Origin of the sequence: Lysobacter sp. 2RAF19, from assembly GCF_052115395.1 — a bacterium.
Taxonomy (GTDB): domain Bacteria; phylum Pseudomonadota; class Gammaproteobacteria; order Xanthomonadales; family Xanthomonadaceae; genus Noviluteimonas.
Window position 1 is genome coordinate 736361 of record NZ_JBFRGO010000002.1, and the last position, 113428, is coordinate 849788.

Sequence of the window (113428 nt, forward strand, 5' to 3'; positions counted from 1 at the left end):
CGTTGAGGCGCAGGTCCGTGGTGACCACCGCTGGCAGGTCGACTTCCAGCGTTTCCAGGCCCGCGTCGACTTCGCGCACGACCGTGGCCTTGCCGCCGGCGACGTCGAGCTTGGAGGCGAAGGTCGCCTGCGGGCGGCCCCACAGCGTGGCGAGCATCTGGCCGGTCTGGTTGGCGTCGTCGTCGATGGCCTGCTTGCCGAGGATGACGAGGTCCGGCTGTTCCTTCTCGACGAGCTTGAGCAGCACGCGCGCGGCCGTGAGCGGGGCGATGGCGCCGTCGGCGACCACGTGGATCGCACGGTTGGCGCCCATTGCCAGGCCGTTGCGCAGGTGGGCTTGGGCGTCGGCAGGGGCGATGGTGGCGACGATCACTTCGGTCGCGATGCCCTTGTCGCGCAGGCGCAGGGCTTCCTCGAGCGCGATCTCATCGAAAGGGTTGGCCGAGAGCTTGACGCCGTCGGTGACCACGCCCGAGCCGTCGGGTTTGACCTGGATGCGGACGTTGTAGTCCACCACGCGCTTGTAGCCGACGAGGATCTTCATGAGGGGGCGGGCATCCGGTAAACGAAGCGGACCGCGATTTTAGCCCGGCCGGCGCTAGAATCCATGCTCTTTGCATCGGAGGTTCCATGGCCGGCAACAAGCTATTCCCGGACGCGGCCACGGCCCTGGCCGGCCTCGTGGCCGACGGACAGACGCTCGCGGTCGGTGGTTTCGGCCTGTGCGGCATCCCCGAGGCGCTCATCGCCGCTTTGCGCGACACCGGCGTGAAGGGCCTGACGGTCATTTCCAACAACGCCGGCGTCGATGGCTTCGGCCTGGGCCAGCTGCTCGCGACCCGTCAGATCCGCAAGATGATTTCGTCCTACGTGGGCGAGAACAAGGAATTCGAACGCCAGTATCTGTCCGGCGAACTGGAACTGGAGTTCAACCCGCAGGGCACGCTCGCCGAGCGCCTGCGCGCGGGCGGCGCCGGCATCCCGGCGTTCTTCACGCGTACAGGCTTCGGCACGATCGTCGCCGACGGCAAGGAAACGCGCGAGTTCGACGGCCACGACTACGTGCTCGAAACCGCGCTGCACGCCGACGTCTCGCTGGTGAAAGCCTGGAAGGCCGACAAGGCCGGCAACCTGGTATTCCGCAAGACCGCGCGCAATTTCAATCCGGCGTGCGCGATGGCCGGCAAGACGACGGTCGTCGAAGTGGAGCAGTTGGTCGAGGTCGGACAGATCGATCCCGACCAGGTGCACCTGCCCGGCATCTACGTCGACCGCATCGTCGTCAATGCGACGCCCGAAAAGCGCATCGAACAGCGCACCGTCCGCCAGGGAGGCGTGTAATGGCCTGGACCCGCGATGAGATGGCGCAACGCGCCGCACAGGAACTCACCGACGGCGCGTACGTCAACCTCGGCATCGGCTTGCCGACGCTGGTGGCCAACTACATTCCCGACGGCATGGACGTGTGGTTGCAGTCGGAAAATGGATTGCTCGGCATCGGTCCCTTCCCGACGGATGCGGAAGTCGACGCCGACCTGATCAACGCCGGCAAGCAGACGGTCACCGCGCGCGACGGCGCGAGTTATTTCGGCAGCCACGATTCCTTCGCGATGATCCGCGGCGGGCACATCGACCTGGCCATCCTCGGCGCGATGCAAGTCACCGACCAGGGCGATCTGGCGAACTGGATGGTGCCCGGCAAGATGGTCAAGGGCATGGGCGGCGCGATGGACCTGGTCGCCGGCGTCAAGCGCGTGGTCGTGCTGATGGAACACACCGCGAAGAACGGCGAACACAAGCTGCTCTCACAATGCACGCTGCCCTTGACCGGCGTGGGCGTGGTGAATCGCGTGATCACCGACCTGGCGGTCCTCGACGTCACCCCCGACGGCCTGAAGCTGGTCGAACTCGCGCCCGGCGTGACGCAGGCCGAACTGGCCGAAAAGACGGGCGTCCCCGTTCTGGCCTGATGGCGGATGCTGGCGTGTCCGGGCGGGGAGTGACCAAAAACGGTCGCTGCCTGAACCGGATGCGTCACTTCCGGTAACCCAAGTGCAACGGCGTGCGAACTGCACGCCAAATGTGATGACTTTCGGCTTGCGCCCGACCCCGCAACGGGATAATTGTTGAGCCAGCGGGGCCAGGATGTCCCGCGCGCGCTGCATCAGGGGGCCGTCTCCCACGGTTCGCGGCGGTACATCACTTCAACGGGAACCATTCGAATGCGCCTTCCTTTGCTCCTCGCCAGCGCGCTTGCCCTGGCGGCCTGCACCGCACACGACACGCCTTCCAGCGGCAATGGATCGCCAGGACAAGGCACCGCCGCGGCTTCCGCGACGCGCGCGCCCTCGGGCCTGCGCGACCATCGCGCGCGCGCCATCGCCGGCCTGCCGGACCGCGGGCAATTGCTCGCCTACACCGCCGGCGCGCCGGTCACCCGCAGCGCCTACACCTGGCACGACATCGCGCTGAGCGAAGCGCACGCGATGAACGCCATCGCGACGGGCACGCTCGACGTACCGGCGCCCGATGGTTCGACCATCGTGCTGAAGTACGACCACGCCATCGACCATGGCGACGGCAACTGGACCTGGGTCGGCCGCCCCGCGGGCGCCAGGCCCGGCACCGAGGCGATCATCACCTTCGGTCCGAAGGCCGTGTTCGGCACCGTGCCTTACGGCCGCAAGCCTTCGCTGCGCATTTCCTCGGCGCAGGGCCGCACGTTCCTGATGGAAACCGATCCGCTGAAGCTGGCGCGCCTGCACAACGATCCGCGCCGGCCGAAGGGCCCCGATGCCGTGCTGCCTCCGTCGATCCTCGCCGGCGCGCGCGCCAAGGTGCTCGAGCGCGCCGCCGCGCAACCGAAGGCGCAGACGCTGGTCGCCGCAAACGCGGTCCCCGAATCGAACACCGTCGATGTCGTGCTCGGTTACACCAACACGTTCGCCTCGCGCCTGGGTGGCACGTCGCAGGCGAACACGCGCCTGACCTTCCTCGTCGCGGTCGCCAACCAGGCCTTCGTCAACAGCCAGATCAACGGCCGGCTGCGTTTGGTCGGCACCGTCCCGGTGAACTATCCGGACGCGACCGACAACGAAGCCGCGTTGCGCGAACTCACCGGCGTGACCTGTACCGAGTTGCCCAACGGCAGCCTGGACTGCAACGACGCGCCGGTCCCGGCCGCGCTCCAGCCGCTCACCAACGCGCGCGAAACCTTGCACGCCGACCTCGTGTCGCTGGTGCGCAACTTCAGCGAGTCGAACAACAGTTGCGGCATCGCGTGGCTCGTGGGCGGCGGCGAAACGCCGATCACGCAAAGCGATGCCAGTGCGGCCTTCTCGGTGGTCAGCGATTCCAACGGCAACGGCGATGATGGCGAGACTCCCTTCCCCGACAACGGGTGGGTCTGCCGCAACGAAACCCTGGCGCACGAACTCGGCCACAACATGGGCTCGGCGCACGATGCGACCACCTCCGCGGGCGACGACGGCACGCTGACGATCGACGAGCACGGGCGTTATCCGTACTCGTTCGGCTACAAGACCAGCGCGGGCAACTTCTTCACGATCATGGCCTACGAAGACGATGGCCAGGTGGCCTACCGCGTCTTCTCCAACCCCCGCATCAACTACTGCGGCACGATGGCGTGCGGCACGGCGGACGCGGACAACGCACAAAGCCTGTCCAACACGATTCCGGTCATCGCGTCGTTCTACGCCTCGCTCACGCCCAGCGCGCGCCCGCCGCGTTCGGACTTCAACGGCGACGGCAAGGCCGACCTCCTTTGGCACAACGCGACCTCCGGCGCGAACGTGCTGTGGTACGACACGATGGGCGTCTCGACTCTCGGCGTGGCCGGCACCGCAAGCCCGTGGGTCCTGGCGGGCATCGGCGATGTCGACGGCGATGGCCAGGGCGACATCGTGTGGCGCAACAACACCACGGGTAGCAACGTGATCTGGCGTTCGGGCCGCAACACCACGCCGCGCGCGATGACGGCCGTGGCGCCGGGCTGGAACATCGCGGCGGTCGGCGATTTCGACGGCGACGGCCACGCCGACGTGTGGTGGCGCCATCCGGCGACGGGCGGCAACCAGTTGTGGCGTTCGGCCGATTCGTCGACGCGCGCGACGGTGACCTCGGCCGGTACGCCGTGGACGATCGTGGCAGTGGCCGACTTCAACGGCGACGGCAGCGACGACCTGCTGTGGCGCAACACCTCGACCAACGCCTTGCTGATCTGGCGCTCGGGCAATTCGGCGACGACCACCGCGGTGACGGCGACGACCGCCGCATGGCTGGTCGCCGGCGCGGGCGACTTCGACGGCGACGGCAAGGCCGACATCCTGCTGCGCAACACCACCACCGGTGCGAACGAAGCCTGGCGTTCGGGCAATTCGGCCACCAAGCTCGCGGTGACCGCGGTGGCCAATCCCTGGGTGGCCGCGGGCGTGGCCGACGTCAACGGCGACGGCAAGTCGGACATCCTCTGGCGCAACACCGATTCGGGCGCCAACCGCGTGTGGTTGTCGGGCAACTCGGCGACGCTGCAATCGATCAAGGCCGTCGCGCCTGCGTTCGACGCGGGAACCTGACGCAATACTTCAACGACGTTCGCAAGATCATCACGCCCCGCGCAGCGATGCGCGGGGCGTTTTGTTTGCGAGGAGTGAATTCGCGGCCCGCCTGCAGGATTGGTCGTCACATGGCGTGGATGAACTCTGCCTTATCAAGGCACCTCCTTAGGCGGGGGATCCCCACATGCGTAACTTGCTGGCGACTGCGATTGCCTGCGGTCTGCTCGCTGCCTGTTCGGGCAGCGGCGACACACAGACTTCTGTTTCTACTTCTTCCACGGGAGCGCACGAATCGGGCGCTGCGGATGCGCGCTACGTCGCGCGGACCACGTCCTCCGTCGCTGCGTATCCCGATCACGGCGCGTTGTTCGCGTATTCGTCCAAGCCGGTCGCGCGCGGCGCCACGGTGTGGCGCGACGTGCAGATCAGCGAAGCGCACGCGATGCGCGCGGCGGCCACCGGCGGCGCGCTGACGATTCCCGCGCCCGACGGCACGCAGATGAAAGTGCAATACGTCGGACGTGTCGAACACGAAGACGGCAACTGGACGTGGGTGGGCCGCGCGCAGGGTGCGAACCCCGGCAGCGAAACCATCCTGACCTTCGGCCCCAACGCGGTGTTCGGTTCGATTCCGTACAAGAACGGCGAACCGCTGCAGATCTCGACGGTGCAGGGACGCACCTTCATGGTCGAAACCGACAACAAGAAAGTCGCGGCCGTCGGCATCAAGGAACTGCCGGACGCCGACATGATCTCGATGCCGCGCGAAGCCGCCACGTTCGCCAAGAGCATGATGCCGCGCGTGTCCGCCTCGATGAAGCAGGCCGGCGCGCCGATGTCGTTCACGCTCACCGCGCAGGGCGGCGCGATGACCACGACCACGATCGACATCCTCGTGGGTTACACCGTCGGCTTCGCCACGCGCCTGGGCTCGACCTCGGCCGCGGTGACGCGCCTGCGCAACCTGGTCGACACCACCAACGAAGCCTTCGCCAACAGCCAGATCGCGGGCAAGCTGCGCATGGTGCAGGCGATCCAGGTCGACTATCCGGATGCGACGAGCAACCGCGACACCTTGTTCGAACTCACCGGCGTGGCGTGCACCAACCGCGCCAACACCGGCGAGTTGCCGGACGGCGGCGTGAGTTGCGCATCGACCGCGCGTCCGGGTCCGCTCGAGACGCTGGCGGTGGCGCGCGAACAATTCGGCGCCGACCTGGTCACGCTGGTGCGCGCGTTCAACAATCCCGAGAACGGCAGCTGCGGCGTGGGCTGGAAGCTCGGTGGCAGCCAGACCGCGATCAGCGCGGCGAGCGCCGCGTTCGGTTATTCGGTCGTGAGCGACTCCAGCGGCAACGTGTTCACCGACGACGGCGCCAATTGCCGCAACGACAACCTCGCGCACGAAGTCGGCCACAACCTCGGCATGCAGCACGATGCGGAAACCGCGCAGGGCGCCGACGACACCAACACCGACGGCAACCTGCTCGATCCGGAAGAGTACGGCCGTTTCGCCGATTCGTTCGGTTACAACGCACCGGACACGGCGGGCAACTTCTTCGACACGATGGCCACCCGTCGTCCGGCGAAGGCGCCGATGCTGATCTATTCCAACCCGGCCATCACCACGTGCAACGGCTTCGCCTGCGGCGTGGACGGCGCGGCGAACACCGCGCGCGGCATGAACCTGACGATCCCGCAGATCGCCGCGTTCCGCGCCGGCCTGGTGCCGATCGTCGGCGTGTTCCAGCGCGGCGACTTCGACGGCGACGGCGTGGCCGACCTGTTGTGGCGCAACACCGGCACGGGCGCGAACACGATCTGGAAGTCGGCGCGTTCGACCACCCTGCAGGCGGTGACCTCGGTGAACCCGGCGTTCTTCGTCGCGCGCACCGCGGACTTCAACGGCGACGGCAAGAACGACATCATCTGGCGCAACCGCACCAGCGGCCAGAACGTGATGTGGCGCGGCGGTCTGTCGACGCAGGCCACGTTGCTCAGCTCGCCGCCGGCACCGTGGGAGATCGTCGGCGCGGGCGACTTCGATGGCGACGGCAAGGACGACCTGCTGTGGCGCAACGGCGGCACCGGCGTGAACGTGATCTGGAAGTCGGGCCTGAACACCACGCCGCAGGCGGTCGCGACGCTGGCCGACCAGAACTGGGTGGTCGGCGCGGTCGCCGATTTCAACGGCGACGGCAAGGCCGACATCTTCTGGCGCAACGGCACGACCAACGCCAACGTCATCTGGCTCTCGGCGAAGAACACCACGCCGCAGACGGTCACCGCTTCGGCGCAAGTGTGGACCGTGGTCGGTGCCGGCGACTTCAACGGCGACGGCAAGGCCGACATCCTGTGGCGCAATTACTTCACCGGCCAGAACGTGATCTGGCGTTCGGGCGTGTCCTCCACGCCGCAGGCCGTGGCCACCGTGGGCGCACTGGCCTTCGTGCCGGTCGCCATCGGCGACTTCGACCACGACGGCAAGGACGACCTGATGTGGCGCAACGTGTCCAACGGCCAGAACGTCATCTGGAAGTCGGCCAACAGCGCCACGACGATGCCGGTGACCACCAACGCATCGCCGACCTGGTTGCAGGCGGGCTGAGCCACCAACGCAAGGACGCAAAAAAACCCGGGCGCGCAGGCGCCCGGGTTTTTTGTTGCCTCACAGATTCTGGTAGTTGGGCCCCGAGCCGCCTTCGGGCGTGACCCACGTGATGATCTCGTAGGGATCCTTGATGTCGCAGGTCTTGCAGTGCACGCAGTTCGCCGAATTGATCTGCAGGCGCTTGCCGGTGTTCGCGGGGCCATCGGGATCGTCGACGATCTCGTACACGCCTGCAGGGCAGAACCGCGTGCACGGGTTGTCGTATTCGGCCGCGCAGCGCGTGACGCACACGGTGGGGTCGTGCACCACCAGGTGCACGGGCTGGTCTTCGTCGTGTTCGGTCGCGGCGAAGTACACGCCGGCGAGGCGGTCGCGCGGCGCGAGTTCGCGCGCGATGTAGTCGCGATTGGACGCCTCGTGCGCGCCGACCTTGTCGATCGAACTCCAGTCCGCCTTGTTCTTCAGCGTCCACGGCGACAGGCCGAAGGTCGCCGTTTCCCACACCGCATTGAGCAGGCCGAACCACAGGCCCTTCTTGAAGGCCGGCTTGATGTTGCGCACGCTGCGCAATTCCTTCATCACCGCCGAGCCGCGCAGCTTCGCGTCGAAGCCGATGGGCGAGAGTTGCGCCGAATGCAGGTGTTCGGCCGCGAGCATCGCCGAACGGATCGCCTGGTGCGTGCCCTTGATCTTCGGCACGTTGAGCGTGCCCGCGGTGTCGCCGATCAGCAGCGCGCCGGGCATCTCGCATTTGGGCAGCGACTGGTAACCGCCGGTGACGATCGCGCGCGCGCCGGCGGAGACGATGGTGCCGCCTTTGAGCAAGGCCTTCACCGACGGGTGGTTCTTCCATTGCTGGAAGGCTTCCCACGGCTTGTATTCCGGATCCCGGTAATCCAGGCCGCTGATGTAGCCCAGCGCGATGCGGCCCTTGTCCAGGTGGTACAGGAAGCTGCCGCCATAGATGTCGGTGGGCAGCGGCCAGCCGAGCGAGTGCACGACCTTGCCCGGCGTCGTGCGTTCTTCCGGGACCTGCCACAGTTCCTTGATGCCGATCGAATAACCCTGCGGATCGCTGTCGGCGGCCAGGTCGAAACGCTTGATCAGGCGTTTGGTCAGATGGCCGCGCGCGCCTTCGGCGAGCACGGTGACTTTCGCGCGGATGTCGATCCCCTGCGTGTAACCGGGCTTGTGCGTGCCGTCCTTCGCCACGCCCATGTCGCCGATGCGCACGCCGGCCACGCGGCCGTCTTCCTCGTGCAGTGTTTCGCTGGCGGCGAAGCCGGGGTAGATCTCCACGCCGAGCGCTTCGGCCTGCGGCGCGAGCCACGCGCACAACGCACCGAGGCTGACGATGAAGTTTCCCTTGTTGTGCATCTGCGGCGGCACGATGAGCTTGTACGACGAGGTCTTCGTCATCAGCAGGAACTCGTCGTGCGTGACCGGGATGCAGATCGGCGGCGGGGTGTCGCGCCAGCCGGGCAGCAGCGCGTCGAGCGGTTCGGGTTCGATCACCGCGCCGGACAGGATGTGCGCGCCGATGGTCGAGGCTTTCTCGATCACGCACACGGTGGTGTCGGGGTTGAGCTGCTTGAGCCGGATCGCACAGGCCAGGCCGGCGGGGCCCGCGCCCACGACGACGACGTCGTACTCCATCACGTCGCGTTCGGTTTCGGTCATGGCGCCCTCCATTGGATCGCGCCATTCTAAAGCGCATGGCGGCGCAGGCGATTCATCTCCCGGGTGCGGACGTGGCGTTTCATCCGGACTGGCTGGGCGAAAACGCAGCGTGGGCGCTGTTCGAGGCGCTGCGCGCGGGCCTGCCGTGGGAGCGCCACCGGATCACGGTCTACGGGCGCACGATCGACGCGCCGCGGCTCAGTTGCTGGATGGGCGATGCGGCCTATCGCTATTCGGGAACGCTGTTCCAACCGCATCCCTGGCCCGCGGCGCTGGCACCGGTCCGCGAGCGCCTGGCGCGCGAAGTGCAGGCAGGATTCAACAGCGTGCTCGCCAACCTCTACCGCGACGGCGCCGACCGCCTGGGCTTCCATCGCGACAGCGAACCCGAGCTCGGGCCCGAACCGGTGATCGCATCGTTGAGCCTGGGCGCGACGCGGCGCTTCCGATTCCGCGCACGCGACGGGAAGGGATCGCTCGGGCTCGACCTCACGCACGGCAGCCTGCTCGTCATGGCCGGCGCGACGCAACGCAACTGGTTGCATGCCGTGCCGCCGACCGCGCGCGCGGTGGGGCCGCGCATCAACCTGACCTTCCGGCATGTCGCGCCGCGATGAGGCCTAGTCTTCGTCGACCAGCAACTCCAGCGCCATGACCAGCGCATCCTCGCGCCCGTCCTTCGCCGGGTAATAGCGCGGGCGGCGGCCGATCTCGTTGAAGCCTTCGTCGTGGTAGAGCGCGATGGCCGCTGCATTGGACGGACGCACTTCGAGGAACACGCGCTGTGCGCCGCGACCGCGCGCCAGTTGCAGGATCGCGCGCAGCAGCCGGCGGCCATGGCCGCGCCCCTGGACTTCCGGCGCGGTGCACACGTTGAGCACGTGCGCTTCGCCGGCGGCGACGCTCAACACCGCGTAACCGAGGATGTCCCCGTCCTGCACCAGCACCCAGGCCGGGTGGTCGGCGAGCAGGCAATCGCGGAACACGCCCTGCGTCCACGGAAATGCGTAGGCGCGCTGCTCGATCGCCATGATCTCGGGCAAATCCGCTTCGCGCATCGGGCGCAGCGAGGCGATCGGCAGGCTGTCGGCGGCGAGGGCGCTCATCGGCGTGCGGCCTTGCGCAACGCGCGCAACTGCGGCCACAACGCGCGCTTGGCGGCGGGCGTGCGCAGTTGCGCGAGAGAAGGGAGTTTCGGCAGCGAGGTGAGTTCGGTTTTTGCCGCGCGCGCGATGGCCTGCGCCAGCGGCGTGTCTTCGATCGCATCGGGATGCTGCACGCGGAACACGACATGCCCGAGCGCGTCGAGCACCTCGCGCTGGAAGTCGTCCCACGGCGGCGCCGCATCGCTCATGTGGCTTCGCCCACCAGCTTGCGGCGACGGAACCACATCACCGGCCCCGACAGGGCATACAGCGCGGTCACCGCGAGCAGCACGCGCGGCGGATCGATCCACAGTGCGATGAGCGCGGCCACCGCGATCACGATCGTGGTGAACGGCACGCGCTCGGCGCGCGCGCCCTGGCCGCTGCCCTTGAAGCTGTTGTAGCGCACGCGGCTGACCATCAGCAGGCCGGCGATGACCGCCACCGCGGCGGCCGGATACCGCAACTCGGTCCCCGAGAAGCCGATCTCGTCGCAGGTCCACACGAAGCTCGCCATCAACCCGGCGGCCGCGGGGCTGGCCAGCCCGATGAACCAGCGCTTGTCGACCGTGCCGACCTGGCTGTTGAAACGCGCCAGCCGCAACGCGGCGCACGCGGCATAGAGGAAGGACACCAGCCAGCCGACCTTGCCGAAGACCGCGCCGTCGAGCTTCATCGACGACAGCGCCCAGTGGTACATCACCAGTGCCGGCGCCATGCCGAAGCTGACCAGGTCGGCGAGGGAGTCGTACTGCACGCCGAACTCGGTCTGCGTGTTGGTCATGCGGGCCACGCGGCCGTCGATGCCGTCGAGGATCGCGGCGATGAAGATCGCCACGCACGCCGCCTCGTATTTGCCCTGGGCGGCCGCGATGATCGCGAAGAACCCCCCGAACAGGCCGCCGGTGGTGAACAGGTTGGGCAGCAGGTAGATGCCGCGCGGACGTGGCCGCGCCGGTTCGATGGGCTCCATGGCCGAAGTGTAGCGCCTGCGACGCACGTCGCTTGCGCGCTCCCCGTCGCAGTGCTGCAATCGCCCCACGCCAATCGGCGATGTCCTCCGGGGGAAGCGCCATGAACCGTTCGATCCGCCTGCTCGTGGGTGCCTGCGTCCTGTTGTCGTTCGCGCCCGCCTTCGCGCAGGCCGTCTACACGTGGAAGGACGACAAGGGCGTCACCCACTATTCCGATTCCCCGCCGCCGGCCGGCGCGAAGAAAAAGAACGTGCGCACCGCCCAGGACCCCGTGTCCGCGGCCACGCCCGTCGCGGCGGTGAAGCCCGCCGATGCGGCCGACGCCGCGGCCAAGCCGGACAACGCCGCCGACCAGGCCGCCCAGCAAGCCGCGCAACAGGCCATCGCCGACAAGCAGGCCGCGCAGCGCGACCAGGCCTGCAAGCAGGCCCAGGCCAACCTCGCGGTGTTGAACAGCCAGGCCGGCGTGTCGGTCGACCGCGATGGCGACGGCAAGGCCGACGCCGTGCTCGACGACAAGGGGCGCCAGCAGGAAGTGCAGGCCATGCAATCGGTCGCCACGGCCAACTGCAACTGACGCCATCGGGGGCGCGGGCAGGGGCCCCGCGGGGTCCCGTGGCAGAATGCGGCTCTTTCCGCCGCTCCGAAGTCCCCCGATGCGCCTGTCGCAATTCCATCTCCGCACCGTCAAGGAAACGCCCGCCGACGCCGAAGTCGTCAGCCACCAGCTGATGCTCCGCGCGGGCATGATCCGCAAGCTCGCCGCCGGCCTGTACACGTGGTCGCCGCTCGGACTGCGCGTGCTGCGCAAGGTCGAAGGCATCGTGCGCGAGGAAATGAACCGCGCCGGCGCGATCGAACTGCTGATGCCCTCGATCCAGCCGAAGGAACTGTGGGAAGAGACGGGCCGCTGGCAGAAGTTCGGCGGCCAGCTGCTGAAGATCAGGGACCGCAAGGAAGCCGAGTACTGCTACGGCCCGACGCATGAAGAGGTGATCACCGACTTCGCGCGCAACGAGCTGTCCAGCTACAAGCAGTTGCCGGTCAATTTCTACCAGATCCAGACCAAGTTCCGCGACGAGATCCGCCCGCGCTTCGGCGTGATGCGCGCGCGCGAGTTCCTGATGAAGGACGCCTACTCCTTCCACGTCGACGAAGCCTCGCTCGCCGACGAATACCGCAACATGTACGACACCTACACGCGCATCTTCACGCGCCTGGGGCTGAAGTTCCGCGCGGTGTTCGCCGACACCGGCGCGATCGGCGGCAATGCCTCGCACGAGTTCCAGGTGCTCGCCGATTCGGGCGAGGATGCGATCGCCTTTTCCGATGGCTCGGACTACACCGCCAACATCGAACTGGCCGAAGCGCTTGCGCCGGGCCCGCGGCAATCGGGGGCGGAATCCCTGCGAAAGGTGGAGACGCCGACGCAGAAGACATGCGAAGACGTCGCCGCGTTGATGGGCATCGCGCTCGATCGCACCGTGAAGTCGGTTGCGGTGATGGGCGACAACGGCTTCGTTTTGGTGCTCGTGCGCGGCGACCACGTCGTCAACGAGGTCAAGCTGCGCAAGCTCGCGGGCCTGTCGGACTATCGCCTCGCGACCGAAGCGGAAATCGCGACGCACCTGGGTGCCGACCCGGGCTTCCTCGGCCCGCTCAAGCCGCGCGCCGACATCACCATCGTCGCCGATCGCAGCGTCGCTGCGATGCACGATTTCGTCGTCGGTGCCAACGAAAACGGCTGGCACGTGGCCGGCGTGAACTGGGTGCGCGACCTGCCCGAAGCCGACATCGTGGCCGACGTACGCAACGTCGTGGCCGGCGATGCCTCGCCCGACGGCAAGGGCACGCTGGGCATCGCGCGCGGCATCGAAGTGGGCCACGTGTTCCAGCTCGGCCGCAAATATGCCGAAGCGATGCAGTGCACCGTGCTCGACATGGCGGGCAAGGCCGTCGTGCCGATGATGGGTTGCTACGGCATCGGTGTTTCGCGCATCGTGGCCGCCGCGATCGAACAGAACCACGACGCCAACGGCATCCTCTGGCCCGAAGCGATGGCGCCGTGGCAGGTGGCCGTTTGCATCATCAACCCGAAGAACGATGCGAACGTCGCCGCCGCCGCCGAAACGCTGCACCGCGAGCTCAACGCGGCGGGCATCGAGGCGGTGCTCGACGATCGCGGCCTGCGCCCGGGCCAGATGTTCGCGGACATCGAGCTGATCGGCGTGCCGCATCGTGTCGTCGTGTCCGAGCGCGGCCTGGCCGCGGGCACGTTCGAGTATCGTGCGCGGACCGCGGCGGATGCCGAACAACTCGATCGGCAGGCGCTCTTCGAACGTTTGCGCGCCTGAGTCTTCCCTTCACCTTGCCGAGGAACGCCCCGATGTCCATCGATCTCAACGGCCTGTCGGCCAAGGAACTCGACGCGCTGATCGCGCAAGCGAAGAAGCGTCGCACCACGATCAGCAAGCGCAAGCCGATCGCGCTGGTCCGCAAGAAGCTCACCGCGCTCGCGCGTGCCGAGGGCTACACCATCGGCGAACTGTTCGGTGGCGGTGCCGGCGCCGCGCCGGCGAAGAAGGCCGCGACGACGGGTGCGGCGACGGCGCGCAAATCGACCAAGGGCTACAAGCTCGGCAAGGTCGCGCCGAAGTACCGCAATCCGCAGAATTCGGCGGAAACCTGGGCCGGCCGGGGCCAGCAACCGAAGTGGATGGCCTCGCAGATCGCCGCGGGCCGGAAGCTCGAAGACTTCCTGATCCGCTGAACCTCAGAGGTTGCGGCGGGCGGAGACCAGCAGGTTTCCGAACAGCAGCCCCGCGACCAGCGCCATCAGCGAATTGAGCACCGCGATCGCCGCGACGCTGCCGGCATCGACGTTCTGCTGCTGCACCAGGTTGATCACGCCGCGCAGCGCCACGCTGCCCGGCACCAGCATGATGATGCCGGGCACGCGCACCAGCGCGCCCGGTCGCTGCGCGAGCCGCGCGTACGCGTTGCCGAGCGCGGAGGTGAACAGCGCCGCGAGGAACACGCCGGCCGGGCTGTCGAACATCTGCCCGCCGAAGCGCGCGATGAGATAGCCCATCGCCGCCGACAACATCACCACCCAGTAATCGCGCAGCGCCGCGCGGAACAACACGGCGAATGCGAACGCACCGCTGACCAGCGCCACGCCTTCCACCCAGTCCGGCTGCGGTCGCGACGCACGGACGTGCGGTTCAAGCCCGATGTAATGCGCGAGCTTGAACGCGATGACCGTCCCGATGGTGAGCTTGAGGATCGTCGTGAGCGCGCCGGCGAAACGCGCGGTGCCCGACACGAGGTGCCGGCTGGTGAGTTCGTTGACCGCGTTGGTGAGCGTCATGCCGGGCAGCAGCACGATCAGCGAGGCGATGGTCACCGTGTTGAGGTTCAGCGGCCCGACCAGGCTCGCCACCGCGATCGCGACCAGGCCCGCGACGACACCGGCGATCGCATCGCTGGCCTCGTTCAATCGCGCGCGGCCCTGCGATGCCAGTTCGAGCATGCCGATCAGCAGGCCGATCAATCCGGCGGTCCCGATGTCGAGCCAGGGCAGGCGCAGCAGCCCGGCGACCGCGGCGGAGGCCAGGCCGAAACCGAAGATCTGGATCGCGCGCTGTCGAGGCGTCGGCGGTTTGGAAAGTGCGCGAAGTTGCGCATGTCCTTGTGCGATGCCGACGCGGCCGGCCATCACGTCTTCGGCGATGCGATCGGCCTCGCACAACTTGTAGAGGTCCGTGTCTCCGGGCGCCAAACGGATCACGCGCGTCGTATCCGAGACGCCGGCGGGTCGACGCGGATCGCTGAAGGACAGGATCATGCCCGTGGGGTTCGACCACGGTTCGCAATCCAGTCCAAGGCGCTGCGCCACCGCGACCACCGCCGCTTCCAGCCGTTGCGCGGTGGTGCCGTAGGCATGCAGGTGCTCGGCCACTTCGAGCACGAATTCGATGCGCTCGGCGTAGCCGGCGCTCGCCGCGTCGGCCGTTGCCGGCGCCGGTGTCGGAACCAACGAAGGAGGGGCGCTCATGTTGGAAGCATCGCACGAGGCTTGCATTCGCCAAGGGGGCGACGAGGGAAGCATGCTGTCCGTAAATGGACGAATGATTGCAATTCGTCCTCCGATGGATTACAAAGGGTTCGTCTCCTGCTTGGCGTCCGCCATGGCCCAACCGCTCGAAACACCGCAAGCGCATGCACCGGACCTGTCTTCTGCGCAGTCCGCCGCCGCAGCGCTGCGCACCTTCTTCCGCATCGCCGATGCCTGGGGGCTGTCCAACGACCAGCAGCGCCAGTTGCTCGATTGCGGTCGCAGCACGTTCTACGAATGGAAGAGCGGGCGGGTGAAGCGCGGCCTGGACAACGCCACGCTCGAGCGCCTTTCGCACGTCTTCGGCATCTATTCGGCGCTGCAGTTGCTGCTGCCCATCCCCGAACGCGCGCATGCCTGGGTCAAGCGCGAGAACGCCGCGCCGCTGTTCGGCGGGAAGTCCGCGCTCGATCGCATGCTCGCCGGGCAGGTGTCGGATCTGTTCGTCGTGCGCCAGTACCTCGACGCGCAACGCGGCGGGTGGTCCTGAGTCGCGTGCGGCTGGCGCATGTCCAGATCGCGTGGGACAGCTCGTGCCGGCTCGTCGCAAGCCGGTATCCGGCGGTGGGCCTGTTCGATGCCGTCGCCGATCCGGTCGACCTGGAGGTCGTGTTCGCCGTCGAAGCGCTCGGCAACCCGCGCCTGCGGCAGGAACACGGCGCACTTTCGCTCCTGCCGCAGGACCAGCGCATCAGCGGTCCGGGTACGACGCCGGTGATGTCGGCATTCACCCACCTCAACCCCGAGGGGTCGCGGTTTTCCGACGGCACCTGGGGCGTGTACTACGCGGCGAACGACCTCGATACCGCCGTCGCCGAGGTCAGCCACCACCGCGCCCGTTTCCTCGCACGCACCCAAGAGCCGGCGATCGAGATCGACCTGCGCTGCTATCGCGTGCCGGTGCGCGCGCGCTTGCTCGACCTGCGCGGCCGCCGCGCACCGGCGGGCATTCTCGATCCGGCCAGCTACGCCGCCTCGCAGCCCTTCGCGCGTGCGCAGCGCGATGCGCGCGAGCCTGGCCTGGTCCACGACAGCGTGCGCCGCCGCGGCGGGCAATGCGTCGCGCTGTTCACCCCGAAGGCGACGGTGCCGCCCGCGCAGCAGGCCGAACACGTCGCCCTGTGCTGGAACGGCGAGCGCATCGCCGCGTGGTACCGCAAGTCGGACGCCCGCTTGCTGTAGGCGGCGTCGACGCCGGGCGCAAGCCGGACTCTGTATGCTCCGCGCAAAGGGGACCCGATGCGCGACGAGAGCCGCCCGCCCAGTGTTGAAACCGATGCCGAAGGCCGCTTGCGCCTGCTCGGGAGCTGGACGCTCGTGCATGCCGCCGGCATGGCCGAGCAACTGCGCATGGCGCCGGACACCATCGAAGCCGTCGACGCCCACGACATCGAACACCTCGACTCGGCCGGCGTGCTCCTGCTGCTGCGCTACGCGCGCCGCCGCAACCTGGACGTCGACAGCTTCCACTTCCGCGACGACCACGTTTCGCTGGTGTCGGCCATCGAAGACGTCGCCGACGACCGCCCGAAAAAGAAACGCGAATACGGCGTCAGCGCCGCCCTCGCGCGACTGGGTTACGCGGTGCACGACAACTGGCGCGAGATCCTCGCGCTGATCGGCTTCCTCGGCGAAAACCTGATGAAGTTCGGCCGCATGCTCGCCCAGCCCAGGCGCTTCCGCCTGACGGCAACGGTCTTCCACATGGAACAGGTGGGCCTGGACGCCGTGCCGCTGGTGTTCCTGTTGTCCTACCTAGTCGGCGCGGTGATCGCCTTCCTCGGCGCGAACATCCTCCGCGACTTCGGCGCGGAGATCTACGTCGTCGAACTGGTGAACGTGGCCTTCCTGCGCGAGTTCGGCGTGCTGCTGACCGCGATCATCCTCGCCGGCCGCACCGCGAGCGCCTTCACCGCGCAGATCGGCGCGATGCAGAGCCGAGAGGAAGTCGACGCGATCCGCACGCTCGGCATGGACCCCATCGACCTGCTCGTGTTGCCGCGCGTGATCGCGTTGCTGGTGATGCTGCCCCTGCTCACCTTCATCGCGATGATCGCCGGCCTGCTCGGCGGCCTGTCGGTCGGCGCCTTCAGCCTCGACATTCCACCGCAGGCGTACCTCTCGCGCATGGAAGCGACCATCGAAGTCCGGCATTTCCTCGTGGGCCTGTCGAAGGCGCCGTTGTTCGCCCTGGTGATCGGGTTGATCGGCTGCCTGGAAGGCCTGCAAGTCGAAGGCACGGCGCAATCGGTCGGCGAACGCACCACCTCGAGCGTGGTGCAGACCATCTCGCTGGTGATCGTGATCGACGCGATCATGGCGCTATGGTTCCTGCAGATGGACATCTGACCCATGGCCATCGACGAGAACGACATCGTCATCCGCATCCGGGGCCTGACGAACACCTTCGGCGAGCAGGTTGTGCACGAGAACCTCGACCTGGACGTGCGCCGCGGCGAGATCATCGGCGTGGTGGGCGGCTCGGGCGCGGGCAAGTCGGTGCTGATGCGGTCGATCATCGGCCTGCGCCGGCCCGACGCGGGCACGATCGAAGTGCTCGGCGTCGACGCGCGCAGCGAGGATGAAGACGTCCGCAACCATATCCAGCGCAACACCGGCGTGCTGTTCCAGGACGGCGCGCTGTTCTCCTCCCTCAGCGTCGGCGAGAACGTGCAGGTGCCGCTGAAGGAAGAACATCCGGACCTGCCCGATTCGCTGCGCTACGAACTCGCGCTGCTGAAGGTGAAACTCGCGGGCCTGCCGGCCGACGCGGTGAACAAGCTGCCTTCGCAGTTGTCCGGCGGCATGCGCAAGCGCGCCGGTCTTGCGCGCGCGCTCGCGCTCGATCCGCCGCTGCTGTTCCTCGACGAGCCCACCGCGGGCCTGGACCCCATCGGCGCGGCCGCGTTCGACCAACTCATTCTCACCCTGCAACAGGCCCTGGGCCTGACGGTGTTCCTGATCACGCACGACCTGGACACGCTGTACGCGATCTGCGATCGCGTCGCGGTGCTGGCCGACAAGCGCGTGGTGGTGAACGCCCCCATCGAGGAGGTCGAGCAGTTCGACCACCCGTGGGTGCAGGAATATTTCCACGGCCCACGCGCTCGCGCCGCCCGCACGGCGGGCGCTGGCACAATGGCCTGAAGGGAGGATCCATGGAAACCAAGGCCAACTACGTCCTGATCGGCGCCTTCACCCTGGCGGTCAGCATTTTCGGCCTGCTGTTCGCCCTGTGGGCCGCCAACTGGTCCTCCGAACGCGAGTGGAACAAATACAGCATCGTCTTCAACGAGGCGGTGACCGGTTTGTTCGAAGGCGGCAGCGTGCGCTACAACGGCATCACCGTCGGCACGATCGACGCGCTGCGCCTGGCGCCCAACGATCCGCGCAAGGTGATCGCCACGGTGCGCATCAACACCAACACGCCGATCAAGACCGACACGCACGCCAAGATCTCGCAGGACGGCCTCACCGGCCCGACCTTCATCCAGCTCAGCGGCGGCAGCCCCAACGCACCGCTCCTGGTGTCCAACGACAGCGACGTGCTGCCGACCATCGCCACCGAGCCCTCCGCGCTGCAGAACATCGCCGACACCGCGAACCGCCTGGTCGCGCGCATGGACGTGTTGCTCAGCGACGAGAACGTGCGGCGCATTTCCGATTCGCTGGCCAACATCGAAGCACTCACGAATTCGGTCGCCGCGCAGCGCCAGGACATCGGCGCGCTGATCGTCAACGCACGACAGGCCAGCGAACAGTTGAAGGTGACGTTGAACACAACCAACGGCGCGGTCGAACGCCTGGATCACGACGTGGTGCGGCAACTGCCGCCGATCATCGAGAAACTCGACCGCACGCTCGCGCAATTCGAATCGGTGGCGACCAACGCCAACGGCGTGATCGCCGACAACCGCGCGCCGCTCGCCAATGGCCTCCAGCAACTGGGTCCGGCCATGACCGAGCTGCGCGGCCTGGTGCGCGACCTGCGCCGCGTCGCCAGTCGCCTCGACGCCAACCCGGCGGGCTACGTGCTCGGCCGCCAGCAACCCAAGGAGTTCGTGCCCGAATGAGTACGCGCATTCGCCTGGTGGTCGCCACCGCCGTGCTGGCGTCGCTCGCCGGCTGCAGCACCATCGTCGGGAAGAAGGAATCCATCGCGCTGTATGCGCCCGAGGCGACGGTGCAGCCGGACGCCGCGTGGCCGCAGGTGCAGTGGGCCTTGCAGATCCCGCGCCCGCACGCATCGGAACTGCTGGATTCCCCGCGCATCGTGGTGCGTCCGGCCGACGGCGAACTGCAGGTCTACCACGGCGCGATCTGGGCCGAACCCGCGCCCGACCTCGTGCAGGACGCGGTGCTGCGCGCCTTCGAAGACAGCGGGCGCATCGGGAGCGTCGCGCGCCGCGGCAGCGGCGTGACCGGCGACTACGAACTGTTGCTCGACATCCGCAACTTCCAGTCCGACTACGCCGGCGGCGCGACGCCGAAGGCGGAGGTGGAAATCGTCGCCAAGCTCATCGCCAATCGCACCGACACCGTCATCGCCACGCGCATGCTGAAACAGCACGTGCCGGCCGCGTCGACGAAGATCGGCGATGTCTCGCGCGCCTTCGAAGCCGCGCTGACGGCGACCGTGCAGGACCTGGTCGGCTGGACGCTGGTGGAAGGGCAGAAGTACGACATAGCGCATCCGGCGCCGGCCAAGCCGGTCAAGCGCTGAGTTTCTTCCGCGCCAGCGCCGGCTTTTCGACCAGGTGCCACGACAGCACGGCCAGCGTGATCGTGATCGCGCCCGAGGCCAGGATCATCTGCACGGGCGTGATGCCCGGCACCGTCGCGACCAGCAACTGCTGCATCGGGAAGGCATAGATGTAGATGCCGTAGGAGTAGTCGCCGAGTTTGTTGAAGTTGCGCAACCAACCGCCCGGCACGTACGCCACCCACATCACGATGTAGGGCGCGGTGAGCGGATAGAGCCAGAAGAAGGCCTTGGGCTGCACGATGCCCGCGACCAGCAGCACGCAGGCGGGCACGAACAGCTTCCAGGTCATCCGAATGCGGTCGCGGAAGATCCACATGCCCGCGCCGCAGAAGAAAAAGAAGAACAGGCGGAATGTGTGCCAGTGCTTGTAGGCGTGCGCGTGCGCGATCCAGAACGCGACGAGCATCAACGCAGTGCCGACGACCACGATGCGCGTGAAGGTGCGCACCTTGTCCGATTTGAACCACCCCGCCACCCACCACACCAGCGCGAGCGTGAGGTAGCAGCGAAGTTCGAAGGGCAGCGTCCACAACGATCCGTTGACGACGCGCATCTGGTTGGATTCGAACACGCCCGGCAGGCTGAACTTCAGGCCGGTGAGGACCGTCGTGTTCTTCCAGATGAACTTCCACACGGTCGAATCGCTGAAGTACTCGCCCAGCGGCACCGTGGTGATCAGCGGCCCCATCACCAGCGCGAGCAGCACCGACATCACCAGAAGCGCGGGGAAGATGCGCAGCGCACGCGCGCGCACGAAGGCCTTGAAGTTGTCCAGGCGCAGCAGGCTCGCGGTGACGAGGAAGCCGCTGGTGACGAAGAACACGTCGACCGCCACGCCGCCCGGCGTGTAGCCGAGCCACTGCACCCACGGCTCGAAGGCCGGGCTGATCACGATCGCGTAACTGTGGCTCCACAGCACGGCGAAGGCCGCGATGAAGCGGACCAGGTTGAAGTTGTTGTCGCGACTCGTCGCGTACTGCGAGAGCCGCATCGTCAACCCAATCGCGCCCGTTGCGCGGCCAGCGCATCGCGCTGCGCGGTCCAGTCGACCAGGCGCTGGCGCTCCTGCTCGACCACCGCCGCCGGCGCGTTCTGGACGAAGGTTTCGCTGGCGAGCTTGTTGGTCGACTTCACCAATTCAGCTTCGACACGCTTGAGTTCCTTGTCCAGCCGCGTGCGTTCGGCCGACAGGTCGACCAGTCCTTCGAGCGGGACGAACAGGCGCATCTCGCCGACCAGGCCCGCGGCCGCGGCCGGCGGTTCGCCCTGCAGCACGTCGATGGATTGAATGCGGTTGAGGAAGCGCAGCTGCGAATCGAAGCGACCCAGTCGCTTGCACTCGGCTTCACCGCCGCCCTGCACGAGCAAGGCGATCTGGCGCGTCGGGGAAACACCGAGTTCGCTGCGGATGCGGCGCAACGCGCTGACCATCGCCTTGAGCCATTCGACATCGGCTTCGGCCGCGGCGAAGTCGCCCGCGTTGTCGCCGGCCTGCGGATAGGGTTGCAGCGAAATCGTCGGCGCGTCGATCGACAAGCGCGCTGCCACCGAACGCCACAACTCCTCGGTCACGAACGGCACCAGCGGATGCAGCAGGCGCAGCAGCGTTTCGAGCACGTGCAACAAGGTGTGGCGCGTGCTGTCGGCGGCCTGCGCGTCGCTGCCGTTGAGCGCCGGCTTGGCGAGTTCGACGAACCAATCGCAGAACTCGTTCCAGGCGAATTCGTACAGCGCCTGCGCGAGCAGGTCGAAGCGATACGCGGCGAAATGGGCCGCGGCCTGCGTCGTCGCATCCTCCAGGCGCGCGAGGATCCAGCGCTCGGCGTCCGTCGCGGGCGTCGGCTTGCCGGTGAACACCTTGCCTTCGGAATTCATCAGCACGAAGCGCGCGGCATTCCACAACTTGTTGCAGAAATTCTTGTAGCCCTCGGCGCGGCCGAGGTCGAACTTGATGTCGCGGCCCGGGCCGGCGAGGGCGCACATGGTGAAGCGCAACGGATCCGCGCCATGCGCGGCGATGCCGTCGGGGAATTCCTTGCGCGTGGCCTTCTCGATCTTCTCGGCCATCTTCGGCTGCATCAGCCCGGTCGTGCGCTTGGCGATCAGCGCATCGAGCGCGATGCCGTCGATGATGTCGAGCGGGTCGAGGATGTTGCCCTTCGACTTCGACATCTTCTGGCCGTCCTTGTCGCGTACAAGGCCAGTGATGTAGACGTCGCGGAAGGGCACGCGCCCCGTCAGGTGGTCGGTCGCCATGATCATGCGCGCGACCCAGAAGAAGATGATGTCGAAGCCGGTGACGAGTACCGACGAAGGCACGTAACGATCGAACCCGAGCTCGCCCATCTTCGCTTCGTCCGGCCAACCCATCGTGCTGATCGGCCACAACTGCGAGGAGAACCAGGTCTCCAGCACGTCGTTGTCCTGCGACAACGCGACATCGGCGCCGAGCGCATGCTTCGCGCGAACTTCGTCTTCGTTGCGACCGACGTAGATCTTGCCGGCGGCGTCGTACCACGCCGGAATGCGATGGCCCCACCACAGCTGGCGGCTGATGCACCAGTCCTGGATGTTCTCCATCCAGTGGCGATAGGTGTTGATCCAGTTCGGCGGGACGAACTTCACTTCGCCGCTTTCGCACAGATCGAGGCCGCGCTTGGCAAGCCCATCCATCTTCACGAACCACTGGTCCGTCAGATACGGCTCGATCACCTGGCCGGTGCGGTCGCCGCGCGGCACCTGCAGCTTGTGCGGCTTGGTTTCCACGAGCAGGCCGAGCGCTTCCAGGTCGGCGAGCACCTGCTTGCGCGCAATGTAGCGATCCAGGTCGCGGTACTTCTCCGGCACGTTGCCGTTGGTGACTGCGTCCGGGGTGAAGATGTTGATCAGCGGCAGCGAATGACGCTGGCCGACGAGGTAATCGTTGAAGTCGTGCGCGGGCGTGACCTTCACCACGCCCGTGCCGAATTCGCGATCGACATACGCGTCGGCGATGATCGGGATCTCGCGATCGGTCAGCGGCAGCTTCACCGTCTTGCCGATCAGCGGCGCGTAGCGCTCGTCGTCGGGATGCACCATCACCGCGGTGTCGCCGAGCATCGTTTCCGGGCGCGTGGTGGCCACGGTGAGGATGCCGCTGCCGTCGCTCAGGGGATAGGCGATCGACCACAAGTGGCCGTCTTCTTCCTCGTTGACGACTTCCAGGTCGGAGATCGCGGTCTTCAACACCGGATCCCAGTTGACCAGGCGCTGGCCGCGATAGATCAAACCGTCTTCATGCAGGCGCACGAAGGATTCGATCACCGCTTCGGCATTCATCGGATCCATCGTGAACACGCTGCGCGACCAATCGCCCGAAGTGCCCAGGCGGCGCATCTGGCGTTCGATCGTGTGGCCGCTCTGTTCGCGCCACTCCCACACCTTGTCGATGAAGCCCGCGCGCCCGAGGCCGTCGCGGGTCAGGCCATCGCGCGCGAGGTTGCGCGCGACCACCATTTCGGTCGCGATGCCGGCGTGGTCGGTGCCCATCTGCCACAGCGTGTCGAAGCCGCGCATGCGGTGATACCGCACCAGCGCATCCTGCAGCGTGTGCTGGAACGCGTGGCCCATGTGCAGCGTGCCGGTGACGTTCGGCGGCGGCAACAGCACCACGTAGGGCTCCCCGGTGCCGCGCGGCTTGAACGTGCCGGCGCTTTCCCACGCCGTGTAAAGGCGGGATTCGAAGGAGGACGGGTCGTAGCTGGGGGCGAGGGCGTCGCTCATCGGGTCACATGTCGTGCTTGGTTACATCGAAGCCACGCGCGGCGTACTGCTTCCAGCGCTCGCGCAGCGGACCGCGCGCGCTTTCGTCGGCGGGCACCACTTCCAGGACGCGTTCGACCGCGCCTTCCACCGCGCCGTCGCGCAGGTTGATCACGATCGGCCGCAGGACCGCGTCGACGTCCGGCGGCGCGATCAACACCGCGGCCTCGTCCTCGTCGTCGTCCTGGCCGGCGATCTGGTGCGGGATGTAGGCATCGTCGCCCATGTCCCACAACAGATCGTCGAGCGTTTCGGCCTGCGCCGCGTCGCGCGCGAGGATCAGCGTCCAGATCCCCGCATCGTGCGCCTTGCGTGCGAGTTCGCACACCAGCCGCAGCGGTTCATCGCGGAACCGCGGCTTCGCGATCAGGTAGAAATCGGCGCGTGGCACGCGATCAGGCTGCCGCGCGATCGAGCAACCACTGCGACAACAGGCCCACCGGACGGCCCGTTGCCATGCCGCGCTTGCCTTCGTCGTTCGCCACGCCGGCGATGTCCAAGTGCGCCCAGCGCTGTCCTTCGGCGAAGCGCGCCAGGAAGCAGCCGGCAGTGATCGCGCCGGCCCAGCGGCCGCCGATGTTGTAGACGTCGGCGAAGCTGGACTCGAGCAGCGACTGGTATTCGTCCCACAGCGGCAGGCGCCACGCGCGGTCGAACGTGGTTTCGCCGGCGGCGAGCAGTTCGTTCGACAGATCGTCGTGCTTGCTCATCAGGCCGCTGGCGTACTTGCCCAGCGCCACGACGCACGCGCCGGTGAGCGTGGCCACGTCGACCAGCGCCTGCGGTTCGAAGCGCTGCGCGTAGGTGAGCGCGTCGCAGAGGATCAGGCGGCCTTCGGCGTCGGTGTTGCCGACTTCGATGGTCTTGCCCGACATCGAAGTGATGACATCCGACGGGCGATAGCTGTCGCCGTCGGGCATGTTTTCCACCGCCGGCACGATGACGACCAGGTTGATCGGCAACTGCATGCCGACCGCGGCGACGAAAGTGCCCATCACCGTCGCGGCGCCGCACATGTCGTACTTCATTTCCTCGATGCCGCCCTGGACCTTCAGGTTGATGCCGCCGGTATCGAAGGTGATGCCCTTGCCCACGAGCACGTAGGGTTTTGCGCCGCCGCCGTTGTTCCACTTCATGACGACCATGCGCGGCGGGTTGGCCGAACCGCGCGCGACGGCGAGCAGCGAGCCCATGCCGAGCGCATCCATCGCATCGCGGTCGAGCACGTCGCACTCGGCCTGCGGGAAGCGCGCGGTGAATTCCTGCGCCTGCTGCGCGAGGTAGGCCGGGTTGCAGATGTTGGGCGGCAGGTTGCCCAGTTCGCGCGAGAACGCGACGCCCGCGGCGATCGCCTTGCCCTGCGCGAGCGCCTGCGCGTCGTCGCCGGCAATGGCCATCGCCTTCAGGCCCGTCTCTTCGCGCTTCTTGTTCTTCGCGCCGAGCGTGGCGGTGTAGCGATAGCAGGCGTGCGCGGCGGCGACGACGGCCTGGCGGATGTTCCAGGCGGCGTCGCGCTCCTTGACGGGGATTTCGGTCAGCGTGAACAAGGCCGAGGCGGCCGGGCCGGTGCGCAGCGCACGCGCGGCGTCGCCGACGGCCTTGAGGTATTGCGCGGTGCCGAACTTGTCGCGTTCGCCCAGGCCGATGACGAGCACGCGGGGCGCGGCCACGCCCGCAAGGTCGTGCAGCAGCGCGGTGCAGCCGGTCTTGCCGCTGGCGTCGCCACGGGTGATGAGCGCGGCGATGCGGCCGCCGCTGGCGGCATCGATGGCCTGCGCGGCGGGCGAAAGGCTGCCGTCGGCAAAGGCGCCGACGACGACGCAATCGGTCGCGACGCCGGCAACGGCCGCGGAATTAAGGGTGAATTCGAGGGACATCGCAACTTTCCGGGGGGTGAGAAGGTCGCCCGCGACTTCGGGGTCGCGTCGGTTTCCGTACAATCGCCCGGCGTTTGATGCCGCGCGGCCGGACTTCCGGCGAACGAAGGCGGAATTCTAGAGCAACGAGGCCCGATGCCGAAGCTGGACCGCTATCTCTCGCGCGAATTGGCCCAATCCGTCATGGCGGCTTTCGTGGTCCTGGGCCTGATCAGCCTCGGTGGCGTCTTCGCCGACCTGCTCAGCGAGATCGCCCGCGGGCGCGTTCCCGCCGGCCTGATGCTCTCGCAACTGGGCCTGCGCGTCGTCACCTTCCTCCCGATCCTGCTGCCCCTGGCGCTGATGCTCGGCATCCTGCTGGCGATGGGCCGGCTGTACCGGGATTCGGAAATGCCGGTGCTGGCCTCGGTCGGCGTGGGGCCCAGGCGGCTCCTCAAGCCCCTGTTGCTGGTCGTCGGCCCCGCGGTGGTGGTCGTGGGCCTGTGTTCGCTGTGGCTCGGGCCCGCGGCGTTGCGCCTGGGCGAACAGATGATCTGGGATGCCAACCGCAACCTGGTGCTCACGGGACTGGAGCCGGGCCGCTTCATCGCGCTGCCGAACAATGGCGGCGTCATCTACGTCGGGGGCATGTCGCCGGACGGGCGTCGGTTCTCGCGCATGTTCGTGCACCGGATCTCGGGCGATCGCATCGATGTCAGCACCTCGATGACCGGCACGCTCACCGTCGATGCCGACGGCACGCGCTACCTGAAGCTCGATGACGGCTTCCGCGTCGAAGGCCCCTCCGCCATCGGCCGCGACTATCGCCTGATGCGCTACGCCAGCAACGAACTGCGCCTGCCCGACACCGAAGCCCGGCGCGCGAAGGACGATCCGGAACTGGCGCCGACCACCGAACTGCTGTCCGATCCGCGCCCCGGCGCCGCCGCGCAGTTGCATTGGCGCATCGCGCCGCCGCTGCTCACGCTCGCCTTCGCGCTGATCGCCGTGCCGCTCGCGCGCAGCGCCCCGCGCCAGGCGCGCTACGGCAGCATCATGATCGCCTTCCTCGGTTACCTGGTCGGCATGTTCAGCATGGTGCTCGGCCAACAGTGGATCGAATCCGGGCGCGTGCCTGCGCCGCTGGGCCTGTGGTGGTTGCTCCTGCCGCTGCTCGCGTTCGCGACATGGCTGTATCTGCGCGATGGCCGCATGCGCCGTCCGCGCACCGGGAGCGGTGCATGAAGCCGTTCCCGAAGGTGCACGATGTCTACATCGGTCGCGTCGTCCTGAGTTCGGTGCTCCTCACCTGGGCGATCGTGACGGGGCTGGATCTGGTGCAGTCGCTGCTGCTCAGCGAAGTCAAGGACATCGGCCAGGGCCAGTACGGCTTCGTCGAAGCGCTGACCTACATCGCCTACACCGCGCCGCGCCGTGCGTACACGTTGTTCCCGACCGCGGCGGTCGTCGGCACGCTGATGGGCCTGGGGCAACTCGCCGCGAGTTCCGAACTCACCGCGCTGCGCGCGCTGGGCCTGTCGCGCCGTCGTTTGAGCGGCGCGGTCGCGCTCGCGCTGGCCGTGCTCACGCTGCTGATGGTGGTCAATGGCGAAACGCTCACGCCCTGGGGCCAGCGCAAGGCCGACCAGCTCAAGGCGCAGGCGCGTTCGAACAACGCGATCCTCGCCCAATATGCCGGCGTGTGGGCGCGCGAGGGCGATGTGTTCTTCAACGCGCTCACGGGCCAGCAGCGCAGCGCCAAGGGCGACAGCTGGCTCGAATTGAACAACGTCAATCTCTATCAGTTCGACGACGAAGGCCGCCTGGCCTCCATCGCACAGGCCGCGATCGCCGAGCATCGGCCGAGTGGCTGGATCCTGCGCAACGTCACGCGCACGACTTTCAACGCGCGTTCGGTGGAGCAGAAGACGATCCCGCTGGAGCGCTGGAAGACGCAGCTCGACGATGCCGCGCTGGCCGCCAGCGTCACGCGTCCGCGCTTCCTGCCCTCGCGCGATCTGGCGCAGAGCATCGATTACTTCAAGCGCAACGGCTTGGACGCCGGCGAGTTCGAGGAAATCTACTGGGGTCGCTGGTTCTATCCGATCAACGTGCTGGCCTTGTGCCTGGCGGCGGTGCCGTTCGCGTTCGGTTCGCTGCGCAGCGGCGGCATGGGCAAGCGTTTGTTCATCGGCATCGTGTTCGCGCTGGGGTTCTGGATGTTGCAGACGCTGTTCGGCAACCTCGCCCAGGCCTTCCACTTCGATGTGCGTGTCGCGATGTTCCTGCCGTTGGCGGTGATGTTCGGGGTGTCGATGTTCCTGTTCCGGCGGCGCAGCGGCTGATCAGCGCTTCGCTTCGCGCCGCATGCGGGTGTTGCTCGCGCGGTCGTGCCAGGTGAGGCGGTCGCGGTCGATCCACGCCCACCAGAATCCGAGTCCTGCTAGGAGCAGGGACGCCGAGCCCACCGCATAGCGGACCCACAGTGCGCGCCAAGTGGGCTTTCCGCCGTCGGCCGCGACCACGCGCAGGCGCCAGGGGCGCATGCCGAGTGTTTGTCCGCCGCGTCGCCAGCTCAGGACGGCGTAGAGGCCGGCGATCGTCCAGCACACGAGCCACAGCAGCCATTGCAGGGGGCTGAAGGGGGCGATGTTCTGGTGGGTGTCGTGGTGGCCCAGGTAGGTGTAGGCGAGGGTGAAGCACAGGGATGCGATGAACCACACTGCGATCACGGGGAAGGCGTCGTACAGCAGGGCGAAGAGGCGCCAGAAGACCAGGGCTTTGGGGTTGTCGGGCGGGGTTGTGTTTGTTTTTTGCATCGCAGAAGGATACCGGGGGCTGTGGGGGCGGCTCCACCCGATGGGCGCGGCGCGCCGCCGCATTGGAGGGCCTCATTGCTCCGCAAGAGCTCACGCTCCGCAATGAGGCCCTCCAACGCGACGACCACCGCGCACGACGCGTCGGGTTGCGCGACAGCGCTGTGGGGAATGGGGGCGTGGTGGGTGGAGGCATGCGCGCGTACAGCCAACACACCAGACGGGCCGGCGCCTCGCCCGTCGAGGACATCACGACTCGCGTGGGTGCTGGTCCTCGCAAGCGCGATGTCCTCTCTCGGGCATCGGCGCCTTCGCGGCGATCGTTAAGAAAAGCGGGTGCGCAGCGCTCTCAACGATTCAAATTTTTTTCCCAAAAAAATTTGGAATGCACAACGTTCGGGCGGCGCGCCAATGATTCCCTCGCTCCAAGAGCAAGTCGGCTAAGCTCGGAAACATGCCGTCCTCGCCCTCCGAACGCCGCACGCTCGCCATGCACCGCGGGCCCGTGCCCGATGCGGACGAACGCGCGATCGCCGAATTCCTCGACGCCTTGTGGGCCGAATCGGGCGTGGCGCAGGCAACACTGGAAACCTATCGTCGCGACCTGGAAGGCTACGCACGCTGGCGCGAAGGGCAGGGCGGCGGACTTGCGGGCGCCGACCGCGCGGATCTGTTCGACTACTTCGCACTCCGCACCCACGCCGGCTACTCCCCGCGCAGCAACTCGCGCCTGCTGTCCACGCTGCGCGCGTTCTACAACCACTGCGTGCGCAGGCAAGTGCGCGAAGACGATCCCACGGCCCTCATCGATCCCCCGCGCCTGCCGCGCTCATTGCCGAAAGCGTTGTCCGAAACCGACATCGATGCATTGCTCGATGCCCCCGACATCGACGATCCGATCGGACTGCGCGATCGCGCGATGTTCGAATTGATGTACGCCTGCGGCCTGCGCGTGAGCGAGTTGTGCAACCTGCCCTCGACCGCACTGAACCTCCGGCAGGGCGTGCTGCGTGTGATGGGCAAGGGCAGCAAGGAACGCATGGTGCCGCTGGGCGAAGAAGCGCAGCACTGGTTGCAGCGCTACCTCGCCGACGCGCGGCCGAAGATCGCGGGCAAGCGCGCGCTCGCGCCCCTGTTCCTCGAACACAGCGGCGAAGCCCCCAGCCGCCAGAAGTTCTGGGTGCTGGTGAAGCACTACGCCGCCGCCGCGGGCATCGACCCGCGCCGTATCAGCCCCCACGGGCTGCGCCACAGCTTCGCCACGCACCTGCTCAACCGCGGCGCGGACCTGCGCGCGCTGCAGCTCCTGCTCGGCCACAGCTCGCTTTCCACGACACAGATCTACACGCTGGTGGCGCGCGAACATTTGCAGAAGCTGCACGCCAAACACCATCCGCGCGGGTGAATGCGCCCGGCGTGGGCCGATCCGTGACCAGTGGTACGCGACCTTCAGCGTGGCCGTGCCATGATCCGGCCGCCTCCCCTCTGGATCGTTCGATGATGCGTTTCGCCGCCGGCCTGCTTTGCGTCGCCCTCAGCCTGTCCGCCTGTGCGCAGGACGGCCCGCCGGCCGTGGCCGCCAAGCCGGGCGCCAAGGCGACCAGGGCGCCCAACGCCATCGAGCCCTTCATCCGCGCGGGCACGCCCGAAGCGCGGGCGCGCGACGCGATCCGCCGCATCAACGACCAGGTCACGATCGAATGGGTCGGGGCCGCGCCCTTCCCGGGCTTCCGCCAGCTGGTGGTCGGCGGCCAGGTCGTCTATGTCAGCGACGACGGCAAGTACTTCATGCAGGGGCAGGTGTTCGACACCCAGACCGACACCAACGTGGGCGACGCCCCGCTCAACGCCGTGCGCCGCAAGCTGATGGCCACCGTTCCGCGGGCCGACCGCATCGTCTTCTCCCCGCCCAACCCCAAGTACACGGTGAGCGTCTTCACCGACGTCGAATGCGGGTTCTGCCGCAAGTTCCATAGCGAAATCGCCGAAATCAACCGCCAGGGCATCGCGGTGGAATACCTGGCCTTCCCGCGGATGGGCCTGGGCAGCGACGATTTCCGAAAGATGGTCTCGGTTTGGTGCGCGCCCGACCGGCGCCGGGCCCTGACCGACGCCAAGAACGACCGCCCCATCAAGGCCGTGGACTGCAAGAACCCGGTGACGATGGAGTACGACCTGGGCCGCCGCGCGGGCCTGACCGGCACGCCGATGATCCTCGCGGCCGACGGCACGGCGCTCGGCGGCTACCTCCCGCCGGAAAAGCTGCGCGCCGCGCTCGACCAGCTGGCGGCCGGCAAGCCGGTCGGGAAGTCGACCGCAACCGAACCGGCCAGCGGCCGGGGCGGGGCCGGGGGCCGCTGACCGGTTAGAATGCGGGGCCCGTTCCCACGGTCCCGTCCCAGATGATCGTCCTCGAGGGCCTGCCGGCCCTTTCGCCGTTCCGAACCGAACGGCTGCAAGCGCGCCTGCAGGCGCTGGCTCCCGCGCTGCGCATCGCCGGCGCCTGGTTCACGTATTGGGTCGAGCCGGCGAACGCGGAGGCCCGCGTCGACCGCGACGCCCTGCATCGCATCCTCGAAGCCGGCGACACGCAGGCGCCGCGCGCCGGCGACGCCGTGTCGCGCTACGTGCTGCCGCGCCTGGGCACGATCTCGCCGTGGGCGAGCAAGGCGACCGAGCTGCTGCACGGCGCAAACCTTCCGATCAAGCGCGTCGAACGCGGCTTGCGCCTGGACATCACCGGCTGGCCCGACGATGCCGCCACGCAATCGGCGCTCGCGCGCCTGCTGCACGATCCGATGACGCAATCGCTCGTCGCCGACCGCAACGCGGGCGCGGCGATGTTCGCAACGCCCGAGCGCGCCGTGCTCGAAGTCGTACCCGTCTCGACGCTCGATGCCGCCAACGCGCGCCTCGGCCTGGCGCTGGCGCAGGACGAAATCGACTACCTGCGCGATCGTTACGGCGAACTGGCGCGCGACCCGCACGACGTCGAGCTGATGATGTTCGCGCAGGCCAACTCCGAGCACTGCCGGCACAAGATCTTCAACGCCACGTGGACCATCGACGGGCGCGAGATGGCGATCAACGGGCAGGCCGCGTCGTTGTTCAAGATGATCAAGAACACGCACGCGCGCACGCCGAAACACACGCTGTCGGCCTATAGCGACAACGCGGCGGTGATGGAAGGCGCCGAAAGCGTTTCGCGCTTCCGCCCCGACCCGCAGACGCACGAATACCGCAGCGAGCCCGCGCAGCCCGGCGCGTTCTGCATCAAGGTCGAAACGCACAACCATCCGACGGCGATCTCGCCCTTCCCCGGCGCCTCCACCGGCGCGGGCGGCGAAATCCGCGACGAAGGCGCCACCGGCCGCGGCGGCCGCCCGAAGGCGGGCCTGGCCGGTTTCTCGGTTTCGCATTTGCGCATCCCGACGCTGCCGCAACCGTGGGAAGCGCCGCGTGCGCTGAACCCGCGCATGGCACCCGCGCTGGAAATCATGACCGACGGCCCGCTGGGTGCCGCGGCGTTCAACAACGAATTCGGCCGCCCGAACCTCAACGGCTATTTCCGCAGCTTCGAACTGAGCGAAGGCGACGGCCTGGTCCGCGCTTACGACAAGCCGATCATGCTGGCCGGTGGCCTGGGTGCGATGGATCGCGACATGGTCGCCAAGCGCCTGCTCTCGCCGGGCGATGCGGTGATCGTGCTCGGTGGTCCGGCGATGTTGATCGGCCTGGGCGGCGGCGCCGCAAGTTCGGTGGCCTCGGGCGAAAGTGCCGAGGAACTCGATTTCGCCTCCGTGCAGCGCGACAACCCGGAGATGGAGCGACGCGCGCAGGAAGTGCTCGATCGTTGCGTCGCGCTCGGCGACGACAATCCGATCCAGTCGGTGCACGACGTGGGCGCCGGTGGTCTGTCCAACGCGATCCCCGAACTGCTGCACGACTCGGGCGTGGGCGGCGTGATCGACCTGGACCGCATCCCCACCGACGATCCGACGCTGTCGCCGATGCAGTTGTGGTGCAACGAATCGCAGGAACGTTACGTGCTCGGCATCGCGCCCGATCGCATCGCGGAATTCGCGGCGCTGTGCCTGCGCGAGCGTTGCCCGTTCGCGGTGGTGGGGTATGCGACGGCCGAAGAACGCCTCGTCGTCGCACACGGCGCCACGCCCGAACACCTGCCCGCCGATCGCGCGATCGACCTGCCGATGGACGTGTTGTTCGGCAAGGCGCCGAAGATGCATCGCAACACCACGACGCCGCCCGCGCCGCGCTGGCCGGAGCTGTCGACGCAGGCGCTGGACCTCAACGACGCCGGCCTGCGCGTGCTCGCGCATCCGACGGTGGCGGCCAAGCAATTCCTGATCACCATCGGCGATCGCACCGTCGGCGGGCTCACCGCGCGCGACCAGATGGTCGGCCCGTGGCAGATGCCGGTCGCCGATTGCGCGATCACGCTCGCCGATTACGCCGGTTTCGGCGGCGAAGCGATGGCCGTCGGCGAACGCACGCCGCTGGCCCTGCTCGATGCCGCCGCCGCCGCGCGCATGGCCGTGGGCGAGGCGATCACCAATCTTTGCGCGGCACCCGTCGCGTCGCTGGATCGCATCAAACTTTCCGCCAACTGGATGGCCGCCGCCGGCCACCCGGGCGAGGACGCGAAGTTGTTCGACGCCGTGCGCGCGGTCGGCATGGAACTGGCGCCCGAGCTCGACCTGAGCATCCCGGTCGGCAAGGACTCGCTGTCGATGCAGGCGCAGTGGACGGCCGATGGCATCGCGCAGAAGTCGGTCTCGCCGGTGTCGCTGATCATCTCCGCGTTCGCGCCCGTCGACGACGTGCGCCAGCAGCTCACGCCGCTGCTCGTGCGCGAAGCAGACACCGAGGTGTGGCTGATCGGCCTGGGCGGCGGCAAGCAGCGCCTGGGCGGTTCGATTCTCGCGCAGACGCATCCGGCCTCCGGTGTCGGCGCGGCCGCGGCCTTGCCGGCTTTCGCCGGCCCCGTGCCCGATCTCGACGATCCGCAGCGCCTGCGCGCGTTCTTCGAATTGATCCGCGATGCGCGCCAGGCCGGTCTTGCGCAGGCGTATCACGATCGATCCGACGGCGGCGCGTTCGCGGCGCTGTGCGAAATGGCGTTCGCTTCGCACCTGGGCCTGGACATCTCGCTCGACAACTGGGGCGAAGATCCGTTCCGCACGTTGTTCAACGAAGAACTCGGCGCGCTGGTGCAGATTCGGGCGGAAGATCGCGCGGAATTCGCCGACCTGGTCGCGCGCCATGGCCTGATCGATTGCGCGCAACGCATCGCGCGCCCGACGACTGCGCCCGCGATCCGCGTGTTGCGCGAAGGCGCGGTGCTGACCGAATGGCGCTGGGAGGCCTTGTTCGATGCATGGTGGTCGGTGACGCACGCCATGCAGCGCCTGCGCGACAACCCCGAATGCGCCGATGAAGAACAGGCGACAGCGCGCCGTTTCGACGCGCCCGGCCTGCAGCCGCGCCTGACCTTCGATCCGTCCGACGACATCGCAGCGCCCTACATCAATACCGGCGCGCGTCCGCGCGTGGCGATCCTGCGCGAGCAGGGCGTCAACAGCCAGATCGAAACGGCCTACGGTTTCGACCGCGCCGGCTTCGCCGCCGTCGACGTGCACATGAGCGATCTCATCGCCGGGCGCGCGACGCTGGCGGACTTCAAGGGCTTCGTGGCCTGCGGCGGTTTCAGCTACGGCGACGTGCTCGGCGCGGGCCGCGGCTGGGCGACCTCGGTGCTCGAACGTCCGGAGATGCGCGAGCAGTTCGCGCGCTTCTTCGAACGCGCGGACAGCTTCGCGCTCGGCGTGTGCAACGGGTGCCAGATGCTCGCGCAGCTCAAGCCGATCATCTCCGGCGCCGAACATTGGCCGCGCTTCCTGCGCAATCGCAGCGAACAGTACGAAGCGCGCCTGGCCCTGCTGGAAGTGTTCGATTCGCCGTCGGTCTTCCTGCACGACATGGCCGGTGCGCGCATTCCGGTGGCGGTGGCGCACGGCGAAGGCCGCGCGGCGTTCGCCGACCAGGCCGACGCCGAGCGTGCGCTGGTCGCGCTGCGCTATGTGCATGGCGACGGCAAGCCGGCCACGGTGTACCCGGCGAATCCGAACGGCTCCCCGGATGCCATCGCGGGCCTGACCACCACCGACGGCCGCGTGACCATCCTGATGCCGCATCCGGAACGCACGCTGCGCAGCGCGAACTACAGCTGGGCGCCGCGCGACTGGCCCGACGACAGCCCGTGGATGCGGATCTTCCGCAACGCGCGGAAGTGGGTGGGGTAAGCCGCGAATTCCCCCGACCGGCCCCCTACACCACCTCTGCTAGAGTCGGGCGATCATGAACGCCATCGTCAACCCCTCCGAATCCGGCGTCGAGGTTGCCGCCGACGACCGCATCGTCGCCGCGCTGGTCGAACGCGGGCGCCTCAAGGACGCCGACCTCGCCCGCGCGCGCCGCCTGCAGGAAGAAACCGGCGGCAGCCTGCTCGGCCTGCTCGCGCGACTGGGCCTGGTGTCCGAGCGCGACCACGCCGAAACCGCGTCGGCCGTCCTCGGCCTGCCGCTGGTCAGTTCGAAGGACGCCCCCGAGTTGCCGCCCGAATCGGTCGTGCTCTCGGTGAAGTTCATGAAGCAATTCCACGTCGTGCCCGTCGCCGAACGCGACAACGTGGTCGACGTGCTGATCGCCGATCCGCAAGACTTGTACGCGCTCGACGCCGTGCGCCTGGCCACCGGCCGCGACGTGCGCCCGAACATCGCGCTGCGTTCGGAAATCGACGACCTCATCGAACGCTGGCACGGCCAGGGCCGCAGCGCGATGGGCGCGATCATCGAAACGGCCGAGGGCGAAACCGGCGACATGGACGATGTCGAGCACCTGCGCGACCTGGCGTCCGAAGCGCCCGTCATCCGCCTGGTGAACCTGATCATCCAGCGCGCGGTCGAACTGCGCGCCTCGGACATCCACATCGAACCCTTCGAAAACCGCCTGAAGGTGCGCTATCGCGTCGACGGCGTGCTGGAGGAATCGGAAAGCCCGCCGGCCAACCTCACCGCAGCGATCATCAGCCGCATCAAGATCATGGCGAAGCTCAACATCGCCGAACGCCGCCTGCCGCAGGACGGCCGCATCATGCTGCGCGTGCAGGGCAAGGAACTGGACCTGCGCGTGAGCACGATGCCCACCTCGCACGGCGAGAGCGTGGTGATGCGCCTGCTCGACCGCGAGACGGTGGTGTTCGATTTCGAGCGCCTGGGCTTCACCGAGGAATTCCTGCCGCAGTTCCGTCACGTGCTCGAACAACCGCACGGCATCCTGCTGGTGACGGGCCCGACCGGTTCGGGCAAGACCACCACGCTGTACACCGCGCTGAGCAAGCTCAATACCAGCGACGTCAAGATCATCACCGTCGAAGATCCGGTGGAATACCAGATCGAAGGCATCAACCAGATCCAGGCCAAGCCGCAGATCGGGTTGGACTTCGCCAACGCGTTGCGCTCGATCGTGCGACAGGACCCGGACATCATCATGATCGGCGAAATGCGCGACCTGGAAACCGCGCGCATCGCGATCCAGTCCGCGCTCACCGGCCACCTGGTGCTCTCCACGCTGCATACCAACAACGCGGCCGGCGGCATCACGCGCCTGCTGGACATGGGCGTGGAGGATTACCTGCTGACCTCGACGGTCAACGGCATCCTCGCCCAGCGCCTGGTGCGCCGCCTGCATACCGAAAGCGCGGAGCGCTATCGCGCCTCGCCCGAGGAAATCGAGAAGTTCGGCCTGCGCAAGTACCAGCCCGAAGGCGACATCCACCTGTATCGCCCACGTGCTTCGGAGTTTTCGCCCTCCGGTTACCTCGGGCGCACGACGATCATGGAGTTCCTCGTGATGAACGACGAACTGCGTCGCGCCGTCATGCGCCACGCCGGCATGGGCGAACTCGAACAGCTGGCGCGCACTTCCGGCGGCATGCGCACGATGTACGAGGACGGCATCGTCAAGGCGCTCGCGGGCGTCACCACCATCGAAGAAGTCCTGCGCGTCACCGAAGACGCATAAACCCATGCCCCTATTCCGCTACAAGGCGCTCAACAACCGCGGCGAAATGCTCGACGGCCAGATGGAAGCCGGCAGCGCGGGCGAAGTGGCCTTGCGCCTGCAGGAACAGGGGCATCTGCCGGTCGAAACGCGGCTGGCATCCGAAGGCGGCGGTGAATCGGCGTGGCGCGCCCTGTTCAAGCCCAAGCCCTTCGCCGGCGAACGGCTGGTGCAGTTCACGCAACAACTGGCGACCCTGCTCGGCGCGGGGCAACCGCTCGATCGCGCGCTGACCATCCTGCTGGAACTGCCCGAAGACGAAGCGGCCAAGCGCACCGTCGCCGACATCCGCGATGCCGTGCGCGGCGGCAGCGCGTTGTCCACGGCGCTGGAGCGCCAGCACGGCACGTTCTCGCGGCTGTACGTCAACATGGTGCGCGCCGGCGAAGCCGGCGGCACGCTGCACGAAACCCTGCAGCGCCTGGGCGAATATCTCGAACGCAGCCGCGCGTTGCGGGGGCGCGTGGTCAATGCGCTGATCTATCCGGCGATCCTGCTGCTCGTCGTCGGCGGCGCGCTGTTGTTCCTGCTGGGCTACGTCGTGCCGCAGTTCTCGTCGATGTACGCCAGCCTCGATGCGCAACTGCCGTGGTTTTCGCGGATGGTGCTGGGCCTGGGCCTGTTCGTGCGCGACTGGTGGATCGTCATCGTCGTGCTGCCGGCGCTGGCGCTGTGGTGGTTCGACCGCAAGCGGCGGGATCCGGCCTTCCGCGCCCGCTTCGATGAATGGCTGTTGGGCAAGAAGATCGTCGGCCCGCTGATCGCGCGGCTGGAAACCGCGCGGCTGGCGCGCACGCTGGGCACGCTGCTGCGCAATGGTGTCCCCTTGCTGACCGCGCTGGGCATCGCGCGCAACGTGATGGGGAACCTCATGCTGCAAGCGGATGTCGAATCCGCCGCCAACGACGTGAAGAGCGGCGTCGGCCTGTCGACGGCACTCGGCAAGGGCAAGCGTTTTCCCCGCCTGGCCCTGCAGATGATCCAGGTGGGCGAGGAATCCGGCGCGCTCGACACCATGCTGCTGAAGACCGCCGACACGTTCGAAGCCGAAACCGGGCAAGCGCTGGACCGCATGCTGGCCGCGCTCGTCCCCGTCATCACGCTGGTGCTCACCGCCGTCGTCGGCGTCGTGATCATGGCCGTGCTGATGCCCATCTACGACCTCACCAACGCCATCGGATGACCGCCATGAACCGAAACGCCAGGGCCCCCGTCGCCCGCGCCGCACAGTCGGGCTTCAGCCTGATCGAAATCATCATCGTCGTCGTGCTCATCGGCGGCATCGTCGCCTTCGCGGCCACGCGCATCCTCGGCGGCAGCGATCGCGCCAAGGTCAACCTCGCCAAGGCGCAGGTGCAGACCATCGCCGAGAAAGTGCAGCAATACGAACAGGACACCGGCACGTTGCCGCCCACGCTCAACGCGCTCGTGCAAAGCGATGCCAGCGGTTGGCTCGGTCCCTACGCCAAGGCCGCCGAGCTCAACGATCCCTGGAACCATCCCTTCGCCTACAAGACGCCGGGCGAGGGCAAGCCGTTCGACCTGATGAGCCTGGGCAAGGATGGCAAGCCGGGCGGCACAAGCGTCGACGGCGACATCGCGTTCGAATAACCGCATGCGCCCGGTCGCGTTACCGCGCGGCTTCACGCTGCTCGAAGTGCTGATGGTGCTGCTGCTGATCGCAGTGGCCAGCGGCATCGCGGCCGCGGCGATCACCGGCGGCTTCTCCGGCATGCGCCTGCGCGCCGATGCCAAGGAGATCGCCGCGCAATTGCGCTACACGCGTGCGCAGGCGATTTCGACCGGTGAATCGCAACGTTTCATCATCGATCCGGCCGCGCACACCTGGGCCGCGCCGAACGACCGCGGCGGCACCGTCGACAAGAAATTCGGCATCACCTTCACCGGCGCGCGCGAAGTGAAGCCGGCCAACGGCATCGGCGGCATCGTGTTCTTCTCCGACGGCGCCTCCACCGGCGGGCGCGTGCAACTCAGCGAGAAAAACGCCGCGTGGAATATCGACGTCGCGTGGCTCACTGGCGAAGTGAAAGTCCGTCGCAGCGAGGTGGCGCGATGATCCTGCGGCATCGCGCGGCCGGCTTCACGCTGATCGAAGTGATCCTCGCCTTCGCGTTGCTCGCGCTCGGGCTGACGATCCTGCTGGGCATCCTGTCGGGCGCGACCAAGCAGGTGCGGTGGGCCGACGACGCGGGGCGCGCGGCGATGCACGCGCAGACGCTGCTCGCGCAACAGGGCGTCGGCGAACCGCTCGAGCAAGGGCACAAGGAAGGCGATTTCGAACAGGGCCGTTACCGCTGGACGCTCGACGTCGAACCCTGGCGCGACCCGAGCATCGTTTCCGAAAACCCGCAGCCGCAGGATCCCAACGCGGCGAAGCTGTTCGAGATCAACCTGAAGATGCAGTGGGGCGATGGGTCTCCGCGTAATCGCTTGCAGGTCCAGTCCCTGCGCCTGGTCGCGCCGACCCTGCAGGGAGGCATGCGATGAGCGTGCCTGTTCGCAGCCGTCAGCGCGGCTTCTCGCTGATCGAAGTCCTGCTGGCGACGATGCTGCTCGCCGCGGGCCTCGCGCTTGCCTTCGCATCCCTGCGCGCCGCGACGGCCACCGCCACGCGCGGCGAAGACATCGCGCAGCGCAACGAGCACATGCGCGCGGTCGAACTGTTCCTGCGCCGGCGCATCGGCGGCGCGCGCCCCGTGCAGTTCGGCCTCAACCAGGACACCGGCATGCCGCGGCGCTTCGAAGGCGACGCAACACACATGCGCTTCGTCGCCGACCTGCCCGATTACCTCGGGCGCGGCGGGCCCTATCTGCACGAACTCACGCTCGTCGATGGCGACGACGGGCAACGCCTCGAAGTCGCCTTCACCCTGGTGCTTGCGGGCGAAACCAAGGCCGAGACGCCGCCGCGCCCACCGGAAGTCCTCGCAGGCCCGTTGCGCGAAGCGACCTTCCGCTATCGCGCGATGAAGGCGGACAACACGCTGGGCGATTGGCAGGATCAGTGGACGGCGGGCGATCGGCTGCCCCTGCAAGTCGAAGTCACGCTGCGCGACGCCGATGGGCGCGCGTGGCCGCCGATGGTGATGGCGTTGCCGCTCGCGGCGGGTTACGTGGGGTCGGCGTTGTGAGCGCGCGCCGTTCGCATCGCAGGCAACGCGGCATCGCGCTGCTGCTCGTGCTGTGGATGATCGCCCTGCTCACCGCGCTCGTCGGTGCGTTCGCGCTGACGGCGAAAATCGAAGGCCTGCAGGGGCGCGTGTTGCATCGCGGCGTGATCGCCGACGAAGTGGCGCGCGCCGGTTTCGAATATGCACTCACGCGCGTCGTCGAACCCGACCCGCGCCGCCAGTGGCGCCCCGACGGGCGCGACTACGACTGGAAGTTCGCCGACGCCGACGTCAAGGTTTCGCTCACCGACGAAAACGGGAAGATCGACCTCAACCAGGCGGACATGCCCTTGCTGGCGGCGCTGTTCCAACAGCAGGGCGGCATGTCGATGGAGGACGCGCGGCAGATCGCGGCCGCGGTGATGGACTGGCGCGACCCGGACCTGCTCACGCAGCCCGAAGGCGGCGCCGAAGACCCCGATTACGCGTCGGCCGAACGCCCCTACGGCGCGAAGGACGCGCCCTTCGAAAGCGTCGCCGAACTCGAACAGGTGCTGGGCATGACGCCCGCGTTGTACGCGAAGGTCGCGCCCGACCTGACCGTCTTCAGTGGCCGCACGCGCCCCGACCCGGCGTTCGCCTCGGCGCCGGTCCTGCAGGCGATGGGCCTGGACCCCGAACCCACGATCGCGCGCCGCCGTGCATGGGATCCGTCTTCCGGGCAACCGGCGCCGGTCCTGGAAGGCGGCGAGCCTTTAGTGAGCAGCGGCAGCGGCACGTATAGTATCGACAGCCGTGCACGGCTTCGCGATGGACGCGAAGCGAGGCTGCGCGTCGTGGTGCGTGCGGGGGGCAACGGCCTGCCGGGCTCCGCGTACACGCCGCTGCGCTGGGAGGAGGGAGCATCGCCGCGATGAATGCACTGCGCGACCGTATCGGCCGCATCCAGACTCGTGTCCTGCCGGGCGCGGGTGGATGGCTGTCGTGGTGGTCGCGCGCGCTCGCCGCGTGGTTGCCGATGCGCTGGCGCACCGCGCTGGGCCTGGGCCGAGATCGTCTCCTGCTCTCGCAGGACGCCGGCACGGGCGAAGATGCATTGCAGGTTCGCCTGCAGGCCGGCGACGTCGACGCCGCCGCGATCCGCGACATCGGCCGGCTCCCCGCCGGCGAAGACCTCGGCATCGACGCCGATCCCCTCGCCACGGTGCTCACCCCTTCGATCGCCGACCTGACGCGCTGGCTCGTCATGCCCGCATCGACGGGGTTGCGCCGGCGCCTGACCTTGCCCGCCGCCGCCGCCGAACGCCTGCGCGACGTGGTGTCCTTCGAAATCGATCGGCAGACGCCCTTCACCGCGGAGACGGCGGCCTACGACGCGCGCATCCTCGGCCGTCGCGCGAGCGACGGCCAGCTGGATGTCGAACTCGTCGCCGTTCCGCTGACCGCGATCCAGCCGCGCATGGCCGCGCTGGGCGGGATCCAGTCGACGCTCTCGGGCATCGACCTGTCCGACAACAACGGCGTCCCGCTCGGCGTGAATCTCCTGCCGCCGGCGCAACGCCGTCATCGCGCCGATCCGCTGGCGCGATGGAACTGGGTGTTCGGCGTGGTCGCGTTGCTCGCCCTCGGCCTGGCGCTCTGGCAGATCCTCGAGAACCGCCGCGCCGCCGCCGATGCTTTCGAACAACAGGTTTCCGCGCAGAGCGCGAAGGCGCGCACCGCCTCGCAGCGTCGCCAGGAACTGGTCGACATGGTCGAAGGCCAGGCCTATCTCGACCAGATGCGTCGCGGCCGGCCGAGCGCGATCGAAGTGATCGACGAACTCACGCGCCGCCTGCCCGACTCGACCTACATGGAAAAGGTCGCCATCGAAAACGACAAGCTCACGCTGATCGGATTGAGCAGCGAAGCCTCCTCGCTCGTGCAGCGCCTCGAAGGATCGCCCCTGTGGCGTGCGCCGGCGTTGACCGGCGCGCTGCAGCCCGATCCGCGATCGGGCCGCGACCGCTTCACGCTGACGGCCGACATCGCGGTCGTGCAACCCACCGTGCAGAACCGCCAGGAGACCGCGACCAGTGGCCCCGGCAACGACTGACCGCGATCGCTGGCTCGCGCTCGGCCTGCTCGTGGCCGCGCTCGCCCTGGCGTACTTCGTGCTGCTGCATCCGTGGTGGACGGTGCCGATGATGGACACCGAAGACCGCATCGCGACCCTGCAGGCGCGCGAGTTGCGCGTGCGCACGCAGCTGGCGCAGGCGCCCGCCGTCGAACGCCGCCTGGTGCAAGTGCGCGAAGCGCTGCGCGGTCGTCCCGGTTTCCTGCCCGAAGCCACGCCGGAACTCGCGACGGCAGGCCTGGTGCAACGCCTGGAAACCGTCGTCGTGCAGGCGAGCCCCGGCAACCGCAGTTGCGCGATCACCAATCGCTCGCCGTTGTCCGAACAGCGCCCGGCCGAACGTTTCCCGCGCGTCACCGTGCAGGTGCGCCTGCGTTGCGGCGCCGGTGAACTGGCCAGCGTGCTGCATTCGCTGGAAAGCGGCAGCCCGCGCGTGTTCATCGAAAACCTCAACATCCTCGCGCAGCGTTACTTCTACATGCCGGGGCAGGGCAAGGCGCAGAGCGGCGGCCTGGACGTGAGCTTCGACCTGTACGGCTTCATCGCCCCGCGCCCGGCCGCGAAGACGGCGCGCGCGCCGGCGCCGACGCAGGCACCGCCGCCGGAAGACGTGCCCGTGTCGGAGCCGGGAGGTCTCAATGAGACTGAGTGACGCCGGCCCGCGCACCTGGCTGCTCGCGACCGTCGCCGGCTGGGCTTTGCTCGCTTGGGTGCTCGCACTCGTGGGCATGGGCGGGCGCATCGGCACCTTGCCCGACGATCCCTCGCTCTCGCGCGCCCTGCCGGACGTGCCGAAACTGCAGCCCGAACGCATCGGCCCCATCGCGCAATACGCCGAAACCGCGCAGCGCCCGCTGTTTTCCGAAGACCGTCGCCCGCAACCGTTCTCGCTGCAACCGCAGGGCGACGAGAATGCGGCGCAGCAGTTCGAATTCGTGCTCACCAGCGTGTTGATCACGCCGAAGTTGCAGATGGCGATCATCACGCCCACCAACGGCGGCCAACCGATCCGCATGAAGCAGGATGAAGCGCCGGCCGAAGCGCAAGGGTGGCGCCTGGTGTCGCTGGAACCGCGCGCGGCCACCTTCATCGGCCCGCAGGGCGAGAAGCGCATGGAGTTGCGCACCTTCGACGGCAAGGGCGGCACTGCGCCGACCACGACGGCCGCACCCGACATCACCATGGATGCGCCGGCCGACGCGACGTCCGTCGCCGCGCCCCCGCCGGTTCCACCGCCGGCCGCCGCCAACGCGACCGCACCGCAGCAAACGGGTTCGACCCTCGAGGAGGCCCCGATGACGCCCGAGCAACAGATGGACGCGATCCGCAAACGCATCGAGCAACGTCGCGCGCAACTGCGCCAGGAAGCGCAGCAACAAAACAACCAGAAGACTCCGGCGCAATGAGCAGAGAGCGAGCCATGACGAATTTCCGATCCAGACTCGCGACGCTCGCGATCACCGCCTGCCTCGTGGCGATCGCCGGTTGCACCTCGCAACCGGTGGCCACGATCAAGAAGGAAGGCGATCGCGGCGTACCGGTCATCCAGTCCAACCTGCCGCGCCCGCAGATGGACACGACCACGGGCACGACGACCACGCCCGTCGGCGAGACGCCGGCGGCCGAAGGCGCGCCGACGGCGCAGCTCAAGCGCGGCACCGGCGAAGTGATCAACCGCAGCGCGGCGAGTGCGCCGCCACCGAACCTGGGCGGCAGCTCGGGCGCGGCGACGTTCAACTTCGAAGGCGAATCGCTGCACGCGGTGGTCAAGGCGATCCTCGGCGACATGCTCGGGCAGAACTACGTGATCGCACCGGGCGTGCAGGGCACCGTGACGTTGGCCACGCCGCGCCCGGTGAGCCCGGCGCAGGCGATGTCGCTGCTCGAACAGGTGCTGGGCTGGAACAACGCGCGCATGGTGTATGCCGACGGGCGCTACAACATCGTCGCCGCCGATGCCGCGCTCGCCGGCACGGTCGCGCCGCGCACCGGTTCGCCCGCGCTCGCGCGCGGCTACGAGGCACGCGTGGTGCCGCTGCGCTTCATCTCCGCCGAGGAGATGAAGAAGGTGCTGACGCCCTACGCGCGCCCGAATGCGATCATCACCACCGACAACGCGCGCAACGTCATCACCATCGGCGGCACGCGCGCCGAACTCGAAAACTACATGCGGACGATCGAAATCTTCGACGTCGACTGGCTCAAGGGCATGTCGGTGGGCGTGTTCCCGCTGAAGTCCGGCAAGGCCAGCAAGGTCGTCGGGGATCTCGAAAAAGTGTTCGGCGAGACGAGCAAGTCGCCGGTGGCCGGCATGTTCCGCTTCATGCCGCTGGACGGCGCGAACGCGGTGCTCGTGATCACCTCGCAGCCGCGCTATCTCGACGAAATCCAGTCGTGGCTCGATCGCATCGAAGGCGCGGGCGGCGAAGTGCAGCTGTTCTCCTACGAGCTGAAGTACGTCAAGGCCAAGGACCTCGCCGACCGCCTCGCGCAGGTGTTCGGCGGCAGCAGCCGCGGCAACTCTGACCAGGGCACGGGCTCGCCCTCGCTGATGCCGGGCCTGGAGTCGACCGAGATCAAGGACAGCGGCGTCGACAGCAACGGCACGAGCAATGCCTCGCTCGGCGGCGATTCGTCCGACAACTCCGGTGGCGGCCTGGGCGAAGGCATGTCGCTCAATCCGCGAAACGGCGGCGGCAACGGCAACGTCACGTTGCAGGTCGACGGCGGTACCGTCGGCGTTGCGGCGGTCGATGAAACCAACACCTTGCTTGTGCGTGCGAATGCCGGCGCTTGGGCCTCGATCCGCGACGTGATCGAGCGCCTCGACACGATGCCGCTGCAAGTGCACATCGAGGCGCAGGTGGCGGAGGTGAAGCTCACGGGCGACCTGCGCTACGGCGTGAACTGGTATTTCGAGAATGCGATTCCGGATCCGACGCTCCGTGCGCTTGCGCTTGGGCGTTCGATCTGGGGGTCGACGGCGGGCAGTGCAGGTGGAGTCGCAACGGACGGCGAGGGTGGCATTACCGGCGGCATGTCGTTCACCTTCCTCGGCCCCAACGCCATGGCGGTGATCAATGCGCTGGATCGCGTCACCGACGTCAATCTGTTGCAGACGCCCTCGGTGGTGGTGCGAAACAATGCCGAAGCGACGTTCAATGTCGGCAGCCGCATCCCGATCGAGTCGGTCAGCGTCAACACCGGCAATGCGGACCCTACGAACACCATTAGCCAAGTGCAGTACTTGGATACCGGTACCATCCTCAAGGTGCGTCCGCGTATCACGAAGGACGGGATGGTATTTCTGGACCTCGTGCAAGAAGTCAGTACGCCGGGCCCGCAGACAGCGAGCAACGCCAACGTGCGAATCGACACGCGTCGTCTAAAGACCGAAGCTGCGATCCAGAGTGGCGAAACTGTGATGCTGGCCGGTCTGATCCAGGACGAGCGCTCAAAGGGCGCATCGGGCATTCCGGGCCTGAGCCGCATACCGTGGATTGGCGGCTTGTTTGGCACCCAATCTACTGGCACTTCGCGTACGGAGGTCATCGTGCTGCTCACGCCGACCATCATTCGTAACCCGCAGGAAGCGCGCGACCTCACCGACGAATACGGCCAGAAGTTCCGCGCGCTCGAACCGCTCTATCGCAAGTAAGGATTCGCGGTTTCGCTGGAGCAGGAGGGAAGGCTGACGGCGATGTAGCGTCGCAGCCTTCTAGTCGCAAAGTCAGTGCAGGAGAAATCCTCTGCGAAGGAGACGGACCCACCGTCTCATCAAGGAGGCACGATGCACCATCGACTCGCACTTCTCGTCGCGCTGGCCGCGGCGGCGGCACCGTTGACGGTTGCCGCACAGGTCTCGAACGGTAACTTCTCGAGTGGCTTCGCATCCTGGACGGTCGGAGATGCGGTGTATGCGCAAGGCGCCGCAACCTGTTCGACTGCGGCGTACACCGAAACGACCAAGAACACGGGCAGCAAGGGCACGGCGCCGGCATCGGGCACCGTTGCGCAAGTCACGCCGTTCATCATCTATGCGCCGGGCGCGTGGTCGTTGTGCCGCCAGGTCGAGCAGATGGTCTACGTGCCCATGGGCAAACAACTGAAGTTCTCCGCCAAGCTCGGCAACGGCATCTATGGATCGCAGTACCAGATCGAATCCGTCAGCCTCGCGGTGCACGTCGTCGAAGGCACGCAGGACACCATGCTGTTTTCACAGACCGGGCGGAACGTCGTGTGCGGATATGGGGAGGCTCCATGTCCCATCTACCGCTCGCACGTAGTCGACATGTCGCCCTATTGGGGAAAGACCGTAAGATTGGTCTTCAGGGGCAACACCGGAGTCAGGAATGGCCAACTTGGCGGCATCAGCGAGCCCAGCTATGCCTTCGTGGATGACGTCCGGCTCGAATGACGTTTGTTGCGCCGCCGCGAGGCGGCGCTTTTCCTGACCATGGCGCCCATCGTCGTCCTGCCCGTATCGGTCGACGATGGCGCGCTCGATGCGTGCCTGGCCGCCATCGATGCCGGGACGCAGCCGGGGACGCGGGTGTGGCTTGCCGACGACGCACGCGCCGGTCCGCGCGAACACGCCATCATCCAGGCCTGGCTGGCGCGGACGCCGATGGAAGCCCACTACACGCGCCGGCAGCGCATGGTCGGCGACGTCGCGCACCTGGACGAAGTGCTCAATGCCTGCGGCGATTCGGATGTCGTCGTCCTCGCGCCCGATGCGCAACCCGCGCCCGGGTGGCTCACGCAATTGACCGCCTGTTTCGCGCGCGATTCGTCGATCGCCACCGCAACGCCCTGGAGCAACGCCGGTGAAGTCGCCGCGTGGCCGCGGGTCGGCGAGATCGCGCCGCTGCCCGCCGACCTCGAACGCATCGCGCGTGCCTGTGCCGCGATGGCGCCCACGCATCCGGAATTGCCGGCTGCGGTCGGCCACGCCGTGTTGTTGCGCGGTCGCGCGCGGCAACGCGCGGGCGGGCTCGACGCGGCGAGTTACGCGTCGTGGATGGCCGCCCTGATCGACCTGTCGCTGCGCCTGTCGGGCCTGGGCTGGCGCAACGCGCTGTGCGAAACCGCGTTCGTCGCGCGCCCGGGCGAAGGCTTTCCCTTCGATGGCGACATGGATGCGCTCGCCGCGCGCTGGCCGGCCTGGCACTCGCGCCTGGCGCAGTTCCTGATGAACGATCCCTTGCGCCACGTGCGCGAGGAACTCACCGCGACGCTGTCCACCGTCGGGCCGCCGGCGCCGCAGCGGGAGTTGTTCGCATGACCGACGGCCCCATCGCGGTGGTTGTCGTCGCGCACGAAAGCGCGGACACGCTCGAGGATTGCCTCTTGCGGCTGCGCAACGCGCGCGAGGTCGGGCAGGTCCGCATCATCGACAACGGCTCGGGCGACGGCACCTTGCAGATCATGCAACGCCACGCCGCCGCGGACCCGCGCGTGCGTTTCGTCGCCAATCCCGACAACCCGGGCTTCGCGACGGCCTGCAACCAGGGCGCTTCCGAATGCGACGCGCCATGGCTCGCCTTCGTCAATCCCGATTGCCTGGTCGAACCGGACACGTTGCAGCGTTTGCGCGAAGCCGCCGAAGACCTCGGTGGCGCGGCCATCGTCGGCGCCGACCAGGTCGATGCCAATGGCGTGCGCGATGCCGCGGCGCGCCGGCGCGACCCGGATTTCGCGGCGATGCTGCATTCGCCGTCGAACGCGAACCTCGGCGTGCCGATGGACGCGGACGAGCCCTTGCAGCGCGTCGATGCGATCTCCGGTGCGTTGATGCTGCTGCCGCGCGTCTTGTTCGATCGCTTGCAGGGGTTCGACACGCAGTATCGGTTGCACGCCGAAGATCTCGATCTGTGTCGCCGCGCCCGTGCGCTCGGCGCCACGGTGGCGGTCGCCAACGACGTGCAGGTCGTGCACGTGCGCGGGGTGTCGTCGCGTGCGCGGCCGGTCTTTGTCGAATGGCACAAGCACCGCGGCCTGTGGCGGTATTTCCGCAAGTTCGAAGCGCTGCAGCGATCGACGCTGCAACGCCTCGGGGTGTTCGCGCTCATCTGGGCACGCTTCCCCTTCGCGACGGCGCGCGCCCTGTGGCGCGCGCTCGCCGGTTGACGGCTCAGTACTTCACGAACTGCCACTTCGCGTTGTCGGAGGCATCGCACGCCCACGCAGTCACCGTTTCGCCTTCCGGAACGACGCTGCCGCGACGCGCGTGGAGGCATTGCCCGGTGCCGACGTTCTGCACCTGCCAGAACGCCCGCATCTCGCCGATCGGCGCCGGCGATTCGAAACCCGCTTCGACGATGCGCCATTGGCTGTTCAAGCCGGCGATGCAGGTGTCGTAAACGACCGCGCTGCCACCGTCCATCAGGCACGTGCCGTCGACGGGGCCGTCGAAGCGGAAGGTCGTGGCCGCGGCATCGACCGGAACGAAGCGCAGGTTGCTGCGACCGTTGTTGCTGCACGCCACCGACACGGGAAACTCGTCGAGGCTCATGCATTGACCGTCGATGTCCGAACGCATTGCGAGCGCACCGCTCGGCACGCGTGCGCCCTGGCGACTGACCATCCACGTCGGGCCCTGGCCCAAGCCGAAGCTGCACGTCGTCTGCGCCGCGACACCCAACGAGAAGTCCAGGCACATGCCGGTCTGCTGGCTGCGGATCATCGCGTTGCCCGGGTTGCCTTCCGAGTGATTCACGTCCCAGCGTTGCGACAGCGCGCCGTCGCAGGTGAAGGCTTCAACCATGTCGCCGGGCGCCGAACCGGGTTCGGCATTCAGGCAGCCCTGCGACTTCACGTTGCGGATCTGGTAACCGCCCTGCACGGCGGGTTCGAACTGGAACATCTGCCCGTGGCCCACCGTGAGGCATTGGGCCTGCATCACCTTGAAGCCGTAGTCGGGCGGGTCGGGGATGTGCAGGCAGGCATTCGCGTCGGGCCCGTCGAACATCGCCAGCTGCACCGGCACGTCGGTGGGCGGTGCATCGGCGAAGGCGGGCAGGGCGGCGCAACACAGGGACAGCGCAAGCAATGAACGGATCATCGGAACCTCCTCTCCTGAAGGAAGTCCAGCGTTGCGCACCGACCTGCGTTGCGTCGCTCAGCGCACGGCGCGACATTCGCGCGCCGATTCGCTCACCAAGCCGGAATCAGCCGCGCGCGGCGTTGATTGTGTCTCGCAGCTCGCGTGCAGCGCGCCCTGCGGCGTCAGCGAAATCGGCGCCGGACGAGGCGTAGAGGATCGCGCGCGAGGAACTGACCAGCAGCCCGGTGCCGTCCTGCGTCGATGCATTGCGCACGACCGCTTCGGCATCGCCGCCTTGCGCACCCACGCCCGGCACGAGGATCGGCATCTCACCGATGATGGCGCGCACTTCGCGCAGTTGTTCGGGCCACGTGGCGCCCACGACGAGGGCGCAATTGCCGTTCGTGTTCCACTCGTTGGCGACTTTCTCGGCGACGTGCTGGTACAGCGGGCGGCCATCGACGATCAGGTCCTGCAGGTCGCCCGCGCCGGGATTCGAGGTGCGGCACAGGATGACCACGCCGCGGTCGGCGCGATCGAGGAAGGGCTGCACCGAATCGCGCCCGAGATAGGGATTGGCGGTGACCGCATCGGCGGCGTAGCGATCGAAGGCTTCGCGCGCGTACTGCTGCGCCGTGCTGCCGATGTCGCCGCGCTTGGCGTCGAGGATCACCGGAATGCCGGGATGCCGCGCATGGATGTGCGCGATGAGGCGATGTAGCGCATCTTCCGCGCCGAGCGCAGCGAAGTGCGCGATCTGCGGCTTGAACGCGCAGGCGTAGTCCGCCGTCGCATCGACGATGTCGCGGCAGAAGGCGAAGACCGCGTCGTCGTCGTGCGCGAACGACGCGGGGAACTTCGCCGGCTCCGGATCGAGCCCCACGCAGACGAGGGAGTTGCTGGACGACCAACGATCCTTCAGCGCCTGCATGAACTGCATCGATCGCTCCTTTACTTGAGGGCCTTGAAACGCAGGCGGTGCGGCTTCGCGCCTTCTTCGCCGAGGCGACGCTTCTTGTCTTCTTCGTACTCGCGGTAGTTGCCCTGGAAGAACTCCACGTGCGAGTCGCCTTCGAAGGCGAGGATGTGCGTGGCGATGCGGTCCAGGAACCAGCGGTCGTGCGAGATGACGAAGGTGTTGCCGGGGAATTCGAGCAACGCGTCTTCCAGCGCGCGGAGCGTTTCGACGTCGAGATCGTTGGACGGTTCGTCGAGCAGCAGCACGTTGCCGCCCTGCAGCAGCGTCTTGGCCAGGTGCAAACGGCCGCGCTCACCGCCGGACAGCGCGCCGACCATCTTCTGCTGGTCCTGGCCCTTGAAGTTGAAGCGGCCGATGTAGGCGCGCGACTGGATCTCGATGCCGTTGATGTTGAGGATGTCCGCGCCGCCGGAGACTTCCTGGAAGACGTTGTGGTTGCCTTCCAGCTTGTCGCGGCTCTGGTCGACGTAGGCCAGCTTGACGGTGGAACCCATCTCGATCGAACCGCTATCTGGCGTTTCCTGGCCGATGATCATGCGGAACAGCGTCGACTTGCCGGCGCCGTTGGGGCCGATGATGCCGACGATCGCGCCGGCGGGGACCATGAAGCTGAGGTCGTCGATCAGCAGGCGCTCTCCGAAACGCTTGGAGACGTTTTTGAACTCCAGCACCTTCGCGCCGAGGCGTTCGCCCGGCGGGATGAAGATTTCATTGGTTTCCTGGCGGCGCTGGTAGTCGACCGACTGCAGTTCCTCGATGCGCTGCAAGCGCGCCTTGCCCTTCGAACGGCCGCCCTTGGCGTTCTGGCGGGCCCACTCGAGTTCCTTCTGGATCGCCTTCTGGCGCGCCTTTTCGCCCGACTCTTCCTGCTTCAGGCGCTCGTCCTTCTGGATGAGCCACTGCGTGTAGTTGCCCTTCCACGGGATGCCGCGGCCGCGATCGAGTTCGAGGATCCACTCGGCGGCGTTGTCGAGGAAGTAGCGGTCGTGGGTGACGGCCACCACGGTGCCCGGGAAGCGGGCGAGGAATTGCTCCAGCCACTCGACCGACTCGGCGTCCAGGTGGTTGGTCGGTTCGTCGAGCAGCAGCATGTCCGGCTTCTGCAGGAGCAGGCGGCACAGCGCGACGCGGCGCTTCTCGCCACCGGAGAGCTTGCCGACGATGGCCTCCCACGGCGGCAGGCGCAGCGCGTCGGCGGCGACTTCGAGCTGGTTTTCCAGGGTGTGGGCGTCGCCGGCGGCCAGGATCGACTCCAGGCGCTGCTGCTCGGCGGCGAGCTTGTCGAAGTCCGCGCCTTCCTCGGCGTAGGCCTCGTAGATGCGGTCGAGCGCGGCCTGGGCCTGCAGCACCTCGCCGACGCCTTCTTCCACGGCCTCGCGCACGGTCATGGCCGGGTCCAGCTGCGGTTCCTGCGCCAGGTAGCCGACCTTGATGCCCGGCTGCGGGCGGGCTTCGCCGCTGAAGTCGGTGTCCACGCCGGCCATGATCTTCAGGACGGTCGACTTGCCGGCGCCGTTGAGGCCCAGCAGGCCGATCTTGGCGCCCGGGAAGAAGGACAGCGAGATGTCCTTGATGATCTGGCGCTTCGGCGGCACCGTCTTGGAGACGCCGTTCATGGTGTAGATGTATTGCATCGATGCTCCGCAGGCGGGCGCGGGCGAGCTGCCGGAGAGCAGGGCCGCGAGGGGTATTCGGGATCGCGGGATTATAGGGGACGCCGGCCGCCGGGGCGCCCCGAAACGCTAAACTTGCCGCCTTTCCCCACGCCTCCGGACCGCCGAATGTTCCCTCGCGACGCCCGCATCGAAGGTTTCGACCCCGAACTGTCAGCCGCCATCGCCGGCGAGAACCGCCGCCAGGAAGACCACGTCGAGCTGATCGCGTCGGAAAACTACGCCAGCCCGCGCGTGATGGAAGCGCAGGGCAGCCAGCTGACCAACAAATACGCCGAGGGCTATCCCGGCAAGCGCTATTACGGCGGCTGCGAATACGTCGACGTCGCCGAGCGCCTGGCGATCGAACGGTGCAAGCAGCTGTTCGGCGCCGACTACGCGAACGTGCAGCCGCATTCGGGTTCGCAGGCCAACCAGGCCGTGTACCTGGCCTTGCTGAATCCGGGCGACACGATCCTCGGCATGTCGCTCGCCCACGGCGGCCACCTCACGCATGGCGCGAAGGTGAACATCAGCGGCAAGCTCTTCAACGCCGTGCAGTACGGCGTGGACGAGAAGGGCCTGATCGATTACGCCGAAGTCGAGCGCCTGGCGCTGGAACACAAGCCGAAGATGATCGTCGCCGGCTTCAGCGCGTACTCGCAGGTCGTGGACTGGGCGAAGTTCCGCGCCATCGCCGACAAGGTCGGCGCCTACCTGTTCGTCGACATGGCGCACGTCGCCGGCCTCGTCGCCGCCGGCGTGTACCCCAACCCCGTGCCGCACGCGCACGTGGTGACCTCCACCACGCACAAGACGCTGCGCGGCCCGCGCGGCGGCATCATCGTGGCCAAGGCGAACGAAGAACTCGAAAAGAAGCTGCAATCCATCGTGTTCCCCGGCATCCAGGGCGGCCCGCTGATGCACGTGATCGCGGCGAAGGCCGTGGCCTTCAAGGAAGCGCTGGAGCCGGAATTCAAGACCTACCAGCAGCAGGTCGTGAAGAACGCGCAGGCGATGGCGAAGACCATCATCAAGCGCGGCTACAAGATCGTCTCCGGCGGCACGGAAAACCACCTGATGCTCGTCGACATGATCGGCAAGGGCATCACCGGCAAGGACGCCGAAGCCGCGCTCGGCAAGGCGCACATCACCGTGAACAAGAACGCGGTGCCCAACGATCCGGAAAAGCCCTTCGTCACTTCGGGCCTGCGTTTGGGCACGCCGGCGGTGACCACGCGCGGTTACAACGAAGCCGAATGCGTCGCGCTGGCCAACTGGATCTGCGACGTGCTCGATGCGCCGAACGATGCGGACGTGATCAAGCGCGTGCGCGATGAAGTGACGAAGCAGTGCAAGGCATTCCCGGTGTACGGCTGAAAAGCAGGGAATAGGGATCAGGGAATAGGGAATAGTTGATACGAAGGAGTTCCAGGGCTTCGTCCAGGGAGGGGCGAATGGATTTCAGGGATTTGCGGGTATGGGATGAAGCGATGGAGTTGGCCGAGCAGGTGTATGCGGTGACGAGCACGTTTCCCAACGAAGAGCGGTTCGGGCTGACTGCGCAACTGCGGAGGTCCGCCGTGTCCGTTCCGTCGTGCATCGCCGAGGGTAACGGGCGTGAAGGGCTGCGAGATTATTTGCGCTTCCTGTCGATGGCGCGAGGGTCACTTTCCGAGCTCCACACGCAGGTGATGCTGTCGTCGCGCTTGGGCTTCATCGCGCTGGCCGCTGCCGCACAACTGGAACACCAGATCCTGAAGAACGGCAAGCTCCTCCAATCCCTGAGAAAGTCGCTTCGCGAAAAGATGATGCGCACCAACAATTCCCCATTCCCCATTCCCCATTCCCCAAAGACGCCCTGATGCATTGCCCCTTCTGCCAGCACGTCGACACCCGCGTCATCGATTCGCGCGTGTCCGAAGACGGCGCCACCATCCGGCGGCGCCGTGAGTGCGAGGCGTGCGGGGAGCGGTTTTCGACGCTGGAAACCATCGAACTGAAGTTGCCGTTGATCATCAAGGGCGATGGCCGGCGCGAAGCGTTCGACGCGCGCAAGTTGCGCCTCGGCTTCGATCGCGCGCTGCAGAAGCGCCCGGTGTCCGAGGAACAGATCGAAGCCTCGGTGCGCGCGGTGGTGCATCAACTGCGCATGACGACCGAGCGCGAACTCGCATCGCGCCGCGTCGGCGAATTCGTGATGGCCGAACTGCGCAAGCTCGACCACGTCGGTTATGTGCGCTTCGCATCGGTCTATCGCTCCTTCGAGGACGTCGCCGATTTCCGCGAGGAGCTCGACCGCCTCGAACGCGAGTTGCCGCCGGGCGAGGGGCAGTTGCCCCTGCTGGAAGGCGAGCCGGGCGAGAAGGCGCGGCGCCGGTGAACGCACTGCGCGCCCTGCTCATCGCCGTCGCGCTGGCCTGGGCGCCGGGGGCAATCGCGCAGGATGCAACGCAGCATGCCGCGCCTGCGACGCAAGCCGCGCTCGCGGGTGATTACCATCTCGACGGCGTGATGGAGACCGGTTCGGGCCTGCGGTTGAAAGCCGACGGCACGTTCGAATGGTTCTTCACCTACGGTGCGCTCGACCTGGCCGCACGCGGCAAGTGGTCGCGCGCGGGCGACGGCATCGACCTGGTCGTTGCCGAAATGGGTTTTCCGCCGCAAATGCCCGAAACCAAATTCGACCGCATGCACCTGCGCATCGACGACGGCGAGCTCGTGCCGTCGTGGCCGTGGGACATGGATGACTTCCGCAAGAACCAGGAACGCGGCGCTTACGTGCGCGAAGAATGATGTCGCAACCGCAACAGGCCTACACCGCCACCGACCACGCCATGATGGCCCGCGCGCTGCGCCTGGCCGAGAAGGGCGCGTACACGACCAAACCCAATCCGATGGTCGGCTGCGTGATCGCGCAGGGCGATCAAGTCGTCGGCACCGGCTGGCATGAGCGCAAGGGCGGGCCGCACGCGGAAGTCTTCGCGTTGCAGGCCGCCGGCGAACGCGCGCGGGGCGCGACGGCCTACGTCACGCTCGAACCGTGTTCGCACGTCGGCAGCACCGGGCCTTGCGCCGATGCGCTGATCGCCGCCGGCGTGACGCGCGTGGTGGGTGCGATGCGCGATCCTTTCCCGGAAGTCGACGGCAGTGGTTTCGAAAAATTGCGCGCCGCCGGCATCCAGGTCGACATCGGCCTGATGGAAGCGCAGGCGCGCCAGCTCAACAAGGGATTTCTCTCGCGCATCGAACGCGGGCGCCCGTGGGTGCGCGTGAAGCTCGCGACGAGCCTGGATGGCCGCAGTGCGCTGGCCTCCGGCGATTCGAAGTGGATTTCCGGCGAAGCCGCGCGGCGCGACGTGCAGAAGTGGCGCGCACGCGCCGGCGCGATCCTCACCGGCGCGGGCACCGTGCTGATCGACGATCCGCATCTCACCGTGCGCCTGGGCGACGACACCCCGTTCGTGCCGCCGCTGCGCGTGGTGCTCGATCCGGGCCTGGCGACCGTGCAACGCGGCCATGTGCGCGAGGGTGGTGCGCCGACCTTGTACATCCACGCCCCCGATGCGCGCATGCCGCGCGGCGTGGAAGCCGATCACGTCGCGGTGCCGGTCGAAGCCGGGCGCATGGACATCGCCGCCGTGCTCAAGCTGCTCGCCGAGCGCGGGATCAACGAAGTGCAGGTCGAAGCGGGCGCCACGCTCGCCGGCGCCTTCCTCACCTCGGGCCTGGTGGACGAATTGTTGTTGTATGTCGCGCCGGTGATGCTGGGCGAACGCGCGCGGCCGCTGTTCGACAACCTGCACATCGACGAGATGACCGAACGCCTGAACATGCATGTCGCCGAAACGCGCCGCATCGGCGAGGACATCCGTGTCTTCGTGCATCCGGGCCGCGCGCCGCAATGAACGACAGTTTCAAGGATCACTTTTCCGCCGTCGCCGCGCAGTACGCGCAGGCGCGGCCGGACTATCCGCCGCAGTTGTACGGCTGGATCGAATCGATCGTGATGGTCCATGGCCTGGCGTGGGAGCCGGGGTGCGGCAGCGGCCAGGCGACGCGCGATCTGGCGCCGATGTTCGACCGCGTGCATGCCACTGATCCGAGCGCCGCGCAGATCGCGCAGGCGCATGGGCCTTCGAATGTCACCTTTCGCGTCGAGCCCGGCGAAGCGACGACGCTCGGCGACGGAACGGCCGACGCGGTGTGCGTCGCGCAGGCGTTGCACTGGTTCGACCAGTCGACGTTCTTCGCCGAATGCGCGCGCGTACTCAAGCCCGGCGGCGTGCTGCTGGCGTGGGGCTACCAGGACATGATCGCGCCGGTCGAACTGGATGCGGCCTTGCAGCCTTTCCGCGACGCCATCGAACCGTATTGGCCGCCGGAACGTCGCCTGATCGACGAGGCCTACCGCGATTTCGCGTTTCCGTTCGACTGGATCGAACCGCCCGTGTTCGAACTGCGTGCACAGTGGAACCTCGCGCGCATGCTGGGGTACTTCGCCAGTTATTCGGCGACCAAGCGTTACATCGATGCCAATGGGTCGGACCCGGTCGCGGCGCACGCCGACGCGATCGCGCAAGCCTGGGGCGACCCGGACATGATCCGCGTGCTGCGCTGGCCGATGTTCGTGCACGCGCGTCGGAAGTTGGAGGACTGATGTTCACCGGATTGATCGCCGGCGTGGGCCGGCTGGCTTCGCGCGAGATGCGCGGTGGTGACGCGCGCTTGCGCATCGACGTCGGCACCCTGCCGTGGGGCAAGGACGCCGATGTGCGCATGGGCGAAAGCATTTCCGTCAACGGGGCTTGCCTGACGGTGGTCGCATTCGACGACACGGGCTTCGAAGCCGATGCCTCGAACGAAACGCTCGCATTGACCACGCTCGGTGATCTGCCGATCGGCCGCGCGCTGAACCTCGAACGCGCGATGTTGCCGACCGACCGCCTTGGCGGCCATCTGGTCAGCGGACACGTCGATGGCGTGGGCACGGTCGCGCACACCTGGGACGACGGGCGCGCGCAACGCTGGGTGTTCGCGGCGCCTGCGTCGCTGCGCCGGTACATCGCGGCGAAGGGCTCGATCTGCGTCGACGGCGTGAGCCTCACGGTCAATGCCGTCGACGATGCCGGTTTCGAAGTCGCATTGGTGCCGCACACGATCGCGCACACGGCCTTCGGCGAGACGAAGGCGGGCGATGCAGTGAACCTGGAAGTGGACATGCTCGCGCGTTACGTCGAGCGCTTGATGAAAGAACGAGACAACCACGCATGAGCTTCGCCACCATCCCCGAACTGCTGGACGAACTGCGCGCCGGCCGCATGGTCGTCATCGTCGACGACGAAGACCGCGAGAACGAAGGCGACCTGATCATGGCCGCCGAAGTCGTGCGGCCCGGCGACATCAACTTCATGGTCACGCACGCGCGCGGCCTGGTGTGCCTGTCGCTGACGCGCGAGCGGTGCCGCCAACTCGGCCTGCCGCCGATGGTGCGCGACAACACCTCACCGCACGGGACCAACTTCACCGTGTCGATCGAAGCGGCCGAAGGCGTGACGACGGGCATTTCCGCGTACGACCGCGCGCACACGATCCGCACGGCGGTGAAACCCGACGCCAAGCAGGACGATCTCTCGCAGCCCGGCCACATCTTCCCGCTGCAGGCGCAACCCGGCGGCGTGCTCAGCCGCGCCGGGCACACCGAGGCGGCGAGCGACCTGGCGCAGCTCGCCGGTTTCGAACCGGCGGGCGTGCTGGTGGAAATCCTCAATCCCGACGGCAGCATGGCGCGTCGCCCGGAGCTGGAAGTCTTCGCGCGCGAGCATGGTTTGAAGATCGGTTCGATCGAAGACCTCATCCGTTATCGCCTCACCACCGAACACACCATCGAGCGCGTCGACCGGCGCGAGATCGACACCGAGCATGGTCCCTTCACGCTCCACACGTATCGCGATCGCGTGAGTCGCGCGCTGCACTTCGCGCTGTTGCGCGGCGATGCGGACGCGAGCGTGCCCACGCTGGTGCGCGTGCATGCGCTCAATCCGCTGGCCGACGCCGTGCATTGGCGCCGCCCGGATTTCGGGCCGGCCGTGGGCGACGTCCTGCAGGCGATAGCCGCCGAAGGCCGCGGTGCGCTCGTCCTGCTGGGCGAGGCCCCGGACGCCGAGGCGGTGCTGGCCCGCATCCGCGAGCAGCCGCCTGCGCCGCAGGACCGCGCGGGCGCGCTCGCCGAGTGGCGCCGCACCGGCGCCGGTTCGCAGATCCTGGCCGACCTCGGCCTGGGCAAGCTCCGCGTCCTGGGCACGCCGCGCAAGCAGGTGGGCCTGGCGGGCTTCGGCCTGGAGGTCGTGGCGCATGTCGAATGGCCCGCGCGCTAAACTGCGCGCCCCCCGCGGCCCCGCCACCGACGCCCCCCTCATGAAGTTCATCGAAGGCGACCTGCGCGCCGCACCCGGCGCCCGCTTCGCCATCCTCGCCGCCCGCTGGAACCCGCGCATCACCGATGCGCTGGTCGAAGGCGCGCGCAAGGCCTTCCTGGACAACGGCGTGCCGGCCGAGTCGCTCGATTTCGTGCGCGTGCCCGGCGCGTGGGAACTGCCGGTCGCCGCCGCGAAACTGGGCGCCGCCGGCAAGCACGTGGCGATCGTCGCGCTGGGTTGCGTCGTGCGCGGCGACACGCGGCATTACGAACACGTCGCCGATGGTTGCGCCGAGGGTCTGATGCGCGTGTCGCTCGACTATCGCGTGCCCGTTCTCAACGGCGTGCTCGCAGTGGAAATGTTCCAGGACGCCGAAGCGCGCGCCGGCGGCAGCCACGGCAACAAGGGCGAAGAAGCGGCGCTGGCCGCCATCGAAATGCACAACCTGCTGGAGAAGCTGCCTTGAACCGACGCCGCGACGGCATCGACCCGGTCCACCGTTCGCGCGCGCGGCGCCGCGCGCTGCAGGCGCTGTATGCCTGGCAGATGTCGGGCGGCACGGCCCAGCAGATCATCGCGCAGTTCGCGCACGAGCAGGCGCACGAGATCGCCGACCTGGTGTATTTCGAAGACCTCGTCACCGGCGTGATGAAGAACGTGCGCGAACTCGATGCGGCCCTGCAGCCGTTCCTGGATCGCACCGTCGAGGAAGTCGACCCGATCGAACGCGCCGCGCTGCGCATCGCCGCGTACGAACTTCGCCATCGCGTCGACGTGCCGTATCGCGTGGTGCTCAACGAAGCGATCGACACCACCAAGCGCTTCGGCTCCGAGCACGGCCACACCTTCGTCAATGGTGTGCTCGACCATGCAGCCGCCGCGTGGCGCACGGCGGAGTTCGACGCCTCGCGCAAGTGAGCAACGAGTTCGACCTGATCGAACGCATCCGCCGCCGCGCGACGACGACGCGCGAGGACGTGCTGCTGGGCATCGGCGACGATGCCGCGCTGCTCGAAGTGCCCGCGGGCCACGCATTGGTGGTGGCCACCGACACGCTCAATGCGGGCGTTCACTTTCCCGTCGAAACACCGCCCGCCGACATCGGCTGGAAGGCGTTGGCGGTGAACCTGTCCGATCTCGCCGCGATGGGCGCCACGCCCGCGTGGTGCACCTTGTCCCTGTCCTTGCCGGATGCCGACGCGGCCTGGCTCGATGCCTTCCTCGAAGGCTTCATGCGTCTTGCGGTCCTCCATGACGTGGCGCTGGTCGGTGGCGATACGACGCGCGGGCCCTTGTCGATTTCCGCGACCGTGCACGGCTTCGTCGACCCCGCGCGCGCATTGCGTCGCGCCGCGGCGCGCGAAGGCGACCTGGTGTGGGTGAGCGGCACGCTCGGCGATGCCGCCGCCGCGCTGGAACAGTGGCGCGCAGGTGCATTGATCGATCCGGGCTTGCGCGAGCGCCTGGATCGACCGACGCCGCGCGTAGCGTTGGGGCGTGCGTTGGGCGGAATCGCGCGCGCGTGCATCGACGTGTCCGATGGGTTGCTCGCGGATCTGGCGCACGTGTGCGCGGCGAGCGGCGTGAGTGCGCAGGTGGATGTCGATGCCTTGCCGGCGTCCGACGTGTTGTGCGCGGAATTCGGCGGCGACGCGCGGCGCCATCTGCAATCGGCGGGCGGCGACGATTACGAGTTGTGTTTCACCGCGCCGGCGGCAGTGCGCGAGGCGGTGGAGACGGCTGCACGCAACGCGGACGTCTGCATCACGGCGATCGGGCGCATCGTGCCGCGAACGGCGGGCCCGGTGGTCGTGCGCGATGCGCAGGGCGCGGAATGGATGCCGGGCACCACGGGCTGGCGCCACTTCGCCTGATCATTTCGCGGCGGCGATCACCGTCGACATCGCGTCGGCTTTCACCACGGTCTTCTTCGGCGCGCCCTTGAGCTGCGCTTGCGATTCCATCGGTGCGTCGGGCGTGACCGCCGCATTCGCCGGCAACAGCGCGAACGCCAGCGTGACATCGGCCGGCACCGGCCACGCACCCACGATGGCGTGGTGGAGTTGCGTCGCCATCACGAGCGTGGCGATCAGGCTGGGATGCAGGCCGTCGGGGAAGGTCGATGGCGTTCCGTTGCGATGCGCCAATACCCGCAACGCCGTACCCGCCGGGACCACGGTTGCGTCGATCCGCGCTGCGATCTGCTTCGCCGCGCGGTCGAGTTTCGTTTGCCATGCATCGTCGGGGCCCCAGGTCGCGAGTATGTAGACCTGCGTGCCCGTCGCCTTCGCACGCGCGGCGAATTCGCGATGCGCGTGTTCGCTCGCGCGGCATTGCGCGGAGCTGCGTTGCTCGCTGTCGACCATGCACGCGAGCACGCCGCCGCGCTCCTGCAGCACCAATGCGTCCCAGTGCCCGGCGCCGAGCGCGGCGGCGGCCTTGCCGTCGCGCCAGCGATCGGCGAGCGAGCCACCGGGGGCGACGAAGGTCTGCGTTTCGATCATCACCGGCGTGGGCTGCGATGCGGCGATCGCGCGCAGGGTCGACGGCAGATCGTTGACGTAGGTGAGGCTGTTGCCGATGAACAGGACGCGCAAGGTGCGCGGTGCAGCCGCTTGCGCATTCGCGACGCCCGACAGCGCGAGCAATACGAGCGCAAGGACGGTGTGGCGGGCAACGAACGACATGGCCACCTCGCGGGGCAGGGTGCGTGCATCGCAACGCCGGGGGCGGCCAGCGTCAAGTGCGCTTCGGCAGGCCGATGGCCTCAGGCCGTGAAGGCGGCGCGGATCCAGCGCAGGTCGGGCGCGTCGGGATCGCCGCTCGCGTCCACGACGTCGAAGCGACATGGCGATTGCGACAGCGCCGGGTTTCGCAACAGGAAGACTTGCGCGGCGCGCACCAGCTTGCGCCGCTTGCCCGCATCCACGGACGCCGCACCGCCGCCGTAACCGACGTGCGCGCGATAGCGCACTTCGACGAACACGACGCTCGCGCCATCGCGCAGCACGAGGTCGATTTCACCGACCTTGCTCGCGGCGTTGCGCGCGAGCAAGCGCAATCCCTGGCCTTGGAGATACGCGAGCGCGGCGGCCTCGACGGCGGCGCCGCGCGCGCGGCGATCGAGGGTCGCCTCAGGGCGCGGGCGCATCCGCGAGCGGGACTTGCGAGCCGCCGCGGAACGTCGACCACGTCGGCGTGTGCAGGATGTTGCCGACCGGATCCAGGCGCAGCGTGCCGGTCGCACCCTGCACCACGCCGTTGGGATCCAGCGCGAGCTTTTCCAGGTACGCCGTGATCAACCAAGCGTCGTACCCGAAAGCGAACAGGCGCGCCGCAGGACCGCGCGCGGTCTTCAGTTGCGATGCGACGCCCGCCGCGGAGGGCAGGCCGGAAATGCCGCGCACCGTCCACGGTTCGGTGGGATAGACGATGCCGTCGAGCACCAAGTCGTCGGCAGGCTTGCCCGTTCCCGATGCCAATGCGGACGTCGCCACCAGCGGTTTTTCGCCCAGGCCGGTGGAGCGCAGCAAGGGCGCGACCGCGCGCGCTTCGGATGCGCGCGTGGCGAGGAAAACCGCGTCGACCTGCCCGGCCTTCTGCACGGAGGCCTGCAGGCGCGCGAGCAACGACGCGGCATCGCCGCCCATGTCGAGTGTTTCGACCACGGTGCCGCCGCGCTCGGCCAATGCGTCGCGCATGGCGGACACCGCACGATGCATGCCTTCGTCGACGCCCGCGATCACGAGCACGCGCCTGGCGTTGTGCGCACGCAGGAATTCGGCGGCGGCGATGCCGTCGTCTTCAGGCGAGAGCGAGAAGCTCGCGTTGCCGGCCGGCGGCGGGATCGACGCACGGTTGAGCGCAAGCATCGGCACGGTTGCCCCTGCATCGCGGAACACCGCATTGACCTCATCGCGACCGAGCGGACCGACCACGAAGTCGTTCCCTTCGGCGACCGCCTTCTGGTACGCGGCCACCGCGCCGCCCGGCGTACCGGCGGTGTCGTAGAACGCGACTTCGGGGCGACGCCGCGATTCGCCGTAGTAACCGGTAAGGAAGCCATCGCGCACCGGCGCCGCGGCCGGCGCCAGGCTGCCCGACAGGGGCAGCAGCACGGCGAGCTTCACGGGCGGGCGATAGCCATCGCGTTCGGCGGGCGGGCGCGCGCCCGCGTCGAATTTCCACGCACCGCGATCGAAAGGCCGCGGCAGCGGCAGCCCGCGACGCTGCAAGGCGTGGCCGGCCTGGGGATACAGCGCGTCGCCGGCGGGCAGGGCTGCGGCGTCGGCGGAAAGCGTGGCATCGTCGAGGCCGGCGAGCAGCTTCTCGATCGCGCGGTCGTTCTCCGTGCGTTGCGCCGCGGGAAGCGTGGCGGCGTTGCGCGCCAGGTCGCGCGCCTGCGCGAAGGCCGGCGAAAACACATGGCCGGCGGTTTCGGGCCCGGAGACCTTCACGGTCGCGCAACCGGCCATGCCGATCGCGAGCACACCCAGCAGCACGGCACGCAGCGGCACGTCACGCAGCCAATGGGCCCGGGTCAACATCCTGTTCCAACGCATCGATACCTCGGCCGCGGGCGCGGCGTGGGGGGAAGCGGCTAGGATTCTACCCGCCCGCCCGTCGATGCCATCGTCGACGTGCGCATTTCGCCGAAGGGTTCCCGATGTCCTCCCCAGTTCGACCCGGCACGCTGTACGTGATTGCGACGCCCATCGGCAATCTGCGCGATCTCTCGCCGCGCGCGCTCGACACTCTGCGCAACGTCTCGGCGATCTGCGCCGAAGACACGCGCCACACGCGCCAATTGCTCGCGCACTACGGGCTGGAACGGCCGTTGGTGGCGCTGCATGAACACAACGAGGAACAACTGGCCGACAAGCTCGTCGCGCGATTGCAGGCCGGGGAATCGCTGGGCCTGGTGTCCGATGCGGGGACGCCCTTGGTCAGCGACCCGGGCTTTCGCCTCGTGCGCGCCGCGCGCGCGGCGGGGATGGCGGTGAGCCCGGTGCCGGGCGCGTGCGCCTTCGTCGCCGCACTGAGCGTGGCGGGATTGCCGAGCGATCGCCTCGTATTCGAAGGCTTCCTGCCCGCGAAGGGCAACGCGCGCCGTGAACGCCTCGCGCCGCTCGCCTCGGAAACGCGCACGCTCGCGTTCTACGAATCGGCGCACCGCATCGAGGAAACGCTGGCCGACATGGCGGCGATCTTCGGCGCGCAACGCCGCGCGGTCATCGCGCGCGAGCTCACCAAGCTGTTCGAAACGGTCCTGGACGGCACGCTGGAGGACCTGCAGGCGCGCGTGGCCGCCGATGCGAACCAGCGCAAGGGCGAGTTCGTGGTCCTGGTGGAAGGTGCGGGGGAAGACGAGGATGCGCGCCTCATCGAAGGCCGCCGCCTGTACGCGAAACTCGGCGAGCATCTCCCGCCGTCGACTGCGGCGAAACTCGCGGCCGAATTGAGCGGCGCCCCCCGCAAGGCCTTGTACGGCAGTTGATCGCCCACCAAAAAGCCCGCATGCGCGGGCTCTTTGGTGGCGGAGCCGGCCGATAAGCCGGGTTCTGTCGTGGACAACCATTCCTCTGGACGCACCGTCGCCGATGCGCCTCAAGCAGCCTACCCGGACCCGACGCGGGCAACGTCATGAGGTCCCTATTTGGCCTTGCTCCCGGTGGGGTTTGCCGTGCCGGTCCGTTACCGGACTCGCGGTGCGCTCTTACCGCACCATTTCACCCTTGCCTGATCCCCGGAGGGCCATCGGCGGTTTCTTTCTGCTGCACTTTCCGTCGGCTCGCGCCGCCCAGGCGTTACCTGGCACCGTGCCCTGTGGAGCCCGGACTTTCCTCGGCGCGCTTGCGCGCGACGCGGTTGCCTGGCCGACTCCGCCGCCGGGGATTGTGTCAGAAGCGGCGCCCGGCGGGTGGGGGCGGGTCCGGGGGCGGGAGGGGCCAAATCTCAAAATTTGAGACGGATCAGCGCTTAGTGGATAACTCTTGATCCAGACTCTGAAGTTCGCTGCAAGCCATTGATGGCAAAAGCGAAATCTTGTCCCCAAGCCTGTTGACAACCCTGTGGGCGGGGCCTAACGTGGCGACTCGTGGGGATTCCGGGAAATCCGTGGAGACCCATCCTAACGAGCCCGCGGCAGACGGGCAAAACCGGGCAGGGCGATGTTCCAGGGTGAGACCGCCATCACAATCGACGACAAAGGCCGGCTGGCCATTCCGACCAGCTACCGGGATGTCGTCGCGCGCGAATGCGGGAACCGCCTGGTCGTCACTTACAGCCCCTTCGATGCGGGTTGCCTTTACATCTACCCGATGCCGGCCTGGGAACGCGTCCGCGACCAGGTCAATGCCTTGCCGCGCACGAAGAGCGTCAGCCGCAACCTGCAGCTGAAGCTGGTCGGCGCGGCCACCTTCGTCGAACCCGACGCCAGCGGACGCATCTCGCTGCCCGCGAGCCATCGCAACGCAACCGGCCTGGAAAAGAAGGCCGTGCTGCTGGGCATGGGCGACAAATTCGAACTGTGGAGCGAGCAGTCGCACCTGGCGCAGATCCGGCAGACCTTGTCGGACGACGACCTGGGCGACGGGTTGCTGGAATTGCAGTTGTGACCGGCGGTGGCGCGGATGCCCGGTCCGCCCACCTTCCGGTCTTGTTCGCGCAGGTCATGGAAGGCCTGCGTGTGCGCAGCGACGGACGTTACTTCGATGGCACTTTCGGCCGCGGCGGCCACGCCGCCGGCGTGTTGGAACGGTTGGGCGCAGGAGGGCGCTTGCTGCTGATGGACAAGGATCCCGAGGCGATCGCCGAGGCCGGCCGCAAGTTCGGCACGGATGCGCGCGTCGCGATCCGTCGCGGCAGCTTCGCCGACCTCGCGCACTGGGACCTGGTCCGCGAAGGCCTCGATGGCGTGTTGCTCGACCTCGGCGTCTCCTCGCCGCAGCTGGATGTCGCCGAACGCGGCTTCTCCTTCGCGAAGGACGGCCCGCTCGACATGCGCATGGATCCGGATTCGGGCGAAAGCGCCGCGCAGTGGCTCGCGCGCGCCGACGACCGCGAAATCGCCGACGTGCTGTTCACCTACGGGGAAGAACGCCAATCGCGCCGCATCGCGCGCGCGATCGTCGCGCGCCGCGCAACGCAACCGCTGGAGCGCACCGCGCAACTGGCCGAACTCATCGCCTCGGTCATGCCGCGCGGCGACTCCAAGATCCATCCGGCCACGCGTTCCTTCCAGGCCATCCGCATCTTCATCAACCGCGAACTGGCCGATCTGGAAACCGGCCTGGACGCGGCGCTGGCCTGCCTTAATCCCGGCGGGCGGCTGGCGGTGATTTCCTTCCATTCGCTGGAAGATCGCATCGTCAAGCAGTTCATCGCGCGCCACGCGAAGGCGCCGCCGACCAACCGCCGCATGCCGGTGGTGCCCGACTTCGTGCCCACGCTGCGCATGATCGGCGATGCGACCAAGGCCGACACCGCCGAGCTCGCCGCCAATCCCCGTGCGCGCAGCGCCGTGTTGCGCGTCGCCGAAAAACTCGGGGAGGCCGCGTGATGTTCCTGCGCAGCCTGATGTTCCTCCTGGTCGCGGCGAACGTCGCCTCCGCCATCGGCGTGGTGTACGCACGCCACGAACACCGCCAGTTGTTCGTCGCCTTCAAGCGCCTGGAGCGCCAGCGCGACGAGCTCAACATCGATTTCGGTCGCCTGCAGCTGGAACAGGCGACCTGGGCCGAAGCCAATCGCATCGACCAGGTCGCCCGCAACAAGCTGGGCATGGCCTTCCCGTCGGCCGAAGAAACCGTGGTGGTGCGCCCATGAGGCCGATGCCGCCGAATGAAAAGCGCGGCCCGAACGGTGTCGGCCGCCTGCGCGCGTTGTTCGGTGCGCAGCGGCAGAAGCCGCGCGGGCGTGCGCAGTTCAACCTGCGCGGGCGCCTTGCGATCGTCGCCGGCACGCTGGCCCTGTGTTCGACCGCGCTGCTCGGCCGCGCCTTCGACCTGCAGGTCGTGCACCAGAAGTTCTACCAGGCGCAGGGCGACGCACGTTTCCTGCGCGAAATGCCGATCGCCACCTCGCGCGGCATGATCACCGATCGCAACGGCGAACCGCTGGCGGTGTCCACGCCGGTCGAATCGATCTGGGCCAATCCGCAGCTGCTGCTCAAGTCGCCCGAGCGCATCCCGGAACTGGCCAAGGCGCTCGGCGTGCCGTCCGACCACCTCGCGCGCAAGCTTTCGCAGCGTGCGACGAAGGAATTCGTCTACCTGCAGCGCCGCATGCGCCCGGAAACGGCGCAGGCCATCATCAAGCTCGGCATCCCCGGCGTGTTCTCGCAGCGCGAATACCGCCGCTTCTATCCGCAGGGCGACGCCGTCGCGCACGTGCTCGGCTTCACCGACATCGACGACAGCGGCCAGGAAGGCCTGGAACTGGCCTTCGACGAATGGCTGCGCGGCACGCCCGGCGCGGAGAAGGTGATCCGCGATCGTCGCGGCCGCATCGTCGAGAACGTCGACCTGGTCCGCGCCGCGTTGCCGGGCAAGGACCTCACGCTGTCGATCGACCGCCGCATCCAGTTCCTCGCCTATCGCGAACTGCGCAATGCGCTGCTGGAAAAAGGCGCGAGCAGCGGTTCGGCCGTCGTGCTCGACGTCACCACCGGCGAAGTGCTGGCGATGGCGAACCTGCCGTCGTTCAATCCCAACGCGGTGGAAAGCGCCAATCGCGAAGCCCACCGCAATCGCGCGGTGACCGACCTCATCGAGCCGGGTTCGACGATGAAGCCGATCACGGTCGCCGCGGCGCTGGAAAACCACGTCATCACGCCGTCCACGCGATTCGACACCAATCCGGGTTGGATCCCCAACGGCCGCTTCCGCACGACCGACACGCACAACTACGGCGTGCTCGACACCACGGGCGTGATCACCAAGAGCTCCAACGTCGGCGCGGCGCTGATCGTGCACCGCCTGGCGGACCGCACGTTCTACGACTACATGCGCAAGCTCGGCTACGGGCGCTCGACCGAAAGCGGATTCCCGGGCGAAGCGGCGGGCCTGCTGCCGGCGCCGGACCGCTGGAGCGGGACGAGCAAGCAGACGATGGCCTACGGTTACGGCCTGAGCGTGACGCCGCTGCAGATCGCGCAGGCGTACGCTGCGATCGGCAACGGCGGCAAGTTGGTCGCGCCGACGTTCGTGAAAGGCCAGCGCAACGAGGCCCACCAGGTGATGGATCCGGTGGTCGCCAACGAAGTCTTGCGGATGATGGAGACGGTGACGATGCCCGGCGGCACCGCGACCCAGGCGCGCGTGCTCGGTTATCGCGTCGCCGGCAAGACCGGCACCGCGCGCAAGGCCAGTGCGGGCGGTTACTCGCGCCGCTACGTCGCGTTCTTCGCGGGCCTGGTGCCGGCGAGCAATCCGCGTTTCTCGATGGTCGTGGTGATCAACGATCCCGCACCCGAACTCGCCTATGTCGGTGGCCTGGTTTCGGCGCCGGTCTTCCAGCACGTGATGGATGGCGCGCTGCGCCTGATGGATGTCGCGCCGGACGACCTGGATGCATGGCTCGCCGTGCAGGCCGCCGCCGAAGCCAAGCGCGCGCCGAAGAACAAGCCCGGCGCCGTCGCGACGCCCGTGCCTGCCGCGCCGGTGGCCTTGCCGGTCGCGCCGACGCAGGGAGCGCGCCAATGACCCGCGCGATGCGCCTGGCCGACTTGCTGCCGGATGTCGAGGCCGTGCCTGCCGACCTGGAAATCACCGGCCTGGTGATGGACAGCCGCGCGGTGACGCCGGGCGATGCGTTCGTCGCGATCGCAGGCTTCGGCGCGCACGGATTGCTGTTCGCCGAACAGGCCAAAGCCAGCGGCGCGCGCGCGGTGTTGTTCGAACCGCCGGCGCCCGAAAACGCGCCCGCGCCCGCCGATGCGATCCCGGTTCCCGGTTTGCGCGCGCGCCTGGGCGAACTGGCCGATCGTTTCCACGATTTCCCGTCGCATGCGTTGACCACCGTCGGCGTCACCGGCACCAACGGCAAGACCTCCACCGTGCAGTTGCTCGCGCAAGCGTGGACGCTGCTCGGCACGCGCGCGGCGTCGATCGGCACGCTCGGTGCGGGACTGTATGGACAGGTCGTGCCCACCGGCTTCACCACGCCGCTGGTCCTGCAGGTGCACCAGTTGATCGCGCAATTGCGCGACCAGGGCGCGCAGGCGCTGTCGATGGAAGTCAGCTCGCACGCGCTCGACCAGGGCCGCGTGGCCGGCGTGCATTTCGACGTCGGCGTGTTCACCAACCTCACGCGCGACCATCTCGACTATCACGGCGACATGGCCAGCTACGGCGCCGCGAAGGCCAAGCTGTTCGGCTGGCCCGGCCTGCGCGCGGCGGTGATCAACCTCGACGACGATTACGGCCGCGCGATGTTCGATGCGCTGCCCAAGACCGTGCGCCACGTGGGCGCGAGCGCGCGCGGCGATCGCGATGCGATGGTGCGCGCGGAGAACATCACGCTCGACAATCGCGGCGTCTCCTTCGACCTGGTGGTCGGCGAGGAACGTCATCCGGTGCGCTCGCCGCTGCTCGGCCGCTTCAACGTCGACAACCTGCTCGCCGTCGCCGGCACGCTGGTGGCGCTCGACCACGCGCCTGCCCAGGTCGCCGACGTGTTGTCGCGCCTGCAGCCGATCCACGGCCGCATGAACCGCCTCGGCGGGCAAGGCGACGCGCCGCTGGTCGTCGTGGATTACGCACACACGCCCGACGCGCTCGAACAAGCGCTGACCTCGTTGCGCGCGCACGCCGCCGCGCAGCTGGCCTGCGTCTTCGGCTGCGGCGGCGAACGCGATACCGGCAAGCGCCCGCAGATGGCGGCGATCGCCGAGCGCCTGGCCGACCGCGTGTTCGTCACCGACGACAACCCGCGCGGCGAAGACGGCGATCGCATCGTCGACGACATCCTCGCCGGCTTCAGCGACGCGATGCGCGTGGATCCGCGCCTGACCATCGAACGCGACCGCGCGAAGGCCATCGCGCGCGCGGTCGGCGAAGCCGGCCCGGACGACATCGTGCTCATCGCCGGCAAGGGGCACGAGCCGTACCAGGAAATCGACGGCATCCGCCATCCCTTCGACGACACGGATGTCGCGAGCCGTGCACTGCAACGGCGAGCATCGGAGGCGCGCCCATGAACCCCATGCCGCTGAGCCGCATCGCGAACCTCGTCGGGGGCCGTGTCGTGGGCGATGACGTCCTGGTCGACGTCCTCGCCACCGACACGCGCGCGATGCCGAAGGGCCACCCGCTGTTCATCGCGCTCAAGGGCGAGCGCTTCGATGGCCACGACCACTTGCCGATGGCCGCGCGCAACGGCGCGATCGCCGCGCTCGTCTCGCGCCAGATCGATTCGCCGCTGCCGCAATTGATCGTGGCCGACACCGAACGCGCGCTCGCCGCATTCGCCGCCGGCGTGCAACGCGAACGCAAGACGAAAGTCATCGCGATCACCGGCAGCAACGGCAAGACCAGCGTGAAGACGCTCGTGCTCGCGATCCTGCGCGCGGCCTTCCCGGAAGAAGGCGCGGTCTACGCCAATCCGGGCAATCGCAACAACGAGATCGGCTTGCCGCTCGCGGTGCTCGATGCGCCGGAGCAGGCGCAGATCGCCGTGTACGAAATGGGCGCCGGCAAGCCGGGCGACATCGCATACCTCACCGCGATCGCGCGTCCGGACATCAGCGTGGTCAACAACATCGCGCCCGCGCACCTGGAACGCATGGGCAGCCTGCTCGGCGTGGCCGACACCAAGGGCGCGATCTACGACGCGCTGCCGGCCGACGGCGTGGCCGTGATCAATGCCGACGATGCCTTCGCACCATATTTCGCCGAACGCGCGCATGGCCGCCGGCTCATCCGCTATGGCCTGGAAGCGAGCAGCGATGTCACCGCGCACGCGATCGACCTGCTGCCCGACAGCGCGCACTTCACGCTGGTCACGCCGATCGGCGAAGTCGAAGTCGGCCTGTCCCTGCCCGGCCGCCATAACGTCTTGAATGCACTCGCTGCCGCGGCGATCGCGCTCGGCGCGGGCATCGACCCGGAAGTGATCGCCGACGGCCTGGCCCGCGCGCGCTCGGTCGCCGGCCGGCTGGTCACGCATCGCCTGCACGACGGCGCGGTGCTGATCGACGACAGCTACAACGCCAACCCCGGTTCGCTCAACGCCGCCATCGATACGCTCGCATCGAGCGGCGATCACGCCTGGCTGGTGCTCGGCGACATGCGCGAACTCGGCGCGGATGCTGAAGTGCTGCATGCCGAAGCCGGCCGTCGCGCGAAGAGCGCGGGCATCGCGCGCCTGTACGCGCTCGGCGCGTTGAGCGGGCACGCCGTCGAAGCGTTCGGCGAGGGCGGTCGGCATTTCGAAACGCACGCTGCATTGGCGCAGGCGCTGGAGCGCGACCTGCAAGCGCAGGACGTGCGCGAAGGCATCCGCATCCTGGTCAAGGGCTCGCGCGGAAGCGCGATGGACAAGATCGTGTCGGCGTTGCTGCGCGACGAGGGGAACGCTCCGCATGCTGCTTGAACTCTTCCGCTGGCTGGAACAACTCCAGAGCCTGTTCGGGCTCTTCGGATACCTCACGTTCCGCGGCATCCTCAGCGCGCTCACCGCGCTGGCGCTGTCGCTGTGGTGGGGGCCGGCGATCATCCGCCGCCTGGCGCTGCTCAAGGGTGGCCAGCCGATCCGCAAGGACGGCCCGCAGTCGCACTTCTCCAAGGCGGGCACGCCGACGATGGGCGGCGCGCTGATCCTGCTCACGATCGCCGCATCGGTGCTGTTGTGGGGCGATTTGCGCAACCGTTACGTGTGGCTGGTGCTCGGCGTGATGATCGCCTTCGGCGCGATCGGCTGGTGGGACGACTGGATCAAGATCGTCAAGCGCGATCCCAACGGGATGAAGTCGCGCTGGAAGTATCTGCTGCAGTCCTTGTTCGGCCTGGGCGCCGGCCTGTTCCTCTGGTACACCGCCGATACGCCGGCGGCCACCACGTTCTACATCCCGTTCTTCAAGACCGTCGCCCTGCCGCTGGCGTCGATCACCTTCGTCGCACTCGCGTATTTCTGGATCGTCGGCTTCTCCAACGCGGTGAACCTGACCGACGGCCTCGACGGCCTGGCGATCATGCCCAGCGTGCTGGTCGCGTGCGCGCTCGGCGTGTTCGCGTATGCATCGGGCAACGCGGTGTTCTCCGAATACCTGCAGATCCCGCCGGTGCCTGGCGCGGGCGAACTGGTGATCATCTGCGCGGCGATCGCCGGGGCGGGGCTCGGATTCTTGTGGTTCAACACCTATCCGGCGATGGTGTTCATGGGCGACATCGGCGCGCTCGCGCTGGGTGCCGTGCTCGGCACGATCGCGGTCATCGTGCGCCAGGAATTGGTGCTGGTGATCATGGGCGGCATCTTCGTCGTCGAGACGCTCTCGGTGATGATCCAGGTCGCCTCGTTCAAGCTCACGGGCAAGCGCGTGTTCCGCATGGCCCCCATCCACCACCACTTCGAGCTCAAGGGTTGGCCGGAGCCGCGCGTGATCGTGCGCTTCTGGATCATCTCCGTGATCCTCGTCCTGGTCGGTCTCGCCACGTTGAAGGTGCGCTGATGAGCGACGGCAACAACGGCCGGCACCAGGCGACGCGGCTGGACGCGATCGAAGGCCGCTTCGATCCGTGGCTGATGGGCGCGGCGATCGCGCTGGCCTCGCTGGGCGTGGTCATGGTCGCCTCCAGCTCCATCGCCATCGGCGAAGGGATGCACGTGGGGCCGTTCTACTTCCTGATCCGCCACCTGGTGTTCCTCGCCGGCGGTTGCGCGCTCGCGTTCTGGATGATGCGCACCGAGCTCAAGACCATCGAAGCGAAGAACCACCTGCTGCTGCTGGCGTGTTTCGCGCTGCTGCTCGCGGTGTTCGTGCCCGGCATCGGCCGCACCGTGAACGGCGCGCGCCGCTGGCTGAACTTCGGCGTGTCCAACTTCCAGGCCGTCGAAGCGGTGAAGCTGCTCTACATCGTGTGGCTCGCCAGCTATCTGGTGCGCTTCCGCGATGAAGTCAACGCGACGTGGATGGCGATGCTCAAGCCGCTCGGCGTCGCCGCGCTGCTGGTGGGCCTGCTGATCCTGCAACCGGACTTCGGTTCGCTCTCGCTGATCCTGGCGATCACCGCCGGCATGCTGGTGCTCGGCGGCGTCAACATGCCGCGCATGTTCGGCCCGGTGCTGGTCGGCCTGCCGATCCTCGCGGCGATCGCGATCGCCGAACCGTATCGCGTGCGCCGCTTCACGTCGTTCATGGATCCGTGGGCCGATCCGTTCGACAGCGGCTACCAGCTCACCAATGCGCTGATGGCGGTGGGCCGCGGCGAAATCTTCGGCGTCGGCCTGGGTGCGTCGGTGCAGAAGCTATCGTACCTGCCCGAAGCGCACACCGACTTCATCCTCGCGGTGATCGCCGAGGAACTGGGCCTGGTCGGCGTTGCGCTGGTGATCGCGCTGTATGCGTTGCTCGCCGGTCGCGCGTTCTGGATCGGGCTGAAGTGCGTCGAGATGCGGCGCCATTTCGCCGGCTATTGCGCGTTCGGCGTCGCGCTGTGGATGAGCCTGCAAAGCTTCGTTTCGATCGGCGTGAACCTCGGCCTGCTGCCGACCAAGGGCCTCACGCTGCCGCTGATTTCCTCGGGCGGTTCGAGCGTGCTGATGACCAGCATGGCGATCGGCCTGTTGTTGCGCGTGTCCTATGAACTGGAGCGCGCCGAGCGCCAGGTCGCGCGCCTGCGCGGCGAAGCGCTGCAACCGGCGCCGGGCAACGTGCCGGCGACGACGCAGCCGCCGGTGACGACGGCCGCCACTGCGAGCGTGCGCGGCACCAGCCGCCTGCGCCAGCGCGTCGAACCCACGCTCGGGAGGACCGCATGACGGCCACCGCGCGCGTGATGATTCTCGCCGGCGGCACCGGCGGCCACATCTTCCCGGGCCTGGCGGTCGCGCGTGCCTTGCGCGCGCGCGGCGCGGAAGTGACGTGGCTCGGCGCCGATGGCCAGATGGAAACGCGCCTGGTGCCGCAGCACGACGTGCCGATCGACACCATCGCGGTGAAAGGCTTGCGCGGCAAGGGCATCCTCACGCTCCTCTCCGCACCGGTGCGCGTGCTCAATGCCGTTCGTGCAGCGGCGCGCGTGATCGCCCATCGTCGTCCGCGCGCGGTGATCAGCTTCGGCGGTTATGCCGCTGGTCCCGGCGGCGTGGCCGCGCGATTGGCGGGCATTCCGTTGATCGTGCACGAACAGAATCGCGCGCCCGGCTTCACCAATCGCGTGCTCGCGCGCATGGCGCGTCGCGTGTTGACCGGTTTCCCGCAGACTTTCGCCAGCAGCGTGATCGCCGAAGTCGTCGGCAATCCGGTGCGCGAGGAAATCGCCGCCGTGCAGCCGCCGCAACTGCGCATGGCGCGCGGCAACGACCGCATGCGCCTGCTCGTCCTCGGCGGCAGCCAGGGCGCGCGCGCGCTGAACATGGCAGTGCCCAAGGCGTTGCAGGCGCTGAACGATCCGACGATCGAAGTGCGCCACCAGTGCGGCGAGAAGCTGCGCGCCGATGCCGACACCGCGTACGCCAACGCCGGCATCGCCGCGCGCGTGGAGCCTTTCATCGCCGACATGGCCGATGCCTATGCGTGGGCCGACGTCGTCGTTTGCCGCGCCGGTGCGCTCACGCTCGCCGAACTCTGCGCCGCGGGCGTGGGCAGCGTGCTGGTGCCCTTCCCGCAGGCCGTCGACGACCACCAGACGCGCAACGCCGAGTATCTCGTCGAGCGCAACGCCGCCGTGTTGTTGCCGCAGGACGACGCGCTCGCCGACCAGTTGCGCAACGTGTTGATCGACCTGCGCGGCAATCCGGTCAAGCGCAGCGCGATGGCCGAAGCCGCGCGTTCCATCGCGCGCCCCGATGCGGCGGCGCGCGTGGCGCAGATCGTGCTCGAGGAAATCGCGCGCTTCGACCAGACGCACAGGGAGGCGGCATGATGGCCAACGTCCACCGCCGCCTGCAGGCCACCGGCGATCTCGCCAAGGCCTATCCGCGCGTGCACTTCATCGGCATCGGTGGCGTCGGCATGAGTGGCATCGCCGAAGTGCTGTGCACGCTGGGCTACCAGGTGTCGGGCTCCGACAACGCGGACAACGCCGTCACGCGGCGCCTGTCGCAACTCGGCGCGAAGGTGCACCGCGGCCACAGCGCGGCGAACGTGCTCGACACCGATTGCGTCGTGGTCTCCAGCGCGATCCGCAAGGACAATCCCGAATTGATGGAAGCGCGCGCGCAGCGCATTCCGATCGTGCCGCGCGCCGAGATGCTCGCCGAACTCATGCGCTTCCGCCGCGGCATCGCGGTGGCGGGCACACACGGCAAGACCACGACGACCTCGCTCGCCGCGAGCGTGCTGGGCGAAGGCGGGCTGGACCCGACCTTCGTCATCGGCGGCAAGTTGCTCGCCGCCGGCGCCAACGCGCGCCTTGGCGGCGGCCAGTGGCTGGTGGCCGAAGCCGACGAAAGCGACGGCTCCTTCCTGCGCCTGAATCCCGCGGTCGCGGTGATCACCAACATCGACGCCGATCATCTGGAGAACTACGGCGGCGACTTCGCCAAGGTGCAGGAAGCCTTCGCCGAATTCCTGCATCGCCTGCCGTTCTACGGGCTCGCGGTGCTGTGCATCGACGATCCGGAAGTCGCGACGCTGGCCAGGAACACGCCGCGCCACGTGATGACCTACGGCTTCGCTGCAGAGGCCGACGTGCGCGCCGAAGACGTGAGCCAGATCGGACCGAACATGCACTTCACCCTGTACCTGCCCGATGGGTCGCGCACGCCGGTCGAGCTCGCGCTCCCGGGCCGGCACAACGTGCAGAACGCGCTGGCCGCGGCGGCGATCGGTTGGCAGCTGGGCGTTGCGCCGGACGCGATCGCCTTCGCGCTGAAGAAGTTCGAAGGCATCGGCCGCCGCTTCAACCTGCTGGGCGAGCTGCGCACTGAAAAAGGCGCGACCGTGCAGCTGGTCGACGACTACGGCCACCACCCGAAGGAACTCGAAGCGGTGTTCGCCGCTGCGCGCGGCGGTTGGCCCGACAAGCGCCTGGTCGTCGCGTTCCAGCCGCATCGCTACAGCCGTACGCGCGATCTGTTCGACGAGTTCGCGGCGGTGCTCTCGACGGTCGATGCGCTGGTGCTGACCGAGGTTTATCCGGCGGGCGAAGCGCCGATCGCGGGCGCCGATGCGAAGGCGCTGGCGCGTGCGATCCGCACGCGTGGTCGCGTGGATCCGATCGTCGTCGGCGGGGCGGGCGAGTTGTCGGCCGTGTTGCCGGATGTGTTGCAGGACGGCGATCTGCTGTTGCTGATGGGTGCCGGCGATATCGGCGCGGCGGCGCAACAGATCGCAACGCAAGGTTTCGAAGGAGCAATGAAGTGAGCGGCAACCAGACATTCCCCCCGCTGCGCGTGACCGACCCGGCCGTGTTCGGCCGCGTCGCCGTGCTGATGGGTGGCACCAGTTCCGAGCGCGAGGTTTCGCTCGACTCCGGCCGCAACGTGCTGGAGGCCCTGCGTGCGCGCGGTGTCGCCGCCGATGCGGTCGACGGCATTCCGAACCTGATCCGCGAATTGCAGGACAAGCACTTCACGCGCGTGTTCAACATCCTCCACGGCCATGCCGGCGGTGGCGAAGACGGCGTGCTGCAAGGCCTGCTCGATGCGATGAACGTGCCGTACACCGGTTCGGGCGTGCTCGGCTCGGCGCTGAGCATGGACAAGATCCGCACCAAGCAGGTGTGGCTGTCGCTGGGTCTGCCCACGCCGAAGTACGTGCAGCTCGGCAAGGGCGCCGATGTGCACGCCGCTGCGATGTCGATCGGCCTGCCGGTCATCGTGAAGCCTGCCGCGGAAGGTTCGAGCGTCGGCGTCTCGCGTGTGTATGAAGAGAAGGACCTCGACGCCGCCGTCGAACTCGCCAAGCGTTACATCGACGAAGAAGCGCGCGGCGAGTTGCTGATGGAGCAGCTGATCGAAGGCGACGAGCTGACGGTCGCCGTCCTCGGCGAAACCGCGCTGCCCTCGATCCGCATCGTGCCCAAGGGCCAGTGGTACGACTACCACGCCAAGTACGTCGCCGAAGACACGCAGTATGTGTGCCCCGGCCTGGATGGCGACGCCGAAGACGAGATCCGCCGCCTGTCGGTCGCCGCGTTCAAGGCGGTGGATTGCAGCGGCTGGTCGCGCGTGGACGTGATGCGCGATCGCGCGAGCGGCAAGTTCTACCTGCTCGAAGTAAACACCGCGCCGGGCATGACCTCGCATTCGCTGGTGCCCAAGGCCGCGCGCCAGGTCGGCATCGATTTCGAAGAATTGTGCTGGCGGATCCTCGAAACCTCGCTCGACCGCGACGGAGGTGCGCGCAAGTGAACGCACTGCTGCGCATCCTGGCGTGGACCCTGGCGGTGGCACTGGTCGTGCTGCCGGTCGTTGCGTTGCTCAACGGTTGGGTCGCGTCCGAGCGTTGGCCGCTGCGTACGCTGCGCGTGCAGGGGACGTTGCACAACGTCGACGAATCGGAATTGCGCGCCACGGTGCTGCCGTATGCGCAACGCGGGTTCTTCGCCGTCGACCTGGAAGCGGCGCAGAACGCCGTCGCACGCCTGCCGTGGGTCGAGCGCGCCGAAGTGCGCAAGCACTGGCCCGACGTGCTGGAAGTGCAGGTGATCGAACATCGTCCGTTCGCGCGCTGGGGCACCGATCGCTTGCTCAGCGAACACGGCCGCCTGTTCCCGGTGAAGGGCATCCGCGTGCCGGCCAGCCTGCCGGAACTCGCCGGGCCCGACGCGCGCGTGCAGGACGTGGTCGCGCTCTACAACGAATCGCGCGCACTGTTCGCCAGCACCGGCCACGACGTGCGTTCGCTCGCGCTGGATGCGCGCGGCAGCTGGTCGCTGGTGTTGAACGACGGCACCGAAGTGGTCGTCGGCCGCAGCGATGCGCGCCCGCGCCTGGACCGCTTCGCACGGATGCTTCCGCAACTGACGGCGCAACCGCAACGGCTGTTGCGTCGCGCCGACCTCCGCTACACCAACGGGTTCGCATTGCAGTGGGCCGATGCACCGGCCGCCGCCGCGGCCGCACCCGTCACGAATTCGCAGGGAAACACATGAACCGCAAAGGCGACAAATCCTTGATCGTGGGCCTCGACATCGGCACGTCGAAGGTCACGGCGCTGGTGGGCGAATACTCGCCGGGCAGCCCGATCGAGGTGATCGGCATCGGCTCGCACGAATCGCGCGGGCTCAAGCGCGGCGTGGTGGTCGACATCGAATCGACCGTGCAGTCGATCCAGCGCGCGGTCGAAGAGGCCGAACTGATGGCCGGCTGCGAAGTGCGCTCGGTCTACGCCTCGATCTCCGGCAACCACGTGCAGTGCCGCAACTCGCAGGGCATCGCGCCGATCCGCGACGGTGAAGTCACCTACGCCGACCTGGACCGCGTGCTCGAAGCGGCGAAGGCCGTTGCGATTCCCGCCGACCAGCGCATCCTGCATGCGATCCCGCGCGACTACGTGCTCGACGATTCGCAGGAAGGCATCCGCAATCCCGTCGGCATGACCGGCGTGCGCCTGGAAGTGCACGCGCACCTGGTCGTGTGCGCGCAATCGGCGGCGGCGAACATCAGCAAGTGCGTGCAGCGCTGCGGCCTGCAGGTCGATGATCTGATCCTGGCTTCGCTCGCATCGAGCACGGCGGTGCTGACGCCCGACGAACGCGAGCTGGGTGTCGTGCTCGTCGACCTCGGCGCGGGCACCACCGACATCGCCGTCCACGTGCAGGGCGCGATCGCGCATTCGGCCTCGTTGCCGATCGCCGGCGACAAGGTCACCGAAGACATCGCGCACATGCTGCGCACGCCCACGCCGGAAGCCGAACAGATCAAGGTGCGTTACGCCTGCGCGCTCGCGCAGCTGGCCACCGCCGAAGAAAGCATCCAGGTGCCGAGCGTCGGCGATCGTCCGCCGCGCCGCCTGCCACGCCATTCGCTCGCGCAGGCGGTGCAGGCGCGTTACGAGGAAATCTTCGAAATGGTGCAGGCCGAACTGCGCCGCAGTGGATTCGAGCAGCACGTGCGCGCCGGGATGGTGCTCACGGGCGGTGCTTCGAAGATGGAAGGCGTCGTCGAACTCGCCGAGGAAATGTTGCAGATGCCGGTGCGCGTGGGCATTCCGCAGCACGTCACCGGCCTGGGCGAAGTCGTCGGCAATCCCGTGCACGCCACGGGGGTCGGGCTGCTGCTGATGGGCAGCCAGATCGAAAACCCGCGCAGGCCGTCGATCTCGGCGGGCCGCGCAGGCTCGTTCTTCAACAAGTTGAAGAACTGGTATCGCGGCGAATTCTGAGGAAGGCGGGCAAGGCGGAAGGGACGGCGAAGACAATTTTTGCAACAAGCATTACGTAGTTCATAAAACACTTATAAGAGGACACGGACATGGCGCATTTCGAACTCGTTGAAAAGATGGCCCCGAACGCGGTGATCAAGGTCGTCGGCGTCGGCGGCGGCGGCGGCAACGCGGTCGCCCACATGGTCAACAGCAGCGTGGACGGCGTGGAATTCATCACGGCGAACACCGACTCGCAGGCCATCAAGAACTGCGGCGCGAAGCTGCAGCTGCAACTCGGCTCCAACGTCACCAAGGGCCTGGGCGCCGGCGCGAATCCGGAAGTCGGCCGCCAGGCGGCGCTGGAAGATCGCGAACGGATCATGGACGCGCTGCAAGGCTCGGACATGGTGTTCATCACCGCCGGCATGGGCGGCGGCACCGGCACGGGCGCGGCGCCCGTGGTCGCGCAGCTCGCCAAGGAAATGGGCATCCTCACCGTCGCGGTGGTGACCAAGCCCTTCCCGTTCGAAGGCCGCCGCCGCATGCAGGTGGCGCTCAAGGGCATCGACGAACTCGGCCAGCATTGCGACTCGCTGATCACCATCCCGAACGAAAAGCTGATCACCGTCCTGGGCCGCAACGCCACGATGATCCAGGCCTTCCGTGCCGCCAACGACGTGCTGCTCGGCGCCGTGCAGGGCATCGCCGACCTGATCGTGCGTCCGGGCCTGATCAACGTCGACTTCGCCGACGTGCGCACCGTCATGTCCGAAATGGGCCTGGCGATGATGGGCACGGGTGCGGCGCGCGGCGACGATCGCGCGCAGGCCGCGGCCGAATCGGCGATCCAGAACCCGCTGCTCGACGACGTCAATCTCTCCGGCGCCAACGGCATCCTGGTCAACATCACCGCCGGCCCGGACTTCACGATGGCCGAGTTCGACGAAGTGGGTCGCACGATCGAGAACTTCGCTTCGGAAGACGCGACGGTCGTGATCGGCACCGTGCTCGATCCGGAAATGCAGGACGAAGTGCGCGTCACCGTCGTCGCCACCGGCCTGAATCGTGCGGTTTCGCGCCAGGCCCTGCCGACGCGCGAACACGGCACGGCCTACCAGGGCCGCGAGACGATGGTGCGTTCGCCGATCAAGCTGGTGCGCAACGCGACGACGGGCCAGCCGGACTTCGACGCGATGGCCAACCTCAACGAACCGGTCGTGCCGAACTTCTCCAATGCGACCTCGGGCAACCTGCGCGGCAATCGCAGCGAGCCGGCCGCGGCGGACTTCGGTGGCGACAGCAGCTACCTGGACATCCCGGCGTTCCTGCGCCGCCAGGCGGACTGAGCAGCACAACGGCTGAGAAGCGCGGGGCTGCGCCAGGCCCCGCGCCGTGTCCTTCGGTCGGCCGGACCCTACCGGCCGACCTCTTTCGGGCACGTCTTCGTCGAACCCGGCGCACCCTAGGGGCGCACCCACAAGGCACGTCCACGGGACGGTCCATCCCCCGTTTGCCAAAGCGTTCAGCAGTCAGCGTGGTACCCTTTGCGGCCGCTGCGCCACCGGCGCAGCCCGTATGAATCCCCCCGCCTCGGTTCGAGGTGCGAAGAGTCCAGACCGCACGCACACGATGCTGCCCCAACGCACCCTCAAGAACGTGATCCGCGCGACCGGCGTGGGCCTGCACAGCGGAGAGAAGGTCTATCTCACGCTGCGGCCGGCCGCCGTCGATACGGGCATCCGTTTCCGGCGCGTGGACCTGGATCCGGTCGTCGAGATTCCGGCCGACGCCGGGCTCGTCACCGAGACGATGTTGTGCACCGGCCTGTCGTCCAACGGCGGCAAGGTCATGACGATCGAACACCTGATGTCGGCCTTCGCGGGCCTGGGCATCGACAACGCGTACGTCGACCTGTCGGCGCCGGAAGTGCCGATCATGGACGGCTCGGCCGGCCCCTTCGTGTTCCTGCTGCAATCGGCCGGGATTTCGGAGCAATCGGCGCCCAAGCGTTTCATGCGCATCCGCAAGACCGTCGAAGTGCGCGATGGCGACAAGGTCGCCCGCTTCGAGCCCTACGACGGCTTCCGCATCGGCTTCACGGTGGTCTTCGACCATCCGGCCATTCCCGCCGCGCAGTCGCGCGCGGAGGTCGACTTCTCCACCACGTCCTACGTCAAGGAAGTGAGCCGTGCGCGCACCTTCGGGTTCATGCGCGACCTGGAGTTCATGCGCGAGCGCAACCTCGGCCTGGGCGGCTCGATGGACAACGCGATCGTGCTCGACGAGTTCCGCGTCCTCAACGACGACGGGCTGCGCTACGCCGATGAGTTCGTGCGCCACAAGATCCTCGACGCCGTCGGCGACCTCTATCTGGCCGGCCGCCCGATCATCGGGGCGTTCGAAGGCTTCAAATCCGGCCACGCGCTCAACAACAAGCTGGTCCGCGCGCTCCTGGCCGATGCCTCGGCATGGGACGAAGTGACCTTCGACGACCCGGCCGCAGCGCCCGTGGTCTACGGCAACCCTGCCATCGCCTGACCGGCGGTCACCCCCGGCGCGAACCCTCACGCCAACCCTCAGCCCGATCCGACAGCGCAGTCACCTCGGTGATCGATCTGTGAACCGGATTGTTCGGTTTAACGCGCTCTTAACGAATTCGGAATGATTCGTTAGCGAATGAGGGGCAAGGGGCGGGGTAGCATCCCCTCCAAGCCGAAACAGGCCTCCCGTGCAAACGTACTCGGGGAGGGCGATCGGCCAGAGTCAGGAGTCTTTGGAACCCGTGTCTTTGGGATCCACGAGGGACGCCAGCGCGGACTGCAACGCTTCTTTCGCAGCCGCCGACATCGTTGTGACTTTCCGTTCCGGTCGCTCAGGTGGTTGGAACGGGTGGGTCGTCGTTTTGACGACCAGCTCAGTCACTTCGAGCCCGAGGGATCGGGCCGCGTCGAGGAGTTGCAGTGCGACGAGCCGCAGTTTGGCCCGCCACAACGGCGCATCCACGACGTAGACGAGCCTGCCGCCGTCGACGTTCGCCACCCGCGCATGCGGAGCGAGCCCGGGGGGCAGGGAAGGGCGCAACCGCTGATCCAGCGCGTCAAGCCACAAGGCACGGCGCAGGGGATCGAAAGCGACGTCCGCGAGCAACGCCTCCATGGGCGCTTGCGGACCCGCGTTTCGATTTGCGCGTGCAGGCTTTGGCTTGCTGGACTTGGGATCCGATATCGACATGAGCTTCAAGATCGTACTGAACAATCGCCACCGACAGCCGACCGGCCTGGTGGGTCGCCTTTCCGACAGCGCGCAGCGCCGTCCGGGTGTCGCCGCCGGCATTCTCCTCGCTTCGGGCCTTGCATTGGGCCTGGGCGCCAGCGTCGGCGTTGCCGGCGCCTACAACGCCCACCTGCAGGCCAAGGTCCACAAGCAGGAAACCGAGCTCGCCGCGACCCGCGCGAACTCGCAACGTGAAATCAACGCACTCGCCGCGCGCCTGGGCGAACTCCAGGCCCAGGCCAACCGCCTCAACGCCCTCGGCGAGCGCCTCACGCGCGCCGGCCAGCTCGACGACGGCGAGTTCGATTTCGAACAGCCGGTCCCGACCGGTGGTGCCGACGCGGTCCGCGACATGCCCCGCGACGAGCTCCAGCGCGAGCTGGCTTCGCTCGAACACGAATATGCGGCGTCGGGCCAGCAGCTCTCCGTGATGGAATCGCTGCTGTTCAACCGCGAGCTCGACCGCAACGCGGTCCCCTCGCGCGATCCGATCGCCAACAGCTACATCACCTCCGGCTTCGGCGGTCGCGCCGACCCCATCGTCGGTGGCCACCAGTTCCACAAGGGCATCGACTTCAAGGCGAAGGTGGGCGATCCCGTGCTCGCCGTCGCCGACGGCGTGGTCTCGTTCTCGGGCGTGCGCTCGGGCTACGGCAACGTGGTGGAGATCGACCACGGCAACGGCTACGTCACCCGTTACGCGCACAACTCGCGCCTGCTGGGCCGCGTCGGCGACCTCGTCCGCGCCGGGCAGCAGATCGCGAAGGCCGGCTCCACCGGCCGTTCCACCGGCGCCCACGTGCATTTCGAAGTGTGGGACAACGGCCGCGTCGTGAATCCGCGCAAGTTCCTGGGCCAGAACGGCAACCGCTCCGCCACGCAGGGCTGATCCGGGGCGGGGAACTCCGAACGCTGCGCCCGGTCACATGCGGGCTTGATAGGCGCAGCGACGGACCCCAGCTACAATGCCGCGTTGCCGTACAAAGGGCGCCCCGCGCCCTTTTTTGTTGCCGGACGCCTCCCCTGGCAGGCCCGGCCCACTTCCCGGAATTGGTGTCCCACGATGCTCAACAGCTTGCTTACCCGCGTTTTCGGCAGCCGTAACGAACGCCTGCTTGGCCAGCTCGGGGGCATCGTCAAGAAGATCAACGCGCTCGAACCGCAGATGCAGGCGCTGTCCGACGCGCAGCTCCAGGCCAAGACGCCGGAGTTCAAGGAACGCATCGCGAAGGGCGAGTCGCTCGACAAGATCCTGCCCGAAGCCTTCGCCGTCTGCCGCGAAGCCTCGCGCCGCGTGATGGGCATGCGCCATTACGACGTGCAGTTGATCGGCGGCATGGTGCTGCACCTGGGCAAGATCGCGGAAATGCGCACCGGCGAAGGCAAGACGCTCGTCGCCACGCTGCCGACCTACCTCAACGCGCTCGAAGGCAAGGGCGTGCACGTGGTGACGGTCAACGATTACCTCGCGCGCCGCGACTCGGCGTGGATGGGCAAGTTGTACAACTGGCTCGGCCTCACCGTCGGCGTGGTGTATCCGGGCATGCCGCACTCGGACAAGCACGGTGCCTACGGCGCCGACATCACCTACGGCACCAACAACGAATTCGGCTTCGACTACCTGCGCGACAACATGGCGCTGGCGAAGGAAGACCGCTACCAGCGCGGCCTGCATTACGCGATCGTCGACGAAGTCGACTCGATCCTCATCGACGAAGCGCGCACCCCGCTGATCATTTCCGGCCCGGCCGACGAATCGCAGGATCTGTACGCCGCCGTCGACGCCATCGTCCCCGAGCTGACGCGCCAGAAGGAAGAGGAAGGCGCAGGCGATTACTTCGTCGACGAGAAGGGCAAGCAGGTCCACCTGTCCGAAGCGGGCATGGAACATGTCGAAGACCTGCTGCGCCAGGCCGGCGTGCTGAAGGGCGACGACGACGCGCTGTACGGCGCGCAGAACATCCACGTCGTGCACCACCTCAATGCCGCGCTGCGCGCGCATGCGATCTACCAGCGCGACGTCGACTACATCGTGCGCGACGGCGAAGTGGTCATCGTCGACGAATTCACCGGCCGCACGCTGCCGGGCCGCCGCTGGTCCGACGGCCTGCACCAGGCGGTGGAAGCCAAGGAACGCGTGCAGGTGCAGCGCGAGAACCAGACGCTCGCCTCGATCACCTTCCAGAACCTGTTCCGCATGTACGGCAAGCTTTCGGGCATGACCGGCACGGCGGACACCGAAGCCTACGAATTCCAGAACATCTATGGCCTGGAAGTCATCGTCATTCCCACGCACCGTCCGATGGTCCGCAAGGATCAATCCGACCTGGTGTTCCTCAACCGCCCCGGCAAGTACCGCGCGGTGGTCAAGGAAATCCAGGAGTGCCACGCCAAGGGCCAGCCGGTGCTGGTCGGCACGACGTCGATCGAGGTGTCCGAGCTGTTGTCCGAGCAGCTGCAGGAAGCCGGCGTCGCGCACGAAGTGCTCAACGCCAAGCAGCACGAGCGCGAAGCGCACATCGTTGCCAACGCCGGTCGTCCGGGCGCGGTGACGATCGCCACCAACATGGCCGGCCGCGGTACTGACATCGTGCTCGGCGGTTCGCTGGAAGCCGAACTCACGGCGCTGGGCGAAGACGCGTCCGACGCCGACAAGGCCCGCGTGCGCGAAGCCTGGCAGCAGCGCCACGAAGCGGTAAAGGCGGCTGGCGGCCTGCATATCGTCGGCACCGAACGCCACGAATCGCGCCGCATCGACAACCAGTTGCGCGGCCGTTCGGGCCGCCAGGGCGACCCGGGTTCCTCGCGCTTCTACCTGTCGCTCGAAGACAACCTGATGCGCATCTTCGCCGCCGACTGGGTGCAGCGCGTCATGGCGCGCATGGGCCTGAAGGAAGACGACATCATCGAAAGCCCGCTGGTGACCAAGCAGATCGCCAACGCGCAGCGCAAGGTCGAGGCCCACAACTTCGACATCCGCAAGAACCTGCTCGACTTCGACGACGTCAACAACGACCAGCGCAAGGTCATCTACCAGCAGCGCGACGAACTGCTCGATGCCGAGAGCGTCGAGGAGAACGTGGCCGGCATCCGCGAGGACGTGGTCGCCGACCTGGTCGCGCGCTTCGTGCCGATCAACTCCATCGATGAGCAATGGGACCTGCAGGGCCTGGACGCCGAACTGCAGAACGAGTTCAACCTCGAGCCCGGCATCGCGACCTTCGTCGCCTCGCGCAAGGAAATCGACGCCGAAGGCATCGCCGCCGAAGTGCAGCGCCGCCTGGAGCAGATGTTCGCCGACAAGCAATCGCAGATCGGCCCCGAGAACATGCGCATGCTGGAAAAGCACATCATGCTCAACGTGCTCGACCAGAACTGGAAGGAACACCTGGGCCGCATGGATTACCTGCGCCAGGGCATCCACCTGCGCGGCTACGCGCAGAAGCAGCCCAAGCAGGAATACAAGAAGGAAGCCTTCGAGCTGTTCGGCGAGATGCTCGAGAAGGTGAAGCGCGAAGTGGTTTCGCTGCTCGCCCGCGTGCGCATCCGCGACGAGGCGGAGATCGCGCAGGCCGAAGCCGCAGAACGCGCGCGCGCCGAAGCGATGGCCCGCCAGATGCAGTTCCAGCACCCCGACATGGGCGGGCTGGGCGCAGACGAAGAGGCCGCGCAGCTGGCCGCCGGCACGCAGACCTCGCTCGAGATGCTGCCGCCCGGTCGCACCGACCGTGTCGGCCGCAACGATCCGTGCCCCTGCGGCAGCGGCAAGAAGTACAAGCACTGCCACGGCCAGCTGGCCTGACATGGGTGGGCCGGTCGAGGTGGTCGCGGGGGTCATCCGCGACAAGGCCGGCCGCATCCTGCTCGCCCGCCGCACCGAAGGCCGCGATCTCGCCGGCCTCTGGGAATTCCCCGGCGGGAAGCGCGAACCCGGCGAGTCGCCCGAAGCGGCGCTCGCCCGCGAACTCCACGAAGAACTCGGCATCGACATCACCTGCGGCGAGCCGGTGATCGCGGTGCCGCAGCGTTACCCGCACAAACGCCTGCGCCTGGACGTGCGCCTCGTCGCCAGTTGGCGCGGCACGGTGAAAGGGCACGAAGGGCAGGCGCTCGCCTGGGCGCCGCCGCACACACTCGGCGCGTATGCGATGCCGTCGGCCGACATCCCCGTCGTCGCCGCGCTGCTGCAACCGGATCGCTATCTCGTCACGCCGGCGCCGAATGGTTCGGATGCGGCGTGGCTCGAGGCTCTCGAAGCCGCGCTCGCGGCCGGCATCCGGCGCGTGCAACTGCGCGCGCCGCATTGCCCGCCGACGCGCTGGGCGTCGCTGGTCGAAGCTGCGGTCGATGCCTGCCGCCGGCACGGCGCCGATGTATTGGTGAACGGCGATATCGCGCTCGCGCAGGCGATGGACATCGGCGTGCACCTGCGTTCGACGCAATTGGCTGCGCTCGATGCGCGGCCCTTGCCGAAGGAACAACGCGTCGGTGCGTCGTGCCACACCCTCGAGGACCTGCGGCGCGCCGAAGCGATCGGTTGCGACTTCGCGGTGCTGGGCCCGATCGCGGCGACTCCGACGCATCCGGAGGCGGTGCCGCTGGGATGGGACGGGTTCGCGGCGATGCGCGAAGAAGTCGCACTGCCGATCTACGCGATCGGCGGCATGCGCTTCGAGGACATCCCGGTTGCGCGCGCACATGGCGCGCAGGGCATCGCGGCGATCCGCGGGTTGTGGGTCAGCGGTTGAACGCAGCCAGCGCGCGGTAGCGCGCATCCAATGCCGCGACGTGCGCATCGAGCGCGTCGATGGTCCCGTCGTTCACCACCACGTCGTCGGCGATCGCAAGGCGCGCCTGCCGGCTCGCCTGCGCCGCGAGCATGCGTTGGGCGAGTACCGCATCGATGCCATCGCGACGCATGACGCGTTCGATCTGGATGTCGCGATGCACGTCGACCACCAGGATCCGCGCCAGCCACGGATAGGCCGCGCGCCCGCCGCCTTCGGCGAGCAGCGGAATCGCGACGATGCAGTAGGGCCCGGACGCGCGCTGCGCATCCTCGTGCAGCATCACGCGGATGCGGGGATGCAGGATCGCTTCCAGGCGTCGACGCGCGGCGTCGTCGCCGAATACGTGGCGACGCAAGGCCGCCCGATCCAGTTGCCCATCGGCCTGCAGGACATCCGCACCGAAGGCCTCCGCGATTTCCGCCAGCGCCGGCTGCCCCGGCGCGACGACTTCGCGCGCGGCGACATCCGCATCGACCACGGCCACGCCGCGTTCGGCGAACGCCGCGGCCACCGCGCTCTTGCCCGAAGCGACCCCGCCGGTCAGGCCGATCGCGAACACCGGGCCGGCGGCGGCCATCGCCTTATTTCAGGCCGAAGAGGGACAGGTAGGCATCGACCATGCGATCGCTCCAGAAGAACGCGATCCACCCGGCGATGGCGAGATAGGGGCCGAAGGGAATCGGCGTCGCGCGATCGCGGCCTTTCATGGCCAGCCACGCCGAACCGATGATGGCCCCGACGATCGAAGACAACAGGATCGTCGGCAGGATGCCCTTGAGGCCTACCCAGGCGCCGATGGCGGCCAGCAACTTGAAGTCGCCGTGGCCCATGCCTTCCTTGCCGGTGAGCTGCTTGAACACCCAGTACACCGACCAGAGCGAGAAGTAGCCGGCCATGACCCCCAGCAGCGCGGCCTTCTGCCCGATGTAGAGGTTTTCCACGCTGGCGATCAGGCCCAGCCACAGCAGTGGCAGCGTGAGTTGGTCGGGCAGCAGGCGCGTGCGCAGGTCGATACCCGCCAGCGACACCAGGAAGCAGGAGAACAGCACCGCGCCGAAGCCGCGCCAGCCGAAGCCGAACTGCCACACGCACGTGAGCACGAGCAGCATCGTCAGTGCTTCGACTAAGGGGTACTGCACCGAGATCGGCGCGCGGCAATGACGGCACTTGCCGCCCTGGACCAGCCAGCTGACGAGCGGGATGTTCTCGTACCAGCTCAGCCGATGCTTGCAGTGGGGACAATGCGAGGGCTCGACGACGATGCCCGGCGGCGGCGGATCGTATTCCTCCGGCTCGCCGAGCACTTCGCGGCTGTCGCGCCGCCACTGCCATTCCAGCCGGCGCGGCAGGCGCAGGATGACGACGTTGAGGAAGCTGCCGAGCGCAAGCCCGAAGGCGGCCGCGGCGGGGAAGCCGAGGCCGGGGTTCTGGTCAAGGAACGCCATTCAGGTCAGACGACCGAGGCGAGCTTGAAGATCGGCAGGTACATGGCGACCACCATGGAGCCCACGATCACGCCGAGCATGACGACGATGATCGGTTCGAGCAGCGAGGCCAGCGCGTCGACCGCGTTGTTGACCTCCATCTCGTAGAACTCGGCCACCTTGTACAGCATGGTGTCGAGCGCGCCGGCTTCTTCGCCGATCGCGGTCATCTGCACCACCATGTGCGGGAACAGGTTGGTCTGCTTCATCGCCAGGTTGACCTGGTAACCCACGGCCACGTCGTCGCGCACGCGGTTGACCGCCTGCTCGTACACCGTGTTGCCGGTGGCGCCGGCGACGGTGTCCAGCGCTTCGACCAGCGGCACGCCGGCGGCGAAGGTCACCGCGAGGGTGCGCGCGAATCGCGCCAGCGCCGCCTCGTGCATGATCTTGCCGATGACCGGCAGCTTGAGGATCACGCGGTCGAGAAAATGCGCGAAGGCCGTCGAGCGTTTCTTGATCATGATGAAGGCGACGATGGTGCCGCCGATCACGCCGAAGATCGCCCACCACCACTTCACCATGAACTCCGAGAGGTTGATCACGAGCATGGTGAAGGCTGGCAGCTCGGCGCCGAAGTTGGCGAAGACTTCCTTGAACTGCGGGACCACGAACACCAGCAGGATCGCGCTGACCAGCAAGGCCACCGCGACGACCATCGCCGGGTAGAACATCGCCTTCTTGATCTTGCCCTTCAGCGCTTCGATGTTTTCCTTGTACGTGGCGACCGTGTCGAGCACGGTGTCGAGCACGCCCGCCGATTCGCCGGCCTTGACCAGATTGCGGTAGAGCTCGTCGAACTGCACCGGATGCTTGCTCAGCGACTCCGACAGCGACGAGCCGCTTTCGATGTCGGTGCGGATGGTGTTGACCAGGTCGCGCATCTTCGGGTTCTTCTGGCCGCCCGAGATGATTTCCATCGAGGTCACGATCGGCACGCCCGACTTGAGCATGGTCGCGATCTGGCGCGAGAACACCGCGATGTCCTTGGGCGTGATGCGCTTGCCGCTGCCGCCGAAGAGCGGCTTGGTCTTCACCTTCACCACCGTCGGGGTGATGCCCTGCTTGCGCAACTCGGCGCGCACCAGGTTGGCGTTGCGCGCGGCCGACTCGCCCTTCATCTTCACGCCGCGCTTGTCGTTGCCTTCCCACACGAAGATGGGCATGGCCTCCTGGCGCCTGACGGCGGGTTGCTTGGCGGCGGTACGTGCTGCGTTCTTGGTCACGGCCATGCGGCGTTCCCCCAATCCCTGTCTCGTTAGTCTTTCGTCACGCGGTTGATTTCCGCGAGGCTGGTCACGCCGTTGCGCACTTTCATCAGGGCGGATTGACGCAGGTCCCGCACGTTGGAACGTTGCGCGGCTTCACCGATCTGCATGACGTTGCCGCCCGAGAGGATGATTTCCTGGATCTCTTCGGTCATCGGCATGACCTGGTAGATGCCCGTACGGCCCTTGTAGCCCTCGGTGCAGTCCTGGCAGCCCACCGCCTCGTACATCTTGAAGCCGGCGTGGATCTCGTCGGCGGTGAAGCCTTCGGCCAGCAGCGCGTGGTCGGGCAGGTGCACTTCGCGCTTGCAGTCGTGCAGCCGGCGCGCCAGGCGCTGGGCGATGACGAGCGTCACCGACGAGGTGATGTTGTAGGGCGCCACGCCCATGTTCATCAGGCGCGCGATGGTCTGCGGCGCATCGTTGGTGTGCAGCGTGGAGAGCACCATGTGGCCGGTCTGCGCGGCCTTGATGCCGATCTCGGCGGTTTCCAGGTCGCGGATTTCGCCGACCATGATCACGTCCGGGTCCTGGCGCAGGAACGAACGCAGCGCCGCGGCGAAGGTCATGCCGCGCTTGACGTTCATCTGCACCTGGTTGATGCCGGGCACGCGGATTTCGACCGGGTCCTCGACGGTGGAGATGTTGCGCGTTTCGTCGTTGAGGATGTTGAGCGCGGTGTACAGCGACACCGTCTTGCCCGAACCGGTCGGCCCGGTGACCAGCACCATGCCGTAGGGCTTGAGCACCGCGTTGACGAACAGTTCCTTCTGGTCTTCCTCGTAGCCCAGCTTGTCGATGCCGAGCTTGGCGGCGCCGCCGTCCAGGATACGCAGCACGACCTTCTCGCCGAACAGCGAGGGCAGGGTGCTCACGCGGAAGTCGATCTGCTTGGACTTGGACAGGTTGAGCTTGATGCGGCCGTCCTGCGGCACGCGCTTCTCGGCGATGTCCAGCTGCGACATGACCTTCAGGCGCGCGGCGATGCGCGAGTGCAGCTTCACCGGCACCCGGGCGACCTGCTTGAGCAGGCCGTCGATGCGCAGGCGCACGCGGTATTCGGTTTCGTAGGGCTCGAAGTGGATGTCCGAGGCGCCGCGGCGGATCGCGTCCACCAGCACCTTGTTGATGAACTTCACGACCGGCGTGTCGTCGCCCTTGGCGTCGACGCCCGAATCGTTGGAGAGGTCTTCGTCCCCGCCGGTGGTCTCGAGGGTGTCGAGGCCTTCGCCGTCGCCCATCTCGTTGGCCAGGGCGTCCGCGTTCTCGAGCCACTGGTCGATCGTGCGACGGATCTTGTCGTCGTCGACGAGGATGGGCTCCACCGCCAGGTTGGTGTGGAACTTGATCTCGTCCAGCGCGTGGCTGTTGGTGGGATCGGACAGGCCCACGAACAGGCGGCCGCCGCGCTTGAACAGCGGCAACACGCCGTGCTTGCGGACCAGCTCTTCGCTCACCAGCTTGATGGCCGACTGGTTGGGGTCCAGCGCGCTCACGTCGAAGATGGGCATGCCGAACTCGGCCGAGTTGGCCGCGGCCAGCTGGCCGGAGGTGACCAGCTTCTTCTCGGCCATGAACAAGGCGAGCGGCTTGCGCTCGCGGGTGGCCTGGTCCATCGCCTCGCGGGCGCGGGCCTCGTCCAGCACGCCGTCCATGACCAGTCGCCGGGCAATGCCCGTGATGCCCACCAGATTGGCGGTCGCAACGGTCGCCATTTGATCTATCCCCCAATACTTGTGCCGAAGATACCGCAAACCCCACGTCACACAACGGATGCCCGTCGCTATTCCGGTCGTTCGCGGACTTGTTAACCTGTACAGGTCAGTGGAGTGGCCATGCGCATCTCGATCATCCTTCCGGCCAAGAACGAAGCCAACGGGCTGCGGCAGACCCTGCCCGGCCTCAAGGCGGCCTATCCGGAAGCCGAAGTCATCGTCGTGGACGACGGTTCGACCGACGAAACGGCGGCCGTGGCCGTCGAAAACGGCGTGCGGGTCCTGTCCTCGCCCTATTCGATGGGCAACGGCGCGGCGATCAAGCGCGGGGCCCGCGCGGCCTCGGGCGAGATCCTCGTGTTCATGGATGCCGACGGCCAGCACAACGCCGGGGACATCGCCAAGCTGCTCGAACGCCTGGACGCCGGCTACGACATGGCCGTGGGCGCGCGCAACGCCGGCGGGCAGGCCAACGTAGGGCGGGGGGCGGCCAACGCCCTGTACAACCGGCTGGCGAGCTGGATGACCGGCCACCGCATCGCCGACCTCACCTCGGGCTTCCGCGCGGTGCGCGCCGAGCGCTTCCGCGAGTTCCTGCACCTGCTGCCCAACGGGTTCAGCTACCCGACCACCAGCACGATGGCCTTCTTCCGCAGCGCCTATCCGGTGGCCTACGTCCCGATCGACGTCGCCCGCCGGATCGGCCGTTCGCACATCCGTCCGCTGCGCGATGGCGCGCGCTTCCTGATCATCATCTTCCGCATCGCCACGCTGTATTCGCCGCTCAAGCTCTTCGCGCCCACGGCGCTGGGCTTCGGCGTGCTCGGGGTGCTGTATTACGCCTGGAGCTTCGCGAAGTACGGCCGTTTCACCAACATGAGCGCGCTGCTGATCAGCGCGGCGGTGGTGGTGTTCCTGATCGGGCTGGTGTCGGAGCAGATCACGGCGCTCACCTATCGCCGCGATGACTGATCCGCGCCGCGCTTCTTCGAAACCGACCGTCCTCGTCCTGGCGTCCACCTACCCGCGGTGGGCGGGCGACGTCGAACCGGGCTTCGTGCACGAACTCTGCAAGCGGCTGACGAGGCGCTTCAACGTGATCGCGCTGGTGCCGCATGCCGAGGGCGCGCGGTCGGGCGAGGTCGACGGCGTCGAGGTCGTCCGTTATCGCTACGCGCCCGCGCGCCTGGAAACGCTGGTCTACGGCGGCGGCATCGCGGCCAACCTGCGGCGTTCGAAGTGGAAGCACCTGCTGTTGCCCTCCTTCGTCGGCATGCAGTGGCTCGCGGTGACGCGCCTGCTGCGCACGCGGCGCATCGATGCGATCCACGCGCACTGGCTGATCCCGCAGGGGTGGGTCGCCCGCAAGGCCACGCGCGACGTGCCGTACCTGGTGACCTCGCACGGCGGCGATCTGTTCGGCCTGCGCGGCAAGTTCCTCGAGTCGATGAAGCGCGACGTCGCCAAGGGCAGCGCCGCGATGACGGTCGTGAGTTCGGCGATGGCGAACGAAGCGCGCCGCATCGGCCTGGCCCCGCCGCGCCTGGACATCCTGCCGATGGGCGTGGACCTGCGCGAACGCTTCGTGCCTGACGCCGCTGTGCCGCGCGAAGCCGACGTGTTGCTCGCCGTCGGCCGCCTCGTGCCGAAGAAGGGCTTCAATTTCCTCCTAGCGGCGATGCCCGCGATCGTGCGCGCGCGCCCCAACGTGCGCCTGGATATCGCCGGATTCGGGCCCGAGGAAGCGGCGCTGCGCGCGCAGGCCGAACTCCTGGGCGTGACGCAACATGTGCGTTTCCTCGGCGCGATGCCGCAGGACAGGTTGCCTGCGCTCTACCGCGCTTCCACGCTGCTCGTCGCGCCGTTCGTGCGCGACGACGCGGGCGACCAGGAAGGCCTGCCCGTCGTGTTGATGGAAGCGATCGGCTGCGGCTGTCCGGTCGTCGTCGGCGATGTCGCGGGCGTCGACGATCTGCTCGGGGAGATGAAGTCCGAAGTCTGCGTCGACCCGCGCAATACCGAACAACTCGCGGACGCCATCATCGCCGCACTCGGCGACCCGGCCGCGCTCGCGCGCCGTGCCGAAGCGATCCGCGCCATCGCCGCCTCGCGCGTGGACTGGGAGCACATCGCCACCGCCTACGGCCACCTCATCGCGCATTGCATCGAGCACCCCCGCGCGTGAACACCGCCGTCCGCCAACCGCACATCGCGCCCGACCTCGCTTCGCGCAGGCCGAAGGCGGAGAAGATCCTGCGCCTGCTGGACCTGCAGCCGCGCGCCACCCCGTATCGCGTGCTCGAAGTCGGCACCGGCAGCGGCGGCATCGCCCATTTCCTCGGCACGCATCCGACCATCGCCTGCGATGTCACGTCGGTCGATGTCGTCGACCTGCGCATGGTGCATGACGGGTACGCGTGGCAGCGCGTCGAAGGCACCACGTTGCCGTTCGCCGACGACGCATTCGATGTCGTCATCACCAACCACGTGATCGAACACGTCGGCGAACACGCCGAACAATTGCACCACCTGCGCGAATGCCGGCGCGTGCTCGCACCGCAGGGGCGTGGCTATCTCGCGGTGCCCAATCGCTGGGGCGTCGTCGAGCCGCACTTCCACTTGCCCTTCCTGAGCTGGTTGCCGCGTGCGTGGCGCAGCGCCTACGTCCGTGCGATGAAGAAGGGCGAGGCCTACGACTGCGAGTTGCTCACGCTGCCGGGCATCGAAGCGCTGTTTGCGCAAGCCGGCCTGCACGCGCGCAATGTCGGTGTCGAAGCCTTGCGTGCGACGCTCGCGATCGAAGGCACGCGCGGTGTATTGCGCAAGTGCGTCGCCGTCGTGCCCGATGGGGTGTGGCGCGCGCTGTCGCCGTGGATCCCGACGCTGATCTACCGCTTCAACCGCTGACCAGTCGCCGCATCGTCGGCTCGATGGCGCCGATCACTTCGCTCCAGTCGCGGATCGGCACGTCGGCCTTGCGCGGATTGCACAGCTGCATTTCGAGCTTGTCGGCGAGGTCTTCGGCGTTGCCCGCCTGGTAGAGGAACTGCGGCATGTCGGCGAACAGATGGTGCATCGCACCGACATCGCCCACGACGACGGGCAAGTCGCACGCCAGCATTTCGTAGGCCTTCTGCGGGAAGCAGTAGCGCCCGAACTCGGTGTCGAGGATGCAGATCGCACCGACGTCCAACGCGCCGAAAACCTGCGCGACGCGCTCATGCGGCAAGGCACCGAGCGAATGCACGCGATCCCCCGTCGGCGGCGGAAAGCCGTGCGGACCGGCGAGCACCAGATGCAGGTTCGGCATGCGGCGCTCGAGGATCGCCCACGCCGCATACAAGGCTTCGATGCCTTTCTCGCGATTGAGCCCGCCCGCGGTGCCGACGAGCAACGCATCCTGCGGCAGGCCCAGCGCCGCGCGGCACGCGGCGCGATCGCGCGGATGGAACACGGCGCGATCGATGGTGCTCGGCATCGCGATCACCTCGCCCTTCGCGCGGTACTCGTCGACGACCAGTTCGCGCAGGGGTTCGCTCGTCGTCAGCACGAGATCGGCCTTGCGCGTGGCCCAGCGCAGCAACGAGACGAAGCCCGGGATCTTCGCCTGGCCGAAGCCTTCGAAGTTGTCGTACAGATCGACGACCAGCGGCACGCGCAACTTGCCCTTCAACCATGCGCCGAGTGCGACATGCGGAATGTCGGTGCCGGCGATGATCAGATCCGGTTTGAACTTGCGCAGCGCACGCAGCATCCGCCACGGATACGTCGGCAGGCCCGGCATCGCCGGTTCCGAATGCCAGGTCAAGCTGCCGGGCGCAGCGTCATGCGTCCACGTACCTTCCTCGCGTTCCTTGCGGTAACTCAGGCACCACGCTTCCACTTGATGCCCGTGCGCGGCGAGTTTCGCGGGAATCTCGTACACGCGCGCGTAGCGGTCCAGGACCACGTCCTTGCTCATGTAGCGGCGCTTGCACAGGTACGCGATGCGCATCGTTGCCTCAGTCCAGCAGGCGGCGGACCGCGGCCAGCGCCGCGCCGACCACCTGGTCCATGTTGTAGTAGCGATACTGCGCCAGGCGACCGACGAAGGTGACGTCGCGTTCCTCCGCGCCCATCGCCTCGTAGCGCTTGAACAGCAGTTCGTTCTCGGTCCGCGGAATCGGGTAGTAGGGGTCGCCCTCGGCCTGCGGATACTCGCGCACGATCGACGTGCCCGCATGCGCCTGGCCCGTCAGGTGCTTGAACTCGGTGATGCGCGTGTAGGCGTGGTCGTTCGGATAATTGACCGTGCCGACCGCCTGGTACTGCGCGACGTCCGGCAGGTGCTCGTGCGCGAAACGCAGCGAGCGATACGGCAGGCGCCCGTGGCAATGGTGGAAATACGCGTCGATCGGCCCGGTGTAGACCGTGTGCGCGAACCCGCCGCGCCGGCGCACGTCCTCGAAGTCGACATCCAGCTCGACCCGGATGTTGGGATGGTCGAGGATCGCCTCGAACATCTTCGCGTACCCGAACTTCGGCATCGCCTGGAAAGTATCGGTGAAATACCGATCGTCGGTATTGGTGCGCACCGGGATGCGCGCGGCGACGCCCGCCTTCAACTCCGACGGGTCCAGCCCCCACTGCTTGCGCGTGTAGTGCAGGAAGAACTTCTCGTACAGATCGCGCCCGACGCTGTTGAGCACGACGTCCTCGCTCGTGCGCACCGGATCGCGCGGCTCGCGCACGCGTTCGAAGAACGCTTCGGCACCCGCTTCATCGAGGTCCAGGTCGTACAGCGCGTTGAGCGTGTCGCGGTTGATCGGGAAGGGATACTCGCGCCCGTCGACGACCCCGCGCACGCGATGCTCGTACTCCCGCCATTGCGTGAAGCGCGACAACCACTCCCAGATGCGCTCGGCATTGGTGTGGAAGATGTGCGGCCCGTAGCGATGCACGAGCACGCCGTGCGCATCGAGCTCGTCGAAGGCATTGCCCGCGATGTGCGGCCGCTTGTCGATGACCCGCACGCGCTTGCCGGCATCGGCGAGCTCGCGGGCGACGACGCTGCCGGCGTAGCCGGCGCCGACGATGAGGGTTTCAGACATGGTGGATCGAACATCCGGCGCGTTGCATCAAACGGATCCTTTCTGCCTCGGACGGCCCATCGCCGACCGAGAGATAAACCTTGTCGGCCTGCGCGGCGGGCACATTGAGCAGCACCGACGTGAACCAACCGAACAGCCTGGGCCGCGCATCGCCGGCCAACACGAAGATTTGTTCCTCGGCCACGTCCGGCGAGCGCTCCACCCGGATGCTCGAAGACAGCGGCGCAGCCTCCCGGGGATGCGCGAGATAATAATCGACGGGGTTGGCCGCGAGCCAAGCACGCAGCTTTTCCACACCCCGTGCGTCCAGGGTGCCGGCGGTCTGCGCCTCTTCATACGGCTGCCCCAGGAAGAAGGTGGCCACGCCCTGTTGCGCCGGCGCGCGGCCCGCGGCGTCGAACAGCGCGATCGGCGCGATGCGCGCGGCCTCGACGATGTTGTCGAATCCCGGGTAGACCGAATGATGGACGGCGATGCGGTCGCGCACCGCGTCGATCGTGGGGATGCCCAACAGCTTGCCCGCGCGGCGTTCGGCCGGCGAAGCGGTGCGGTGCAATTGGCTCGAGGTGAATACGTTCGCCGCGCCGTCGTCGAAGGTGACGATGCGCGCGCGCCGGTGGCGGCCGACGAGGTCGCGGTAGAGCAGGCTGTCGACATTGGCCAGGAACAGCGTGTCGTACTCGCTCGCGAAAAAGCGCCGCAGGCGCAAGCGGCGCAATGCGTGCCGCAGCACTGCGGTCGGCGCGTCGACGTCGGCCGCATACGCCGCGTGGCGCGCGCCGGAGGCGAGCTTCGCGAAATAGTGGCGGTGCGCGGGCACGTCCGTGCGCGCGGAATACACGAGGTCGTACGCGTCGGCCCCTTCGGCCTTGAGGACGCTGGCCGCGACCAACGCCTGGAACGGCGTCGAAACCAGGACGAGGTTCAAACGACCAGGCTCCCGGACTTCAGGAGCACTTCGCACAGCAGGAACTCCTGGAGCGTGTCGACGTCGACCGATCGATCTCGCGGCATGCGGTATGCGAGCGTGCCCGGCGGCGTGAAGCGGGGGTCGGCGCGGAAGCCGGCGATCGACAAGGCGTAGATCGCACCGTTGAGCGTGTAGGTGGGCGCAGGGAGTGCCGCATCGATCGGTTGGATGGCACCGTCGTCGCCGACGCCCACGCACCACGCCAACGGATGCGGCGTCTCGCAGACCGATACCACGGGCAGCCCGGATTTGCGATGCAACCCGATCGCACCGTCGATATCCGCGATCGCCCGCAACGGCGAGGTGGGCTGGAGCAGGCAGAAGCTGGAATGCGCGCCGACGGAGGCATTGAGCGCATGCATGACCACATCGGCCGACGTCGCGGTGCTGGTCGCGAGCGCATCCGGACGACGGACCACATCGTGCACGCCCATCTCGCGTGCCAGGGCGAGCACGCCTGTATCGTCGGAGGTCACGAGCACCGCATCGATCGACGCACTCGCGAGCGCCGCCTCGATCGTCCACGCGATCATCGGTTTGCCGCCGAGCGCGCGCAGGTTCTTGCCGGGCAAGCGCACGCTGCCCGCACGCGCGGGAATGATCGCGAGCGTGCCGGCGCCCTTAGTCACCGAACAGTGCTCCCACGTCCTGCTGCGCCTTCTCGAACTCGGCCATGCGCCCGATGTCGAGCCAGTACTCGCGGAGCGGGAAGGCGGTCACGCCACCGCCTTGCGCGATGGTGCGCGAGATGAGCTCCGGCATATCGAGCCGTTCGCCCAGCGGGACGCGATGCACGAGCGCGGGCGAGAGCACGTAGATGCCGGCGTTGATGAACCAGGCATGCGCGGGCTTTTCTTCGATCGAACGCACGACGTGATCGTCGCTGACGACGACGCCATAAGGCACGCGATGCTCGTAGCGCGACACGCACAAGGTCGCGGCTCCCGCGTGCGAAGCATGGAATTCGAGTAACTCGCCGTAGTCGAGCGTCGTCAACAGATCGCCGTTCAACATCAGAAGCGGTGCATCGATCTCCGCATGGGGCAGCAGGCCCAACGCGCCGGCCGTGCCCAAGGGCGTGTCTTCCTGCACGTACTGGATCTGCACGCCCCACTGGCTGCCATCGCCGAAATGCGCGCGGATCATCTCGGGCATGTAATGCAGCGAGATGTAGAAACGATGGAAGCCCTGTCCGATCAGGCTGTCGAGGATGTGTTCGAGCAGCGGCTTCTTGCCGACTTTCAGTAAGGGCTTGGGCACGTGCTGCGTCATCGGATGCAGACGCGTGCCGAAGCCGCCGGCCATCAGGAACACCGGATTGTCGCGACGCGGCGGTTGCAGCAGGCCGTCGAGCGTTTCCAGGCCAATCAGGGTGCCGGCGTCGTCGACGATCGGCAGGTGCAGCAACTGGCTGCGTTCCATCAACGACAGGCAGTCGGCGCGCGTGGCCTCCGGGCCCGCGACGGTGGGCGTGGCGCACATGATCGTGGACACCGGTGCATCGAGCGCCACGCGACGCAACAGTCCGCGCCGTACGTCGCCATCGGTGATCGTGCCGAGCAGGCGGCGCGAGTCGTCGACCACGAGCGCGATCCGCAGCGCGCCGCGATCGAGCACGCCGACTGCGGATTCGATCGAATCCGTGGGCGCGACCAGCACCAGTTGCCAATCCTTCATCGCTTGTCTCCATCGACCGGCGCGCAGTCGAGGTCGCGGAACCGCTTGCGCGCCAGGCCTTCCAGCGAATGCGTCGCAAGCACGCGCACGATACGCTCTGCAGCGCCACCGTCGCCGTAGGGATTGCGGGTGCCTGGCAGCCCTGCACGAAACGCCGGGTCGTAGACCGTGCGCAAGGCGCCGTCGATGGCCTCGCGCGTGGGCTCGCAATGCAACACGCTGCTCGCGCGCGGTCGCCCGGCCTGGCGATCGCCGATATCGATGGTCGCCACGCCGAGGCTCGGCACTTCGGCGATGCCGCTGGACGAATTCCCGACCACCGCATCGACCAGGCGAACGCAGGACAGGTAACGCAACTGCCCGAGCGACGCGACGCCACGCGCATTCGGATGCGCGGCGACGAAGGCGGCGACGCGCTGCGCGATCGCGCGATTGCCGGCGTCGGCGTTCGGCAGCGTGAAGATCAGGCGCGTGTCCTGCAATGGCGCGAGCGCGTCGAGCAATGCGTCGAGTTGTGCAAGCGACGCCTCCGCCTCGAGCGTCACCGGGTGGAAGGTCACCAACAGGTTGCGATCCAGCAGCGGGAAACCGAGGCTCGCTTCGAGATCCGCGCGCGACAGCAGCGGCAGCCGCATCACCGCATCGGCGCCGAGGCCGCCGACGAGGAACACGCGATCCGGCGCTTCGCCGAGTTGCAGAACGCGCGCGTACGCGTCCTGCGTCGCGACGCAATGCAGGTGCGAGAGCTTCGTCACCGCATGGCGGATCGCGTCGTCGACCGCGCCCTCGGTCAGTTCGCCCCCATGCAGGTGCATGACGGGGATGCAGGCGACGAGCGCCGCGGACGCGGCTGCGAGGATCTCGTAACGATCGCCGAGCAGAACGATCATGTCCGGCGACAACCGGGCGAACGCCTCGGCCATTCCCGCGGTGGCGCGCGCCATTGCGTGTGCGATGTCGACGGGCGTGTCCTCGCCGAGCGCGAGATCGACGAGCGCATCGGGCGTGTAACCGGCGTCGATGATCTCGCGCACCGTGCGGCCGTGGGCATCGGACAGATGCGCGCCGGTCGCGAGCAGTTGCAAGGTCAGCGACGGATGGCGCGCCACGCCCTGGATCACGCCGAGCAGCAGGCCGAAGTCGGCGCGCGTGCCGGTGACGATGCAGATCCTGCGGCTCAAAGCTCGATCAACTCGTCCGGTGCGAAATCACGCGGTGCCGCGCGGCCGATGACCTCGTCCCAGCGCATCGGCGAGATGCCGGTCCCCGGCCGCTTCGCGGTCAGGTTATCCGCGCTGAATCGTTCGCCGGCCTGGATCGGGCGGCTGGCCACGAGCGACTTGCGCGCAATCGCGCGGTTTTCCAATTCGCTGGCGCTGGGACGCTTCAAGCCGTCACCGAGCGCGCGCTCGACGTTGCGGATTCCACGCACCATGGCTTCGAATTCTGTGGGCTCCAGGCTTGCCCGATGATCGGGGCCCGGCAGGCCGCGGTCGAGCGTGAAGTGTTTCTCGATCACCGTGGCGCCCAGCGCGACGGCGGCAATCGGAATTTCGATGCCGAGTGTGTGGTCCGAGTAACCGACCTCGACGCCGAAGGCGGCCTTGAGCGAGCGCATGGCGAGGAGGTTCACGTCGTCCGCCGGCGTCGGGTAGGCGGTATTGCACTGAAGCAGCGTCACTCGTGCGCGCGGCGTGCCGGCCTGCTCGATGACGCCGAGCGCCGCGTCGATTTCGCCCAGGCTCGACATGCCCGTCGACAGGAGGATGGGTTTTCCGCTTCGGGCCATCCGCTGCATCAGCGGCAGGTTGGTGATCTCTCCGGAAGGAATCTTGACCAGGTGCAGGCCAAGGTCTTCGAGCAGCACGAAGCTGTCGACATCGAATGCCGTGGAGAAAAACCCGATGCCGTGCACGCGACATTCTTCGATGAGCGCTTCGTGGTCGCTGCGGGAGAGCTCGAGCTTGCGCACCATTTCGTACTGGCTTTCGCCGCTGTCATCCACCTGGTAGCGGGCCTTGGGCGCGGATGCGGAGATGCTGCGGCCGGCGGTGAAGGTCTGGAACTTGACCAGGTCGGCACCGGCCGCCGCGGCCGCGGCCACCAGCTTGCGCGCAAGCGCAAGGTCGCCGTTATGGTTGACGCCGGCCTCGGCGATGATCAGGGTCCTCATCGGATCTTCCTCGCCGGAACGCCCACGTACGTGGCGCCGGCTTCGCAATTGGCGACGACCACCGCTCCCGAGCCGATCACGGTATCGGCACCGATGCGCAGCGGCTCGCCAGCGGTGCCTTGATTGATGGCGGCGCCCGTGCCGATCCAGCATCGGGCCCCCAGGTGCACATTGCCGGAGATGCAGGCGCCCGGTGCAACGTTGACGAAGTCATCGATGACCACATCGTGGCCGACAGTCGCATTCAAATTGAAGATCGCGAAATCGCCGACGGTGATGTTGTTCGTCATCCGAACGCCAGCGCACACGATGACGCCCGTGCGGGTCTCGACGGCTTCGCGCTGGCGCAGGCCGAAGGTTGCCGTTGGGTGGATGAGATTCCCGAACGTGACCGTGCCGGCGAGTTCGGACGCAAGCCGTCGCCGGATCCTGTTGTCGCCGATGCCGATGGCGAACTTGAGATGGCCATGGCGATGCAATTCGCTTTGCAACATGACCTCGTCCGGCGAGGTCCATGCCTTCAGCTCGTCGGCGTTGCGAGCGACATAAATCGGACGCAATCCCAGCGCATGGGCGATGTCACCCGCTTCGCGGGCGAAACCCGACGTACCGAGAATGCCGAAATCGGCCATCAGGCCACCTCCGCCGCCACCGTCACGCTGCTGGGCAGGTTCACGATGCGGGCTTCGAGGAACTCGGCGTTCGACACGTCGCCGCGCACGCAGTTCGCGTACATCGGCATATGGTGCATCAGCGTCCAGACCGGGCGCGTACCGACGCCGCGGTCGTTGGTTTGCTTGAGCAACGCATCGCGTGCGTTGCGGTCTTCGCAGATCACCGCGTTGAGCCAGTAGTTGGAACGACGCTGTTCGGCCTCGACGAAGAATTGCCACTCGCTGCCCGCCAGCAGGTCGGCGTAGCCCGCGGCGAGCGCGCGCTTGGCGGCGATGAAGCCTTCGAGTTGTTCCAACTGCGCGCACCCGAGCGCGGCGTTGATGTTCGGCATGCGGTAGTTGTAGCCGAGCTCGTCGTGCACGAACTCGAAGGCGTGCGGGCGCTTGGCCGTCGTCGTCAGGTGTTTGGCGTGCGCGGCCAGGTCAGGGTCGCGGCACAGGATCATGCCGCCCCCGCCGGTGGTGAGCACCTTGTTACCGTTGAAGCTCAGCGTTCCGATCCGGCCGAAGGTGCCGGTGTGCCGTTGCTTGTAGAAGCTGCCCATCGATTCGGCCGCGTCTTCGACGAGCGTGATCTTCCAGCATTCGCAGACCTCGATCAGCGCATCGACGTCGCAGGGATGGCCGAAGGTGTGCATCGGCAGGCACGCGCGGATCGCATCCTGGCCATCGCGCATGCGGCACACGCCCGCATCGTCGACAAATGCATTCGCCTCGAGCCATTCGGACAAGGCCTGGGGCGACATGCCGAGCGTGCGGCGGTCGACGTCGACGAACACCGGTTGCGCACCGCAATACGCGATCGCATTGACGGTGCCGATGAAGGTGAGCGGCTGCGTGATCACGCGATCGCCGCGTTGCACGCCGGCGAGTAGCAGCGCGATGTGCAGCGCGGCCGTGCCGTTGACCGTCGCGACGGCGCCCGGGCTGCCGGTGTACGCACCGATCTCGCGTTCGAAGCGGCCCACGTACTGGCCGACGCTCGAAACGAAGGTCGAGTCGATGCAGTCGACGACGTACTCGCGCTCGCGTCCGCCGAAGGTCGGGCCGTGCAGCGGGATGGCCTCGTGCGTGCCGAATCGATCCTGCACGAAGTCGATGAGGCGCTGGAGCGATCCGCCGTTCACAGGTTGTAGATTCCCGTCTTGTAACGCGCCAGGTTGGCCGGTTGCACGAACCAGTCGATGGTCGCCTGCAGGCCGTCGCGCAAACTCCACGCCGGCGCCCAACCCGTGAGCGCTGCGATCTTCGTGTTGTCGCACCACAGGCGGAAGACTTCGGAGTTGGCCGGGCGCAGGCGTTCCTGTTCGCTCACGAATTCGACGTCGCTGTCCATCAGCTCGCGCACCAGTGCGAGCGTGTCGGCGATCGAGATCTCGCGGTTCGAACCGATGTTCACCGTTTCGCCGATCGTGCGCTCGCTGTTCGCCAGCGCGATCAACCCATCGCAGGTATCGGCGACGTAGTTGAAATCGCGCGTGGGCGAAACATCGCCGAGGCGGATGACGCGCTCGCCGGCCGCGATCTGGCCGATGATCGTGGGGATCACCGCCCGTGCCGATTGGCGCGGGCCGAAGGTGTTGAACGGGCGCGCGATCGTCAAGGGCAGTTCGAAGGCGTTGTGGAAACTCATCGCGATGGCATCGGCCGCGATCTTCGAAGCGCTGTAGGGCGACTGCGGTTGCAGTGGGTGCGCTTCGTCGATGGGCACGTACTGCGCGGTGCCGTAGACCTCGCTGGTGGAGGTCGCCACCACGCGCGAAACGCCCTTGTCCATGGACGCCTGGCAGATGTTGAGCGTGCCGGTGATGTTGGTGTCCACGTAACTGGCCGGGGCGACGTACGAATACGGGATCGCGATCAGCGCGGCGAGATGGTAGACGGTGTGGACGCCCTCGACGATGCGCCGGCAGAAATGCGGATCGCGGATGTCGCCGGTGACCACCTCGATGGCGTCGCGGCACGGTACGTCGTCCAGCCAGCCCCAGCTGTTGAACGAGTTGTACTGCGCGAGCGCCCGTACCTCGTGGCCGAGGCCGACGAGGCGTTCGGTGAGGTGCGAACCGATGAATCCGTCCGCCCCGGTAATCAGGATCTTCATTCCGCGCTCCCCGGGGCGCTTCCGACTTTGCGCGCATTGAACCACGGCATCGGGTGCGATTTCTGCGCCACCACCCACGTGAGGAGGAATCGGGCCCCCATGGCGATGGCGAAGGACCACGCAGCGCCCTGCAGCCCGTGGCGCGGCACCAGCACGAGCAGCAACGTGATGTGCAGGGCGCCGGCAGCCACCGTGGCCATCGAGAGCAGGCCGGTGCGGCGGGCGAAGAACAGGTAATTGGTGACCAGCAGGTACATGCCCGCGAAGGCCTGCCCGAGCGCGAGCCAGCCGACCACGGCGCCCGCGCCGTCGAAGGCGTCGCCCGCCAGCCACCGCGTCACGGGCGGGCCGATGACGAAGGCCAGCCCCGCCAGCGCTAGCGCGCCTGCGAATCCCGCATAGGTGCCGAGCACGATGGTGCGCTTGTCGGCGGGGTCGTCCTCGGCCAGCCGGCCGAACAACCAGGGCACGTAGGCGCGATTGATCGCGTCGAACACGATCGCCATCGCCATCGTGATCTGCACGGCGACCATGTAGACGCCGGCCTGCGCGAGGCCGAGGTCCTTGTTGATGACCAGGCGGTCGGCGGCGTTGAGGACGAACAAACCCGCCACGTGCGGCACCAGCGGCACGCCGAACGCGAGGGCCTCGCGCACGTCGTCCGACCGCCAGCGCAGCGAGAGCAGGCGATCCCTTCGCAGCAGCACCAGCGCGATCAGCGCGCACGCGGGCACGACCAGCACCTGGGCGCCGATGCGCCCGGCCGCGCCGAGCGTGAGCACGACGACGAAGAGCACCGACAGCACCATGTTCGCCAACGTCTGCCCGACCTGCATCGCACCGTAGTGCCTGGCCTGCCCGGCGACCTGCCACTGGCCCAGGCGCAGGTTCACGATCACCAGACCGGCGGAGACGAGCACCGAGGCGAACACCCAGCGCGTTTCAAGACCCAACCACTGCGCGAGCGGTTCGCGCACCATCACGATCAGCGCCAGCACGGCGAGTGCGGACAACACCACGATGTGCACGCAGGCGCCGAGGAAGCCAGCAAGCGCGTCGTGCGAGACATGCTTGTCGAAGGCCTTGCGGTTCGCGGCACCGGCGACGTTGAGCCCCACCACCGCCGCCAGTGCCCCGAGCAAGGTCTGGAACATCGCGACCTGGCCGTAGGCCGTGGTGTCGAGCCAGCGCGTCAGGATCGGCAACAGCAGGAAGGGGATCGCGGCATTGCAGATGTTGGCGACCAGGTAGATCGCCGAACCGGACCACAGGCCATGGCGGGACGCGCGGATCATCGCGTGCTGCCCGCGGGGGGAACGGCAAGGCGGCTTTCCAGTTCCTGCGCCGCCGCCTCCTCTTCGCCGAATTTCCCCAGTTCCCGCAGCTCGGCGATCTGTTCGCGCGCCTTCTCGTCCTGCCCGAGCGAGATGTAGACCTTCGCCAGGTTGACGCGGTACTGCGAGACCTCCGGGCGCAGCTTCACGGCGGCCTCGAACAGGGCCTGCGCGCGATCGGGCTGTTTCAGCACGTTGAGCATGTAATCGCCGTACATCGTCTGCATGTCCGCATGGGGGCGCACGAGCGCGGCCTCGAACATCCCGACCATGTGTTCTTCCGAAAACACGCATTCGTGGTTGCGCGCGCAGCGCATGATGCTGCCCACCGCGTTGATTTCCTGCGGGCCGATGGGGCCGCGGCGCAGGCGCGCATTCACGTCGTCCCACCACGCTTGCTTCTGCGGCAGGTGGGCGTGCGCGGCCAGCAACAGGAGCGCGCTGTGGGGGAGGATGCCGCTCTGCGGCAGGGTGATCGCGCGTTCCAGTTCCCTGACGGCCACGGGGACGAACGGCGAGTCGGGTGCGTACTTCGACGCGATCACCAACATGCGGCCGTAGCCGTAGGTCGCGCGCGGCGATTGGGGGCGCTTCTGCGCTTCGATGTTGGCGAAGCGCAGCGGGTTGGACCACTCGCGCGCGCGCAGATGCGTGGTGCCCGCATAGCCGAGCGTCAGCAGGATCGCGACCAAGGCACCGATGCGCTTGAGCGCGTCGCGCGGCGCGAGCAGCAGCAGGTCCGCGACGGCCACCAGCACGCCCATCGACGCGAAGTAGTTGCGGTGTTCGTACACCAGTTCGAGCGGCACGACCGTCGCGGTCAGCGCTTGCGCGGCGAAGAACCACAACACGCCCAGCGCCACGAGCGGCCGGCGTGCACGCATCCACCAGGCGAATGCGGCGAGCAAGGCCAGCCCGATCATCGCGTACAGCGTCGAGGGCGGCGACATCCAGCCGCGCGAGACGAGGTAGTCGTCGTGGTAGAGCGTCAACTCGCGCAGCGGGGGCGCGATGGTCCAGCGCAGGTAGTCGACCAGCACGCGGCCTTCGGTCAGCAGGCGTTCTTCGAGGTTGAAGTCGCGCGTGCTGAAAGCGTTGGGCGCCGTGACGCGCGGATACAGCCAGAAGATCCCGGCGACCAGCGGCAGCCACAACACCGCCAGGAACAGCTTGCGCACGTCGCCCTTCTGCGGGGAGGTGCGCAGCGCGGGAATGCACGCCTCGGCCAGCCACGCATACAACGGGAGCAGCACCGCCGACTCCTTGCACAGCGCGCCCAGCGCGGTGCAGCCGAACAGGCCGGCGGCGATCCACCACCGCCCGTTTTCGCCCGCCAGTTGGCGTTGCCGCCCGATCAGGTAGAGCCACAGGCCGGCGAACACGAAGGTGTGCGCCAGGCTTTCCATGCGCTGCACGATGTACAGCACGCCCATGGTGTTGATGGGATGCAACGCCCATGCGACGGCGACGAAGGCCGCGGCCCACGTGCGGCGACGCACGTCCACGCCGGGCGCGGCGAGCGCGAACAGCAGACGCACCAGGCCCAGGACGAGCAGCGCGTTGATCGCATGGATCGCGACGTTGGTCGCCTTCATCGCGACCGGATCCATGCCGGCGAAATACGTGTTCACCGCGAAGCTGAGCATCGCCACCGGCCGCTGCAGGCTGCCGGCATTGGACGAGAACGCCGCTGCGCGCCAGGCGGCGCCGTCCAGCGTGTCCAGCTTGAGCGCCGGGTTGTCGACGATGTTCGGGTAGTCGTCGAAGGCGAAACCGCCGTTCAAGCCGGGCCAGTAGATCGCCAGGACGAGCAGCGGCAGCGCGACCAGCGCGAGCCATCGGCGATTCGAAACCAGGAAGGGGGGCGTGGTCATCGGCATTGCGTTGCGCCGTGGCGGCGGAAGTCGTCGTCGAGGTTGGTGCGCATGCGGGTGAGTTCGTCGGTCCAGTAATGCTGATGGAGAAGGATGGCGGCGTGCAGACGGCCCATCGTGCCCGGCGCGTCGGCGACTTCGGACAAGGCGCCGCCGCGTTCCAGCGATGCGTAGTGATCCAGGTGGTCGCGTGCCTGCGCATAGCAACCGGCGGAGGCGAGCAGGGCGGCTTGTTGCAAGGCGGCCTGCGTCGATGGCCAGGCATCGAGGGCCTGGTCGAATTCGACGCGTGCCGCATCCACTTGCCCGCGGGTGAGCGCGAGCTCGCCGGCGATCGAATGCAGTTCCTGCTGGCGCGGGCGCGCGGCGTAATGCGGATTGGCGCGCGCGGCGGCGATCCAGGCATCCATCGCCTCGAGATTCATGCCGCGGCAGCCGTTGGACCGCGCGGTGTGGAGCGCATCGGTCAGCCAGCGGTGCATCAGTCCGTTGCTCTCGGTCGTGTTGCGCAATGCGAACGTGACGGCTGCGACGTTGCGATAGGTGACACCGCGCAATGCGCAACGGGCATCGGCCAGGTTCACTGCGAGCTGCAGGTCGTCAGGATCGCGTTCGGACAAGGGCTGCAGGCGGACAACGGCAAGCAGGGGTTGGCCACTTTCCCGCTCGAAGATCGCCGCCGTCGCCTGCGCGCGGGACGATGCGGGATTGGTGCGCGCCCAGATTTGCGCCATCTCGTCCTGTTGTGCCCACAGCGACGCGCGTTGCCAGGTGATGGTCGCCAGGCCGCCGAAGAGCAGGGCCACCAGCGCAATGCGCGCGGGTGCGGGGATCGACCACCGCATCAGCGCGAGGCCGATGGGCCAGCCGAGCAGCAGGGCCGGCAGGTAGTTGCGATGCTCGTAATAAAGCTCCAGCGCGAGCACGGTGGACTCGAGCAGATGTCCGGCGAAGAAGAACAGCATGGCGCAGGCGAAGACCGGCGCGCGGCGACGCAGCGCGAACGCGGCAGCGACCAGTCCGAACACGACGAGCATTGCGAGCCAAGTCGAAGCGGGCGAAGCGAGGCCGGTCGACACGACGTAGGCATCGTTGTACAGCCCGGTCGACAACACGCGCGGGACTGCGAGCAACTGCAAGTAGTCGACCAGCACGCGCGGTTCGGTGAGCAGGCGTTGCGCGACGGTCCATGGCCGCGATGCGAGCGTGTCGTGCATCGCCGGCAATTTCGACAACAGCCAGGCGAACAGCAGCGCGCTGGGCAGGATCAGCATCGCACCACGCACCACGCGCAGGCGGCGCTCCATCGGCGACGCATCGTTCCGACGCAGCACCACCGCATCGACCACCCACGCCAGCACCGGCAGCAACGCGCCGTTCGCCTTGCTGGCCACGGCGAGGAGCGTGCATGCACCGAACACGCCCACCATCCAGAGCAGCGCGACGCGCGGCGAGCTCGCCAGGCGCGCGCGCCCGTGCACCCACGCCAGCAATCCGAGCAGGGTGAACGTCGCGGGCAACATCGCTTCGCGCTGCACGATGTACAGCGTCGTCGACACGAACAGCGGATGCAGGACCCAGAGGCCGGCGCCGATCAGCGCCGCGCCATCGCGCGTGCGCCGGTCATCGCCCAGGCGCGCGCCGAGAACGCGCAGCAGCACGAACAGCAGCGCGCCGTTCAACAGATGCAGGATCAGGTTGGTGCGCAGGAACGGGGCAGGGTCCGCGGGCCAATTACGGGCATCGACCAGGAACGTCAGCAGCGAGAACGGACGCCCCGTCGGATCGGCGACGCCCGAAGTGATGTAGCGCCAGAAGGCGGGCGCATCCTTGATCGGCCCGTATTGGCCGAGCGCCGGCAGATTGACCAGATCGTCGAACAGGAACCCGCCCGACAGCCCCGGCCGATAGGCGAGAAAGGCGAGAAGCAGGACGCCAGCGAAAGCCAGCGGGGCCAGGTGGTCCTGCAGTCGGAACGAGCGAGGGGTCATGCGGCGCCTGCGGAACGCCGCTTTCGGCGCAGGCGCATCGTAGCGAAACCCCGTCGCCATCGGCGACGGGGTCGGCGGAAATCAGGAAATCAGTTGTCGCGGCAAGCCGGCGGAACGTACTTGATGTTGAGCGTGGCGGAGCGATTGCAGACCCACTCGATGCTGCCTCCATGCACGATCGGCGAGAAGGTCAGGTGCCGGCCCTGGAGCTCGGCGTGGGACGTGTTGCCGAAGGTGACGTCGATGACGCCGCCCGCCGTGTCGACCTGCTGCACGTAGCGGCCCGCGATCGAGGCCGGGGGCGCGAGCCCGAAGGAGACGTTGTCGCCCGCGAAGCGCCCCATGTTCTGGTAGAACTCGGCGACCGAGGTCTTGACCCCGTCGGCCAGCGAAGCACCTTCGGAAACCTGCGCGCGGATGGCGTAGTCCTTGTACTGCGCGATGGCGATCGCTGCGAGGATCGCGATGATCGCCACCACGATCATCAGTTCGATCAGGGTGAAACCGGACTGGTCGGATTTCATGCAGCGCCCCCCCGGGCATGAATGCGTTAAGAACCTGACCGGGTATGACGCAAGCAGCGTGCCATACCGGCGTTCGGGAGTGTGCCCTCCCTCACAAATAAGAAGGGCCGCTTGCGCGGCCCTTCGGAGACTGCACCCGGGCCGATTAATCGCGGCAGGGGGTCGGACGGTACTTGTTGAGGATCGAGGTGCCGGCCTGGCCGTTGCACGACCATTCGATCGAGCCGCCGTGGACGATCGGCGAGAACACGAGCGTGTTGGCGCCGGCGGTCTGGATGGCCGTGTGCGCCTGGTTGGCGAAGGTCACTTCGATCTTGCCGTTGGCGGCGTCGACCTGCGAGACGTACTTGCCCGAGATCGAGGCCGGAGCCGTCAGGCCGTACGACAGGTTGTCAGCCGGGAAGCGACCGTAGTTGTTGTAGAACTCGGCGACCGCGGTCTTCGTGCCGTCGGCGAGCGACGAGCCTTCCGACACCTGCGAGCGGATCACGTAGTCCTGGTACTGGCTGATGGCGATGGCGGCGAGGATCGCGATGATGGCGACCACGATCATCAGTTCGATCAGCGTAAAGCCCTGTTGCTTCTTCATTTGTGTATCCCCTAGGAGTGTTTTGAACGTCACGTGCCTCGTTCAGGCCCGGCTTTTCCGGATCCGTCGGGCAGCCGTGCAACGGTGCACGTGCTCGTAAGGATACGCAGGTTGTGTGCCAAAGGGGACACGCCTACGCGTTCCGAATGAAGAGTGTCGAACATCACGAATTGACTGATTTTGCGGGGTTTTTTGCCGCTGGTCGGGACCATCGCGTCAGAAAGTGACGCGCCTTGTCAGTCCCGTTCGTGGCCGGCCGAGCTTGCCGACGCCGGCGAGGACCGCTTGCGCAACCAGTCGGCGCCGCAGGCCAGCGCGGTCACCACCAACGCGCACTCGATGCCGCGATAGGCGATGGCATAACGCGGTTCGGCCTGCAGGACGACGTGCACCGCGGTGAGGTAGAGGGCCAACGCCCCCGTCGCCGCCGCGGGCATCGCCTCGCGATTCCGCACGCCGCGCCATGCGAGAAGCAACGCGGCTGCCAGTGCGAGCGTGGTCAGTAATGGATTGACCGCCGCATAGGTGGTGCGCATCGCGCGCAACACGCCCGGGCGATCGAACGGCGAGCGCCGCACCTCCAGGAACGCGATGTCGCTTCCGCCGAAGGGCATCGACCATCCCCAGAGGCGCCACGGCTTGGAGGCGTACCACTTCGCGTAGAAGACCGGGTCGTCGGCCATCCGTGCGCCGATGCGCGCCAGGCCTGCGATCGGGTCCTGGCGCAAGGCGCGCTGTTCGGCGTCGATTTCGTTGGTGATGGCGATGGCGAGCGGATCGCCGCTGCGCAGGCGCTGGGCCGCGGCGTGGTAGTCGGGCCAGGCGCCCTGCACGAAGTTCAGCGACATGCGGTCGCCGCCGTCGGGGCTCGCGACGCTGGTGTTGCGGATCGCCAGCGCAAGCACCGGCACCAGGAAGACGGCGAGCAACACGGCCGCCAAACGTCGCTGGCCATGCCACGCCACGAGCAGCGCGAGGCAGGGGACGAACAACAGCGCAACCGGATTAACGAGGGTCGCGAATCCGAACAACGCACCGGTTGCGACGCACCAACCGACGCGCTGCGAACGCCACGCGCGCGCGAACGCCAACAACCCCGCCATGAGCACGCAGCCGAACAGGACTTCGGACAGCAAGGTATTGGTGGCCACGACATGATGCGGCCAGCACGCGAGCAACAACCCCGCGAGGATCGCCCACGTCGCGCTCAACCAGTACCGCGCCAGCAGCGTGGTGCACACGACGGTCGCCGTGCCGAGCAGCACCTGCAACTGCAACATCCACGGATACCAGGGGCCCGGCAGATCCCACGCGGGCGCCTGGCCGAACACCTTCATCAACGCCGCGATGACCCAGGGATAGCCGGGCGAACGATAGTCGTCGGGCACCGGTATGTCCGGCGGGAACGTCTTGCCGAACACGCCATGCTCGGCAAGATTCCATGCGTAGGCGACGTATTCGCGGATGTCGCCGCGGATCGGCCAGTCGACGATCGTCGACAGGACGTAGTGCTCGCGCAACGCGAAGGCGAGCAATGCAAGCAACACAAGCATCACGCCGAAGCGTGGCGCCCGTTGCGAACGCGTCCCCAACGCGTTGCCGCGCATCAATCGATGCCGAGCTTCTTGAGCTTGTAGCGCAGCGCGCGGAACGTGATGCCGAGTTGCGCGGCGGCCTTGGTCTTGTTGTAGCGGTTGTCTTCGAGCGCCTGCTGGATCGCGTTGCGCTCGATTTCCTCGATGTAGCTGGGCAAGGCGCTGCTCATGCTGTCGCGCGGATCTGCGTGGCGCGGATCGCGCAAGGTGGGCTCGCGCGGCGGCGTGGACGGGCGCGGCGCCGATTGCGACAGCACATTCGGGCCATAGACCGGCAGGCGCAGGTCGCTGGCTTCGATGCGGTCGTCTTCGGCGAGCGCGAGCGCGCGCTCGAGGATGTTTTCCAGTTCGCGCACGTTGCCGGGGAAGGGGTAGGCGCGCAGCGCTTCGACCGCCTCGGGCGTCAGCGTGGGAAGCGGACGGCCCTGTTGGCCGGAGAGGCGTTGGAGGATCGCGGCCGACAGGCCCGGCAGGTCGTCGAGGCGCTCGCGCAGGGGCGGCACGCGCAATTCGATGACGTTGATGCGGTAGTACAGATCGTGGCGGAAACGCCCGTCTTCGATCTGCCCGGCCAGATCCTTGTGCGTGGCCGACAGGATGCGCACGTCGACCGGCACTTCGATGTTCGCGCCGACCGGGCGGATCGATTTTTCCTGGATCGCGCGCAACAGCTTGACCTGCATCGGCAGCGGCAACTCGGCGACTTCGTCGAGGAACAGCGTGCCGCCGTCGGCGGCCTGGAACAGGCCCGGCTTGTCGACATGCGCGCCGGTGAAGCTGCCCTTCTTGTGGCCGAAGAATTCGCTTTCCATCAGCTCGGCGGGGATCGCGCCGCAGTTCACCGGCACGAATGGCCCGGTCGCGCGCGCGCCCTGCTCGTGGATCGTGCGCGCGACGAGTTCCTTGCCCGTGCCCGATTCGCCCGCGATGTACACCGGCGCCTGGCTGCGCGCGACTTTGCCCAGCGTCTGCTTCAGGGCGACGATCGCCGGCGAGTCGCCGTAAAGACGCGTGGCGAGCGCATCGCTCGCCGGTGCGCTGCCCGCGGGGCGGCGTGCGCCCTTCTGCGGGAGGTCCAGCGCGTGCTTCACCAGGCCGCGCAGCACCGACAGATCGACGGGCTTGGCGACGAAGTCGAAGGCGCCGGCCTTCAGCGCTTCCACCGCGGCTTCCATGTTGCCGAAGGCGGTGATCATCGCCACCGGCGTGTGCGGATATTGCGCGGAGATCTCGGCGATGAGGTCGATGCCCGAGCCGTCGGGCAGGCGCATGTCGGTCAGGCACAGGTCGAAGCGGTGCGTGGCCAGCAGCGCGCGCGCTTCGTTGAGGCTCGACGCCGTCTCCGTCCGCAGGCCCATGCGGCCCAGCGTGAGGACGAGCAATTCTCGGATATCGCGCTCGTCGTCGACGATCAAGGCGCTGCGTTGGTCGTTCATGCGTTCCCTTTTCCCCCCACGCAAAACATTACAACAAAGCCCCGGCTTTTCACGCAGGCAACAGTGAATGCGGCCCGGCGAGGCGAATCCGGAAGCAACAGCCGCCGCCCGGCATCGCCACGTATTCCAGCGTGGCCTGGTTCGCCCGGCACAACTCGCGCGCGATGTAGAGCCCCAAACCCGTGCCGTGGCCGGAGGTCGTGAAGAAGGGACGGAACAACTGCGAGGCCACCATCTCGGGGATGCCCGGCCCGCGGTCCTGCACGTCCAGCTGCGGCCCGTGCGCATTGGAAATGTGCAGGTGCACGCGCGCCGGTTCCCCCGGCATGCGGCCGTAGGTCAGCGCGTTGTGGATCAGCGCGACGAGCACCTGGTGCAACTGGCGCGGGTCGGCCAGCGCGGGCACGGCCGCCTGGTCGGCGCTGACCTGCAGCGTGTCGCCTTCCAGCGGATGGTTGGTGCGGTATTCCTCGATGAAGCGCCGCGCGAAGCCGACCAGTTCGACGTATTCGGGCTGCGCGCGCTCGCGGCGCGCCAGGCCGAGGACGTTCTCGACGATCCCGTTCATGCG

At 67.7% G+C, this 113428-nt stretch carries 104 protein-coding genes, 1 other RNA gene and 2 pseudogenes (2 of these 107 cut by a window edge); 66 read left to right on the plus strand and 41 right to left on the minus strand.

The window, feature by feature from the left end:
* Positions 1-544 carry the 5' portion of an electron transfer flavoprotein subunit beta/FixA family protein gene (locus AB4059_RS10315; protein WP_498978815.1) on the minus strand. The gene continues 203 nt to the left of window position 1, outside the view, so the window shows 544 of its 747 coding nt (coding positions 1-544); its start codon is at positions 542-544; its stop codon lies beyond the left edge, outside the window.
* Between the two features lie 86 nt (positions 545-630).
* Here AB4059_RS10315 and AB4059_RS10320 point away from each other — a divergent pair, with 86 nt between their 5' ends.
* From AB4059_RS10320 to AB4059_RS10335, 4 genes are all read left to right on the plus strand, one after another.
* Complete coding sequence (locus AB4059_RS10320) at positions 631-1341, plus strand: CoA transferase subunit A (RefSeq protein ID WP_498978816.1); 711 nt, start codon at positions 631-633, stop codon at positions 1339-1341.
* Complete coding sequence (locus AB4059_RS10325; protein WP_498978817.1) at positions 1341-1970, plus strand: CoA transferase subunit B; 630 nt, start codon at positions 1341-1343, stop codon at positions 1968-1970. Before AB4059_RS10320 ends, AB4059_RS10325 begins: the two co-directional genes overlap by 1 nt.
* 252 nt (positions 1971-2222) lie before the next feature.
* Positions 2223-4595, plus strand: a complete 2373-nt coding sequence (locus AB4059_RS10330; RefSeq protein ID WP_498978818.1) for an FG-GAP-like repeat-containing protein — start codon at positions 2223-2225, stop codon at positions 4593-4595.
* A 166-nt stretch (positions 4596-4761) separates the two neighbouring features.
* Complete coding sequence (locus AB4059_RS10335; protein ID WP_498978819.1) at positions 4762-7185, plus strand: FG-GAP-like repeat-containing protein; 2424 nt, start codon at positions 4762-4764, stop codon at positions 7183-7185.
* A gap of 60 nt (positions 7186-7245) precedes the next feature.
* Here AB4059_RS10335 and AB4059_RS10340 read toward each other — a convergent pair whose 3' ends face one another.
* Positions 7246-8880: an electron transfer flavoprotein-ubiquinone oxidoreductase gene (locus tag AB4059_RS10340; protein WP_498978820.1), complete on the minus strand. Its 1635-nt coding sequence runs from the start codon at positions 8878-8880 to the stop codon at positions 7246-7248.
* A gap of 23 nt (positions 8881-8903) precedes the next feature.
* On the opposite strand from AB4059_RS10340, the gene AB4059_RS10345 reads away from it, so the two are divergent.
* Positions 8904-9485 (plus strand): alpha-ketoglutarate-dependent dioxygenase AlkB family protein, encoded by a 582-nt coding sequence (locus AB4059_RS10345; RefSeq protein ID WP_498979058.1) that lies wholly within the window; start codon positions 8904-8906, stop codon positions 9483-9485.
* Between the two features lie 3 nt (positions 9486-9488).
* On the opposite strand, the gene rimI is transcribed toward AB4059_RS10345, so the two are convergent.
* From rimI to pssA, 3 genes are read right to left on the minus strand one after another with little or no spacing between them, the layout of a single operon-like run.
* A complete protein-coding gene (gene rimI, locus AB4059_RS10350) occupies positions 9489-9974 on the minus strand; it encodes a ribosomal protein S18-alanine N-acetyltransferase (protein WP_498978821.1) in 486 nt (161 codons plus the stop codon).
* Positions 9971-10222: a hypothetical protein gene (locus AB4059_RS10355; protein ID WP_498978822.1), complete on the minus strand. Its 252-nt coding sequence runs from the start codon at positions 10220-10222 to the stop codon at positions 9971-9973. Before AB4059_RS10355 ends, rimI begins: the two co-directional genes overlap by 4 nt.
* Complete coding sequence (gene pssA / locus AB4059_RS10360; protein WP_498978823.1) at positions 10219-10986, minus strand: CDP-diacylglycerol--serine O-phosphatidyltransferase; 768 nt, start codon at positions 10984-10986, stop codon at positions 10219-10221. The genes AB4059_RS10355 and pssA overlap by 4 nt, the downstream gene beginning before the upstream one ends.
* A 101-nt stretch (positions 10987-11087) precedes the next feature.
* Between pssA and AB4059_RS10365 the strand changes: the two genes are divergently transcribed.
* The 3 genes from AB4059_RS10365 to AB4059_RS10375 all read left to right on the plus strand — a co-directional run bounded on the left by AB4059_RS10365 (position 11088) and on the right by AB4059_RS10375 (position 13757).
* Positions 11088-11564 (plus strand): DUF4124 domain-containing protein, encoded by a 477-nt coding sequence (locus tag AB4059_RS10365; protein WP_498978824.1) that lies wholly within the window; start codon positions 11088-11090, stop codon positions 11562-11564.
* A 79-nt stretch (positions 11565-11643) separates the two neighbouring features.
* Positions 11644-13341 carry a proline--tRNA ligase gene (locus AB4059_RS10370; RefSeq protein WP_498978825.1) on the plus strand — a complete coding sequence of 566 codons (1698 nt, stop codon included), beginning with the start codon at positions 11644-11646 and terminating at the stop codon, positions 13339-13341.
* 32 nt (positions 13342-13373) lie between these two features.
* Positions 13374-13757 (plus strand): H-NS histone family protein, encoded by a 384-nt coding sequence (locus AB4059_RS10375; RefSeq protein WP_498978826.1) that lies wholly within the window; start codon positions 13374-13376, stop codon positions 13755-13757.
* A gap of 3 nt (positions 13758-13760) precedes the next feature.
* Here the strand turns inward: AB4059_RS10375 and AB4059_RS10380 are convergent, their stop codons facing one another.
* On the minus strand, positions 13761-15044 hold the full coding sequence (locus tag AB4059_RS10380; RefSeq protein WP_498978827.1) for a threonine/serine exporter family protein: 1284 nt from the start codon (positions 15042-15044) through the stop codon (positions 13761-13763).
* A gap of 133 nt (positions 15045-15177) precedes the next feature.
* On the opposite strand from AB4059_RS10380, the gene AB4059_RS10385 reads away from it, so the two are divergent.
* The 6 genes from AB4059_RS10385 to AB4059_RS10410 are packed head-to-tail and all read left to right on the plus strand — an operon-like array spanning position 15178 to position 19827.
* Entirely contained in the window at positions 15178-15594 is a 417-nt protein-coding gene (locus tag AB4059_RS10385) for an MbcA/ParS/Xre antitoxin family protein (RefSeq protein WP_498978828.1), read from the plus strand.
* Entirely contained in the window at positions 15585-16286 is a 702-nt protein-coding gene (locus AB4059_RS10390; RefSeq protein WP_498978829.1) for an RES family NAD+ phosphorylase, read from the plus strand. Before AB4059_RS10385 ends, AB4059_RS10390 begins: the two co-directional genes overlap by 10 nt.
* Positions 16287-16343: 57 nt before the next feature.
* Positions 16344-17453, plus strand: coding sequence for an MlaE family ABC transporter permease (locus AB4059_RS10395; RefSeq protein ID WP_498978830.1), 1110 nt, complete (start codon positions 16344-16346; stop codon positions 17451-17453).
* 3 nt (positions 17454-17456) lie between these two features.
* Entirely contained in the window at positions 17457-18251 is a 795-nt protein-coding gene (locus tag AB4059_RS10400) for an ABC transporter ATP-binding protein (RefSeq protein ID WP_498978831.1), read from the plus strand.
* Between the two features lie 11 nt (positions 18252-18262).
* A complete protein-coding gene (locus tag AB4059_RS10405; protein WP_498978832.1) occupies positions 18263-19177 on the plus strand; it encodes an MlaD family protein in 915 nt (304 codons plus the stop codon).
* Positions 19174-19827 (plus strand): ABC-type transport auxiliary lipoprotein family protein, encoded by a 654-nt coding sequence (locus AB4059_RS10410; protein ID WP_498978833.1) that lies wholly within the window; start codon positions 19174-19176, stop codon positions 19825-19827. Before AB4059_RS10405 ends, AB4059_RS10410 begins: the two co-directional genes overlap by 4 nt.
* Here AB4059_RS10410 and AB4059_RS10415 read toward each other — a convergent pair.
* Genes AB4059_RS10415 through AB4059_RS10430 form a run of 4 tightly spaced genes read right to left on the minus strand, consistent with a single transcriptional unit; the run spans position 19817 to position 25547 of the window.
* The gene (locus AB4059_RS10415; protein WP_498978834.1) at positions 19817-20860 is read right to left on the minus strand and encodes an acyltransferase family protein; all 1044 of its coding nucleotides are present in this window, start codon (positions 20858-20860) and stop codon (positions 19817-19819) included. The genes AB4059_RS10410 and AB4059_RS10415 overlap by 11 nt on opposite strands.
* A gap of 2 nt (positions 20861-20862) precedes the next feature.
* Positions 20863-23631, minus strand: coding sequence for a valine--tRNA ligase (locus tag AB4059_RS10420; protein ID WP_498978835.1), 2769 nt, complete (start codon positions 23629-23631; stop codon positions 20863-20865).
* Between the two features lie 4 nt (positions 23632-23635).
* Positions 23636-24061: a DNA polymerase III subunit chi gene (locus AB4059_RS10425; protein ID WP_498978836.1), complete on the minus strand. Its 426-nt coding sequence runs from the start codon at positions 24059-24061 to the stop codon at positions 23636-23638.
* Between the two features lie 4 nt (positions 24062-24065).
* Entirely contained in the window at positions 24066-25547 is a 1482-nt protein-coding gene (locus AB4059_RS10430) for a leucyl aminopeptidase (RefSeq protein WP_498978837.1), read from the minus strand.
* Positions 25548-25682: 135 nt separating this feature from the next.
* Between AB4059_RS10430 and lptF the strand changes: the two genes are divergently transcribed.
* The gene (gene lptF / locus AB4059_RS10435) at positions 25683-26771 is read left to right on the plus strand and encodes an LPS export ABC transporter permease LptF (protein WP_498978838.1); all 1089 of its coding nucleotides are present in this window, start codon (positions 25683-25685) and stop codon (positions 26769-26771) included.
* Positions 26714-27871: an LPS export ABC transporter permease LptG gene (gene lptG / locus AB4059_RS10440; RefSeq protein WP_498978839.1), complete on the plus strand. Its 1158-nt coding sequence runs from the start codon at positions 26714-26716 to the stop codon at positions 27869-27871. Before lptF ends, lptG begins: the two co-directional genes overlap by 58 nt.
* Here the strand turns inward: lptG and AB4059_RS10445 are convergent, their stop codons facing one another.
* Complete coding sequence (locus tag AB4059_RS10445; protein WP_498978840.1) at positions 27872-28345, minus strand: RDD family protein; 474 nt, start codon at positions 28343-28345, stop codon at positions 27872-27874.
* Positions 28346-28796: 451 nt separating this feature from the next.
* Between AB4059_RS10445 and xerD the strand changes: the two genes are divergently transcribed.
* From xerD to AB4059_RS10530, 17 genes are all read left to right on the plus strand, one after another.
* Complete coding sequence (gene xerD, locus AB4059_RS10450; protein WP_498978841.1) at positions 28797-29747, plus strand: site-specific tyrosine recombinase XerD; 951 nt, start codon at positions 28797-28799, stop codon at positions 29745-29747.
* Positions 29748-29839: 92 nt separating this feature from the next.
* On the plus strand, positions 29840-30703 hold the full coding sequence (locus AB4059_RS10455; RefSeq protein WP_498978842.1) for a DsbC family protein: 864 nt from the start codon (positions 29840-29842) through the stop codon (positions 30701-30703).
* A 41-nt stretch (positions 30704-30744) separates the two neighbouring features.
* Positions 30745-34665, plus strand: coding sequence for a phosphoribosylformylglycinamidine synthase (gene purL, locus AB4059_RS10460; protein ID WP_498978843.1), 3921 nt, complete (start codon positions 30745-30747; stop codon positions 34663-34665).
* Between the two features lie 55 nt (positions 34666-34720).
* On the plus strand, positions 34721-36445 hold the full coding sequence (gene gspE, locus AB4059_RS10465) for a type II secretion system ATPase GspE (RefSeq protein ID WP_498978844.1): 1725 nt from the start codon (positions 34721-34723) through the stop codon (positions 36443-36445).
* Between the two features lie 4 nt (positions 36446-36449).
* Positions 36450-37667 carry a type II secretion system protein XpsF gene (xpsF, locus tag AB4059_RS10470; RefSeq protein ID WP_498978845.1) on the plus strand — a complete coding sequence of 406 codons (1218 nt, stop codon included), beginning with the start codon at positions 36450-36452 and terminating at the stop codon, positions 37665-37667.
* Positions 37664-38095 carry a type II secretion system major pseudopilin GspG gene (gene gspG / locus AB4059_RS10475; protein WP_498978846.1) on the plus strand — a complete coding sequence of 144 codons (432 nt, stop codon included), beginning with the start codon at positions 37664-37666 and terminating at the stop codon, positions 38093-38095. The genes xpsF and gspG overlap by 4 nt, the downstream gene beginning before the upstream one ends.
* A gap of 4 nt (positions 38096-38099) precedes the next feature.
* Positions 38100-38561 carry a type II secretion system protein XpsH gene (xpsH, locus tag AB4059_RS10480; protein ID WP_498978847.1) on the plus strand — a complete coding sequence of 154 codons (462 nt, stop codon included), beginning with the start codon at positions 38100-38102 and terminating at the stop codon, positions 38559-38561.
* A 2-nt stretch (positions 38562-38563) separates the two neighbouring features.
* Positions 38564-38992 carry a type II secretion system protein XpsI gene (gene xpsI / locus AB4059_RS10485; RefSeq protein ID WP_498979059.1) on the plus strand — a complete coding sequence of 143 codons (429 nt, stop codon included), beginning with the start codon at positions 38564-38566 and terminating at the stop codon, positions 38990-38992.
* On the plus strand, positions 38989-39636 hold the full coding sequence (locus AB4059_RS10490; protein ID WP_498978848.1) for a prepilin-type N-terminal cleavage/methylation domain-containing protein: 648 nt from the start codon (positions 38989-38991) through the stop codon (positions 39634-39636). The genes xpsI and AB4059_RS10490 overlap by 4 nt, the downstream gene beginning before the upstream one ends.
* Before the next feature lie 56 nt (positions 39637-39692).
* The gene (locus tag AB4059_RS10495) at positions 39693-40532 is read left to right on the plus strand and encodes a type II secretion system minor pseudopilin (protein ID WP_498979060.1); all 840 of its coding nucleotides are present in this window, start codon (positions 39693-39695) and stop codon (positions 40530-40532) included.
* Entirely contained in the window at positions 40529-41710 is a 1182-nt protein-coding gene (locus tag AB4059_RS10500; RefSeq protein WP_498978849.1) for a PilN domain-containing protein, read from the plus strand. Before AB4059_RS10495 ends, AB4059_RS10500 begins: the two co-directional genes overlap by 4 nt.
* Positions 41691-42383 (plus strand): type II secretion system protein GspM, encoded by a 693-nt coding sequence (gspM, locus tag AB4059_RS10505; protein ID WP_498978850.1) that lies wholly within the window; start codon positions 41691-41693, stop codon positions 42381-42383. The genes AB4059_RS10500 and gspM overlap by 20 nt, the downstream gene beginning before the upstream one ends.
* Positions 42370-43137 (plus strand): type II secretion system protein, XpsN-like, encoded by a 768-nt coding sequence (locus tag AB4059_RS10510; RefSeq protein ID WP_498978851.1) that lies wholly within the window; start codon positions 42370-42372, stop codon positions 43135-43137. The genes gspM and AB4059_RS10510 overlap by 14 nt, the downstream gene beginning before the upstream one ends.
* A gap of 14 nt (positions 43138-43151) precedes the next feature.
* The gene (gene gspD, locus AB4059_RS10515; RefSeq protein ID WP_498978852.1) at positions 43152-45389 is read left to right on the plus strand and encodes a type II secretion system secretin GspD; all 2238 of its coding nucleotides are present in this window, start codon (positions 43152-43154) and stop codon (positions 45387-45389) included.
* Positions 45390-45521: 132 nt separating this feature from the next.
* Complete coding sequence (locus tag AB4059_RS10520; RefSeq protein ID WP_498978853.1) at positions 45522-46148, plus strand: hypothetical protein; 627 nt, start codon at positions 45522-45524, stop codon at positions 46146-46148.
* 39 nt (positions 46149-46187) lie between these two features.
* Positions 46188-47015, plus strand: a complete 828-nt coding sequence (locus AB4059_RS10525) for a glycosyltransferase family 2 protein (RefSeq protein ID WP_498978854.1) — start codon at positions 46188-46190, stop codon at positions 47013-47015.
* Positions 47012-47860, plus strand: a complete 849-nt coding sequence (locus AB4059_RS10530) for a glycosyltransferase family 2 protein (protein WP_498978855.1) — start codon at positions 47012-47014, stop codon at positions 47858-47860. Before AB4059_RS10525 ends, AB4059_RS10530 begins: the two co-directional genes overlap by 4 nt.
* Positions 47861-47864: 4 nt before the next feature.
* Here AB4059_RS10530 and AB4059_RS10535 read toward each other — a convergent pair whose 3' ends face one another.
* From AB4059_RS10535 to ettA, 3 genes are all read right to left on the minus strand, one after another.
* Positions 47865-48794, minus strand: a complete 930-nt coding sequence (locus tag AB4059_RS10535) for an RICIN domain-containing protein (protein ID WP_498978856.1) — start codon at positions 48792-48794, stop codon at positions 47865-47867.
* A gap of 106 nt (positions 48795-48900) precedes the next feature.
* Entirely contained in the window at positions 48901-49716 is an 816-nt protein-coding gene (pyrF, locus tag AB4059_RS10540) for an orotidine-5'-phosphate decarboxylase (protein WP_498978857.1), read from the minus strand.
* A gap of 11 nt (positions 49717-49727) precedes the next feature.
* Positions 49728-51389: an energy-dependent translational throttle protein EttA gene (gene ettA / locus AB4059_RS10545; RefSeq protein ID WP_498978858.1), complete on the minus strand. Its 1662-nt coding sequence runs from the start codon at positions 51387-51389 to the stop codon at positions 49728-49730.
* Positions 51390-51536: 147 nt separating this feature from the next.
* On the opposite strand from ettA, the gene glyA reads away from it, so the two are divergent.
* The 11 genes from glyA to thiL all read left to right on the plus strand — a co-directional run bounded on the left by glyA (position 51537) and on the right by thiL (position 59700).
* A complete protein-coding gene (gene glyA, locus AB4059_RS10550; protein WP_498978859.1) occupies positions 51537-52787 on the plus strand; it encodes a serine hydroxymethyltransferase in 1251 nt (416 codons plus the stop codon).
* Between the two features lie 77 nt (positions 52788-52864).
* Positions 52865-53272 (plus strand): four helix bundle protein, encoded by a 408-nt coding sequence (locus AB4059_RS10555; RefSeq protein WP_498978860.1) that lies wholly within the window; start codon positions 52865-52867, stop codon positions 53270-53272.
* Positions 53272-53790, plus strand: a complete 519-nt coding sequence (gene nrdR, locus AB4059_RS10560; protein ID WP_498978861.1) for a transcriptional regulator NrdR — start codon at positions 53272-53274, stop codon at positions 53788-53790. The genes AB4059_RS10555 and nrdR overlap by 1 nt, the downstream gene beginning before the upstream one ends.
* The gene (locus AB4059_RS10565) at positions 53787-54203 is read left to right on the plus strand and encodes a hypothetical protein (protein ID WP_498978862.1); all 417 of its coding nucleotides are present in this window, start codon (positions 53787-53789) and stop codon (positions 54201-54203) included. The genes nrdR and AB4059_RS10565 overlap by 4 nt, the downstream gene beginning before the upstream one ends.
* Positions 54200-55315: a bifunctional diaminohydroxyphosphoribosylaminopyrimidine deaminase/5-amino-6-(5-phosphoribosylamino)uracil reductase RibD gene (gene ribD, locus AB4059_RS10570; RefSeq protein ID WP_498978863.1), complete on the plus strand. Its 1116-nt coding sequence runs from the start codon at positions 54200-54202 to the stop codon at positions 55313-55315. Before AB4059_RS10565 ends, ribD begins: the two co-directional genes overlap by 4 nt.
* Positions 55312-56067, plus strand: a complete 756-nt coding sequence (locus AB4059_RS10575) for a class I SAM-dependent methyltransferase (RefSeq protein ID WP_498978864.1) — start codon at positions 55312-55314, stop codon at positions 56065-56067. Before ribD ends, AB4059_RS10575 begins: the two co-directional genes overlap by 4 nt.
* Entirely contained in the window at positions 56067-56681 is a 615-nt protein-coding gene (locus AB4059_RS10580) for a riboflavin synthase (RefSeq protein WP_498978865.1), read from the plus strand. The genes AB4059_RS10575 and AB4059_RS10580 overlap by 1 nt, the downstream gene beginning before the upstream one ends.
* The gene (gene ribB / locus AB4059_RS10585) at positions 56678-57784 is read left to right on the plus strand and encodes a 3,4-dihydroxy-2-butanone-4-phosphate synthase (RefSeq protein WP_498978866.1); all 1107 of its coding nucleotides are present in this window, start codon (positions 56678-56680) and stop codon (positions 57782-57784) included. The genes AB4059_RS10580 and ribB overlap by 4 nt, the downstream gene beginning before the upstream one ends.
* A gap of 40 nt (positions 57785-57824) precedes the next feature.
* The gene (gene ribH, locus AB4059_RS10590; RefSeq protein WP_498978867.1) at positions 57825-58292 is read left to right on the plus strand and encodes a 6,7-dimethyl-8-ribityllumazine synthase; all 468 of its coding nucleotides are present in this window, start codon (positions 57825-57827) and stop codon (positions 58290-58292) included.
* Positions 58289-58744, plus strand: a complete 456-nt coding sequence (nusB, locus tag AB4059_RS10595) for a transcription antitermination factor NusB (RefSeq protein ID WP_498978868.1) — start codon at positions 58289-58291, stop codon at positions 58742-58744. The genes ribH and nusB overlap by 4 nt, the downstream gene beginning before the upstream one ends.
* Entirely contained in the window at positions 58741-59700 is a 960-nt protein-coding gene (thiL, locus tag AB4059_RS10600; RefSeq protein WP_498978869.1) for a thiamine-phosphate kinase, read from the plus strand. The genes nusB and thiL overlap by 4 nt, the downstream gene beginning before the upstream one ends.
* Here the strand turns inward: thiL and AB4059_RS10605 are convergent, their stop codons facing one another.
* The 3 genes from AB4059_RS10605 to AB4059_RS10615 all read right to left on the minus strand — a co-directional run bounded on the left by AB4059_RS10605 (position 59701) and on the right by AB4059_RS10615 (position 62373).
* Positions 59701-60513: an SGNH/GDSL hydrolase family protein gene (locus AB4059_RS10605; protein WP_498978870.1), complete on the minus strand. Its 813-nt coding sequence runs from the start codon at positions 60511-60513 to the stop codon at positions 59701-59703.
* 80 nt (positions 60514-60593) lie between these two features.
* Positions 60594-60977, minus strand: coding sequence for a YraN family protein (locus AB4059_RS10610; protein WP_498978871.1), 384 nt, complete (start codon positions 60975-60977; stop codon positions 60594-60596).
* On the minus strand, positions 60961-62373 hold the full coding sequence (locus AB4059_RS10615; RefSeq protein WP_498978872.1) for a penicillin-binding protein activator: 1413 nt from the start codon (positions 62371-62373) through the stop codon (positions 60961-60963). The genes AB4059_RS10610 and AB4059_RS10615 overlap by 17 nt, the downstream gene beginning before the upstream one ends.
* A gap of 119 nt (positions 62374-62492) precedes the next feature.
* Between AB4059_RS10615 and rsmI the strand changes: the two genes are divergently transcribed.
* Positions 62493-63323 carry a 16S rRNA (cytidine(1402)-2'-O)-methyltransferase gene (gene rsmI, locus AB4059_RS10620; protein ID WP_498978873.1) on the plus strand — a complete coding sequence of 277 codons (831 nt, stop codon included), beginning with the start codon at positions 62493-62495 and terminating at the stop codon, positions 63321-63323.
* A 37-nt stretch (positions 63324-63360) separates the two neighbouring features.
* Here rsmI and rnpB read toward each other — a convergent pair.
* An RNA gene (gene rnpB, locus AB4059_RS10625) (RNase P RNA component class A) lies at positions 63361-63710 on the minus strand.
* 286 nt (positions 63711-63996) lie between these two features.
* Between rnpB and mraZ the strand changes: the two genes are divergently transcribed.
* From mraZ to lpxC, 15 genes and pseudogenes are all read left to right on the plus strand, one after another.
* Entirely contained in the window at positions 63997-64443 is a 447-nt protein-coding gene (gene mraZ, locus AB4059_RS10630; RefSeq protein WP_498963614.1) for a division/cell wall cluster transcriptional repressor MraZ, read from the plus strand.
* Positions 64431-65387 (plus strand): 16S rRNA (cytosine(1402)-N(4))-methyltransferase RsmH, encoded by a 957-nt coding sequence (gene rsmH, locus AB4059_RS10635; RefSeq protein WP_498979062.1) that lies wholly within the window; start codon positions 64431-64433, stop codon positions 65385-65387. Before mraZ ends, rsmH begins: the two co-directional genes overlap by 13 nt.
* Entirely contained in the window at positions 65387-65653 is a 267-nt protein-coding gene (gene ftsL / locus AB4059_RS10640) for a cell division protein FtsL (protein WP_498963612.1), read from the plus strand. Before rsmH ends, ftsL begins: the two co-directional genes overlap by 1 nt.
* Before the next feature lie 5 nt (positions 65654-65658).
* Complete coding sequence (locus AB4059_RS10645; protein ID WP_498978874.1) at positions 65659-67530, plus strand: peptidoglycan D,D-transpeptidase FtsI family protein; 1872 nt, start codon at positions 65659-65661, stop codon at positions 67528-67530.
* Positions 67527-69026: a UDP-N-acetylmuramoyl-L-alanyl-D-glutamate--2,6-diaminopimelate ligase gene (locus AB4059_RS10650; protein ID WP_498978875.1), complete on the plus strand. Its 1500-nt coding sequence runs from the start codon at positions 67527-67529 to the stop codon at positions 69024-69026. Before AB4059_RS10645 ends, AB4059_RS10650 begins: the two co-directional genes overlap by 4 nt.
* The gene (locus tag AB4059_RS10655; protein ID WP_498978876.1) at positions 69023-70420 is read left to right on the plus strand and encodes a UDP-N-acetylmuramoyl-tripeptide--D-alanyl-D-alanine ligase; all 1398 of its coding nucleotides are present in this window, start codon (positions 69023-69025) and stop codon (positions 70418-70420) included. Before AB4059_RS10650 ends, AB4059_RS10655 begins: the two co-directional genes overlap by 4 nt.
* Positions 70410-71495, plus strand: coding sequence for a phospho-N-acetylmuramoyl-pentapeptide-transferase (gene mraY / locus AB4059_RS10660; protein WP_498978877.1), 1086 nt, complete (start codon positions 70410-70412; stop codon positions 71493-71495). Before AB4059_RS10655 ends, mraY begins: the two co-directional genes overlap by 11 nt.
* The gene (gene ftsW / locus AB4059_RS10665; protein WP_498978878.1) at positions 71495-72805 is read left to right on the plus strand and encodes a putative lipid II flippase FtsW; all 1311 of its coding nucleotides are present in this window, start codon (positions 71495-71497) and stop codon (positions 72803-72805) included. Before mraY ends, ftsW begins: the two co-directional genes overlap by 1 nt.
* Positions 72802-73872: pseudogene (gene murG, locus AB4059_RS10670) on the plus strand (undecaprenyldiphospho-muramoylpentapeptide beta-N-acetylglucosaminyltransferase); the annotation flags it as partial. The gene ftsW and the pseudogene murG, both read left to right, overlap by 4 nt.
* Positions 73873-73910: 38 nt before the next feature.
* Complete coding sequence (gene murC / locus AB4059_RS10675) at positions 73911-75353, plus strand: UDP-N-acetylmuramate--L-alanine ligase (RefSeq protein WP_498979063.1); 1443 nt, start codon at positions 73911-73913, stop codon at positions 75351-75353.
* Complete coding sequence (locus AB4059_RS10680; protein WP_498978879.1) at positions 75350-76342, plus strand: D-alanine--D-alanine ligase; 993 nt, start codon at positions 75350-75352, stop codon at positions 76340-76342. Before murC ends, AB4059_RS10680 begins: the two co-directional genes overlap by 4 nt.
* Positions 76339-77022 (plus strand): annotated as a pseudogene (locus AB4059_RS10685) (cell division protein FtsQ/DivIB); the annotation flags it as partial. The gene AB4059_RS10680 and the pseudogene AB4059_RS10685, both read left to right, overlap by 4 nt.
* A 59-nt stretch (positions 77023-77081) precedes the next feature.
* Complete coding sequence (gene ftsA / locus AB4059_RS10690) at positions 77082-78317, plus strand: cell division protein FtsA (protein WP_036169410.1); 1236 nt, start codon at positions 77082-77084, stop codon at positions 78315-78317.
* 89 nt (positions 78318-78406) lie between these two features.
* Positions 78407-79645, plus strand: coding sequence for a cell division protein FtsZ (gene ftsZ, locus AB4059_RS10695; RefSeq protein WP_498978880.1), 1239 nt, complete (start codon positions 78407-78409; stop codon positions 79643-79645).
* A gap of 283 nt (positions 79646-79928) precedes the next feature.
* Positions 79929-80837 carry a UDP-3-O-acyl-N-acetylglucosamine deacetylase gene (gene lpxC, locus AB4059_RS10700; RefSeq protein ID WP_036169406.1) on the plus strand — a complete coding sequence of 303 codons (909 nt, stop codon included), beginning with the start codon at positions 79929-79931 and terminating at the stop codon, positions 80835-80837.
* A 225-nt stretch (positions 80838-81062) separates the two neighbouring features.
* Here the strand turns inward: lpxC and AB4059_RS10705 are convergent, their stop codons facing one another.
* Positions 81063-81530, minus strand: coding sequence for a DciA family protein (locus AB4059_RS10705; RefSeq protein ID WP_498979064.1), 468 nt, complete (start codon positions 81528-81530; stop codon positions 81063-81065).
* Between AB4059_RS10705 and AB4059_RS10710 the strand changes: the two genes are divergently transcribed.
* The 3 genes from AB4059_RS10710 (at position 81529) to AB4059_RS10720 (ending at position 86320) form a co-directional block, all read left to right on the plus strand.
* Positions 81529-82461 (plus strand): M23 family metallopeptidase, encoded by a 933-nt coding sequence (locus tag AB4059_RS10710; protein WP_498978881.1) that lies wholly within the window; start codon positions 81529-81531, stop codon positions 82459-82461. The two genes, AB4059_RS10705 and AB4059_RS10710, sit on opposite strands and share 2 nt — an antisense overlap.
* A gap of 174 nt (positions 82462-82635) precedes the next feature.
* A complete protein-coding gene (gene secA, locus AB4059_RS10715; protein ID WP_498978882.1) occupies positions 82636-85374 on the plus strand; it encodes a preprotein translocase subunit SecA in 2739 nt (912 codons plus the stop codon).
* A gap of 1 nt (position 85375) precedes the next feature.
* Positions 85376-86320 carry a Nudix family hydrolase gene (locus AB4059_RS10720; protein ID WP_498978883.1) on the plus strand — a complete coding sequence of 315 codons (945 nt, stop codon included), beginning with the start codon at positions 85376-85378 and terminating at the stop codon, positions 86318-86320.
* Here AB4059_RS10720 and coaE read toward each other — a convergent pair.
* Genes coaE through pilB form a run of 4 tightly spaced genes read right to left on the minus strand, consistent with a single transcriptional unit; the run spans position 86310 to position 90829 of the window.
* The gene (coaE, locus tag AB4059_RS10725; RefSeq protein WP_498978884.1) at positions 86310-86939 is read right to left on the minus strand and encodes a dephospho-CoA kinase; all 630 of its coding nucleotides are present in this window, start codon (positions 86937-86939) and stop codon (positions 86310-86312) included. The two genes, AB4059_RS10720 and coaE, sit on opposite strands and share 11 nt — an antisense overlap.
* Positions 86940-86943: 4 nt before the next feature.
* Positions 86944-87807, minus strand: a complete 864-nt coding sequence (locus AB4059_RS10730; RefSeq protein WP_498978885.1) for a prepilin peptidase — start codon at positions 87805-87807, stop codon at positions 86944-86946.
* Positions 87808-87812: 5 nt separating this feature from the next.
* The gene (locus AB4059_RS10735; RefSeq protein ID WP_498978886.1) at positions 87813-89078 is read right to left on the minus strand and encodes a type II secretion system F family protein; all 1266 of its coding nucleotides are present in this window, start codon (positions 89076-89078) and stop codon (positions 87813-87815) included.
* 26 nt (positions 89079-89104) lie between these two features.
* Positions 89105-90829, minus strand: a complete 1725-nt coding sequence (pilB, locus tag AB4059_RS10740) for a type IV-A pilus assembly ATPase PilB (RefSeq protein ID WP_498978887.1) — start codon at positions 90827-90829, stop codon at positions 89105-89107.
* 120 nt (positions 90830-90949) lie between these two features.
* Between pilB and AB4059_RS10745 the strand changes: the two genes are divergently transcribed.
* The 3 genes from AB4059_RS10745 to AB4059_RS10755 are packed head-to-tail and all read left to right on the plus strand — an operon-like array spanning position 90950 to position 93736.
* Entirely contained in the window at positions 90950-91801 is an 852-nt protein-coding gene (locus AB4059_RS10745) for a glycosyltransferase family 2 protein (protein WP_498978888.1), read from the plus strand.
* Positions 91794-93014 carry a glycosyltransferase gene (locus AB4059_RS10750; protein ID WP_498978889.1) on the plus strand — a complete coding sequence of 407 codons (1221 nt, stop codon included), beginning with the start codon at positions 91794-91796 and terminating at the stop codon, positions 93012-93014. The genes AB4059_RS10745 and AB4059_RS10750 overlap by 8 nt, the downstream gene beginning before the upstream one ends.
* Positions 93011-93736 carry a class I SAM-dependent methyltransferase gene (locus tag AB4059_RS10755; RefSeq protein WP_498978890.1) on the plus strand — a complete coding sequence of 242 codons (726 nt, stop codon included), beginning with the start codon at positions 93011-93013 and terminating at the stop codon, positions 93734-93736. The genes AB4059_RS10750 and AB4059_RS10755 overlap by 4 nt, the downstream gene beginning before the upstream one ends.
* Here the strand turns inward: AB4059_RS10755 and AB4059_RS10760 are convergent.
* The 18 genes from AB4059_RS10760 to AB4059_RS10845 form a co-directional block, all read right to left on the minus strand.
* Positions 93726-94823 (minus strand): glycosyltransferase family 4 protein, encoded by a 1098-nt coding sequence (locus AB4059_RS10760; RefSeq protein WP_498978891.1) that lies wholly within the window; start codon positions 94821-94823, stop codon positions 93726-93728. The two genes, AB4059_RS10755 and AB4059_RS10760, sit on opposite strands and share 11 nt — an antisense overlap.
* A gap of 7 nt (positions 94824-94830) precedes the next feature.
* Positions 94831-95919, minus strand: a complete 1089-nt coding sequence (gene glf / locus AB4059_RS10765; protein WP_498978892.1) for a UDP-galactopyranose mutase — start codon at positions 95917-95919, stop codon at positions 94831-94833.
* The gene (locus AB4059_RS10770; RefSeq protein ID WP_498978893.1) at positions 95912-96847 is read right to left on the minus strand and encodes a glycosyltransferase family 52; all 936 of its coding nucleotides are present in this window, start codon (positions 96845-96847) and stop codon (positions 95912-95914) included. The genes glf and AB4059_RS10770 overlap by 8 nt, the downstream gene beginning before the upstream one ends.
* Positions 96844-97518: an acylneuraminate cytidylyltransferase family protein gene (locus AB4059_RS10775; protein WP_498978894.1), complete on the minus strand. Its 675-nt coding sequence runs from the start codon at positions 97516-97518 to the stop codon at positions 96844-96846. The genes AB4059_RS10770 and AB4059_RS10775 overlap by 4 nt, the downstream gene beginning before the upstream one ends.
* A complete protein-coding gene (locus tag AB4059_RS10780; protein ID WP_498978895.1) occupies positions 97511-98566 on the minus strand; it encodes a nucleotidyltransferase family protein in 1056 nt (351 codons plus the stop codon). The genes AB4059_RS10775 and AB4059_RS10780 overlap by 8 nt, the downstream gene beginning before the upstream one ends.
* On the minus strand, positions 98563-99747 hold the full coding sequence (neuC, locus tag AB4059_RS10785; RefSeq protein ID WP_498978896.1) for a UDP-N-acetylglucosamine 2-epimerase: 1185 nt from the start codon (positions 99745-99747) through the stop codon (positions 98563-98565). Before neuC ends, AB4059_RS10780 begins: the two co-directional genes overlap by 4 nt.
* Positions 99744-100739: an N-acetylneuraminate synthase gene (neuB, locus tag AB4059_RS10790; protein WP_498978897.1), complete on the minus strand. Its 996-nt coding sequence runs from the start codon at positions 100737-100739 to the stop codon at positions 99744-99746. Before neuB ends, neuC begins: the two co-directional genes overlap by 4 nt.
* Positions 100736-101371: a PglD-related sugar-binding protein gene (locus AB4059_RS10795; protein ID WP_498978898.1), complete on the minus strand. Its 636-nt coding sequence runs from the start codon at positions 101369-101371 to the stop codon at positions 100736-100738. The genes neuB and AB4059_RS10795 overlap by 4 nt, the downstream gene beginning before the upstream one ends.
* Positions 101371-102540, minus strand: coding sequence for a LegC family aminotransferase (locus tag AB4059_RS10800; protein WP_498978899.1), 1170 nt, complete (start codon positions 102538-102540; stop codon positions 101371-101373). Before AB4059_RS10800 ends, AB4059_RS10795 begins: the two co-directional genes overlap by 1 nt.
* Positions 102537-103514, minus strand: coding sequence for an NAD-dependent 4,6-dehydratase LegB (locus tag AB4059_RS10805; RefSeq protein WP_498978900.1), 978 nt, complete (start codon positions 103512-103514; stop codon positions 102537-102539). The genes AB4059_RS10800 and AB4059_RS10805 overlap by 4 nt, the downstream gene beginning before the upstream one ends.
* Positions 103511-104809: a lipopolysaccharide biosynthesis protein gene (locus AB4059_RS10810; protein ID WP_498978901.1), complete on the minus strand. Its 1299-nt coding sequence runs from the start codon at positions 104807-104809 to the stop codon at positions 103511-103513. The genes AB4059_RS10805 and AB4059_RS10810 overlap by 4 nt, the downstream gene beginning before the upstream one ends.
* Positions 104806-106722 (minus strand): tetratricopeptide repeat protein, encoded by a 1917-nt coding sequence (locus AB4059_RS10815; protein WP_498978902.1) that lies wholly within the window; start codon positions 106720-106722, stop codon positions 104806-104808. Before AB4059_RS10815 ends, AB4059_RS10810 begins: the two co-directional genes overlap by 4 nt.
* Positions 106719-108713, minus strand: coding sequence for a tetratricopeptide repeat protein (locus AB4059_RS10820; protein ID WP_498978903.1), 1995 nt, complete (start codon positions 108711-108713; stop codon positions 106719-106721). Before AB4059_RS10820 ends, AB4059_RS10815 begins: the two co-directional genes overlap by 4 nt.
* Positions 108714-108802: 89 nt before the next feature.
* Positions 108803-109237, minus strand: coding sequence for a pilin (locus tag AB4059_RS10825; RefSeq protein ID WP_498978904.1), 435 nt, complete (start codon positions 109235-109237; stop codon positions 108803-108805).
* Between the two features lie 145 nt (positions 109238-109382).
* Positions 109383-109826 carry a pilin gene (locus AB4059_RS10830; RefSeq protein WP_498978905.1) on the minus strand — a complete coding sequence of 148 codons (444 nt, stop codon included), beginning with the start codon at positions 109824-109826 and terminating at the stop codon, positions 109383-109385.
* Between the two features lie 236 nt (positions 109827-110062).
* Positions 110063-111433 (minus strand): ArnT family glycosyltransferase, encoded by a 1371-nt coding sequence (locus AB4059_RS10835; protein ID WP_498978906.1) that lies wholly within the window; start codon positions 111431-111433, stop codon positions 110063-110065.
* Positions 111433-112857: a sigma-54-dependent transcriptional regulator gene (locus AB4059_RS10840; RefSeq protein WP_498978907.1), complete on the minus strand. Its 1425-nt coding sequence runs from the start codon at positions 112855-112857 to the stop codon at positions 111433-111435. Before AB4059_RS10840 ends, AB4059_RS10835 begins: the two co-directional genes overlap by 1 nt.
* Positions 112858-112906: 49 nt before the next feature.
* Positions 112907-113428: the end of a sensor histidine kinase gene (locus AB4059_RS10845; RefSeq protein ID WP_498978908.1), read on the minus strand. Its footprint extends 1065 nt past the window's final position; 522 of the gene's 1587 nt are visible here — the last part of the coding sequence; the start codon falls outside the window, past its right edge; it ends in the stop codon at positions 112907-112909.

Bases quoted from the DNA above. Each gene is read 5' to 3' on its own strand.
- AB4059_RS10320 (WP_498978816.1), top strand. From the start codon at position 631: ATGGCCGGCAACAAGCTATTCCCGGACGCGGCCACGGCCCTGGCCGGC.
- AB4059_RS10325 (WP_498978817.1), top strand. From the start codon at position 1,341: ATGGCCTGGACCCGCGATGAGATGGCGCAACGCGCCGCACAGGAACTC.
- AB4059_RS10330 (WP_498978818.1), top strand. From the start codon at position 2,223: ATGCGCCTTCCTTTGCTCCTCGCCAGCGCGCTTGCCCTGGCGGCCTGC.
- AB4059_RS10335 (WP_498978819.1), top strand. From the start codon at position 4,762: ATGCGTAACTTGCTGGCGACTGCGATTGCCTGCGGTCTGCTCGCTGCC.
- AB4059_RS10340 (WP_498978820.1), bottom strand. From the start codon at position 8,880: ATGGAGGGCGCCATGACCGAAACCGAACGCGACGTGATGGAGTACGAC.
- AB4059_RS10345 (WP_498979058.1), top strand. From the start codon at position 8,904: ATGGCGGCGCAGGCGATTCATCTCCCGGGTGCGGACGTGGCGTTTCAT.
- rimI (WP_498978821.1), bottom strand. From the start codon at position 9,974: ATGAGCGCCCTCGCCGCCGACAGCCTGCCGATCGCCTCGCTGCGCCCG.
- AB4059_RS10355 (WP_498978822.1), bottom strand. From the start codon at position 10,222: ATGAGCGATGCGGCGCCGCCGTGGGACGACTTCCAGCGCGAGGTGCTC.
- pssA (WP_498978823.1), bottom strand. From the start codon at position 10,986: ATGGAGCCCATCGAACCGGCGCGGCCACGTCCGCGCGGCATCTACCTG.
- AB4059_RS10365 (WP_498978824.1), top strand. From the start codon at position 11,088: ATGAACCGTTCGATCCGCCTGCTCGTGGGTGCCTGCGTCCTGTTGTCG.
- AB4059_RS10370 (WP_498978825.1), top strand. From the start codon at position 11,644: ATGCGCCTGTCGCAATTCCATCTCCGCACCGTCAAGGAAACGCCCGCC.
- AB4059_RS10375 (WP_498978826.1), top strand. From the start codon at position 13,374: ATGTCCATCGATCTCAACGGCCTGTCGGCCAAGGAACTCGACGCGCTG.
- AB4059_RS10380 (WP_498978827.1), bottom strand. From the start codon at position 15,044: ATGAGCGCCCCTCCTTCGTTGGTTCCGACACCGGCGCCGGCAACGGCC.
- AB4059_RS10385 (WP_498978828.1), top strand. From the start codon at position 15,178: ATGGCCCAACCGCTCGAAACACCGCAAGCGCATGCACCGGACCTGTCT.
- AB4059_RS10395 (WP_498978830.1), top strand. From the start codon at position 16,344: ATGCGCGACGAGAGCCGCCCGCCCAGTGTTGAAACCGATGCCGAAGGC.
- AB4059_RS10400 (WP_498978831.1), top strand. From the start codon at position 17,457: ATGGCCATCGACGAGAACGACATCGTCATCCGCATCCGGGGCCTGACG.
- AB4059_RS10405 (WP_498978832.1), top strand. From the start codon at position 18,263: ATGGAAACCAAGGCCAACTACGTCCTGATCGGCGCCTTCACCCTGGCG.
- AB4059_RS10410 (WP_498978833.1), top strand. From the start codon at position 19,174: ATGAGTACGCGCATTCGCCTGGTGGTCGCCACCGCCGTGCTGGCGTCG.
- AB4059_RS10415 (WP_498978834.1), bottom strand. From the start codon at position 20,860: ATGCGGCTCTCGCAGTACGCGACGAGTCGCGACAACAACTTCAACCTG.
- AB4059_RS10420 (WP_498978835.1), bottom strand. From the start codon at position 23,631: ATGAGCGACGCCCTCGCCCCCAGCTACGACCCGTCCTCCTTCGAATCC.
- AB4059_RS10430 (WP_498978837.1), bottom strand. From the start codon at position 25,547: ATGTCCCTCGAATTCACCCTTAATTCCGCGGCCGTTGCCGGCGTCGCG.
- lptF (WP_498978838.1), top strand. From the start codon at position 25,683: ATGCCGAAGCTGGACCGCTATCTCTCGCGCGAATTGGCCCAATCCGTC.
- lptG (WP_498978839.1), top strand. From the start codon at position 26,714: ATGGCTGTATCTGCGCGATGGCCGCATGCGCCGTCCGCGCACCGGGAG.
- AB4059_RS10445 (WP_498978840.1), bottom strand. From the start codon at position 28,345: ATGCAAAAAACAAACACAACCCCGCCCGACAACCCCAAAGCCCTGGTC.
- xerD (WP_498978841.1), top strand. From the start codon at position 28,797: ATGCCGTCCTCGCCCTCCGAACGCCGCACGCTCGCCATGCACCGCGGG.
- AB4059_RS10455 (WP_498978842.1), top strand. From the start codon at position 29,840: ATGATGCGTTTCGCCGCCGGCCTGCTTTGCGTCGCCCTCAGCCTGTCC.
- purL (WP_498978843.1), top strand. From the start codon at position 30,745: ATGATCGTCCTCGAGGGCCTGCCGGCCCTTTCGCCGTTCCGAACCGAA.
- gspE (WP_498978844.1), top strand. From the start codon at position 34,721: ATGAACGCCATCGTCAACCCCTCCGAATCCGGCGTCGAGGTTGCCGCC.
- xpsF (WP_498978845.1), top strand. From the start codon at position 36,450: ATGCCCCTATTCCGCTACAAGGCGCTCAACAACCGCGGCGAAATGCTC.
- gspG (WP_498978846.1), top strand. From the start codon at position 37,664: ATGACCGCCATGAACCGAAACGCCAGGGCCCCCGTCGCCCGCGCCGCA.
- xpsH (WP_498978847.1), top strand. From the start codon at position 38,100: ATGCGCCCGGTCGCGTTACCGCGCGGCTTCACGCTGCTCGAAGTGCTG.
- AB4059_RS10490 (WP_498978848.1), top strand. From the start codon at position 38,989: ATGAGCGTGCCTGTTCGCAGCCGTCAGCGCGGCTTCTCGCTGATCGAA.
- AB4059_RS10495 (WP_498979060.1), top strand. From the start codon at position 39,693: ATGATCGCCCTGCTCACCGCGCTCGTCGGTGCGTTCGCGCTGACGGCG.
- AB4059_RS10500 (WP_498978849.1), top strand. From the start codon at position 40,529: ATGAATGCACTGCGCGACCGTATCGGCCGCATCCAGACTCGTGTCCTG.
- AB4059_RS10510 (WP_498978851.1), top strand. From the start codon at position 42,370: ATGAGACTGAGTGACGCCGGCCCGCGCACCTGGCTGCTCGCGACCGTC.
- gspD (WP_498978852.1), top strand. From the start codon at position 43,152: ATGACGAATTTCCGATCCAGACTCGCGACGCTCGCGATCACCGCCTGC.
- AB4059_RS10520 (WP_498978853.1), top strand. From the start codon at position 45,522: ATGCACCATCGACTCGCACTTCTCGTCGCGCTGGCCGCGGCGGCGGCA.
- AB4059_RS10525 (WP_498978854.1), top strand. From the start codon at position 46,188: ATGGCGCCCATCGTCGTCCTGCCCGTATCGGTCGACGATGGCGCGCTC.
- AB4059_RS10530 (WP_498978855.1), top strand. From the start codon at position 47,012: ATGACCGACGGCCCCATCGCGGTGGTTGTCGTCGCGCACGAAAGCGCG.
- AB4059_RS10535 (WP_498978856.1), bottom strand. From the start codon at position 48,794: ATGATCCGTTCATTGCTTGCGCTGTCCCTGTGTTGCGCCGCCCTGCCC.
- pyrF (WP_498978857.1), bottom strand. From the start codon at position 49,716: ATGCAGTTCATGCAGGCGCTGAAGGATCGTTGGTCGTCCAGCAACTCC.
- ettA (WP_498978858.1), bottom strand. From the start codon at position 51,389: ATGCAATACATCTACACCATGAACGGCGTCTCCAAGACGGTGCCGCCG.
- glyA (WP_498978859.1), top strand. From the start codon at position 51,537: ATGTTCCCTCGCGACGCCCGCATCGAAGGTTTCGACCCCGAACTGTCA.
- AB4059_RS10555 (WP_498978860.1), top strand. From the start codon at position 52,865: ATGGATTTCAGGGATTTGCGGGTATGGGATGAAGCGATGGAGTTGGCC.
- nrdR (WP_498978861.1), top strand. From the start codon at position 53,272: ATGCATTGCCCCTTCTGCCAGCACGTCGACACCCGCGTCATCGATTCG.
- ribD (WP_498978863.1), top strand. From the start codon at position 54,200: ATGATGTCGCAACCGCAACAGGCCTACACCGCCACCGACCACGCCATG.
- AB4059_RS10575 (WP_498978864.1), top strand. From the start codon at position 55,312: ATGAACGACAGTTTCAAGGATCACTTTTCCGCCGTCGCCGCGCAGTAC.
- AB4059_RS10580 (WP_498978865.1), top strand. From the start codon at position 56,067: ATGTTCACCGGATTGATCGCCGGCGTGGGCCGGCTGGCTTCGCGCGAG.
- ribB (WP_498978866.1), top strand. From the start codon at position 56,678: ATGAGCTTCGCCACCATCCCCGAACTGCTGGACGAACTGCGCGCCGGC.
- ribH (WP_498978867.1), top strand. From the start codon at position 57,825: ATGAAGTTCATCGAAGGCGACCTGCGCGCCGCACCCGGCGCCCGCTTC.
- AB4059_RS10605 (WP_498978870.1), bottom strand. From the start codon at position 60,513: ATGTCGTTCGTTGCCCGCCACACCGTCCTTGCGCTCGTATTGCTCGCG.
- AB4059_RS10610 (WP_498978871.1), bottom strand. From the start codon at position 60,977: ATGCGCCCGCGCCCTGAGGCGACCCTCGATCGCCGCGCGCGCGGCGCC.
- AB4059_RS10615 (WP_498978872.1), bottom strand. From the start codon at position 62,373: ATGTTGACCCGGGCCCATTGGCTGCGTGACGTGCCGCTGCGTGCCGTG.
- rsmI (WP_498978873.1), top strand. From the start codon at position 62,493: ATGTCCTCCCCAGTTCGACCCGGCACGCTGTACGTGATTGCGACGCCC.
- mraZ (WP_498963614.1), top strand. From the start codon at position 63,997: ATGTTCCAGGGTGAGACCGCCATCACAATCGACGACAAAGGCCGGCTG.
- ftsL (WP_498963612.1), top strand. From the start codon at position 65,387: ATGTTCCTGCGCAGCCTGATGTTCCTCCTGGTCGCGGCGAACGTCGCC.
- AB4059_RS10645 (WP_498978874.1), top strand. From the start codon at position 65,659: ATGCCGCCGAATGAAAAGCGCGGCCCGAACGGTGTCGGCCGCCTGCGC.
- AB4059_RS10650 (WP_498978875.1), top strand. From the start codon at position 67,527: ATGACCCGCGCGATGCGCCTGGCCGACTTGCTGCCGGATGTCGAGGCC.
- AB4059_RS10655 (WP_498978876.1), top strand. From the start codon at position 69,023: ATGAACCCCATGCCGCTGAGCCGCATCGCGAACCTCGTCGGGGGCCGT.
- mraY (WP_498978877.1), top strand. From the start codon at position 70,410: ATGCTGCTTGAACTCTTCCGCTGGCTGGAACAACTCCAGAGCCTGTTC.
- ftsW (WP_498978878.1), top strand. From the start codon at position 71,495: ATGAGCGACGGCAACAACGGCCGGCACCAGGCGACGCGGCTGGACGCG.
- murC (WP_498979063.1), top strand. From the start codon at position 73,911: ATGGCCAACGTCCACCGCCGCCTGCAGGCCACCGGCGATCTCGCCAAG.
- ftsA (WP_036169410.1), top strand. From the start codon at position 77,082: ATGAACCGCAAAGGCGACAAATCCTTGATCGTGGGCCTCGACATCGGC.
- ftsZ (WP_498978880.1), top strand. From the start codon at position 78,407: ATGGCGCATTTCGAACTCGTTGAAAAGATGGCCCCGAACGCGGTGATC.
- lpxC (WP_036169406.1), top strand. From the start codon at position 79,929: ATGCTGCCCCAACGCACCCTCAAGAACGTGATCCGCGCGACCGGCGTG.
- AB4059_RS10710 (WP_498978881.1), top strand. From the start codon at position 81,529: ATGAGCTTCAAGATCGTACTGAACAATCGCCACCGACAGCCGACCGGC.
- AB4059_RS10705 (WP_498979064.1), bottom strand. From the start codon at position 81,530: ATGTCGATATCGGATCCCAAGTCCAGCAAGCCAAAGCCTGCACGCGCA.
- secA (WP_498978882.1), top strand. From the start codon at position 82,636: ATGCTCAACAGCTTGCTTACCCGCGTTTTCGGCAGCCGTAACGAACGC.
- AB4059_RS10720 (WP_498978883.1), top strand. From the start codon at position 85,376: ATGGGTGGGCCGGTCGAGGTGGTCGCGGGGGTCATCCGCGACAAGGCC.
- coaE (WP_498978884.1), bottom strand. From the start codon at position 86,939: ATGGCCGCCGCCGGCCCGGTGTTCGCGATCGGCCTGACCGGCGGGGTC.
- AB4059_RS10730 (WP_498978885.1), bottom strand. From the start codon at position 87,807: ATGGCGTTCCTTGACCAGAACCCCGGCCTCGGCTTCCCCGCCGCGGCC.
- AB4059_RS10735 (WP_498978886.1), bottom strand. From the start codon at position 89,078: ATGGCCGTGACCAAGAACGCAGCACGTACCGCCGCCAAGCAACCCGCC.
- pilB (WP_498978887.1), bottom strand. From the start codon at position 90,829: ATGGCGACCGTTGCGACCGCCAATCTGGTGGGCATCACGGGCATTGCC.
- AB4059_RS10745 (WP_498978888.1), top strand. From the start codon at position 90,950: ATGCGCATCTCGATCATCCTTCCGGCCAAGAACGAAGCCAACGGGCTG.
- AB4059_RS10750 (WP_498978889.1), top strand. From the start codon at position 91,794: ATGACTGATCCGCGCCGCGCTTCTTCGAAACCGACCGTCCTCGTCCTG.
- AB4059_RS10760 (WP_498978891.1), bottom strand. From the start codon at position 94,823: ATGCGCATCGCGTACCTGTGCAAGCGCCGCTACATGAGCAAGGACGTG.
- glf (WP_498978892.1), bottom strand. From the start codon at position 95,919: ATGTCTGAAACCCTCATCGTCGGCGCCGGCTACGCCGGCAGCGTCGTC.
- AB4059_RS10780 (WP_498978895.1), bottom strand. From the start codon at position 98,566: ATGAAGGATTGGCAACTGGTGCTGGTCGCGCCCACGGATTCGATCGAA.
- neuB (WP_498978897.1), bottom strand. From the start codon at position 100,739: ATGAGGACCCTGATCATCGCCGAGGCCGGCGTCAACCATAACGGCGAC.
- AB4059_RS10795 (WP_498978898.1), bottom strand. From the start codon at position 101,371: ATGGCCGATTTCGGCATTCTCGGTACGTCGGGTTTCGCCCGCGAAGCG.
- AB4059_RS10805 (WP_498978900.1), bottom strand. From the start codon at position 103,514: ATGAAGATCCTGATTACCGGGGCGGACGGATTCATCGGTTCGCACCTC.
- AB4059_RS10810 (WP_498978901.1), bottom strand. From the start codon at position 104,809: ATGATCCGCGCGTCCCGCCATGGCCTGTGGTCCGGTTCGGCGATCTAC.
- AB4059_RS10815 (WP_498978902.1), bottom strand. From the start codon at position 106,722: ATGACCACGCCCCCCTTCCTGGTTTCGAATCGCCGATGGCTCGCGCTG.
- AB4059_RS10820 (WP_498978903.1), bottom strand. From the start codon at position 108,713: ATGACCCCTCGCTCGTTCCGACTGCAGGACCACCTGGCCCCGCTGGCT.
- AB4059_RS10825 (WP_498978904.1), bottom strand. From the start codon at position 109,237: ATGAAATCCGACCAGTCCGGTTTCACCCTGATCGAACTGATGATCGTG.
- AB4059_RS10830 (WP_498978905.1), bottom strand. From the start codon at position 109,826: ATGAAGAAGCAACAGGGCTTTACGCTGATCGAACTGATGATCGTGGTC.
- AB4059_RS10835 (WP_498978906.1), bottom strand. From the start codon at position 111,433: ATGCGCGGCAACGCGTTGGGGACGCGTTCGCAACGGGCGCCACGCTTC.
- AB4059_RS10840 (WP_498978907.1), bottom strand. From the start codon at position 112,857: ATGAACGACCAACGCAGCGCCTTGATCGTCGACGACGAGCGCGATATC.